We start from the raw sequence: 115,343 nt of genomic DNA, 5'->3' as shown, positions 1-115,343 counted from the left end.
ACCAACGTGAAATATGACAGTGCAGGCAGAAAAATGTTTCTTGTATTGAACTATATCATCCTTACCTTTCTTGCACTCACCATGCTGCTCCCTTTTCTCAATGTCATTGCCCAGTCGTTCAGCAGCCCGGGCGCTATCGATCGCGGAGAAGTGATGTTCTGGCCGGTGGAATTTACCTTTGCATACTACAAGCATGTATTCAACGATGTTTCCATCTGGAGGGCATTCGGGATCAGCGTCTATATTACGATATTCGGAACCTTCATCAATCTGGCGGCAACCGCTTCGCTGGCGTACCCGCTCTCCAGGCCCGAATACGTCGGCAGAAAAACCATCATGATTATCATCCTGATGACCATGATATTCACGGCACCGCTGATTCCGCAATTCATTCTGATGCGCGAGCTGAATCTCGTCAACACGCTGTGGTCCTTGATGCTGCCATCGGCGATCAGCGCATTCAACCTGTTTGTGCTTCGAACCTTCTTCACCCAAATTCCGAGCGAACTGATCGATTCGTCCCGAATCGACGGATGCAGCGAGGTCCGTACCCTGTGGAGCATCGTGCTTCCGTTATCGAAACCGGCGCTGGCGACGGTAGGGATATTCTACTCCGTTACCAATTGGAATAAATACATGGACGCCCTCTACTATATCAATGATCGGGCCAAATATCCGCTCCAGGTCAAATTGAGGGAGCTTCTGGTGAATGAGGGCATGACCGATACGGGCAACATGGCATTCGAAGCAAGCTCCCAGTCCGTGCAGGGCATTCAGATGGCGGTTATTCTGGTAGCCACGCTGCCCATCATTCTCTTGTACCCGTTTCTGCAGCGCTTCTTCATTCATGGGATGATGATTGGTTCGATCAAAGAATAACCCTAAAAAAACGACAAACCGAGCCAAAGACATTCCTTGTTCCCTCCCAGACGGCTCTCTATACTGATATTAAGTTTGAAAGCGTTATTATAAGCGACTATATTAGCTTGAAAAGAGGGGTATTCATGAGAAAAAGCTGGACACGTGCGCTTACGTCAGGTCTCGTACTGGCCATGCTCGTTGGCTGTTCGGGTAACAATGGCGGAGGCGGAGGAGCCAATGCCGGCGGCGACGGGCAAGGCGGGAATGAAGCGGGGGCCACGAAATTTTCCATTTCGATGCGGACGCTTAACGTATCCTACGTTGAGAAGAATCCGGATATCAACAAGGATAAGTACGTGCTGGAGCTAGAGAAAATGACGAATACGGACCTGGATATCCGCCTGATACCACATAACGAATATCAGGATAAAATGGTGCAAATGTTCGCGACGAACGACATACCGGATGTGGTGCAGGGCACTGGCGGAATCAGCGGCCCCGAGCTGGCGGGTGCCGTGGAGAACGGAGTCTTTCTCCCGCTGAACGACCTCCTGGAGGAGCATGGGCAGGAGCTGCTCAAGTTCATCCCCGAGGAAGCCTGGAAGCGGATGACGGATTCCAAGACAGGCAATATCTACGGAATTCCCGAAATCTTGTCCAATCCGTCCAGACGGGCCACATGGATTCGGACCGACCTGCTGGAGAAGGTAGGCAAGGAGATCCCGACAACGGTGGAAGAGACGATGGATGTTCTGCGCGCGTTCAAGGAAGCCGGGGTAGAGCAGCCTTATGCCGGACGTCAGAATTTCAAATATGCGGATACCTTCTTCGGTGCCTATGACGTGCTGGGTTACCTGAACCAATTCAAGGTGTTCCCGGACGGGAAGGTAAAGCCAACCTTCTTTGATGAAGAAAATATGAAGCAAGCGATTCAGATCTATAAGACGATGCACGAGGAAGGATTGATCAGCAAGGAGTTCGCGACCATTGAAAGCGCGGATTTCAAATCCATCGTCACGAGCGGCAAAGCGGGCATGTGGTCCATGAACGCCAATGAGCTTCCGATCTGGGGCACCCAGCTGAAGGAGAATGTGCCGGACGCGACAGTAGCGCTGATTCCTTCGCCTGTAGGACCTGACGGTAAAGGGGGATATGCCCATTACAATCCGGTCACGCGTTCCTTCTTCATCAACGCGAAGGCGAAGGATAAAGCCGAGGATATCGTGAAGTTCTTCAACTGGATGGTCAGTGAAGATGCGGAATTGTTCTTCAGCTTCGGCATTGAGGGCGAGGATTATCAGGTAACCGACGGCAAGCCGGTCTTCGAGGTTCCAACGGACACGGCAGGTGCGGATAAAATGCGTTATTTGAACTACTGGCTGTGGCTGGTGCAGGACACGACCTACAACAAACGCGTATCCGAGTTGTCCGATTCCGGCAAAGAGCTGATTGATGCTTTTGATAACATGCTTACGAAAGAAGGCCGCCGCGGCATTGAATTCGATCCGCGACTGGAGGCGATGGTGAAATATCCGGAGCTGAATCCGAAATCGGATGAACTGCCGCCGCTGATTCTGGAGCATGTCCTCCGCATGGTATATGGCAGGGAGCCTATCGATAACTACGGCAAGGTGCTCGAGGAATATCTGTCTAAAGGCGGCAGCGAGATTATTGAGGAAGCTACGAAACGATATAACGAAAAAGAAAACGCTTTCGAATAAGCGGAGCATGTTTTAGTATAGTGTTGAAGAATGACTCCTCTGCTTGCCTAAGCAGAGGAGTATCTTGCTAAAGCTAAACTACTCTCGCTGTCTTGAAAGGGGAATGGGTGATGTACCGCATTCTGGTCGTTGATGATGAACCTATGATAAGGATGGGCTTGGCGAAACTGATCACGCAGACGGATCCGGCCATGATTCAAGCGGCAACGGCCGGCAACGGCATGGAAGCATTGGAAGCGATCCAGACGATACGACCGGACTTCATTTTTACGGATATCAAAATGCCCAAGATGGACGGCCTGGAGCTAAGCAAGCAGCTATATGAAACATACGGCGATATTACGGTCGTTGTCATCTCCGGTTACGGCGATTTCGAATATGCCCAGAAATGCATGTCCTATGGGGTTAAGGAATATCTGCTCAAGCCCGTGACCAAATCGGTGGTACATAACACCATGAATAAATTGATGGCGGATCGAAAGTCCATGCAGGAGAAGCAGCGGTCCTATTTTCCGCTCTCCAAGCTGGAGGATTGGCTGGAGCAGCTCGAGCTCGCCGTATGGCATTTGCAAATGAACGATATCCAGAACAAGCTGCAAGAAATCGAGGATTATTGCAGTGAGCGCAGGCTCGAATCGATTCAGCTAAAGGAGCTGCTGGATGAGCTGTACGCGAAACTGATCAAGCAGTTAAACGGCCGGGATGTGTATTCGTTCGAGCGTATGACAGGTATCTCGGGGACTGCACCCGGAGGGAACCATCATTATTTCGAGAGATTCCGCCATGCCGTGGATCAGACGGTAAAGCTCATACGCGACAAGAGGAAAGGAAATGCCAAGGAGCCTGTAGAGGAAGCGAAAGCCTATATTGAGCGCAACTTATCCCGCGATCTCTCACTGGATGAGGTTGCCGATATGCTCGGACTCAACCCGTCGTATTTCAGCCAGCTGTTTAAACAGATGACGGACGAGACCTTTGTCCATTATCGAATTAAGAAACGAATGGAAAAGGCGAAGAAGCTCCTTGCCATTCCGCATTATAAAATAACGGATATTTCGTTCGAAGTGGGGTATGCGGATCATCCCCATTTTACCAAAACCTTTAAGAAGGTTACCGGCTATACTCCTTCCGAATATCGGGAGATGCTGGGGATCGAATGATGCGGAAGAGCCTGTCCCGTCAAATCTTCCTGTACTTCTTCATCGTCGTAATGTTCTCGCTTACCACGGTCGGCGTATTCTTCTATATGAAATCATCCGAAGCGATTGACGAGCAGGTCGAGAAGTATATGACCACCGTCATCACGAACGCCGCAAGGCAAACGGATAATCAGCTGAAGATGTTCGAGCGAATCAGCAATACGATTTTGCTCCAGGATTCGGTGAAGCGTTTTTTGGATATGGACCCGAGCGACAGCTATGAGCATTACCGGTTCAGCAATCTCATCCGAAAGGATGTCTTTCAGAAGATCTTCATTCAATACCCTACCCAGACCCATATGATGTACATACTGGGGTTTCATGGCCGGTCGATTTTTGATCAGAATCAGAATTTCTCCGCCATGTCGATCGATCCGTCGGACCGTCTTCGTGAACTGAGGGAGAAGACGCCGGGGAACGGGGAGATCGTTATTCTGAAGACCAGCCTGCTGGAGCAGGATCGGGACAACGTTATTACGGTTGCCCGCAAAATCCGGGGAATGAATTCGTACGACGTGAAAGGCGTGCTTGCGGTTGAGTTCAATGAAGATCAGCTGTCGGGTTTATGGAACGGCGTCGATCTCGGGGAGCAGGGCTTCTTCTTCATCCTGGATCGCGAAGGTGAAGTCGTCTATGCCCCTGAGCATGTGGATATGGACGGAATTACTTCGACCGACCTGCCGGAGCGTATTATCGCCAAAGGCGATCATCGCTTCATTGAACCGGTGTTAGGCGAGAAGGCGATGATCATCTCGCGCCAGTCCGAGTATTCGGGCTGGAGCCTCGTCATTATGATGCCGCTGGATGAGCTTCGGGCACCGATTTCGGGGATTCGGTCCACCACCATTATTGTAGGATTCGTTACGCTGATCATTGCGCTGATTCTCGCCTATAGATTCGGCAAATCGATTGTGAACCCGATCCGCAATCTGAAGAACGGGATGAGGCAGACGGAGAAGGGAAACTGGACGCATATCACCGATGTGAAGCCGCGGGAGGACGAGATCGGCGGATTGATCCACAGCTATAATCTCATGGTCAGCCGCTTGTCCGATATGATCGAGCAGGTATACGACACGGAGCTCCACAATCAGAAAACGCAGCTGGAGCTGCAGGACATCCAGCTGGAGCGCCAGCGGGCAGAGTTCCAGGCGCTCCAATTACAGATCAATCCGCATTTTCTGTACAACACGCTGGAAACGATCAATTGTTACGCGATTGTTCAGGATTCCGACGAGATCTCGGACATGGTGGAGGCCATGGCTTTCATGCTTCGATATTCCATTCAGACCAACCTGGAGGAAATCACCATTGCCAACGAGCTGAACCATGTGCGGCATTACATGATGATCTTAAAGCATCGGATCGGGCGCGATTTCGAGATTGAGGTGGCGACGCCGCCCGAGCTCCTATTGGAGAAGATGGTCAGGCTCTCCTTACAGCCGATTGTCGAGAATATTTTTCAGCATGCTTTTCCGGACGGGATCGAAGTTTGGCATTACATTCGGATCGACACGAGAATAGAACAGGATAACTTGCTGGTTATCGTTGAGGACAACGGGGCAGGCATAGCGGACCATAAGCTTCATAGACTGCGCAAGAGGCTCGAGGAAAACCGCCTGGTCGATGATGACGACGGGATACATGTCCGGCGCAGGGGCGGAATCGGCATCGTGAATGTCCATCGGCGAATTCAGATGGTTTACGGCGAAGAGTACGGGATAACGGTTCATAGTTCGCCGGATCAAGGCACAAGCATCGTCATGACGATGCCGCGAATGGAAAGAGTGCGTGAACAAGATAGCAGACTGAAACAGCTGCAAACCTAATCAGGAGGGATCAACATGCATATTAACTTATCGGGTAACATTGCTTTAGTCACAGGTTCGAGTGGAGGGATCGGTCGTACGGTAGCATTGAGGCTGGCAAGAAGCGGGGCCAGGGTTGCCCTGAACTATCTGAACAGCAAGGAAGCCGCCGAAGAAGCCGTAGCGGAGATTCGAAATTTAGGCGGGGAGGCTTATGCATTTCAAGCAGACGTCACGCATGTGGAGCAGGCAGAGGCACTCGTTGCTGAAGTAGAGAAGGCATTCGGCGGCCCGGTTACGATTCTCGTTAATAATGCAGGGCATTTGGTTGAGCGTCTGGCGAATGCGGAAATGACCGAGGAGTTATACAACAAGGTTATGGATGTAAATATGAAAAGCACGGTATTCGTGAGCAAAGCCGTCATTCCGGGTATGAAAGCCGCAGGTCAAGGTCGCATTGTCAATATGACCTCCGTAGCGGCACATAACGGCGGCGGACCCGGCGCAAGCATTTATGCAGCCAGTAAAGCTGCCGTCCTGAGCTTTACCAAGGGGCTGGCGAAGGAGCTCGCTGCAAGCGGCATTAACGTGAACGCCGTATCCCCCGGCTTTATCGGGCAAACGGCGTTTCACGCCACCTTTACCCCGGATGACGCGCGAAAAGCAACGATCAAGGGCATTCCGCTCGGCCGTGAGGGCACCCCGGACGATGTCGCTGGTTCCGTTCTGTTTCTCGTCTCGGAGCTGTCTTCTTATCTAACGGGGGAGACGATCGAAATTAACGGCGGTATGTTCATGCGATGAGGGATTGGATGAAGGTCAACGCGAAGTCGAAATTCTATCCTTGGAGCGAACGCACAATCGATATCCTGAAGGCCGAGCTTGATCAAGTGATCGACCGGCGGCTGGATGTTCCTATCGAGCCGGGCGGCTGGTGGCACCAATACGTGTGTCCCGAACATCATACGGAACTGGTGTTTGATCCGCTGGAAGCTGACTGCAGCAGCTTTCGTTGTCCGCATGGCTGCGAATGGGAAGGAGAACCGTATCGGGGAGCATGGCTGGTATTCAAGCATCAGGCTATGGCCCGATATGCTCTGCAATCTGCCGCCGTCTATGCGGGCACGGGGGAGAAGATTTACGCCGATCTTGGAAAAAGGCTGATCGTTCGCTATGCGGAGCAATTTCCGCTATACCCGGTACATCCCGATGCCCAGCCCTGGATGCTGAAAGGTCGCGCATTCCATCAGGCTTTGACCGAGGCCATTTGGGCAACGACATTGCTTCGCGGCTACCTGCTGCTGGAGGATGCGCAAGTGTCGTTCGACGAGGCTGACCGCCGGAAGATTAATCAATTCCTGTATTTGTTGGAGAGCAGCATGACGGAGTATCATCAGATTTTGACCCGGGAGCGCGGAAATCCCGAGAACAACTATACCGCCTGGCTGATTGCCGCGCTGTTCAGTATCTATGCGGTACAAGGGGAAAAGGAGAAGCTGCAGCAGCTGGTCGAGAAGGAAGGCGGCCTGCGGCATCATCTCAGCATTGCCATCAGGCCGGATCAGCTTGAATTTGAAGGCAGCATTTATTACCACGTATTTGTACTTCGTGCTTACCTGATTGCTGCGGAAATGGGGGCCAGAGTTGGTGAAGAGCTTTTTTCCCTGAGAGGAGAGCAAGGCCAATCCATGCAGGGAATGCTGGCGGTACTGGTTCGATTGTCAGACCAAAACGGATTTCTGCCTGCACTTCACGACGGTCCTTATTGCAGGGCTCCATATGCGCGAGAAATTGCCGAAATTGCGGAAATCGGTTTATCCGTATATGGGGACAAGAGCTATCAGCGATTGCTAGACAATGTATATCGTCAACTGAATGGAGAAGCCGGCCGGATTGGCATGCTGGAAGCTCTGTTATACGGAATGGGCCATTGGGATGGGAAATACGGAATGGCTGCTTCTGAGGCGAAGGGTTCTCATAAGGAGACAGCCGGAGGAGTATGGGAAGTAGGGGACATCATCGAAGTCCGAGTTACACGAGAAGCCCAGGCAGCAGGCGATACAGAACATGTAAAACAAGCAGGTTATGAACATGGTAATGAAGTATGGGGTATCGAAGGAAGAAACGAGAACGACTTGCCCGATCTGTCTACACCTTCCGTCTTTCTTCCTCACAGCGGGTTCGCCCTGTTAAAGTCGTACCATTCAAATGGGCTTCAGGCGTTAGTCGATTTTGGTCCTCATGGAGGATCACATGGTCACTTCGATAAACTGAATTTGATGATTCATGTCGGGAACCAGCCTCTTTCGCCAGACCATGGAACCGTACCGTACGGTTCGATCCTGAAGAAGGAGTGGTATCCCCATACAACCTGCCACAATACCGTCTCGGTAGGAGGCCGTTCCCAGAATCCGGCAGAAGGCAAATGCATGCGGTATGAATCCGCTTCAAACCGTTCCTATATTTGGGTTCGGGCTGATGAGGCCTACGATCAAGCCATTCTTGACCGGCATTTGATATTGACGGAAGATTGGCTGCTGGATTGGTTTGAAGTGGAATTGGATGAACCGGCAGCCCTGGATTGGTGGTTCCATTACGTTGGCATGGGACAGCTGAGCGGACTTCCAAATGCTGATCAGGGTCACGTTATAACGGATCTTGGAAACGAGGATGGATACGCATATGTAAAAGAGAGGTGCGCCCATGTCTTGTCCAAGGATGGCTTGCAATTCAATCTCCACATCGCCAATGCGTCCGGGCCGCTGGCGGTAATCTCATTTATCGCCTTCGAGGGTATGGAATGCTCACAGGTGGAGTCACCTGGGCTTGCTGACAATCCCAGCCGCTTTATGGAAGGAATCCGGCTTCACCGATTAGATTCGAAAGCCCGCTTCATTGCCGTATACCGTACCGGTACTGAGCCGCTGACATTGGAATGGAATCGGTCGGGAGATGGGGTTTGGCTCAGCCTGTCCGATGGAAGGACCGCGAGAAGCTTCACGATGACCAACAACGGGTTGAAGGAGAGGGTACTCGATGAAAACCTTGTTTGAACCGAAAAGCGGATTGTTGTCCGTGCCATATCAACCGGATGAAGAGAGTAAGCTGCTTGAGAATCCTCCCCGTTTCACCTGGATGCCGGGACAACTGGAGAACGACCGTTATATGCTGCAGATTTCGACCTCACCCTCGTATGAAACGGAAGCGACAACGACGATTTCGCCGATTCCCTATAACTTATACACTCCGGAGCATCCGCTGGAGCCGGGTACTTATTATTGGCGCTATGCCTTGCTGAACGGGGAGCAAGTGGAGGATACGGCAGATTTGGACCATAACCGATCTTCTTGGAGCCAATCCCGAATGTTTCATGTCCCGGAGGGGCTGCCCGAAACTCCCCTGCCTGGCAGAGGGGAGCGATACGAACGCACGCATACCGGTCATCCGCGGTTATGGCTGGACGAAAAGGGGATTGAGGCGTTCCGGGAAGGTCTCCGAAAGGATGAAAATTACTGCGGTTGGCGCGCTTTTTATGAGAAATCGGTCATTCCGTGGCTGGATAAGCCGTTAATCCCGGAACCGGAGCGTTATCCGGGCAACAAGCGCGTCGCGAAGCTGTGGAGACAAATGTACATGGATTGCCAAGAAACGCTCTATGCCATCCGGCATTTAAGCGTGGCAGGAGTTATATTGCAGGATGATACTTTGATAGCGAAAGCGAAAACGTGGCTGCTCCACGCGGCCCGTTGGGACACGGAGGGAACAACATCCCGAGATTACAACGATGAAGCCGCGTTTCGGATCGTTGGCGCACTCGCGTGGGGATACGACTGGCTCCACGATTACCTCACCGCAGAGGAGATTGATCTCGTCAGGGGAGCTCTTCTGCGACGTACAGAGCAGGTGGCCTTCCATGTGATCGAGCGCTCGAAAATCCATCATGTCCCATATGACAGCCATGCTGTTCGTTCGTTGTCCTCCGTTCTTGTTCCGGCCTGTATAGCCATGCTTCATGAAGAGGCTGAAGCACAGACCTGGCTGGATTACACGCTGGAATACTACGCCTGCCTCTATTCGCCTTGGGGCGGAGAAGATGGGGGCTGGGCCGAGGGGCCGCTCTATTGGACAACGGGTATGGCATTTGTGATCGATGCGCTCAATCTCATTCGCAACTACGTAGCCATCGATTTCTATAAACGGCCGTTCTTTGGGCGCACGGGCGATTTCCCGCTCTATTGCAGCAGTCCGGATACGATTCGGGCCAGCTTCGGGGACCAGTCCTATCTCGGCGAACCCGTCAGTCTGAAGACGGCTTTCAATATTCGCCAGTTTGCAGGCATTACAGGGAATGGATTATACCAGTGGTATTATGAACAAGTAGCCAAGGCGGATACGGACGCCGACTCCAAGTTTTACAATTATGGCTGGTGGGATTTCCGCTTCGACGATATGCTGTACCGGCACGATTATCCTCAGGTGGAGGCTGTTTCTCCTTCTGTTACCGTTCCGTTTTCTTTGGATAACGTCTCGGAACCTAAGGAGGGGACCATCCAATCCGTCAAATGGTTCCGCGATATTGACTGGGTGGCGATGCATCACCGCATGGATGATCCCGATGAACATATCATGCTGCTTGCAAAGAGCAGCCGTTACGGCTCCATGAGCCACAGTCACGGTGACCAGAACGGATTCCTGCTGCACGCGTATGGCGAACCACTCGCTATTGAGAGTGGATATTACATCGCTTTTGGAAGCACGATGCATATGAATTGGCGCAGGCAGACGCGTTCCACGAACAATATTCTCATCGATGGCCATGGTCAGTATGCCGGAAAAGATAAGGTGCTCTGCATCGAGGCCAGCGGGAAGGTCGAGCAAGTCGACGCGTCACCGGGTTATGGGTACACCCGTATGAACGCTACCCGGGCCTACCTGGAGTATGTTCCTTATCTTGAGCGGTATGTGCGCGAGATCTATTTTTTTGACGAATCTTATTTTGTCATTGTGGATACGGTGGATCTTGCCAAGCCAGCCAGCATCGAGTGGCTGTTTCATACCCTGAACCGGATGAAGCTGTCGGGGCAGACGTTTCGGGTGTTGGGCAGCAAAGCGGAAATGGAAGGGCGATTCGTGTACAGTTCATCCGGCGACTTGTCGCTGAATCAGCATAATCAGTTCACTGACGTCGATCCCGAAGAAATCGATGGGCTGGATAATCAGTGGCATCTTCATGCTGAGACGAAATCAGCCACAAGCCATCGCATCGCGACGCTCCTGGTTCCTATGAGGGCCAATGAGAGTAAATACGTCTCGTATTTCCTGGATGATCAGGACCATGGGGTTCATATCTATTTCACGAATGAAGACGGGAACACAAGAAAGGTTGAAGTGCCTAAGGCATATTAAATCTTAGAGGTGCTGATTCGATTCAGAATTCAAAGGAGACTCAACTTCAGCGAAAGCAGCTGGATGTTGAGTCTTTTTTATGCCTATTCACAATGCTCATGGATACAGCTACCGTTCTAGTAGAGATCATGGCCGGGATATAGTTCGCAAAGGGTTGATTCTGAAATCTGGGTCTATAACAGTCTAGCCTGAGAAGGTGTCATGCCCTTGTACTGTTTGTACAGCTTGGTAAAATAATTCGGGTTGCTGCAGCCGACGATGCCGGCAATCTCCGTGATGGTCAACGACCGTTCACGAAGCAGCTTCTCCGCTTCATTCATCCGGGTCAGGTTGACGTAATCCACGAACGTGCGCCCCGTTAAACGCTTGAACATTTTGCAAAAATGAAACGGATTCAAACCGACCTCTGCAGCGGCGGTCTCTACCGACAATTTCTCACCGATGTTGCTCTCGATGTGCTGAATGAGTGTTTTATAACGATCCCGATTCGCAAAATACGGCTCGGCCGACTTCTCCGTGAACGTTGTGGGCATGAATGTGCGTGCCAGCAGAACGAACAGCGTGTACAGCTTGGACTTGGCAATAAGCTCATAGGCCGGACGGCGGGCAACAAGCTCTTCAATGACTTCATCCAGCAGCGGATAGCAGTCTGCGCCAGCTGGGTGGCTCTCGGCGGGCTTGACTGGGAAACGGAGCCGGCCTTCCATATAGGGAGCGACATAACGCGCATGAATCGGATCATGGAGGAAATCGTTAAAGAGGGATGCATTCACCACCACACAATCAAATCGTACGTCGCCCTCTTCAAGGGCATATCCCACGTGCAGGCTGCCGCCGGGGATGATAATGACTTCCCCAGCCTTTACGTCATACGGAGTTGTATCAATATGGAATACCGCGTGTCCTTGGCGCATGCTAATGATCTCAAAGTGCTCATGCCAGTGGAGATACAGGATACAGTCTTTCATTTTGGCATGGGAACAGAAGTTATTAAATACCTGCACGGGATAGGCTTTATAGTCAAGTCTCGTATTCTCATGAAGCTCTCTTGGATTGGACAAGCGAATTCACCTCGAACCGCAAAATAAGAGTGGTAATGCACAAGGTTGTATAGAGAAAATGTTGAGTTCCGCCATTATAATGAAGTTGCTTCACTTACAATAAGCCAATATCGGAATGATGACAACTGGTTAGGAAAAAGAATTGTAAGCGGTTTACAACAATATGACGTATTCAGGGGGAGTTAGCGGGCATGACCAAGACATTTAAAGTTGTGATAGCAGGATGCGGCAGTATGGCGAATACATGGGCGGACTATGCAAAAGGGCGTGAGGAAGTTGAAATCGTGGGCCTCGTGGATATCCAAGAGAAGTTTGCAAAGGCATTTGCCGATCGGCATGGGCTTTCTTGTCCCATATATACCAATATTACGGAGGCTCTTACTTCAAGCGAAGCGAATATCGTATTTGATGTGACCATTCCCGCAAGCCACTATGAAATTAGTACGGCAGCGCTTAAGCATGGTTGCCATGTATTCAGCGAAAAACCGTTAGCGGAATCGATGACGGAATGCCTGGATATCGTGAAGCTGGCCGAGTCTGTGGGCAGAACGCATGCCGTCATGCAAAACCGCCGATTTGATCCTCGAATTAGGGCATTCAAGGATTTAATTGATAGCGGCGCGATTGGAAAACCCGGTTTCATAGGGGCGGATTTTTTTCTGGGCGCCCATTTCGGCGGGTTTCGGGACCAGATGGACAGCCCATTGCTGCTCGACATGGCCATTCACACCTTCGACCAGGCTCGAATGATCAGCGGAGCCGATCCGGTATCCGTGTACTGTCAGGAGTTTAACCCGCCGGGGTCCTGGTATGCCGGTAACGCGATGGCGATATGCATCTATGAAATGTCGGACGGCTCCGTGTTCAATTACCGGGGTTCCTGGTGTGCCGAAGGCGCTCAGACCTCCTGGGAGGCCGCATGGCGCGTAACGGGAGAGAAAGGCACGGCAATCTGGGACGGACATAATGAGATTTATGCGGAGTTCGTGGCGGAAGGGGACCAATCAGGAAATTTCATTCGGAAATATGAACGGACGGAAGGGACGCTGCCCATAATGGAGAAGACCGGACATCACGGCTGCCTGGAACATATGTTTCATGCCCTCGAAGCCGGGATCAAGCCGGAGACCGATTGCAGCGACAACGTCTACAGCATGGCGATGGTGCTGGCTGCCTTGGAAAGTGCCAAGACGGGACAGAAAGTCATGATATCGGAGTTCATGAAGGGAACGAGTGAGTAGTCTCGGCGGCATTTTCATACAACTCTAGACTTGACTGGATGATAGCTTGCACAGGAATGTGTTGTCTGGGGACAAAAACATATAGGGTACAAGGAGCCGCGGGGATTCGCGGCTTTTTGGTTTTGCTAACCATGTTAAGAAGAGGACAGGACAGTACCTGCTCCTTCGGTGGAAATGACGCATGATGAGGAAGTAACCGATTAGATCGAATCAGAATGAACATGGTGTCATGTAAAAGGTGCCTTTTAAGGATTCCTTCCTTTGAAGACACCCCTCTTCCAGTGGGGGACAAAGCCGTGCTACAATAAAGGACAAGCATAAGTAAAACGCTTAACCTGGAAGAGAAAGGAATGACCTCTTTGCAGCAAAACTGGTATCGCAAGCTGCTTCTTTCCTATTTTCCCATTTTCCTTATCACCATTACAATTATCGTATTTCTTTCTTTCATTATGTTTAATGAGGCTTCACGAGAAGAAGCGGCCAAGGCGAACGGGATATCCACGAGATTTATTATGGAAGACCTCGACCGCTCCATCCATGCCATTGAGATGAACGTGCTGAACGAAGTGGAGACGAGTTCCCTATACTCAAGCTATCTGTTCAGTACCCCGTCATCCGACCAAAATCTGATGTACTCGCTGGTAAAACGACTTCGCGTGTTGCAAACGGACAACGACATGATTGAATCGGTTTATTTGTACCGTCATTCGGATCAGTCCGTGCTGACCACCAGCGGACAGAGCTCCCTCTCGTCGTTCCCGGACCGTTCATTTATTGAGCACGCCGTGAAGGACCACGATTATCGGGGCTGGTCGGCCGTACGCTCCATGACGGGTCTCGGGGAGAACGAACCGAAGCAGGTCATCTCCATGCACAAAAATTTGCCGCTCCCTTTCGGAAGCCAGGGGCTGCTGGTGATAAACGTCAGCATGTACCGGTTGGAGCAGATGATCAATCCGATGATAAATGACAGCGTTTCCTTTTTGAATATTCTGGATTCCAGCGGGGAGCTGATCTTCGAAGCATCCCAGACGGGAGAGGATAACCGGGGCAAAGAAGGCAAGGTGCTGACAACGCTGCAATCGGAACAGTTGGGATGGACTTTTGAAAGCGGTCTCCGTGCGGGCCAGCTCTATGCGTGGGTGTCGGTCGTATCCTATATCTGGGTTGTCATCGGCTTCGTTACTGTGGTGCTTGCCGTTATTTACATCATTTATATTAGCAGGCGGAATTATCAGCCGATCAAAGCCATGATGAACCGCATAGAATCCATTCAGCTGAACATGCCGCAGGCGGCCAAGGATGAACTATCCGTGATCGACAGCGCGCTTGAAAGCCTGATCAACAGGTCCATGGATTATGACAAAAAGCAGGACGAGAATCTCCAGCTTCAGCGCAGTCAGCTGTTTATGGACCTGATCGGCGGGCAGAAGCACGAGGAGGAGCTGAAATCCCGGATGAGCGAGCTGACCCCGATGACCCTGCCGGAACAACCGGTTGGCTATGTTATGATGCTCGGTGAAATCAATGATTACAGCGGGTTTCAGGATGTTCATACTGCTCGGGACCAGAACGTGTTGAAGTTTGCCTTGATGAACGTGTTCCAGGAGCTTTCACGCAATGCCGGCTTCAACAGCTGGCTCGAATGGATCTCCGGCAGCCGCGTCGGTATTCTGATCGCGCTGCCGGAGGTAAAAGGCGAGACTCGTGCGGCTCTGATCCATGCTGCCGAGGAATGCCGCGGCTGGGTCGAGGAAAAGCTTCGCCTGCCTTTGCGCTTTGGGCTGGGCAGTACGGTCACCGGGCTTCATGAGATCGGGGCCTCGTACCGCTCCGCCTCGGAGGCGCTCGGCCATAGACTGGTGATGGGGGATCATGGTGTCCTGGTTGGCGATGAGCTGTCCAAGGGGGATTTAAGTCACCTGCTTCCTTATCTGACGGAAATTTCGGAGCTGGTCAAGGACTTTCGCTTAAATAACGAAGGCTGGAGAATCCGTCTGCAGGATATGTTTGTTTCATTCAAGGAGGAGCGGCTGAAGGATGATATCATCCGTTCTCTGGTCAACAGCATGCTTCAGCTGCTGTCCCGGGAGGTTGGGGTGTTATCCGGCGAGCTGCGGAATCAGCTTTCGGAGAGCAAGGATCATATGCTGGCGGGAGCAGCGACCCTGGAGGAGCTGCAGAGCAGGATCAGCGATCAGTTAACGGAAACTTACCGTACTTATGTTGCGCTCAGCGAAACCAAAAGCTACCGGGCCATGATCAGCGAGATGAAACATTATATCGAAGAGCATTTTGAAGATCCGGATTTGTCCCTGAAGCATCTTAGCGACCGTTTTCAGATTTCAGGCAAATACGCAAGCTATCTGTTTAAAATGGAATACGATATGAAGTTCGTTGATTTCCTGGTACAGCTGCGGATGAAGCGGGCGGAGGAGCTGCTGACGGAGACCGAGCTCTCCATACAGGAAATTGCGGAGAAGATCGGGTATGCAAACGCCATTACGTTTGGGCGGGTGTTCAAACGGACGGCCGGTGTGACTCCGGGAGATTACCGCAAGTTGAAGATGAAGTCGTCTCCTGGTATAGAGCCGGGATCCTAAACGAGCAGCCTGGATTCCGAAAGCAGTTTATGATTATAGTTTATCAAACAGCGGGTGCAGAAGTTTCCGACCGGAAGTTGCACCCGTTTCGTATTTTTTACAAATTCACGGCATGTTTCGAACAAGGACCACATTTAGCGGGACGTTCAACATAAGGAACAAATCGCGGATGCAGCAAGGTTTAAGGCGATCGTGTGAAAACAGTTTATGATGCGAAAATAGTCATTGCAAAACCGAAAAACCCTGTAACCATGCGGATTCTGTCGTTTGGAATTTGGTTTATTGTCATTCACGGGCCTCTGAGGCATACTGAGGACACCCGAAAGGTTAAGCGCTTACATGAATGGGTCCCAAAGCAGCGTAGTGATGTATCCACAGGATATATTCAATTAAAAGAACGGCGCGAACGGTAGGGTAATTATCAATATAAGAAAAGGGGATGTAACTATGGCGGCAAGCAAGAAAAAATGGGGCAAGCTCGCAAAGCTCTCGCTCGTCATGCTGTTGGCCGGAACGGTCGTATTATCCGGGTGTTCATCAGACTCGGGGAGCAGCACCAATACCTCAAGTGGAAGCGGAAATTCCGGCTCTAATGATGGTAAGCAGGTCACGCTGAAGGTCGAAATTTTTGATCGCGGCAATACACCGAAGCCATACACCATAACCGACAGCTACCTAACGAGATACATCCAGGACAACTTTGGAACTCCTAACAACATTAAGATGGAATTTGTACCGGTACCCCGTTCGGAGGAAATCAAGAAGCTGAACGTTCTGATGGCCAGCGGCGGAAACGTGCCGGATATCGTTTTTACGTACGATACCCCTACCTTCAATCGCTACGCGGAGCAGGGCGGACTGACGGAACTGACCGATCTGATCAACGAGCACGGTCCGAACCTGAAGGAATTCCTCGATGAGGACGCGATGAGTTACGGCCAGTACATGGGCAAACAGTTTGCCGTTCCAGGAAAGCGGGCTTTCCTGGGTAAGTATTCTTCCTTTATCCGTACCGACTGGTTAGAGAAGCTCGGCATGGATGTGCCACAAACCACGGATGAGCTGTACGAGGTCTTGAAAGCTTTTAAAGAAAAGGATCCGGGCAAAACCGGCGGTAAGGTCATTCCTTTCGGCATGACAATCGAACCGGCTCAATACGATCCGTTAATCTGGTCCTTTATCCAGCCGACCACGGAAGAACAGAAGTATACGCAGCTCCAAAAGCTCGGAGCCAATGACTATCCGACCCTGCTTCCCGGCTTTAAGGATGCGCTTCAATTCTTCAACAAGCTGTACAATGAGGGGCTGATCAGCCGTGACTTCAGTTTGGACGAAGACAAGAAGCAGTTGACCCAGGATGTAACGAATGGCCTCACTGGCTTCCTGACAGAGGATTATCCGAACTTGTACTACGCAGACGGCACCTATGATACGCTGCTGAAAAACCAGCCGGATGCCAAACTGGAACCGATCGATCCATTCACGAACTCCGAAGGCAAGCGTGCGAAGCCTGAATATGCGCCAAACGGCATGTATATCATGATTCCGAAAACAAGCAGCCATGCTGTAGAAGCGATTAAATACCTGAATTGGATGGCGGATCCTGCCAATCTGCTGGCTCTGCAAAACGGCGTGGAAGGCGAAAACTATGAAATGGTGGACGGCATTCCCGTCATGAAGACCGACGCTCCTCAAGATGTGATTGATCGTCTTTACAACTCCGGCGACATTGCCATTATCGCTAACGGTAACTTTGTTGGTGACGAGGCACAGAACCGGGAGAAGCTGACGACCAACTTCCCGGAGAAGTTCCAGGATCTGCACCGCAAGGCCGTCGAAATTGCGGCAACGGATACGTTTAAGCCGGTCAACTTTGACCGACCGATCGAAGCTGAAGCGAAATACGGCACGAACCTCCAAGCTAAATACGAAGAGATGATCGTAAAAACGGCTATGGCCAAACCGGAAGACTTCGAGAAAGTGTTCGAAGCTACCATGAAGGATTACATGGTCAGCGGCGGCCAGGCGATTCTTGATGAGCGGACCAAGGTTTATCAGGAAATGCAATCCGAATAAAGGCAATCCGCAGCGGGACAAGGGAAAGGACGGCTATATTCAAGAGGCCGTCCCTTCGCTCCCGGCGTCATGAGCAAGGAGAGGATGATTCAGATGAGAGGAACCGTTTACCTGCGCCGGTACTGGCAACTATATGCACTGCTTGTTCTGCCTTTGGTCTACTTTATCATTTTCAAATACGGCCCGATGTGGGGCGTTCAGATTGCTTTTAAGGATTTCAATTTCTTTCAGGGGATAACCGGAAGCGAATGGATTGGACTGGATGCCTTCCGAGAAGTCTTCCAGACACAGGACTTTTATAAAACACTGCGTAACACACTGATGCTCAATCTGCTGGACCTCTTGGTTTCATTTCCGGCCCCGTTGATTCTGGCAATAATGCTGCATGAACTCCGAATTCGATGGTTCAAACGTTTATCCCAAACGATATTGTATATTCCCCATTTTATTTCATGGGTTATTATAGGCGGCATCGTATACCAGGTGTTTGGCACGCAATCGGGCATGATCAACAATATGCTGATGGCGCTCGGCTTTGATTCGGTGCCTTTTCTAACTGAAAAAAATACGTGGCTCATCACCTACCTGGCAACGGGTGTGTGGCAGAGCGCAGGCTGGGGAACCATCCTCTATCTGGCTGCCTTAACCGGCATCAACAAGGAGCTGTTTGAAGCGGCGGAAGTGGACGGGGCAGGCAGGTTCAAGCGAATCTGGTATATCACGCTGCCGGGCCTGAAGACGACGATTGTAACGCTCCTCATCATTAATCTCGGGAATATGATCTCGATCGGCTTTGACCGTCCGTTTGTCATCGGCAATAAAGCGGTCATGGATTACTCTGACGTGCTGAGTACTTATGTGTACCGGACCGGTCTGGAATCCGGGCAGTATACGCTGGCAACGGTGGTCGGCCTGTTCCAGGCTGTCGTTGGCTTGATCTTTATCCTTGGCGCCAACTATGCATCCAAAAAACTGACGGACGAGTCCATCATTTAACGTTTTTGCAGAAAGGAGTATCACTCATGAGCGAGCGTGTGTCGAACCGCGTTTTTGATACCGTAAACATCATCCTGCTTGCACTTTTTGTTCTTATTTGCCTGGCACCCTTTTTCCATATTATCGCCATCTCCTTCAGCTCAAATCGTGCGGTAACGTCAGGTGACGTGACGTTGTTTCCGGTGGAGTTCAGCCTTCAGGCTTACAAATCCGTATTCTCGGATTCCAGCATGATCCGGTCTCTCGGCTTTACGGTCATGCTCACATTGCTGACGACGGTGCTGTGCATGGTCATGACGATGATTGCCGCTTATCCGCTGACGAAAAAAAAGCTCAAAGGCCGCAAAATCTTCATGTTTATCATCATCGTGACCATGTTCTTCAGCGGGGGCATTATCCCGGAATACATTCTCGTGAAAGACCTGAATTTGCTGGATACGATTTGGGCCCTGGTTCTTCCGGGACTGATCAGCCCGTTCTATCTGATTATCCTGATCTCCTTCTTTAACGGAATTCCGGAAAGTCTTGAGGAAGCGGCCGAGATTGACGGCACAAGCCAGATCGGAACGATGCTTCGGATTATTCTGCCGCTGTCATTGCCGGTCATAGCAACGCTAAGCCTGTTCTATGCGGTCGGGCGCTGGAACGGATTTCAGGACACGCTGCTGTACATTACAAGCGAAGAGCTATATCCGCTCCAGCTGAAGCTGTATCAATTGGTACAGAACAATATGATAACGGATCTGACCCGTAACGAGGGACCTGCAGCGGGTGTCAGAGCAACCACGGAAAGCTTGAAAGCGGCCAGCGTCGTATTTGCCACGGTGCCGATTCTAATCGTGTACCCATGGCTGCAGCGTTACTTCGTCAGCGGCGTGATGCTGGGAGCCGTGAAGGGTTAAGGACGACGGATATCAGGAGGATCGTATATGTATAACAGAGTTTTTGAAGTCAATGACGGCTGGGTTCGGGAGGGGATGGACCGCCAGATTATGGAGCAGGCACATCGCTGGTATGGCGGGGTTCGTACCTTGGAGAACGGTTTGCCCTCACCCAACCATAACAGCGGGACACCGACCGCCATGGCGATCTGGGCCGCCGCGCTTTGCAATCCGGCATCCGAATACTACCGCAGCAGGGAGCTGGCGAACAGATTAACGCTAGCGGCGCGTTATATGCTGGAGGCTCAGCATAGCGATGGTACGATCTCGCCGGGCTGGACGAATTTTCATTCTCCTCCGGATACCGCCTTCGTCGTGGTTGGTTACGCGCAAGCAGCGCAGCTGCTTCTAGCCGACGGTTGGGAAGAGCTGAAGGGAGCGGCGGCGGATATGCTGCTGTTTCTGGAACGCACCTTACCCGCGCTGATCACCGGAGGCTGCCATACGCCGAACCATCGGTGGGTGATCTGCGCGGCTTTGGGGTTCTTGAATGAGCTGTTTGATTCGCACGATGCCTTGAAGCGAGCGGAGGAGTGGCTCGCCGAAGGCATGGATGCCACGGCGGACGGGGAATGGACCGAGCGCAGCAACGGAATCTACAACGTCGTCAGCGACGTCATGCTGATACATGCGGCCAGGTTGCTGAAACGTCCGGAACTTCTGATCCCGGTCCGTGCCAATTTGAAGATGATGTCCTATCTGGTTCACCCGGACGGGGAGATCGTCACCGAATATTCCGGGCGGCAGGATTTTGGTCAAAGCTTCGATATGGCGGGATATTTTCTGCCGTGTCTGATGATGGCCTCAATGGACCGTGATCCGGTATTTCAGGGGATGGCGGAACAGTCGCTGTCTCTGCTGAAGCATCCCGGCGGAGCACCGACCAACGCAGCCGTTCGGTTGCTCTTGGATCCGGGGCTAAAGCGCCAGGGTGCCGAGACAACGCCGATGCCGGAGCATTACCGCGTCGTGCTGAACGGAGAATTTCCAAGGGATCGCTACTTGTCCGGGTTTGCAGGTGCCGGTCATCACGGAGTCATCCATTACAGCCGGATGCATACGGATTTTGGCGCTCCGGTCGCCCGAATCCGTGAAGGACATACCAGCGTGACCGTCAGCACGGAAATGTCCTCCTTCTTTTCTATTCGTCATGGAGCGGCTCGTTTGCTTGGCGTGCAGTTCGCCTCCTACTTCGACCCCGGCTTTGTCAAGATGAGCCGGATGGCGACGCTGGAGCAGGGATATCGGCTATCCGGCGAACAGGAGAAGGGCTACAACGGACCGGTGCCGGAAGCCGATCTGCCTGCAAGCACCAAGGCAGACATCAGCCCTTGGTATCTGCTGCCGCATCATCGCCGTCCCCAGACGCATGTGCAGCGGCATAAGGTGGGGGTTGATGTGCTGGAAACCGTTGATGGCTGGAAGCTGGTCATTTCCTCGACGGAGCCGGAGGAAGTCGTATCGCAGATCTCGCTCATATTTCCGGCAGCTGGAACCCTTAGCGGTGGAGAGCTTGCTCCTGCCGGAGCGGATGCCCAGTTCTGGATGGGAGGGAGCATCCGTTATGAAGCGGACGGAGACTGGATGGAAATCAGCGGCGCTGGATTTCAGCACACGGCGGCGGGCGTCCGGGAAGCAGCTTATCCGCTCGGCTTCCGAACGCTGCTGCTGAACGTGGTAACCCCGTTCGAGAAGGAGATTCACATCAAACTTTCTCCTGCGGCTGGACACGCTCAAACGGAAGGAAGTGGAGCTCCATGACAAGCTATATCGAAGCTCGGGAGAGCATCCGGTATTGGTTGCGCGATGATGATGCCGGCATGCTGAAGACCATTGCCTGCCGCTACATCGGGGCAAACCCGGAAATTCCGTTCGCGCTGCGGTCGTTTGCCGAAACGGGCATTCTTCAGACAGAGGAAGGATATTATGACTTCAACTTCGGTGACCTGTTCCGGGATGCGAAGCAGGGGGACGCCGCCTATGCGCTTGGCTTGGTCTGGAGCGACGATGAGCGTTCGCTTGACGCCGGGGTCATGCCGTTCAGCCCCGTACGGTTCTATCTGAACGATCAACTGATGTACCGCTCGGGAGCCGAGGACGAGATGATGCCGGATGCAAAGATCGTTGTTCCGCTTGTTCTGAAACCTGGCTGGAATACGCTGCTGATTGAGGCGCGTTGGACCGAAGCTGGCTTCGGCTGCCGATTTGGCGCTCAGGAAGGCAAGGTCAGAATTCTGCAGGTGTTGTCCCCGTTTGCTGATCGGAAGGAAGCAGCCGGTTGGGCGTATGCCGGGCCGTTGACCGCCGGCATGTTCGGAGAAAGCGGCATCTTTCCGAATGCGTACGGAACCGAAAGTCAGACCGGTGTTAGCTGGCTCCCGGTCACAGGCTGGAGCGAGGAAGAAGCGGAGAAGCCGAATTTTGAGCGAATGTTTGGCTTGCCGGAGCTCCCGGTATCGGGTTATGCCTGGAGCCGATTGAATGTGCCGGCGGGCGTTGACTATGTTGTGCTTAGAGGCCGCGCTCTGGGGCGGACGAAAGTATGGATCGGCGGGAAACCTGTGTTGGATACTCAAGAGTGCGGCGATTTTGGCTGCGAGATTCCTGCTGCGTCCTGTCGAGGGGATCTTCTCGTTCGCTGCACTAGTGGGCCATCCGGATGGGGATTTGAGCTTGAGGCTTATAGTTCAGAGAAAGAGCTGGACTTAGTGCTTCCGGTTCCGGTCCAGGGCGCACCCTCTCCCTGGCTATTTGCCGGGCCGCTGGCTGCAGAGAAGGAGGAAATACAGGAGGAGGTGTGTTCGGTCCGACGGCTGTTCCCGCGGGCGGATAGCCGCGGTTTGACCGGCTGGTCCCTGGATGCGCCGGGCCGCCGGGTCAGGCCGTTCTATGAGAACGCGATGCTCAGCAACAAATGGACTTCCGGAACTGCCACCAATTTCGGGCGCTGGGACTATCCGCTTGGGGTGACGATGTACGGCCTGCTTCAGACGTCGCGAATCCTGAAGCGGCCGGATATTGCGGAATATGCACGGGCGCACATCGACATCTGTACATCATGGTATGAATACGCCGTTTGGGATCGGGATACGTATGGATTTCCGTCGATTAACCATCAGTTGGTGCTGATCAAAATGCTGGACAACTGCGGTTCTTTCGGCTCTGCGATGCTGGAAGCCTACACGGAAAGCGGCAATCCGGACTATCTGAATGTGGCGGAAGTGATTGCGGATTTTATGACGAACCGCCTGGAACGTCGGGAAGACGGCGCATTCTATCGTCTCTGCATCTCGGAGTACTCTGCGGATACGATGTGGGCGGATGATCTGTACATGAGCACGCCTTTCTTGTCGCGGTATGCCGAGATTACAGGCGATTCCTCTTATCTGGATGACGCGGCCCATCAGTTTCTGAGGTATCGGGAGTATCTGTTTATGCCTGTGGAAGGCGTGATGAGCCACGTGTTTGACTTCAAATACGGGAAGCCAACCCGAATTCCTTGGGGGCGTGGAAACGGCTGGAGCCTGTTCTCCTTGTCCGAGCTGCTTGAACGCCTGCCGGAGGATCATCAGGATCGCCCCGCACTGCTTGAATTTTTTCGTGAGCTGTGTGCCGGAGTCGCTTCTTACCAGGGAGAGTCAGGGCTCTGGAGACAAGTCATTACCGATCCGGAAGCTTATGAGGAAGCATCCTGTACAGCCATGTTTGTCTACGCCTTTGCCAGAGGCGTGAGATTTGGCTGGCTGGAGAATCCCGCGCCCTTCGCCGATGCAGCCATTCGGGCATGGCAGGGGCTGACCGGAAAAGCCATCGATCGCCGCGGCAGCGTGCACGGGGTATGCAGCGGGTCCCGTTATTCCTTTACCGGGGATTATTACAAGCATGACCTGCTCACCGTGGTGAATGACAATCACGGGACCGGCATCATGATGCTGGCGGGCGTGGAAATCACAAAATTGAAAGGCATGCTGGACGGCAAGTAAGGCATACACTTTCTGTAAAGCGCTTAACCCTTAGTTGGTTAGGCGTTTGGATCTATTAGGTTAAGCGCTTAATTCACATAATGCTTTTTCCTTAGGATGCAATGAAGATGAAAAGTTGAAAAGGAGATGAACCGGTTGACAACGACACGATTAACGATGGCACAGGCGCTGCTGAAGTTTTTGGATGCACAGTACGTTTCCGTCGATGGAGTGGAGACGAAATTCGTACGTGGGGTAATGGGAATATTCGGACACGGCAATGTAACCGGTCTTGGCGAGGCCTTGGAACGAAGCGCGGGTGACCTGGTTTATGTTCAAGGCAAAAATGAGCAGGGCATGGTGCATACCGCTGCGGCATACGCGAAGCAAAAGAACCGGCGGCAGATCTGGGCCTGCACCTCGTCCATCGGACCCGGTGCGCTCAATATGGTCACCGCGGCAGCTACGGCAACGGTGAATCGCATCCCGGTGCTGCTGCTGCCTGGCGACAACTTCGCCTGCCGCCAGCCTGATCCGGTGCTGCAGCAGATAGAGGCCCCGTCAGATTATACCTTGTCGGCCGCAGATGCATTCAAGCCGGTGAGCCGGTATTGGGACCGGATATCCCGGCCGGAGCAGCTTATCGCGGCCGCCCGTCAAGCGATCCGTGTGCTGACTGATCCGGCGGAGACGGGAGCGGTCACGCTGGCGCTGCCTCAGGACGTGCAGGCTGAGGCGTACGATTATCCGGATTCGCTGTTTGAGAAAACGGTCCACGTCATCGACCGCCGACCGCCGTCGGCGGAAGGACTGAAGCGTGCGGCGGCACGAGTTGCAGCCAGCAAGCGTCCGCTCATCATTGCCGGAGGAGGTGTGCACTATAGCGATGCGATCGCCGACCTGGCTGCATTTGCGGAAGCTTTCGGCATCCCGGTCGCAGAAACGCAGGCCGGCAAAAGTGCGCTTCCCTGGAACCATCCCCTGAACCTGGGCGCCATGGGCGTAACGGGCTCATTGGCGGCAAATCGCGCTGCCGCTAAGGCCGATCTGATTATCGGGGTCGGTACCCGGTATTCGGATTTTACAACGTCCTCCAAATGGGCGTTTCAAAGGGAGGACGTATCGTTCCTGAACCTGAATGTCAACAGCGCGGACGGCGCCAAGCTGGGCGGCGAAGCGCTGATTGCCGATGCGAAGGAAGGGTTGAAAGCGCTGCATCAGAAGCTGTCTCGGGAAGGCTATCAGGCGGGTTACGAAGATAGCGAGCTTGCCGGGTTGAAAGCAGAGTGGGACAGCGAGGTTGACCGCTTGTACGCTGCCGAGCATCCGGACGGCTTGTCGCAGACGAGAGCCCTTGGCGTCATCAATGAGATCATCTCCCCGTCTTCCGTCATCGTCTGTGCTGCAGGCAGTCTGCCGGGAGACCTGCACCGGTTATGGAGACCTTCCGAACCGAAGACGTACCACATGGAGTATGGCTTCTCCTGCATGGGGTACGAGGTGAGCGGCGCCTTGGGTGCAGCCCTCGCGGAGCCGGACCGTGAAGTCTATGCGCTGGTCGGCGACGGCAGTTACCTGATGATGCACTCGGAGCTGGTCACCAGCTTGCAGGAAGGGCGGAAGATCACGATTTTGCTGTTTGACAACCACGGTTTCCAATGCATCCATAATCTGCAGCGAAGCAACGGCAGCGACGGGTTTGGCAATGAGTTCCGGCGCCGCGAAGAAGGGACGGGTCGCTTGACCGGAGAGTACCTCCCGATTGATTTTGCCGCGCACGCGCGAGCCCTTGGCGCTAAAGCCTACAAAGCCAACACGTCTGAGGCACTGCATGAAGCGCTGCTCCAGGCGCAGAGGGAAACCGTGACGACGCTGATCGAGATTCCGGTCATTCCGGGGACGAACACCGATGGTTATGAGTCCTGGTGGCGCGTAGAGGTGCCGGAGGTGTCGGCCTCAAGCAAGGTGACCGAAGCGCAGCGCCAGATGGCTGCCCGAAGCAAGGAAGCAAGGCCCTACTAAACCACACAAAGGAGCGCTGGATATGAGCAACAGGCACTTCAAGCTTGGGATCCATCCTATTAACTGGGTCGGCGAGGACGTTAGGGAGCATGGGGACGACACGACCTTTGAGATGATTGTAGATGATATTGCGGCTTTGGGACTGACCGGTACGGAGATGGGAAGGAAATTCCCTAAGGATCGGACAGTACTGAAACGGGAGCTCGATGCGCGCGGCATTCAGCTGGTTTCCCAGTGGAAGTCGGTGCTGTTCTCTGATCCCGATTACCGGAAGCAGGAGCTGGAGGATTACCGACGGCACGCGGAGTTTCTGGCCGGATTCGGCAGCAAAGTCATCAGCACGGCGGAGGTAGGGGGATCACTTCACTTCGATCCCCGACGGACGCCGAGTGAGAGCATCGTTCTCCGTCTGGATGACGCCGGATGGGAAAGCCTGGCGGAAGGACTGAACCAGGCTGGCGAGATTGCGAAGAGCTATGGCATGAAGCTGGCTTACCATCACCATGGAGGCACGGTAGTGGAGCAGCCGGACGAAATCGACCGCCTGATGGCCATGACCGACCCATCGCTGGTGTTTCTCCTGTACGATACCGGTCATGCCTATTATGGGGGAGCAGATCCGCTTGAACTGCTCCGCAAGCATTATGAGCGGATTGCGTACATCCATCTGAAGGATGTACGGCTTGATATTTTGGAGCAGGCACGACAGGCTCGATGCGATTTTGTGAGCTGTATTCGCAGAGGCGTGTTCACGGTTCCAGGAGACGGCTGCATTGACTTTGCGCCGATTATCGGCGAGCTCGTCAAGCGCGGCTATGACGGCTGGGCGATGCTGGAGGGTGAACAGGACCCTGCGCTGCACCCTGCCAAGGAGTACGCTCAGCAGGCCATCGAATACCTGGAACGGCTGGAAGGCCAGCTGAAACTATAGGGCTGTAGTTAAGCGGCGCGCGAGTTGAAACCAGGCTCATGGCGATTTGACAGAGTTCGAGAACACAGATACCAGCATGCATAGCAGACAGCCAGTAGCTCTCATTCAGGTTTCGATGATTAAGAGCTCTAGGTGATCAGGTGTCAAAGGATAAAGAACTGCAGGTGAATTACGGCCATAGGAGAGTGGGGCCACCCGTTTCTTGGTGCTCACAGCTTGGGGGCCGATCTGATCAAGGAGGTTTATCCATGAGTGAAATCATGTTCAATAACGAAAAACCGGTGGATTTCGTGGCTGTAGGGAGGCTCTGCATCGATCTGAACGCCAATGAAATTAACCGGCCGATGGAGGAAACGAGCACGTTTACCAAGTACGTGGGCGGATCACCCGCCAACATCTGTATCGGGATGGCACGTCTGGGGCTGAACACGGGCTTTATCGGCAAGGTTGCGGACGATCAGATGGGCCGTTTTATTACAAAATACCTTGAGAATAACGGAATTGCGACTAAAGGCGTGTCCACCGACTACACGGGAGCCGTGACGGGTCTGGCTTTTACCGAGATCAAGAGTCCGACCGACTGCAGCATTCTAATGTACCGCGACAACGCCGCGGACTTGCTGCTGGAGACAGGGGACGTGAACGAAGAGCTGATCGCCTCCGCCAAAATGGTGCTGATCTCCGGAACCGCGCTCGCGGCCAGTCCTTCCCGGGAAGCCGTGTTTCTGGCTCTGGACTATGCCAAGCGTCACGGGGCCGTGATCGCGTTTGACCTCGATTACCGTCCGTACACTTGGAAATCTCCGCAGGAGACGGCAATCTACTACAATTTAGCAGCGGAAACATGCGATATTATCCTCGGCACGCGCGAGGAGTTCGACATGATGGAGCAGTTCGGGGGCAACCCGGAACGAAGCGACCGCATCACGGCCGCCAAGTGGTTTGATTACAACGCCAAGATCGTGATTATCAAGCACGGCAAGGAAGGTTCCATCGCGTATACCCCTGGCGGTGCCAGCCATACGGCACAAAGCTTTCCGGCGAAAGTCATCAAGACGTTCGGAGCGGGAGATTCTTACGCCGCCGGTTTTCTGTACGGCCTGATGCAGGGCTGGCCCATCGAGCGCTGCATGGAGTTCGGCAGCGCAGCGGCTAGCATTGTCATCTCCAGCCACAGCTGCTCCGATGCGATGCCAACGAGCGAGGCGGTTCACGATTATATCGAGCGCTGCAAGCGAGGCGAAATTACCTCCAATTCCTGAGTTTAGTTCATGGTCAGGAGCTATATTGGAGATCTGTCATCACTGATGTTTCGTTGTGTTCTATTTTACTGATCCAATCGAAAGGGGCAAACCAGCCATGACGCAAACCCTGAGCAATTATATCGGCGGACAATTCGTTCCATCCCGATCCGAAACAACCGATCCCGTATACAATCCCGCGACGGAAGAGATCCTCGCTTACGTTCCTCTATCCACCAAAGAGGAGGTAGATCAGGCCGTGCAGGCGGCCGCCGAAGCGGGACGTGCCTGGGCCAAGACAGCTGTTCCTCGCCGCGCTCGCATTCTGTTCAAATATCAACAGCTGCTGGTAGAGCACTGGGAGGATCTGGCACGCCTGATTACGGCGGAGAACGGCAAAAGCTATGCCGAAGCCTACGGCGAGGTGCAGCGCGGCATCGAATGCGTGGAGTTCGCGGCCGGTGCGCCTACGCTGATGATGGGCAGGCAGCTTCCCGACATCGCCACCAACCTGGAGTCCGGCATGTACCGGTATCCGATCGGCGTTGTGGCGGGTATCACGCCGTTCAACTTTCCGATGATGGTGCCGTGCTGGATGTTCCCGCTCGCCATCGCTTGCGGCAATGCGTTCGTGCTGAAGCCGTCGGAGCGCACGCCGCTCTTGGCTCAGCGTCTGGCGGAGCTGTTCGCCGATGCCGGTCTGCCGGACGGCGTTCTGAATATCGTTCATGGCGCTCATGATGTAGTCAACGGCATTCTGGAACATCCCGGCATCGCCGCCGTGTCCTTCGTCGGCTCCCAGCCGGTGGCGGAGTATGTGTATAAAACCGCTTCTTCCCACGGCAAGCGTGTGCAGGCCTTGGCCGGAGCGAAGAATCACAGCATTGTGATGCCGACAGCCGACCTGGATGCTGCCGTGACCCAGATCGTCAGCGCGGCCTTCGGTTCCGCCGGCGAGCGCTGCATGGCCTGCTCCGTCGTCGTGGCCGTGGGCGACGTGGCGGAGCCGCTGCTGGAGAAGCTGAAGCAGGCGGCCGATGAGATGATCATCGGTAACGGAGCGGACGAAGGCGTCTTCCTCGGGCCGGTTATCAGGCGAGCTCACAAGGAGCGCACGATCTCTTATATCGAGGCGGGCGAGCAAGAAGGCGCCAGGCTGGTGCGCGATGGACGGAGCGATGAGGCCGTGAGGGGTGACGGATATTTTGTCGGACCGACGATTTTTGATGAGGTGACCAGCGAGATGAGGATTTGGAAGGACGAAATTTTTGCCCCCGTGCTGTCTGTCATGCGTGCGGAATCGCTGGAGGAAGCGATTGAGATTTCCAACCGCTCGGACTTTGCGAACGGGGCCTGCCTGTTCACGCAGGATGGCAGCGACGTGCGCCAATTCCGTGAGCATATCGATGCCGGCATGCTTGGCGTCAACCTCGGCGTTCCAGCACCGATGGCGTTCTTTCCGTTCTCCGGCTGGAAAAATTCTTTCTATGGGGATCTGCATGCGAATGGAACGGACGGCGTGGAGTTCTATACCCGCAAGAAAATGGTAACGGCGCGCTGGTAGCCTTTAAGCAGAGGAGACGTTCATATGAAAACCATTAATATCGGCATTATCGGTGCCGGACGAATCGGCAAAATCCATGCGGATCATCTGCTGCGCATGCCGGGTGCGAAAATTGCGGCCATCGGCGATTTGTTCGCCGGCGACGAGTTGAGGGCCTGGGCAGCGGAACGCGGCATTCCTGTGGTTACGACTAATAGTAACGATATCTTGGAACATCCGGATATCGATGCCGTGTTGATCTGCTCCTCTACGGATACCCATGTCCCGCTGATCAAGCAGGCCGCGGCGAACGGCAAGCATATTTTCTGCGAGAAACCGGTCAGCATGAGCGTGGATCAGACCCGCGAGGCGCTGGCGGCCGTGGAAGCGGCAGGCGTAAGTCTGCAGATCGGCTTCAACCGCCGGTTTGATCATAACTTCAGCCGGGTTCGGGAGATTGTGTCCGCGGGGAGAATCGGGGAAGCGCATCTGATCAAGATTACCTCGCGTGATCCGAGCCCGCCGCATCCGGATTACATTAAAGTGTCCGGCGGGCTGTTTATGGATATGGCCATTCATGATTTCGACATCGCCCGTTTTCTATCGGGTAGCGAGGTAGTCGAAGTGTATGCCCAGGGAGCAGTACTCGTGGACCCTGCCATTGGAGAGCTGGGCGACATCGACACCGCCCTCACTACGCTGCGGTTTGAAAACGGAGCGCTCGGCGTCATCGACAACAGCCGCAAGGCCGTTTACGGTTATGATCAGCGGATCGAGGTGTTCGGCTCCGGCGGCTGCGTCTCCGCTGACAACGACTATCCCAGCACCGCCGTAGTCAGCGGCCCGGATGGCGTTACCCGCGACAAACCACTGTACTTCTTCCTGGAGCGGTACAAGGAAGCGTACATGAACGAGACGCGGCAATTTATCGACAGCTTGCAAAACGGTACCACGGTGCCAGTCAGCGGCCATGACGCCCTTCAGGCAGAGCTGATCGCCCTGGCGGCCAAGCGTTCGCTCCAGCAGGGCCGCCCGGTGAAGCTGGCCGAGCTCACCACCGGCATATCGGCAGGCTAAATCCGAAACCCGGAGAGGCTGCAATTGGCAGCGGGATGTCGAGAGGATGGCTAAGCTGGCTGAACAAGAAGACATAAACGTTTGTGTTCGCTAACCTCCGATCTCTGCCTGAAATCGATATATAAGAAGCTGTCGCCCAAGCGCTGGAATATCTTACTTAAACGGAGAGCTATCTGTTGGAGCTTCATCATTTGCAGAGACAGAAACATTAAGGAGGAATACCATGCCGAACTTAATTGTACCCATAACGACGCCGGACCTGGACGGGCGCGTGCTGTCCATTACGCCGCAAAGCGCAGGCTGGACATATGTGGGCTTTGAAGTATTCCGTTTACGGGAAGGACAGACGCTGAGACGAGTCACGGGAGATCAGGAAGCGGCTCTTGTTCTGTTAACCGGTCGAGCCGACGTGAGGGCCGGGGGAGAGAGCTGGCACAACATTGGCAAACGCATGAGCGTGTTTGAAAAGACGCCTCCCTATACGGTTTATGTGCCCTCACAGAAAGAGTTCGAGGTCACAGCACTAACTGAAATGGAGCTGGCGGTGTGCCTTGCCCCGGGGAAAGGCACTCATGAGGCCCGTCTCATCGCGCCGGAAGAGGTCGGCGTGGAGAACCGCGGGAGCGGGAGCATGTCCCGTCTGGTGCATAATATTTTGCCGGAGCAAAAGCCTGCGGACAGCCTATTGGTGGTCGAGGTGTTTACGGACGGGGGCAACTGGTCCAGCTACCCGCCGCACAAGCATGACCGCGACGAGCTGCCGGAGGAATCGCTGCTGGAGGAAACCTACTACTTCCGGGTTCAGCCGGAATGCGGTTTTGCCGTTCAGCGGGTCTACACCGATGACCATTCGCTGGACGAAACGATGGCGGTCAAAGACGGCGAGGCCGTTATGGTGCCTGAGGGCTACCATCCGGTATCCGCGCCTCCCGGGTATGATGTGTACTACCTCAACGTCATGGCGGGGCCGAAGCGAATATGGAAATTCCGCAATGATCCGGACCATAATTGGCTTATGAGATAAAGCAGGTGAAATCAGGGGACGTGCTATGGACCAGGATCATTAGTGTCATGTCTGCAGGCAGTATTAACGACGAAACGGTCTTGCGCTAATCGATATGAAAGCTCATAATGAATTGAAATGCCAAAATTAAACAAATGGAGTCCAAGGGATGATAAGAGCGACTATTTATGACGTTGCGCGCGAAGCCGGCGTCTCCATTGCTACCGTCTCTCATGTCATGAACGGCAAGGGCAAGATCAGTCGCGAACGGCGTGAGGAGATTCTCAATATCATGCAGCGCCTGAATTATCGGCCGAATGCGATTGCCTCAGCCCTCGCCGGCAAAAAAACCTATACCCTGGGATTGCTCGTCCCCGACATCTCCAACCCCTTTTTCGCCGAGATTGCACGATCGGTCGAGGATCACGGGCATCAGCTTGGATACAGCGTGATCATCTGCAGCACGGACAACCAGGAAGAGAAGGTAAAGCGCTATGTCAGCCTGCTGAGACAAAAGCAGGTGGACGGCGTAATTATCGGTACGGGCGTATCCCATGGCGAGCTGCTTAAGCCGCTTCAGGAGCATTCGCTGGCTATAGCCCTTATCGCTCGGGACAATCCGGCACTTGCCGCCAGCAGCGTTCGAGTTCATGACTTGGAAGGGGGCCGTCTGGCTGCTGAGCATCTGCTTCGTCTCGGTCACCGCAGGCTGGCGGTACTCGCCGAGCATGAACGGGTGACGAGCAGCAATGAGCGGGTAAGGGGGTTTGTCGAGGCTGCCGCCTCCCTCGGTTTGGGGCCATCTCCCGACTATATTGCGGCCTGTGACCATAAGATCGAAGACGGATACCGCCGAGCCAAAGCCATACTGGAACTGGAGGAACCGCCCACGGCGCTGTTTTGCTGCAACGACCTGCTGGCGATCGGCGCACTTCAGGCGATCCGCGAGCTCGGGCTGCGCGTTCCGGAGGACTGTTCGGTCGTCAGCTTTGACGATACGATTCTGGCCCGAGTAACCGATCCGCCGCTCACCGTTATTGCCCAGCCGATGGAACAGATGGGCCGCCTGGCGGTGGACCTTGTGGTCAGGAATCTGTCCAGCCAGGGAGAACCTCCACAGCGAATTGTGCTTCCCCCGGAGCTGGTCATCCGCCGATCCACGGCCCCGCCGCCGGGATAAAATCTTCTGGAGACAATAGGTTACACCACGAATCATGTTCCAGTTAAAACGGACAACAGAGTCGTTATCATAGGCATTGGCAGTCGATTTGATGCTAGTGCTGAATAACGTCTCTAAAGTCCGTTTTTTGATATAGAATTTCATTTCGCTTACATAAGGTTTTTTTAGATCTAAATGGTACACGCGAAGACACCAATCAGCAACCGTTACAGGGTTGAATCATTCGCAGGTTTTGAGCTTTTTCGAAACGCTGCGGGAGCCATCCCTTTGTACTTATGAAATGCTTTACTGAAGTGAAATTCATCATAATATCCGCATGCGTTGGCGATAAACCTCAATGTATACGACGTGTATGCCAAGTAACGCTCTGCATGCCGCATACGGATGTCGGTCAGGTAGTCCTTGGGAGAAACATGCAGATGCTTCATAAACAGCTTTCGCAAATACGACTCCGATATGGCATGTTTTTTTGCTAAGGATCCAATATGAAGCGGATCGGCGTAATGGTCTTCGATGTCTGATTTAATCCGGTGATATGCCTCATATGCGGGCTCTATTAAAGATGGCTTGTTCTGCTGATGTAATTTGGCGATCAGCCTTAGAAGGAGGGCGCTGCTCTCCAGTTCACTCTCCGTATTCCCGGGAACCCAAGCCCTTGTCAACTCGCTGAAACCATGGTCCATCCCGATGGCTTTCTCGCCTAGATAATGGACCTTAAATGGGATTTCAAGCCGCTGAACGCTTTGAGGGAGCTGCCATTCAGACCGGGAATGTTGAAGGCAGCAGCATTCAAACAGCACCATGCTTATGGTAAGAGGGGCTTCCGGAGCGCTTTTCATACGCATCTGCAAGCCTGGTTCCATATAAAACAGCATGCCTTGACTTACCGGATATGCTTGATCCGCATGGAAGATTCCGCTGCCTTCATGGATCCAGTAGAAACTGTGCACTGACGTATTATTACGGATATCAGACCAATTGGAAGAGGTTGTCTTTTGGAAGGTCCAGTTGATCCGCACAACCAAATCTCGAGCATCATACACGGCAGTCCAGCCTCCATTCCGATAGGTGATATAAGAAAAGAATAACTCAGGATCACAACAATCGCCAGGGACATAAGGAGCGATTTTTACATGTTTAGTACCGGCTTTTCTATGGAGTACGCTGCACCAATAATCTAGTGTATAGCTATCCGGATTTTGGGGGGATCCTCAAAGCCGCATGATGGATAGGAGGAGAAGAGATGCTGCGATTATTTGATACCCACCATATTCGAAAGTGCAAGGAAATGGAGGGAATGTGGGAGTTTGCTCCAGTATCCGGCATAGGGGAGCGACCTGCCAGTTACAGTGATAAGCTGCCTGTTCCCGGTTGCTGGGAGATGCATCCACGCTTCGGAAACTATAGGGGAGTTGGGGTATACCGCAAAATCATCTCGCTGTCTCGAAAGACCAATTTGCGAATCGAATTCAAAGGGGTCAGCCACACGGCACATGTTTTTTTCAACGGAGAATTGGCAGTTCGTCATTATAACGCATATACCGCCTTTGACATGGTCATCCCGGAAGTTCAAGCCGGTGAACATGAACTGCTGGTGTACGTGGATAATTCCTTTAACGAGGAATCGGCCCTTCATGTTCCTAACGATTACTATACGTACGGCGGCATTATTCGGCCGGTTGCCCAGGAAGAGATAAGCGATTTATACATTGAAAACGTCATGTTCACTCCATATAAACAGGACGGAGTTTGGCACGGTTCTTGGAAGGTTGTGATTCGAAATCTTGGAAGCCTTATGAAGAAAGGATCACTCCGCGGTTCGCTGGCTGAGGTGGAGGGGGCGCTAGGAAGCTTTGAAGTGAAGCCAGGGGAGCGAGTCGAACGAATAGCCACCGTATCCTATCCCGGTGTGTTGGAATGGTCGCTGGACGACCCGAATTTGTATGTGCTGCGAGCGGTCCTAGCCGTTGATGATACGGATTGCGATGATTGGCTGGACCGCATAGGCTTTCGCGAGATAACAACACATAACGGAAAAATCCAATTGAACGGCCAGGATCTCGTGCTCAAAGGCGTTAACCGGCATGAGGACCATCCCATGGCCGGTTCCTCACTGCCGCTGCCACTCATGGTAAAAGATGTGGACCTCATGACAGAGCTTGGGTGTAACTCTGTTCGGACGAGCCATTATCCGAACGATGAGCGATTTCTCGATCTATGCGATGAACGAGGTATTGCGGTATGGGAAGAAAATCACGCCCGCGGTTTGAGTCTGGAGCAGATGCTGCACCCGAATTTCGGTTGGCAGAGCGAGCAGGTGACTCGTGAGATGGTGCTGCAGCATTTTAACCATCCGTCCATTCTTATATGGGCCATTCTGAATGAATGCGCCAGTCACACGGAGGAGGGGAGAGCTCACTACGAGAAGCAGCTAACCATTATTCGGGAGCTTGACCCTAGCAGGCCCCGGTCCTTCGCTTCCCATCATCGGGATCAAGAGAAATGTTTTGATTTGGCGGAGATCGTATCATTCAATCTCTATCCAGGCTGGTATACCGACGAGAATCCTGGGGAACTGGCGGATCTGGCCAGAAGCTGGGCAGATGCGCTTGGCGGAGAAGGTAAACCCATGATCATGAGTGAATTCGGAGGGGACGGATTCTATGGATTCCGCAGTCCGAATCGGGAGAAAGGCTCCGAGGAGCGGCAGGCCGATATTATCGCGAGCAATCTGAAGGCATACATGAAGCGCGAATACATTTCCGGGATGTTCATATGGCAATTTAGCGATTGCCGCGTGACGGAAGGGCTTGGCTGGCTGCTGAATCGCTCATGCACGCGGAACAGCAAAGGCATCGTGGATGAATATCGGCGTCCGAAGCTGGCGTATGAAACCGTTCGACGACTCTTTATGGGGGAATTATAATATTTGACTGAGTGGTACATAAACCCTATACTTTATAGTAACAAAGATCATGTTCATAAAAGGATGAGGGGAATGACCACGAACGGAAGACCGCGTGAGTTCAAGAAAGAAGCTGTCATTGATGCAGCCATGGACGTATTCTGGTCCAAGGGTTATGAAGCGAGTTCCACGCAAGAGCTGTGCGAGAAGACAGGGCTTGGTAAAGGGAGCCTGTACAATGCGTTTGGCAGCAAGAATGAGTTATTCGAGCAGGTGCTTCAACGTTACAATGATGAAGGCCTGGAGATATCCAGAGAGATTCTGGGCCGGTCCATCCCGGTTAAGGAAAGACTGCGAGCATTGTTTGAATGGGCGATCGGCATGGATTTTTCGGATCCGAATCATCGCGGCTGCATGGCGGTTAATATTAGTATGGAACGTGCTGGACGGGACCCGATGGTTGAACGGATATTCGGGCAATATATTTATGATCTCGAGGAAGACTTGATCAGTGTGATGGAAGAGGCGGTTCAATCGGGGGAGATTCTGGCTGAACGCTCTGCGAAGCAGCAGGCCAGCTTGTTCTTAAGCAGCTACTATGGTCTGCGGGTGATGAACTCCGCTACGATGAATCGAGAGTTAGCCGATCGAATCGTCGAAAGTACACTCGACGCTATTTTCTCTAGAGTATAGATATTATTGATCGGTATTAAAGTAAAGGCCGCATCCATGGGGAGTTCGAAACTACCTTTGGGAGCGGCCTTTGGCTTATCTGTTTTTATGCGCTGGTAAAAAATCATGTCTCTTGAGACGGTGCTTTTAAGCTAAGGACAGCATCTTTTCACCGAATTTCGCATTCTCCAGCAATGGTCGGCCGATGGCTATCATGTCTGCCATCTCATCTGCTAGAATGAAATTGGCGAACGCGCGGGTTCGGATATTGCCGACCGCGATCACCGGTATTTTTACATATTGTTTGATCACTGCAGCATAGGGTGTTTGGTAGCCCTCCGGTGTGGCTAAAGGTGCCGCAGGTACGAGACCGCCCGAAGATACATGCACGGCATCCAGCTCGGATTCCAGGTATGTCAAGGCGAGCGCGACCTCTGCTGGCGTCAGGCCGCCATCGGCAAAATCGGATGCAGAAACCCGCAATTGCACCGGGTAATTGATCCCTACTTCGGTTCGGATGGCCCCCAGAACTTCTTGGATCAATCGGACTCTGTTCTCCAGGCTTCCTCCATAGGCGTCCGATCGCCGATTCGAAAGCGGAGAGAGAAATTGGTGGAGCAGATGACCATGAGCGGCATGAAGCTCGATTCCATCAAAGCCGGCCTGCCGGCTTCGTCGGGCAGCCATCCGGAACTGTTCGATGACTTCGTTAATGTCTGCTTGCGTCATCGTTTGAGGGAGCACGTATTCACCATCGTAGGCAATCGCGCTAGGAGCAATGGGTTTCTTGGTGACGGCGGGCCATGCTTTTCTGCCGGCGTGGGTTAATTGGATGAAGATTGGCGTTCCTTTCGCATGGACGGCATCGACAATCCTGCGTAGGGGAAGCGTATGCTGCTCGGTATAGATCCCGATATCGTCCGGGAACAGCCGGCCATTTGCTGAAACGACAGTAGATTCGATAATGATCAAACTAACATGTTCCGCTCGTTCACTGTAAAATTTCACATGGTAATCCGTTGCATAAGAGTCCGGCGTTCCTTGATTTTGCTGCATAGGAGCCATGATCAGTCGGTTCTTCAATTGTACCGTTCCGATTTGGATGGGATCGTGCAGGTTGATGGTCATTGTATATTTCCTCCTTGAATGAATGCTTGTTAACCTAGTTCCATTGTATAAATCGGGGCCTTGCAGTTACAGATGAAACTCAAGGCATTCCTACCGTATTACTTTGAATTTATAGCAATTTCGTGCATTCGAATTTGAAATTGAATTTACGTAAGGAAGAGGAGTGTATACATGGATCAGATTGATCTTCAAATCTTGGAGTTGTTAAAAAATAATGCAAGAATCTCCTTCTCCGAATTGGGGAGAAAGGTCAATATGACGCAGCCTGCGGTATCCGAGCGTGTGAAGCGTCTGGAGGAGAAGGGAGTAATTGCGGGATATCGAGCGGTTATTTCACCAGAAAAAATGGGGAAGGGCGTAACGGCTTTCATCATGATTCAAGCCACCCATTGTGACCGGCTGACGGCATTCGCCAAACAATCGCAGGAGGTCACCCAGATTTATCAGGTCAGCGGACAATACAATTTTCTTATGAAAATCGAAACGGATTCCATGAAATCTCTCGAAACCTTCATCTATCAGTGCAGTGAGTACGGCCACACCACGACGATGACGGTTCTTTCCACGCCTCTCGACTAACAAGAATAAGAACATCCGGGGAGATAAGGCTGGTACACGATCTGGACCGTTGATTCAACAACCCAAACCATCATCCGCTCGATTTGCTATTTGATCGGGTTGATGGTTTTTTTATGTTTTTTACTATGTTATCAGCTCTTTGATTTCATGTAGGGTCCGTACGCTTGATTTGTGTTCTAACGCTTCTCGGCTTCCAGTTGATCATGAGAACCAGCTGATCCCTCATATAAGGGACGGAATAGTGGAAATTGTTCTCGATCCAGTGGGATACCAGGCCGATTAAAGCGTGCATGTTGTAGATGATGAGAAGTTCATGGTTGAGTTCTCCCCTGGGATAGTCCAAATCCTCCGTGGCGATTTGCTTTAATGCCGAGAACATTTTATCCCGGACCAGCGGCAGAACATCACTTTTGAATAAGGCCGTATATACATCTGCATTTTGATGAATATGATCAAATATTGTTACGGCATTCGCAGGCAGCTCATCGATATGAAATACGTCTACTTCCCCGTAGGGAGCCCGGAAGGAAGCAATCAGTTCCTCCATTAATGGAGTCAGGATATCATTCAGAAGAGACTCTTTGTTGTCGTAGTGGGTATAGAAGGTTCCTCTGTTGTAATTGGCTAACTCTACGATTTCCGTAATGGAAATGCTGGAGAAACTCTTCTGCGAGAGGAGTGATAGAAGCGCTTGCTTTAAAGCTTCTTTGCTGCGGACGATGCGACGGTCGGTCGTTTTATTGCTCGTTTTCATAGAGTCGAGTCCTTTCGGTTAAAAATATAACGAATTTTAATTATTGAAATATAAACAAATTTATGTTTTTTGTTCGATATCGCACACATTCTTGTTTTTTAATGATTGTGACCTAAATCATACTACAATTATACTAGAATTGACATATGTCATGTATTATACAGTTGTTGAATATTGTCACTGAATTTCGAAATGATATCAAACCAATAATGGGGGTATGGAACATGAGATTAGCTGGTAAAGTTGCGATAGTTACGGGTGCTGCTTCCGGTATGGGAAAAGCGACAGCGGAACTGTTTGCCGCCGAAGGCGCAAAGGTTGTTGTGTCTGACCTGCGTCTTGAGGCAGCGCAAGCCGTTGTTGACGGAATTACGGCAAAAGGCGGCACGGCCCTCGCATTGGTAGCGAATGTGGCCAAGGAAGAAGATGTTCAGCAGCTGGTAGATGCTACTGTTAATGAATATGGAACGCTTGATATTTTGATCAACAACGCTGGCATTATGGACAACTTCGTACCGGCTGCTGATCTAACGGATGAATTGTGGGATCGCGTATTTGCCATCAACACAACGGGACCGATGAGAACCATTCGTAAATCATTGCCAATCTTCCTGGAGAAGAAAAGCGGAGTCATTGTCAACATTGCATCTGCTGGAGGTCTAATGGGGTCCAGAGCAGGGGCAGCGTATACGGCCGCTAAGCATGCCGTTGTCGGATTAACGAAGAATGTCGGTTTCCAATATGCAACGCAGGGAATCCGTTGTAATGCGGTTGCTCCAGGCGGCGTCAGCACGAATATCGGCATCACCCTCAACGCACCGAACTCGTTTGGCATGGAAAGAGCTATGGCTGGGATTAACCTGAACCCGCGGACAGGTGAACCGGAGGAAATTGCGAAAGTGGTATTGTTCCTGGCTTCCGATGAAGCCAGCTTTGTCAACGGTACTGTGGTTACAGCCGATGCAGGCTGGACTGCATATTAATAAGCAAGAGCAAGCGCATGGGCTTTCTAAAGGATACCTCCTTTAGAAAGCCTTGTTTTTTTGCGACGGAGTAACGGTTGAAACTTTCCCAGCTCATAAATAAACCATTAGTAATCTACACAACCTATATCAGTCTATTGATGGTCATCCGAATGTTACATAGGTATTCTTCGAGGAGGGAGCGGGTTGTGGAAATATTTCTTATGGTACTTATGTTTCTGGTCCTTGTCGGTATTTCAAACATCATCAATCGATTTCTGCCGTTCATACCTGTCCCGTTGATTCAGATTGCGCTTGGGATCGGGGCCGCCTATATTCGCGGGTTCCATCACGTTCCGCTGAACCCGGAATTATTCATGGTGCTGTTTATCGCGCCGCTCTTGTTCAATGACGGGAAGCTTACCCCGCGCGAAGAGTTATGGAAGCTCAGGTCCAGTATTCTGCTGCTGGCGCTAGGTCTCGTATTTGCAACGGTTCTGATCGCGGGACCTTTCATTCATTGGCTTATTCCGACCATACCGTTATCGGCTGCATTTGCGCTGGCGGCGATACTCTCGCCTACCGATGCGGTTGCGGTGGGCTCCCTGTCAGGCAGGGTGAAGTTGCCGGGAAAAATCATGCATTTACTTGAAGGCGAAGCGCTGATGAATGATGCATCCGGTCTCGTTGCATTTAATTTTGCGATTGCGGCTACAGTAACGGGTTATTTTTCTTTAACGAATGCCATCGGCAGTTTTTTTGTTATTGCGGTTGGAGGCATCGTGATCGGTGCACTTCTAGGATTTCTTGTGATCTGGTTCCGAATGCTGCTGCGCCGGCTCGGTATGGAGGACGTTACGCTTCATATGCTGATCATCATTCTGACGCCATTCATCATCTACCTTATAGCCGAGGAATTTCATCTATCCGGGATTCTGGCTGTCGTTGCAGCGGGTGTCACCCATGCTGTGGAGAGGGATCGCATGCGTTCGGCGTCCATAAAGCTCAGAGTGGTATCGGACAGCACCTGGTCGGTCATTCTCTTCACGCTAAATGGGCTGGTGTTCATTCTGCTCGGGCATGAAATCCCAGGGGTCGTTAATCAAATATGGAGTGACCCTGCCTATAACAATGGACAAGTTCTCGGTTATATTTTTCTTATAACGGCTGTACTGATAATGCTGCGTTTCGTTTGGGTCTGGGCATCTACGAACCGTCAGTTCAAATCTTCCCTGCTGACTGCACTATCGGGCGTACGGGGAGCATTGACGCTGGCTGCGGCTTTTTCCATACCGCTAACCCTTGCGGACAGCCGTCCTTTTCCGGAGCGAAGCTTAATGTTATTCATCTGTGCGGGCGTGATCTTGTTAACTCTGGTGATCGCGAGTGTTCTGCTTCCGCTTCTGACACGGGAGAAACATGTGGATTCGTCCGCGGTGATCAATCGCGAGAAAGAAGCACGGCTTCATATGCTGCAAGCGGGTATCCGTACCGTGCGTGAAGAAATGACGGATGAAAATAAGGAAGAGGCAGTTCAGCTCATCTATGCGTATACGAAGCGTCTTCAGCAATCTCAAATAACGGATAAGAGCGACATGCGAGAGTTCTGGGAAGCCACGATCACAGTCAGAAGAATCGGTCTTACAGCGGAACGGAACGTTGCAGAAAGATGGCTTAAGGAACATAAAGCTTCCGCAAGGGTCGCGGAGCAGTTCCTATCCTCGCTGAACAAAGTCGAGATGCTGCTTACCAGCCGATATAAGTTCAAGCTGCTCATGAAGAATTTATGGCGGAACTTGAAGCACTTGTTGAAAAAAAACGAGTCCAAAGATACGCGCATGTCTCCGGATCATCCGGATTGGGATATGTATAAAGCATTGAAGTTGGAGGCCATTCGCGCAGCAATACATGAGATTCAAACGGTGAAACCGGCGGAGAGGCAGGAAGTCTTGCAAGCGGTTATTGCAGACTATCGCGCAATGGAGCATTATCTTCAGAATGATCTTGTATGGAGCCGTAAGAAACAGAAGCTCAGCAGCGAACGTAGGGAACTGGAACTTAAAGCGATTCAGTCCGAGCGTAACGAGATACAAAGCATGTATGAACAGGGCGATATTGACCGGGCGCTGGCGAGTCATCTGAGAATGGATGTGAATTACCGAGAGGCGAATTTGTATGAGTCTCAAGCACTGGTTGAAGACGAGGGCCATTAGACGATGGTCCTTGTTGCGCTTGATGGAGTGTCAGGTTTACGTTACAATAATGAAAAGCTTGATGGGAACGACAGCTAATGCTGCAGAATGCCTATTTAAGGCAATTCTAATCTTAAAAAGGGGGTAGGAACATGAGCATCCATAAAGAAGCGGCCTCCAAAAAATCGACAATGGCCTGCCCGTCCACTTATAAAACCTTCAGTCTGGCTGTACAAGCGCTGGTTACGCTTGAACGTCACTCCGGTAAATGCTCGAGCGGCGATATCGCCTCGTATTTGCACTCGGAATCCACTTTGATTCGACGTGTGCTGAAAACACTAGCGCAAGCCGATATGATTGAGTCGCGTGAAGGAAGAGACGGGGGATACCGGCTGAAGAAGAATGCCTGCGACATTACACTGGCTGAAGTTTACTCGATTCTTCAAGTCCACAGCTCCATCAGCGACAGCATGCTGGATGCGGCTTCCGGACATTGTTTTGCCGAGGAAATCAAGGAATCCTTTGTCGGCATTCTATCCGAGATTGAGGACAGTACCCTGAAAATACTGGAATCTCGGACGATCGCGGACATCGCTCAGTGAACCTTTCAAAATGTGATTGACAAAGAAATCCAGTCTGCTATATACTGTGCATAAATCAACACAGTTAATTCGCGATTTAAACTGTGCAAAAAAATGCACAATATAATTTTGGAGGGGAAAAACCATGTCTACCATAACAAAACCCGATTTTCAAACCGTGATTCAGGAACGCCACTCGGTTCGTCAGTACGACCCGTCGGTAAAGATTCCAAGAGAAGAGCTGGAAGCGATTCTGAAGGATGCTACACTGGCACCTTCCTCAAGCAATCTGCAGCCATGGCGCTTTCTTGTGATCGATGATGCTGAGCTTTTGAAGAAGCTGCATCCGATTGCCAACAATCAGGAGCATGTACTTCAAGCCTCGGCCGTCATAGCTGTACTTGGCGATATGAAATGGTATGAGAAGGGCGAGAAGATTTATTCCATGTCTGAAGAAGCGGGATATATGACCGAAGAGGTGAAGCAGCGCTTTATCTATACGGCCGAAAATCTGTATGCGAATATGGAACAATCCGTGAAAGAAAGCATCGTGGATGTGGATGCCGGACTGATCTCCATGCAGCTGATGCTGAGCGCGCGGGCCAGAGGGTATGATACTGTACCGATGGGCGGATATAACAAAGTTCAATTCGTGGAAGAGTTCAATATTCCTTCCCATTACCGCAGCGTCATGTTGATTGCCATCGGGAAAGCAGCCGCTCCAGGTCGGCCAACGGTAAGATTGCCGCTTGAAGACGTTGCTTTCTGGAATGAAATCTAAAACATAATCAAAAAGAACGGAGATCCTGTTTGGTGATCTCCGTTCTTTTTGCGTTGATCTGATGATGCCCATGATTCGAAGAACTAATTCTCGCCGATTCATATCTAAAGGATGGGGTTAACGAGCAAAGCGTGTTAATTTGGAAGTTTCACTGCTCCGTGCAAGAATAGATCTACGATCTCAACAGCCATATCACGAGGGCTGGCATAACCGCTTCGGGTATCTTCACGATTGCCCAGCATCAGCATCGCCGAAAAAGCCTGCGCCATGAGCAGAGGATTACCTTCCCGAAGCTCGCCGGAACGCATGGCTTGATCAAACCGATCGGCGATGACTTCATGAATGCGCTGTTCCGCCTCGCGGATCGCGGCCATCTGCTCCTGGGATAAAAATGGCTCGGCTTCCCGCATCATGGTCTCCATCTCGGCATGAGGCTTGGCAATCTTCGCTTCGGCTACACGGATCAATCCAGACTCTAGGGTATCGGCTTCCTGCAGAAAGCGATGAGTCGAAGCATATGCTTTATCTAGAATCGTGGTTACCGCTATTTTAAACAGCTCGGGTTTACTTGTGAAATGATAGTAGATGGAAGCCTTGGTCACTTGGCAAGCCTTCGCGATCTGCTGCAACGATACGGACTCGTAGCCGTTCTCCATGAACAACTTGGAGGCGGTCCAGAGGATGGTTTCCTGGACGGGAGTCTGATCGGCAGTGGCTTTGGGACGCCCGGGATTTCGGGAGTTGCGTATTTTTGTCATGATGACCTCCTGTCTATAGTGTAAGACATGAAGGGCGCATTTTCAAAATAAATATTGATAATTAACCTACCGGTATATATAATTAATTTGCAATGCTACTTTTTCAGGTTTATGAAGGAAGAATCATGATAAGTACAAAGACTACGAAGGAATGGAGAGGATCTACATATGCACGGATCAGGACCGAATTACGGAAAATGGGTTGCGGGAAAGCGAAGCAAATGGGTCACGCTCTGTGTATGGATACTCATCGCGCTGGCGTTGAATTTGCTATGGCCGGCTGTTGGAGATAAAGAGGATAACAATGCAGCCAACCTGAAGGAAGATGTTCCATCCGTCATAGCGGAAGCCATTGCCGATAAGGAATTTCCTAGCAACGGGGGAGTACCGGCTCTCATCGTGTGGCATAAAGCCAATGGATTGAACGAAGGGGATTTAACCAAGCTGCAGGAGTTGACGGCGAGCCTTGAGTCCGATCCGCTCCCGTATCAGACGTTCGTTGTTCCTTTCCATAAGCTGCCTCCGCAAGCCTTAAGTGCGCAGTTATCAGAGGATCAGAGCACGCTGGTGATGCCGGTATTTTTTGAAGAAGATCAGGAGACGGACCAGCTTAAGGAAGGTACGGCCGAGTTGGAGAAGCGATCGGAACAATTGCTGGGCAGCAATCCGTTTCAGGCTGCCGTCCAGAGCGGAGATGGAATCAGCGCTCGCGTAACGGGACCGGTGGGGATATCTATTGATGCTACCGGATTGTTCGAGGATGCCGACGTGTCGCTCATGATTGCAACCGTGCTTCTGGTGCTGATATTGCTGCTGCTGATTTATCGTTCGCCGATTCTGGCCCTGATCCCGCTTGTAGCGGTCGGCTTTGCCTATATGGTAACAAGCCCGATTCTCGGGTTTATGGCGGATCAAGGCTGGATTACGGTGGATTCCCAATCCATCGCCATTATGACCGTGCTGCTCTTTGGAGCCGGTACGGATTATTGCTTGTTCCTGATCTCGAGATTCCGCCAGCTGTTATGGCACGAGCCCGATAAACGCAAAGCCTTGCTTCAGGCGATTACAAGTTCATCAGGTGCTATAGCAATGAGCGGGTTCACGGTTGTATTGTCTCTGTTTGCGCTGCTGCTGGCTCAATACGGGGCATACCAACGATTTGCCGTGCCATTCAGCTTGTCGATTCTGATTATGTTCATAGCCAGTTTGACATTGGTGCCTGCATTGCTGGCAATTTTCGGCAGGGGTTCGTTCTACCCTTTCATTCCGAGAACGCCGGAGATGAAAGCGGAACACGCCAAGAAAAGAGGAAAGCCGGTTCCGGCTCCGCACAAAGAGAAGGAGAGCCGGATCGGCCGGGTCGTGACAACGAAGCCATGGACCGTCGTCTTGGCGTCGTTAGTATTGCTGGTTGGCCTTGCAACGTTCTCATCACAGATCAAATTTACCTACGACTTGCTATCCTCTTTCCCTGAGGATGTACCTTCGCGTGAAGGATTCGCCGTCATCGGCGAGCAGTTCTCGGAAGGAGAGCTTGCGCCGGTTCGCGTGATGGTGGACAGCGGGGGGCAAGATTTGGACCTCGAGGAGCGGCTGAAGGCTCAGGATTACGTGGATCGTGTCTCCGAACCGCAGAATGGGGCCGAGAATAACGATATAATCGGTTATGAAATCGAGCTGTCCATGAATCCTTACTCCATGGAAGCGATGCAGCATATTCCGGATCTCAGGGAGATCGCGGAGGCTTCGCTTGAGAAGGCTGGAGTCAAGAATCCGGCGGAAGCCGTGTGGATCAGCGGTCAAACGGCTACCCAGTATGACACGGAGATCGCGGGAGAACATGATGCCAAATTGATCATTCCAGTTGTTATTGGCTTGATTACGCTGCTGTTATTGGTATACCTGAGATCGGTGGTAGCAACCGTCTATCTGATTGCTACGGTCATCTTGTCTTATTTCTCGGCTCTGGGGCTCGGCTGGATTATCATTCATTACGGTCTGGGAGCAGAAGCCATCCAGGGAGCCATACCGCTGTATTCGTTTGTATTTCTGGTCGCGCTGGGCGAAGACTACAACATATTCATGATCTCGAGCATATGGCAAAAACGGAAACAGATGCCGCTGAAGCAGGCGATTAAAGAAGGTGTGGGCGAGACCAGTTCGGTCATCACTTCAGCCGGTTTAATCCTGGCAGGGACCTTCGCGGTACTGGCCACGCTTCCGATTCAAGTATTGGTACAGTTTGGGATCATCACGGCCATCGGTGTTATGCTGGATACGTTCATCGTAAGACCTTTCCTGGTACCCGCGATCACAACACTCTTAGGCAAGTGGGCTTTCTGGCCAGGCAATCCCGAGATGGTTACCGAAGAGAACAATCAACGCTTAAGCGTTGAGAATAAAGCGTAAATCCATCAGTGTTTCTTGTGACAACCACCTCATCTTAAGGTTATGTAAGAGATGAAGGTGGTTGTTGCCGATTTTGACGGGCATGAAGGGAACTGGTAAGATAAGGTAGAGGGCGGCGTTATCAATCAACAGGGATGTGACCTATGGCAACGATACAAAGGGCTATTGAACTCCGCACTGCAGGTCAACCGGAGGAAGCCAAAGAAATTCTCCTCGGGCTGTTAGCCCAATCCCCAGACGATCCCGACATCCTGTATCAGCTGGCTTGGGTGCATGATCTGATGGGGCTGGAGGGCGAAGCGGTTCCTTACTATGAGCAGGCGATCTCTTCTGGGCTGAAGGATCCTGAGCGATGCGGCGCATTGCTTGGACTTGGAAGCACCTATCGTACGTTGGGGATGTACCACAAATCCAAGGGTATTCTGGAGCAGGGCTTGCTGGAATATCCCGAGGCGAGGGAGTTCAACGTATTTTATGCGATGACCTTGTACAATTTGGGACAATACGATAAGTCGATGGCACTTCTGCTTAAAGAAGTAGGCGAAACCAGTAATGATGAGGGAATCAAAAGCTACCGGAAGGCGATTGCTTTCTATTCGGATAAGCTCGATCAGATTTGGAAGTAATCTACAAGGATTACTACATAATTTATGTTATGTAAACTGAGAAATAGCGTTTGATATTCATAAAATATGGCTTGTTTTATAGCAGTGATGGAATTTATGAAAAAAAACATGGCTTCACTTTGCTTAACTGGATTTTAGGCTGCCTTCATCTCTCGTTAAGGTTTGGACCTTATACTAGGTATGTCACTACAAGTGATGGAAGGAGCAACGCAGATGAACAAGAAAAACAAAATGAGTATGTGGTCGGTAGGACTCGGGAGTGCTTTTCTGATGATGATGCTAGCTAATCATGACAATGTGCATGAAGGAAAAGCTCGATCGGGTATCGCTTCAAGTGCAGTTCGATCCAATGTGGCCATCCAATCCGTTGATAAGAGCCCGGCAGTCAAAATGCCAGAGAATCAGGAAATTACCCCTGAAATGATTAATCAATTCTTAAAATTAGTGGCAGAGACATAAGATAAGGTTGATTCTCTATACGTAGCGGTTTTGAAGACCAGTCTCCATGCTTGGGGCTGGTCTTTTTGGCGTCTGCTCAAAAGGAACTCTTTAATCAAACCGTTATGGCGGAAGATGTGTCTCTAATCAATCGGCTGTAAATTTTTTCGAAAACAGGAACCCATGTTCTTGTCATATCTTCCCAGGAAGCTTATTATTATCAAGAGGGTTAACCTGAAGTGGGGGGATTATTGACGAATGCAAAGCGATCACATGTTAAACAGCAAGCGAAGGACCACGGGGATTGGCATGTATAGGGAGATGTTGTTCCGATACGTATTCCCGCATAAGAAATTGCTGGCAGCCCTGACGGTGCTGCTGTTATTTTCAATCGGGCTGCAACTGATTAATCCGCAGATCATCCGGTATTTTATCGATACGGCTCAAGGAGAGGGAAGTCTGACGTCCCTTTATTATGCGGCAGGTTTTTTTATCGTATTTTCTTTGCTCCAACAAGGCGTTTCCATTGCCGCTGCCTACTATAGCGAGAATCTGGGCTGGACGACAACCAACAAGCTTCGAGCTGAATTGGCGGAGCACTGCCTGTCGCTGGATATGAGCTTTCACAAAACCCAAACGTCGGGCTCTTTAATCGAACGGGTCGATGGCGATGTGAATGCGCTTGCCAATTTCTTCTCCAGCTTTATTATCCATCTGTTCGGCAATCTGCTCCTTATGATCGGAATTCTGGCTCTCCTGTATCGGGAGAACTTCTGGATTGGATTTGTCATGACCGTGTTTGTTGTCGGCAGCATTTATGTCATTCAACATATCCGTCGATTTGCAATACCGGTATGGAAGCGCTGGCGCGAGCTGAATGCGGATTTCTACGGATTTATTGGTGAACACCTCGAAGGCACTGAAGATACGCGTGCTAACGGGGCGGCAGGATATGTCATGAATCGATTCTACGAGATGGCCAGACGCATGCTGCCGGTTCGAGTTCGTGCATTCATCGGATTTTTCCTCATGTGGAGCACAACGATATTGGTGTTTGCGCTTGGCAATGCGGCCGCATTTATCGTCTGCGCCATACTGTGGAAGAACGGACAAGGCGGTTTGACAATCGGCTCCATATATTTAGTGTTTTATTATACCGAGCTGCTAGCCAAACCAATCGAGAAGATCCGCACCCAATTGGAGGACCTGCAAAAGGCAGATGCCAGCTTGATGCGAGTCCGGGAATTGCTTGCAACGGAGCCCCAGATTAAAGACGGGCCCGGGGCTCCGCTTCCGACAGGCCCGTTATCGGTGGAATTCCGCAACCTAAACTTCTCCTATGAAGAGGGCGGGCAGGCTACGCTCGAAAATCTTCAGCTGCGGCTCGAGCCGGGCCAGACTCTGGGGCTGCTCGGGCGTACAGGCAGCGGCAAAACGACGATCGCCCGCCTGCTGCTGCGTTTCTATGATCCTCAGGAGGGAAGCATCGAGCTGGCGGGAACGGATATCCGGGTCTGCAAGCTTCATGAACTGAGGCGCAAGGTCGCGATGGTTACGCAGAATATTGAGATTTTGGAAGGGACTGTTCGTGATAACCTGACCTTGTTTGATGAAGGCATCGAGGATAGCCGAATTATATCCGTGCTAGAGGAGCTTGGGCTTGGAGACTGGTATGCTTCGCTTCCCGAAGGGCTCGATACGAGCCTGGCCTCAGGCGGGGGGAGCCTGTCGGCCGGTGAGGCCCAGCTGTTGGCGTTTGCCCGCGTCTTTCTGACGGATCCGGGTCTCGTCATCCTTGATGAAGCATCGTCCCGCCTCGACCCGTTAACGGAATACCGGATTGAAGCAGCTATTACGCGTCTGCTTCAGGAGAAGACATGTATTATCATTGCCCACCGCTTGGCCACGGTTCAGCGTGCCGACCGGATTCTTATTTTGGAGAATGGTAGAATGCTCGAAAGCGGTCGCCGGGAAGATCTTGCCTCAAACCCGCAATCACGGTTTAGCCGCATGCTTGCCGTTGGGATGGAGGAGGTGCTGGCATGAAAACAAGACATTTCTTCTGGCGGCTGATTCTGTACCGGCCGGGTCTGTATCTTATCAACCTGCTGGCATGGTCCCTTATTCATATGGCACCGCTGGTTCCCGGATTGTTAACCAAAGCTTTCTTCGACCATTTGGAAGGTACATATGCTTTTCCCTACGGCGTTTGGGCAATTGCCGTGCTGCTCATTGGCGCTGCATTAGCCCGAATTGCGCTGATTTTCGGCGGTTTCATGACAGACGTGCATTTTCGCTTCCGGATCAGCACATTGCTTCGCCGAAATATGCTGTCCCATGTCATGAAAGAGCCTGGAGCACGGGCAATACCTTGCTCACCGGGAGAAGCCATCAGCAATTTCCGGGATGACGTCGATCAGGCCGAAGAAGCGACAAGCTGGTCCGTGGACACTCTAGGACTGGTTGGTTTCGTAATTGTTGCCAGCTGGATTCTCATATCCATTGATCTGCAGCTGACGATTCTCGTATTCGTTCCTTTGATATTGGTGGTCACTGCGGCCCAGATTGCGACCGCGCGCATTCAGAAATACAGGGCGGCAAGCCGGGAATCGACGGCAAAGGTAACCGGTGCGATTAGCGAAATGTTTGCCAATGTGCAAGCCATTCAAGTCGCAGGGGCTGAGAAACGCGTAGTAGAACGGTTTGTAAGCCTTAGTGAGAAGCGGCGCCAGTCCATGGTGAAGGATAAGCTGTTAACGGAAACCTTGTCTTCCGTGTTCACCAACTCCGTCAATCTAGGCACAGGATTGATCCTTGTGCTTGCGAGTCTTAAGATGCGAAGTGGCGATTTTACGGTTGGAGACTTGTCGCTCTTTGTATATTATTTAACTTTTGTCACACAGCTTATATCGAACGTTGGCAACTTCATGACTTACTACAAGCAGATGGGCGTCAGCTTTCAGCGCATCAAATCCATGCTGCAAGGGGCACCGGCTTCGCTGCTTACGGCAGCCAATTATATCGGTATCGGTAAGTTTAAGAACAAACGGAATAAAGAGAAGGAAGCTCATCCTAATCGCAGGGCACAGAGTGATTCGTTGACCAATGGTAGACTCATTCCTTTCGCTATTTCCGCTGCCGAAGACGGCATGGATACGGCTATTATAGAGGCACCGCCCCTCTCGCTGCTTGAAGCGCAAGGGCTGTCGTATCAATATCCCGAAACCGGACGCGGTATATCGAATATTAATCTGACCCTGAAGCGTGGTACCTTTACTGTCGTTACAGGGATGATCGGCAGCGGTAAAACGACGCTGGTTCGCACCCTGCTGGGCTTACTGCCAGCTGAAAAGGGCGAAATCCGGTGGAACGGTGAGAGGATAACAGAACCCGCTGATTTCTTCATACCTCCACAGAGTGCGTATACTGCGCAGATCCCTAGACTGTACAGTGATAAACTGCGAAACAACATCCTGCTAGGTATAACCGAAGAGCCGGGCAGTCTGGACCGCGCACTGCATGCGGCCGTAATGGAAGAAGATATCAAGCATCTGCAGCATGGCCTGGAGACGATGGTAGGACCACGCGGAGTCAAGCTGTCCGGCGGTCAAGCTCAGCGGACTGCAGCTGCACGGATGCTCGTACGGGACGCGGAGCTGTATGTGTTTGACGATTTATCCAGCGCATTGGATGTTGAGACGGAGCGCAAGTTATGGGAGAGGTTGTTCAGCGAGCGCAGAGGAGCGACTTGTCTCGTGGTATCCCATCGAAAAGCCGCGCTTAACCATGCTGACCATATTATCGTGTTGAACGGCGGAGAGATTGAAGCCGAGGGCACGGCGGAACAGCTTCTGGCATCAAGCGAAAGCTTCCGACAGCTGTGGTATGGTGAAGAAACAGGATAATTAAGTGGATTAGAATTGCAAGGATAGAGTAGGTTATGTATCCAATTCACCATATACAGAGGAGATATACCCATGCAAAAAGCGGAACATATTCAGCTGGATTTCCGTTCGGATGAGCACCTGACCATCTTGAAAGAATTCGAGCTTCCGGATGATCAGGTCCAATTTACCGCTCATCCGAAAGAAGCATTAAACCTAGTGGAAGGTCAGCATCCCATCGTCATTTTAGCTGATGATCATCCTGTCGGCTTCTTTATCCTGCACACCACGGAGCGCGTCAAGGAGTACACAAGCAATACTCATGCCATGCTGCTTACTACCTTATCCATTGACCATCGTCAGCAGCGTAAGGGGTATGCCAGAAGAGGGATGCTTGCGCTGCCTTCGTTCATTCGAAGTCAGTTTCCTTCCTGCAATGAAGTGGTGTTGGTCGTGAACCATAAGAATGTTCCGGCTCAGCAGCTGTATGAACGGGTTGGTTTCGAAGATACGGGCAGAAGAAGGATGGGGCCGATCGGAGAACAATGGGTTATGAATATAACCCTATGATTAACAATGCCGCAAAGACCAGGTCTTTGCGGCATTGCTTTATTTAACCTGGTTGACGCTCCGCCAGGTCGCTTCCAAACTTGAAGCGATATACTCCAGAATCGGTTTGCTGTAGAAATAACCGCTGTGTGACAGGGGATTCCAGCTGGTCAGCCAGTTTCCCACGTTAACGGATATATCGTTACGCACCGTGCGGTCATATTCTTCATTGATGCCTTTGAGTGGGTAAGCAAGGATATCGTCTTTATCATAGAAATTGACCCATTCTCCCAGAAGCCGATCATGATAGTGCTTCAGCTGTCCGGAAGGGACGTCGATCGGCCTATCAAAATCGCGGTACCGCATGCTCCACAGCGGCAAGGTGGTTCCCAGCGTATAGAATAAGGTAAGGAGCTCTCCCCGCTCCAACGGAGCTTCCGGGTCAACGACAAGACGATGCCCGCGGGAGGAGAATTGCAGATCATAGAAGAAATTGCTGGCAATTACAGATCCCAGGCTATGAGAAATCACGCATAATGGAGCCTGGGGGCCCGCTGAGAGGGCAAGGCGGTGCAGCGCTTCACTGATCGTCCGATGAATGGCCTCATAATTCTGATCTTCGGCTTCCACTGGTTGGTAAGCCACGGCATCCGCCAGATTGTGGATCACGTACTGCCGAAGGTGCTGATAGCGTAAACGGTAAGGTTTAATGCTGCTGCTGATTAACTCGGACTCGCGTGCTGCGAATACATCGGCCCAATGAACGGCCTCCATGGCCAGTTGCTCATGCGGAATGCCAGAGGTTTGAGAGAAGGTTTCTCTTAATTTTTTCATAAATTTATTCGCATAGTCTTTCTTTTGTGTTCCCAATCCGTGTACAATGATCACTGCAATTTTTTGCTTCATCTAACTGCAGCTCCCTTCATCGGAAATGGAATGAATGGATATCTTTTACTCTTTATACGCGATTTGTACTCGAATTGTAAATAGGTTATTTCAGTACGGGTGAAACTGGTTAGGTCAGTAGCTCTTTAGAGTCATTCCGTTCATGGTCAAAATTGATTACAATGAAGGGATAGCCAGCGGCAACATGATAGGTAAAGCGGCGAGTACATTTATGTTTTAAAATGAAATAGGAGGCAGGGTATGTCATATAAACAAATGAAATGGTTGATTCTGATCATTCCCACTTTGACGATTGGCATATGGGAGTATGTTCGGCATGAGTTCCTGCTGCCTTATATATCGATGGATCTTGGCAATCTGCTGGCGCCTGTAATCGTGTTCTTGGTTTCCATTCTGTTTCTTACCCAGTTGTTCTCATTGATTGAACGGAATCAGGAGGAACTAAACCAATCCAGAGCACTGCAAGCGGCCATGCATGAAAGGGAGAAGATTGGCCGAGAGCTCCATGACGGAATCGCCCAATCCTTGTTCTTGCTGAACGCACAGATTGACCGAATTGAGAAATCGGGGCTAACCGGAGAAATTCCATATCAGGATATTAAGGAAAGTGTCCACCGAACTAATGCCTATGTACGAGAAGCCATTGCTAATCTCCGATATCCGGCAGATCCGCAAGCCATTCCGTGGATGCATAGCATGGACAGCTTGATTAAGGAAATCAAGGAGGAGACGAATCTGCACTTCGACGTTCAGTGGGAAATTCCGGATGTCATGCTGTCCGCCAAAGAAAAGGTGGAGCTGCTGGCTTCGATCAGGGAAGCCCTATTGAATATCCATAAGCATGCCGAAGCCAAGCACGTAATGATAACCGCAACAGCGGAAGACTCAAGCTGGCACTGCTCCGTCAGCGATGATGGCAAAGGGTTTGAGTTGGACAAGCCGCTCGGCAGCAACCGGTATGGAATCAAAATCATGAAGGATCGGGCTGAGGCCATGGGCTGGGAGTTCATGGTGGAAAGACGCAACAACAAGACGATCATCAGCATTCGGAAGGAGAATACCACATGAACGAGCAGCCGTTTCGCGTGTTAATCATCGATGACAGCGACCTTGCCAGAGAAGGAATTCGCACCATTCTAAGCAGCGACCCGACCTTTGAAGTCGTGGCCGAAGGACAAAACGGCGAGGAAGCGCTGGAACTGACCGAAATATGGATGCCTGATATTATTCTCATGGATATTCAGATGCCCGGGATGGACGGATTGGAAGCGACCAAGCGAGTGAAGGGCAAATTTCCTTACGTTAAAATTGTCATGGTCACGGTGTCCGACGACATTGCTCACTTGTTTGACGCCCTGAAACGTGGAGCGCAAGGCTATCTGCTAAAGAATCTGAATCCCGAATCATGGCACGAGTACCTCAAGGCCATTGCCGTAGACGAAGCGCCGATGAGCAGGGAGCTCGCTTTCCGTATATTGAAGGAATTTTCGCAGCATGACAAGCCGGACCCAAGCAATAGTCCATTAACGGCACGTGAAAAAGAAATATTGGGGCTCGTAGCCGAGGGGTTGTCCAATCGCGATATTTCGGTTGACTTGTGCATATCAGAGAATACGGTCAAGAACCATCTGAAGAACATTTTGCAAAAGCTGCATTTGGAAAATCGGGTCCAGCTGACTCGTTACGCCTACGAACAAGGTTGGATGGGGAAGCGATAACGTTAGCAACGGGGATCTGACGTCCGAGAGGATGTTGGCAAAGAAAGGGATCAGGCGAAAAAGGCATCCGTGCGCTAGATACGCTCATTTCTGTTTAACAAGGAATATGCCCAGCGCAATGATACCGATGCCGGCCCAATTTTTCCATGTAGGAACTTCCTTTAGGAACAAGTAAGCCACCCCTAACGAAATCAGGATTTCCAGGCATTTGGAGAAGATCAACGTATAGCCTAACTGATCGGTGGCTTTATATCCATAACGGATTCCGTATCCGATGCACATGTTGGCGATGAGGAACAGAGGAAGCATGAATAACTGAAACTGCAGCGTAGGCCAGAACAGGTGCTGGATATGCTTGGTTTGGTATGAGAAGACAAGGTTGATAATCGACAGTCCGCCGAAGAGTAGACCGACACTGTAGATATAAAACATAAAGGGCCTCCTGAAATTGATGTCTTTGTAGTACGCCATTAATGTTTCCATACGGCAACTTTTTTATCCAAGGACAATGAGGCGGAAATTCTGTTGCGCGTATCATGACAGCTTGTCTATCGATTAGATTCATAAATAGTCTCGAAAAAAAGGATGCCTCGCTTCTATGTGGAGGCATCCTTTATATATTTGATACGGGATTAAAATGACGATCAGTTTAGTATTCATGTATAACTACGGATCATAGGCTTCATTAGTGAACTTGGTGAAGCCTGCTGTACACACCGCCGGAATGAATCAATTCCTGATGCGTCCCCTGTTCGGCAATGCCTTCGGAATTGACGACGATAATCCGGTCGGCGCTCTGAATGGTGGTAAGCCGGTGAGCGATCACCAGGGTTGTTCTGCCAACGGACAGCTCAGCCAGGGACTTCTGGATTTGCCCTTCCGTTTCCGTGTCGAGTGCCGAGGTGGCTTCGTCCAGTATAAGAATCGGCGGGTTCTTCAGGAACATTCTCGCAATGGACAAGCGCTGCTTCTGACCGCCGGACAACTTGACGCCGCGTTCCCCAATCACCGTTTCCATACCGTCCGGCAGGCTTCGGATCAGTTCATCGAGCGAAGCACGCCGTGCAGCTTCCCAGATTTGCTGGTCCGTTGCATGTAAGTCGCCATATGCGATATTGTCGCGGATGGTACCGGAGAACAGGAACACATCCTGCTGCACGATGCCGATATGCTTGCGTAGATTTTGCAATTTGATATTCCGGATGTCGATCCCATCTACCGTAATCGTCCCCTGATCCACGTCATAGAAACGGGGGAGAAGGCTGCAAATGGTGGTCTTTCCCGCACCGGACGGTCCTACAAACGCGACCGTTTCTCCGGCACGGATCGTGAGATCGATGTTACTCAGTATCGTCCGCGATGGTTCGTATCCGAAGGTAACGCCTTCAAAGCGGATATCTCCCCGCACCGAGGAAAGGGATACGGCGTCAGGCACATCGGCGATCTCCGGATCGGTATCCATAATCTCCAGGTAACGTTTAAAGCCGGCAATCCCTTTGGGATAGCTCTCAATGACGGCATTGATCTTCTCGATCGGACGGAAGAAGATGTTGGAGAGCAGAAGGAAGGCCATGAATTCACCCATCTCAATTTTGCCTTGGATGAAGAACCAGGCACCGCAGATCATGACGAATACCGTGATCAGACGCATCAGCATATAGCTGATGGACATGCTTTTTGCCATTGTTTTATAAGCCAGCAGTTTGGTCGCCCGGAATTGCTTGTTCTCTTCCTGAAACAGTTTATTCTCATGCTCTTCGTTCGCAAACGATTGAACCACGCGGATGCCGCCGACATTGTCTTCGATGCGGGCGTTGAAATTCCCTACATTACGGAACAGTTGACGATAGGTCGTGGTCATTCTGCCTCCGAACTTAATGATCAGCCATGCCATCAACGGCACGATGATAAAAGTCAGAAGCGCTAGCTCTAAGTTGATGTAAGCCATTAAGGAGAAGGAACCGAGCAGCGTCATAACGGCGATGAACACGTCTTCCGGTCCATGGTGGGCTACTTCTCCGACGTCATTAAGATCATTCGTGATGCGTCCCATAAGATGGCCGGTTTTGTTGTTATCAAAGAAACGGAAGGAGAGCTTCTGAATGTGGGAGAACATTTTCTCCCGCAGATCTGTCTCGATATTAATGCCGAGCATATGCCCCCAGTAAGTGACGATGTATTGCAGCGCGGTATTCAGTGCATAGATCGAGAGAAGGACGATGCAGGCAATCAGGATAAGCGGCCAATCCTGGCTTGGCAGCAGATCGTCAATGAATTTGCTGACGGCAAGCGGGAAAACAAGCTCCAGCAGTCCGGCAATAACGGCGCATGTAAAATCCAAAATAAACAATCCCTTATAGGGCCGATAGTACGAAAAAAACTTTCTGATCAAGAATTATCACGCTCCAAGTTCTACCTCTGTCAGGGTTATTGGTTTTAATGGTTGACGGACAGCCATTATGGGCTGTCTTGCGAAGGGTTCGTATCATACAGCTCAAACGCCTGAATGTATTCCTGAATAATCTGGTCAACTGCTTTCAGCTCTCCGCTGACCACTTCTCGGATGGCTTCAAAGTCCGGGTCATTGACTTGCTTCTTCAAAGTCTCCCGTTTCACAATCAGATTGTCCAGAAAAGAAAGCGCGCGCCCCCGCCGGAACGTCTGCGCCAACTTACCGCCTTCCCTGCCGCCGTAGCCTTCCTCTCGCCGTCTTCCGTGCCGCCCGCCGTGCCGGTGGCTGTCGCGCTCGCGAGGCTCCGACCGTTTATGACTCGATGTTTCCTGATCCTCTTCACGCATATAACATCAACCTCCTCAACGATAATCGTGTATACGATTGTATACCATTTAATGTGATTGTATACGTTTGTATACACTTCATCAATCCATTTTTCTCCATTAGACTGGAAAAATGGAGGAGATCGAAGGAAGATATGCTATGATGATAATTAGCTGCCCCAGGTGATTGTATGGATGGATAACAGCACCGGGATCAGGATGAACATGGGAAAGGAGCTGTACACAATGAGCGAACATAATCATGAGTACTGGATGCGTCAAGCGATTGCAGAAGCCCATCAAAACGTTCAACATGTGGAGGGTGGTCCTTTTGGAGCGATTGTGGTGAAGGATGGTCAAGTGATTGGTAGGGGCCGTAATCTGGTTACCGCGCTGAACGACCCGACGGCTCATGCCGAGGTGCAAGCCATAAGGGAAGCTTGTCTGCACCTTGAGGATTTCCAATTAAAAGGCTGTACGATTTATACCAGCTGCGAGCCTTGTCCGATGTGTCTGGGGGCCATCTACTGGTCCAGACCTGATGCCGTTTATTATGCAAGCACGAAGAAGGATGCGGCTGAGATCGGATTCGACGATCACTTCATATACGATGAAATCGCGATGCCGATGGACCAGCGCTCCATTCCTATGAAGCAGGTTCAAACAGCGGATTATTTGCTGCCATTCCAAGCGTGGAGCTCCGCCGAGCGCAAAATCGAATATTAACAATAAAACCGGGCTTCCCCCTGCAGGGGAAAGCCCGGTTTATTCTTATTTATGGAGAGGGATGCCGAAATAGGTATAGAGTGCTTCGGCATATTCCTGTGTATTGCCCGGTTTAAAGGTGTGGACGCCGCCGGCTTTGTATATTCTGAATTCGTCATCATCCACGGTGTTTCTGCCTTCTGCCGTACGGATGGATACCCGAGCCGTTTTGTTAAAAGGCGAATCGGGGGCATACTCGCACCAGAATGAGGTAGTGATGAAATCTCTCGGCAGGTTAGGTTCTTCCGTAAAGGAGAAGACGGGATCCCAGGCTTCTTTTTTCCACTCTTCGAGCATCCAGCCATACGCTTTCGTTTGGACGAGCCGATAGGTCTCGTTCCCCTGGGTCTGCACAAGGCCATCCACCAATTCCAGAGGATGGCGAAGTCCGGCTCCTCCGACGCCGACATCGGCAATATATCGCTGTTCTTCAATATCCACCTGCAGAATATGATGCCGACGTTTAGCAGGCGTATCGGTTTCATCCCGCCAGAAGCGTCCGAAGTAATGAGTGACCTTGAATCCCAGTTCCTGCAGCAGCCAGCCAAATAACGCATTGAGCTCGAAGCAGTAGCCGCCGCGATGCCGAGTTACGATTTTATCGTAAAGATCGGGGATATCCAGGGACAGTGGAATTCGATCAAGGATATCAAGATTTTCATAAGGTACGGTATGCACATGCTGTTCCTGTAATCTGGCGAGCATATAAGCGCTGTTTACAATCGGGCCCGTGTATCCAATACGCTCAAGATATGGGTTTACATCCAGGCCATGTATCGGGTTACTCATTTGATCACCGCATCTTTCGTCTTTTGTCAGCTTGGTAGAAGTAAGCCGTATATAATTATATATTTTATATCATATATTTGGGCGTACTAATAGAGAGCAAGAAGGAGGCGAAGCGGGACTACGTCTATGGAAAGCGCGGCACTTCGGACAGCTATTGGCCGCTTAAGGGAATACAGTAAGGTTACCGGCCCCGTACAGGTACTTGAGCGCATAAGAGAGGGTGTCCCTGCCGCCGATCCCCGGCGAGGGACACCCTTTCTTACGAAATCTAGATCAACTCAATATTAACCGCAGGTGCAGTTTAGAACCGGTTTGCGTGCCGCCGTCGTTTCGTCAAGTCGTTTCACGACCGTGGTATAAGGGGCGCCTATGACAACCTCCGGCGTGGTTTCGGCTTCTTTGGCAATCTGGATCATCGTGTCAATGAAACCGTCCAGTGTTTCTTTACTCTCCGTCTCGGTCGGCTCAATCATAATGCATTCCTCTACGTTGAGCGGGAAGTAGATGGTTGGCGGATGATAGCCAAAATCAAGCAGCCGCTTGGCAACATCCAGTGTCCGTACGCCAAACTCTTTTAGCTTTTTGCCCGATAGCACGAATTCGTGCTTGCACAGGCCCGGGTAGGCTACTTCGTAATAAGGAGCCAGACGGTGCATCATATAGTTGGCATTCAGCACCGCGAGCTCCGAGACACGGCGAAGTCCTTCCGGTCCATAGGTGCGAATATACGTGTAGGCCCTGACCAGGATGCCAAAGTTGCCATAGAACGCCTTCACGCGGCCGATGGATTGTGGACGATCGTAATCCCAATAGTAGGTGCCGTCCTCGCGTCTGGAAACGATCGGTTTTGGCAGGAACGGGATCAACAAACTCTTTACGCCGACAGGACCTGCACCTGGCCCACCGCCGCCATGCGGCGTGCTCATCGTTTTGTGCAGGTTGAGATGGACTACGTCGAAGCCCATGTCGCCTGGGCGGGTAATGCCCATGATGGCGTTGGAATTGGCTCCGTCATAGTACAGCAGGCCACCGGCTTCATGCACGATTTCCGCAATTTCCACGATCTGCTCTTCGAACAGACCCAGTGTGCTAGGATTCGTGAGCATTAAAGCCGCCGTATCGTCACCAACGACAGCGCGAAGGGCATCCAGATCAACCATGCCGCGCTCATTGGACTTAATCGTGATGGTGTCGTAACCGGCAACCGTTGCGCTGGCGGGGTTGGTGCCGTGCGAGGAGTCAGGAACAATGACCTTGGTTCGTTTCTCGCCGCGGCTTTCATGGTAAGCACGGATCAGCATGAGTCCCGTCCACTCCCCATGCGCACCTGCAGCGGGCTGCAGCGTTACTTGATCCATCCCGGTAAGTGCCGCCAAATCATTCTGCAAGGTATAGAGCAGCTCCAGAGCGCCTTGAATGCTTTCTTCAGGCTGGTACGGATGGATCTTGGCAAAGCCGGCAAAACGGGCAACGTCCTCGTTGATCTTCGGGTTGTATTTCATCGTGCATGAGCCGAGCGGGTAGAAGCCGTTATCGATACCGAAATTACGCCGGGACAACTCCGTATAGTGACGAATAACATCCACTTCATATACTTCCGGCAGTTCGGCCGGTTTGCTGCGCAGCAGGCCCTCTGGTATCAATGAAGCGGCGTCGATCTCCGGAACGTCGCATTCGGGAAGGGAATAGGCGACACGGCCGGGCTTGCTGAGTTCGAATATCAATGCTTTTTCCGGTTTCATACGATCGCCTCCAATTCACCAATAAATTGGTCGATTTCTTCCTTCGTCCGCCGTTCGGTCACAGCGATCAGCATACATCCTTGAAGCTCAGGGTACGCAGCGCCAAGATCATAACCTCCGATGTAACCTGCACCCAGAAGCTTCGAGTTGATCTCCTTCACGCTCGTTCCTTCAGGCAGCTTTACCACAAACTCATTGAAGAACGGCGAGCTAAACGGGAGGGAGAGGGGGCCTTTGGCGACACGGTCGGCAGCATAATGGGATTTGCGAACATTCAGAAGCGCCGCCTCTTGCATGCCAGCTTTACCCAGGGTGGACATATAAACGGATGCGCACAGCGCGAGCAGCGCCTGGTTCGAGCAGATGTTCGACGTTGCTTTTTCGCGGCGAATATGTTGTTCACGTGCCTGCAGCGTCAGTACAAAACCGCGTTTGCCGTCCTGATCGACGGTTTGACCCACAATACGTCCGGGAATGCGGCGCATCAGCGGCTCGGATACCGCGAAGAATCCGCACGTCGGTCCGCCAAGAGAAGCTGGAATGCCGAGCGGCTGGGCATCGCCGACAACGATGTCGGCGCCAAGCACACCAGGGGATTCCAGTAAACCGAGGGACAGCGGGTTAACGCTAAGCACGAGCAGTGCTTTTTTCTCATGAACCAGCTGCTCGATTGATTTCACATCTTCGATGCAGCCGAAGAAATTCGGTGATTGCAACAGCACGGCGGCGGTATCTTCCGTTATGGCAGCGGCGAGCGCATCCTGGTCGGTAACGCCATTGACGATGCCGACTTCCACGACTTCCAGATCGAGGCCGTGAGCCGAAGTCAGAACGATTTCCCGAGCTTCGGGATGGACGGCACGCGATATGACGATTTTCTTCCGTTTGGTTGCACCGCTGGCGAGCGCCGCAGCCTCAGCAAGCGCCGTGGAACCGTCATACATGCTGGCATTGGCAACTTTCATGCCGGTCAATTCACAGATGTAGGATTGAAATTCAAAAATCGCTTGCAGCTCGCCTTGACTGATCTCCGGTTGGTATGGCGTATACGCCGTGTAGAATTCAGAGCGGGAAATCACATGATTGAGCACAACCGGAATATGGTGATCGTACAAACCGGCCCCGAGAAAGCTTGTATAACGGTCAAAATCGGCATTTCTGTCCGATAGGTTGCGCATATGCTTAAGGAGTTCAGGTTCACCCAGCCGTTTTGACATGGGGAGGACGCCGTTGTAACGGATCGCTTTAGGGATATCGGCAAACAGATCTTCGATCGTTTCCGCGCCGACCGCAGCAAGCATATCGGCTTGATCCTGATCCGTCATAGGCAAGTAACGATGCTTCATGTTAAGGCAGCTCCTCTTTTGTAGAATGGTGTCTTTACCACCTTGGCTTTTAACTTCTTACCGCGGATCTCGACCCATACCTCGGTATCGAGGCTCGTGTATGGCGTTTCAATCAGGGCCAATCCGAGATTTCGCTTGAGTGAAGGGGATTGGGTACCGCTGGTCACTTCACCGATTGGTTCTCCTTCATGGTTGTATACGGGATAGTGGGAGCGCGGGATACCGCGATCGATGAGTTCAATGCCGACCAGCTTACGCGGCACACCGTCTTGCTTCTGCTGTTGAAGCGCTTCCCGACCGATGAAATCGCCGCTCTCCATCTTCACAAAGAACCCGAGATTGGCTTCAAGCGGAGAAATCGTGCTCGAAAGCTCTTGGCCGTACAATGGCAGTTTCGCTTCGAAACGGAGTGTATCACGTGCGCCCAGTCCGGTCGGAACAAGACCATGGGGTTCTCCGGCGGTTAAGAGCTCTCTCCAAATTGCGGGAGCATCCTCAGCGGAGCAATAGATTTCAAAGCCGTCTTCTCCGGTATAACCGGTACGGGACAATAGGGCGGAGCAGCCGCATACTTGTGCGTTCTGGATAAAATGGAAGGAGGAGAGTTCGCCTAACGCCTCAGTCGTGGCCTGTGACATGATGTTCACAGCCGCAGGTCCCTGAAGTGCAATCAGAGCCGTCTCAGCGGACACATTACGGATGGTGACATCACCAGCAAGATGGTCTTGAAGCCACTGGAGGTCTTTATCGATGTTGGATGCGTTCACAACCAGCATGAATCGGTCAGCCGACAGTTTATACACAAGCAGGTCATCTACCGTACCGCCGTTGTCGTAACACATCAACGTGTACTGGGCCTGACCAATCGATATGCGGGTTACATCATTCGTGGTCATCTTCTGGATAAAAGCTTCAGCGTCTTGTCCTGTGACGATAAATTCACCCATATGGGAGACGTCGAACAGGCCGGCGTGCTTGCGTACAGCTTCATGCTCTTGCACAATGCCGGAAAATTGCACGGGCAGTTCCCAGCCGCCGAAGTCGATGCAGCGGGCAGAAGGAAAATCGGAATAAAGCGGGTAAAGCGGTGTACGTTGTAATGGACTCATCTCTTCACCTCTTCGAATTGGCATGATCAATCGGGGAAACACCAAAAAAGGACAGACAGAAGGATAACAAGCCGTGCTAAAAAAAAGCCCGCTCGTTGCTTAATCCTTCTGCTCTGTCCTTTGTACCTGAGAGTTACCCCACATGTCATGTAAGTATAATGTCAAGCGTGTGTGAGTTTCCCCGTGGGTGATTCTACATTCAGAATTCTCTCCAGAGGTGCGTCCGGTAAAGGTCCTTTTGCCTGAGAGATTCACCGTGTTACGGCTTACTCCTTCGGCGTTACCTGTCAATCTTGTCGGTAATCTCTCCCGCTACCATCATCCGCGTGAAAATTATTGAGTTGTCATCATCTTCCTTGCGTTCTTGTGATTATTATAAACGTGTCTCGCCATAAAGTGTCAACCTTTATTTCACTAAAATATATTCAATCTTAAAATTTTTGTTAGATATCTTGACATCACTTCGTCCCTGTTTTATTCTGTGGGAGAATAAGCCAACCGAATATGCGGATGACGATGGATGGGAGAGACCGCCACGCGAAGGTTGAAACCTTGGCGGCACCGAAGGAGCAAACCGTTACGCCCGCCAGGCTGACGAGTAATCTCTCAGGTAAACGAACCGCCATCTGACGCAGCTCTGGAGAGTGCGCAAGCCACCCAAGGGGAAAGATTGGACCATAACGAAGCGGTCGATCATAAACTCTCAGGTACCGAGGACAGAGAGAAGGCGAATGCCTTTTTTCGCGTCCTTTTTTTTCATTTATTTACCTTAATTTCATTTCTTTAAGAAAAGAGGAGTATTCGTAAATGAGCGAAATCAGAGAGAATTTGGTGTACAGCGACGATCATGAATGGGCATTGAAGGTAGATGGAAATGTGGTGCGCGTCGGTATTTCCGATCATGCGCAATGCCAGCTGGGCGATATCGTATTCGTTGAACTCCCCGAGACCGGCGCTGTCGTTGCCGCAGGTGACAGCATCGGTACCATCGAGTCGGTCAAAACCGTATCGGAACTGTATTCCCCTGTATCAGGTACCATCACGAAAGTGAATGCTTCTCTGGAAGACCAGCCGGAGCTTGTGAACGAAGAGCCGTACGAAGGCGGTTGGATCATTGAGGTTGAGGTGGAAGGAGACCTGGAGGAAGCACTCGGAAAGCTGCTGACTGCAGAGGCATATCGTGCCAAAGTGGATTAAGGATTGAATCATAACATGGAATAATGAAACATAACGGCTGCTACTCGTGATGAGGTTTACGAGTTGCAGCCGTTTTAAATTATGGTGTTAATCTCTTGGAACCTTGCAGGTCCGATATCAAGTGCTTGAGGCCATACGGCGCGCGATCCGGCGTGCTCGAAGCTCAGGCAGATTCACGATCAGAATCCCCCCGATGATGAGCAAGCTGCCAACGATGGAATAGAGAGAAATCGCTTCGCCGTACAGAAATGCGCCTAATCCCAACGCGATGATCGGCGAAACAAAGAGCCAGGTCGACGGAAAAAAGGCATTTGTTGCTTTTAGCAGCCAAGCATACAGACTATGCCCCAGCATCGAGCCCACTATCGTCAAATACAAGACAGATCCGATGGCTGGCAGCGTTAGAATACCATTCCATTGTACCTGTTCACTGAATAGGGATAACACCAATAGGGCAGCGCCGCCATACATCATCTGCGCCGCATTGATCGTAATCGGCGAAATATCCGGCATGTCAAAGGATAATTTTCGGGTAGCGAGGGAGCCCACACTATAACCGATTTCGCCTATAAGAATTGCGATACAGCTCAGAATCCAGATGAGGTCGCTCCCCATCGCTATCTCGGGCATGATGAGCAAACATACTCCCACAAAACCGACCGCGCACCCCCAATAATCACTGCGCCGGGCATTCTTTCGCATCACGACCGATTGAATCATCAGAATCATCATGGGGCCTGTTGCCGATAGGATGGCAGCGATCCCTGAGGACACGTGCTGCTCGGCCCAATATAGCGTTGCAAACGTCAAGAATGTGCTGGTCATTCCGATTAGAAGGAATTCCTTGCGCAGGAGAAGGCATGGTTTTGCCTTCCGCTGTAATACCATCCACAGGAAGATGATGGCGCCCGCGAGAAGAAATCGAAGTCCCGCCGAGAGAAACGGCGGCAGTCCTGCTTCAACACCAATCTTGATGGCGAGAAACGTTGTGCTGAAAATGGCGCACATAAGCAAGTAGTTAAAAATAATCATGTAGCATCCTCCTTTTTCTATACTATAATTGGTAGTTAATAGAACAGATTGGTGGTTGGTAGAACAGATATGTTCTATTTCAGATCGGGGGAAGAACAGATGGAATCATCAACGCGGGACGACAAACATCAAGGTAAACGGGCATTGCAGCAGTCGGTCTATGACACCATCCTGGAAGGAATTGCTCAGGGCGAGTGGAAGGAGACTGACAGAATCCCGTCCGTGAGGGCGATGGCCGAGCGTTTGAACGTTCACCGGTTAACGGTGCTGAAGGCTTATCAGGAGCTGCTTGAGGACGGGATCGTGGAAGTTAAATATAAATCAGGATATTTCGTAGCGGTTAAGGCGCCTGCGACATTGCCGGAACCCTATACAACCAGCCGGCCATGGGCATATCAGGCCAAATCGGTATATGTCAATCGCAGCCGCTTGTCCGACATTCACAGGCATCAGGTCGATTACCAGATGTCCGAAGCGCTGATTGATCCTGCGCTGCTGCCGAACGCGTTCCTGTCCAATCACGTGAAACAAGTGTTTGACATGTATCCGAAGGTATTAAGCACGTACTCTTCCGTGTCCGGCGATTTGGAGCTGCGCGAGGAGATGGCCAGGTATTTTATGGATAAGCAAGGCATCACGGTCCATCCGGAAGAGCTGCTCATTACGACGGGATCCCAGCAAGCGATCGACTTGATCTCGCGTTCGCTTGTCAAAAGCGGGGATTCAGTATTGATTGAACGGCCGACGTATAGTCCGGCGATCGATGTTTTTGTGCAGCAAAATGTCAAGCTGCTTCCCATTGAGATTACGCCGGATGGGTATGACCTGGAGCAGATTGAATGTCTTATGCGGACGGAGAAGCCGAAGCTGTTCTATATGAACCCGACTTTTCAGAATCCGACAGGGTACACGGTGCCGGTTAAACAGCGTAAGGCGCTGGTTGAACTGGCGGAACGATACCAATGCATTCTGGTCGAGGATGAGGTCTATCACGACATTTATTTTGGAGATCCGCCGCCGCTGCCCTTTTTTTATTACGACACCGAGGGTTATGTCATTCACATTCGAAGCTTCAGCAAATATGTGGCCCCTGGCTTGCGGATATCGGTGCTGGCTGCACGTCCGGAGCTGATGAATGTCATCCTGCCGACCAAGGCGCTGTCGGACAACGGGACGCCGCTGCTGACGCAAAAGATTTTCCAGCACTATTTCTTCTCGAGCAGACTCCAGGAGCATGTGGCCAAGCTCCGGATTGCGCTGGAGCTTCGTAAAGATAGGATGGAGAAGCTGCTTGAGCCTACGAAATGGCGATGGAACAGCCCCGGCGGCGGCTTGAATCTATGGATACAGCTGCCGGAAAACATCAACGTGGATGCGTTGTTGCGGCAATGCCTGGCGGAATCCGTAGCTTTTGTGCCGGGTCGTATTTGCGACCCGCTGGACCAGATGGATTCGTGGATCAGACTCAGCTACTCCTATATCAGCGAAGTTCAACTGGAAGAGGGAATTCGTCGTCTCGTCGAGATATCGGAACAGGTGAAGCAAGGCTCGTAGGCATGAGAAATAAGTGAGTTATGAATTTCTTCTCGAAGTCATGTAGAGGTCATGTCTGCCAATAAACACGGAATATTTTAAATAAACGGTCTGATTGAATGTCACAAAAACAGCCCTCTTCTCGTGTTATGTGCAAAATCGCATAAAACAAAAGGAGATGGGTTGTCTCATGAAGGATCTAACATGTGTTGTCGTTGGTGGAGGCTTTGCAGGAATACATGCTCTAAAAGCGATTCATAAAGCTTGTCATAAAGGACTCAATGGAAGGAAGCTGCGGCTGATCCTGATCGATAAGGGTTCCGCCCATGTGCGGAAAGTCCTTATGTTCCGTCCTGCAGTGAGTGAAGAGGGGATTACCGTTCCTTGGGAACAGGTTATGCCGGAAGGTACCCGTTTCATACAGGGCAGGATGACCGGCATGGATAAGGAGAGCAAGCAGATGACTTTGGAAGACAGCAAAGGGGTGGAACATAAGCTGGAATATGATGTCCTTGTGATGGCTATAGGAAGCATCGTGCGTCAGGCAGCACCGGAGCAAGGCGGAATATCGCTGACAGGCCTGGAAGCGGCCGAACGCATCCGGGAACGGTGGCACGCAAACCTTAGGTTGGCAGTAAGGGAAACGGGTGCGCAGGAAAAGCAGCAGCTGATGAGTGCAGCCGTCGCTGGTGCCGGCATAACGGGCATCGAAACGTCAGCCGAGATGGTCCACGCCATGCGGACAGAGGCGGTTAAGCTTGGTTTAGATCCGAAGTTAATCCGTGTGCACCTATTCAATTCTCAGGAACGGTTGTTCCTGGAAGGGCCTGCGAAGGTGGGGGATCGGCTTGAACGATATCTAACCGATCTTGGCGTAGAACTTCATCATGGAAGAAGAGTGATCAAAGAGGAGCGGGGGCTGGTTCATGTCAACGATGGATCTCCCATCCCTGTAGGCCTCACGGTATGGACGCTTGGCCTCGCTCCTAACCCCGCGCTGCTCAGCCTCGGACTGCCGGTTACGCTGGACGGTCAAATCGTTGTAGATGAAAGCTATCGTGTCAAAGATGCCCCGGGAGTATATGGCATCGGCGATTGCGCGCATGTGGTTGATCCCGCTAACGGTGCTGCCGACCGGATGACATGCAAGGAAGCGATCCCCCAAGCGACGCGACTTGGCGGCATTGTGCATGCGGATTTAATCGGAGCGCCTGCAGCCAAGCATAAAAGTGTATCGGAGGGTTATACGGTCGGGCTGGGGCCGGGACATGGGTTAGTCTGGTCGCGTACCTGGGGAATGGATATTATGATCACAGGAAAGCTGGCATACAAGGTTAAATCGTTCATGTGGAATTATTCCAGCATGGTTCGATAGGTGAGCAGCAATCCTGCTTGAAAGGAATGAAGAAACGGCATGTTAGAGCTGTATGAGCAGTATAAGGGGCTCCTGTTTCATCTTGCTTATCAAATGACCGGAACGGTGTCGGACGCAGAGGACGCGGTACAGGATGTGTTCGTGAAAGTTCAAAGTCTTCCCCTGGAGAAGCTGGAGGAGCCAAAAGCTTATCTGTGCAAAATGGTGACGAATCGCTGCATCGACGAAATCAAGTCAGCTCGAAATCGAAGAGAGCAGTACTATGGCCCCTGGCTTCCGGAGCCGATCCCGGCAGCTTATAGCGAGTCCTATGAAGCCGTCGAGAATCATGAACTGCTCTCCTATGCCATGCTGGTTCTGTTGGAGCGGCTGTCTCCTTCGGAGCGGGCCGTGTTTGTTCTGCGGGAAGCGCTTGGATTCGATTATCCGGAAATCGCCGGACTGATCGATAAAACCGAGGCCAACTGCCGCAAGCTTATGAGCAGGGCGAGAGGAAAGATGGGGATCACGGAGGACGATCTGATTGGCGTGGGGTCCATGGCAGAGGAATGGGTGAGCCGGTTCTTCACGGCCCTATCCGAAGGAAATGCCGAACATGTCTTATCCCTGCTAGCGGATGATGCTGTATTGTTGTCCGATGGCGGCGGCAAAGTAATCGCAGCTGCGAGACCGGTTGAGAGCAAGGAGCGGGTTGCCCGTTTCCTCATCGGCATTCTTCACCAAGCGCAGCTGCAGGATGGAGTAGCGCCGGAGATCGAGGTAAAGGAACTGAACCATCAAACCGCTGTTATATTCCGCCAGGGAGGAAGTGTAACCGGCGTTATCTTTGTCAATATTCGGAAGGGATTGCTGCAAAATATTTATATTGTGAGGAATCCGGATAAACTTGAGGGGATTTAAGTTTAGGCATGGAACATCGAGGAAGTACATTCATGAGCAGTCCGCCTCTAGGGAGGGGGCTGTTTTTTTTTGCTGGAAACCGGAGGTGCAGGCGCAAAACCTAATCGAACGGTTAGATGAGCTTTTCATGAAGGAAATTTGATACTGGATTCGTATTCCAGTCTGTAGGGTAATTACATTTCGGGTTCGCAAGCCGATCTGTTACCCCGTGCATTTTCGTCAGACACTCATCTACTACCTACATACCAGGAGGTTCCGACAAATGGACAATTCAAAAGCCAATCCGAATGCTAGCAGCAGCAACAAGACGAGCAAGGACCAACAGCTGGAACAATTCACGGTTGACAATGACGCTAAGGAACTGACAACCAATCAGGGACTTAAGGTCTCTGAGGATGAACATTCGCTTAAAGCGGGCGAGCGTGGTCCGACCTTGATGGAGGATTTCCATTTCAGAGAGAAGATGACGCATTTCGACCATGAGCGGATTCCGGAACGAATCGTGCATGCCCGCGGTTTTGGGGCTCACGGCTATTTTCAGCTATATGAATCCATGAAAGATTATACAAAAGCCAAATTTCTGCAGGACCCTTCCGTCGTCACGCCGGTGTTTGTCCGATTCTCCACGGTTGCGGGCTCCAGGGGATCAGCCGACACCGTCAGGGACGTACGCGGCTTCGCAACCAAGTTTTATACGGAAGAAGGGAATTATGATCTTGTGGGTAACAATATGCCGGTCTTTTTCATACAGGATGCCATGAAGTTTCCCGACTTCGTTCATGCTGTCAAGCCTGAGCCGCATAACGAGATCCCGCAAGCCCAATCCGCCCATGATACGTTCTGGGATTTTGTGGCGAACAATTCGGAAAGCGCGCACATGATCATGTGGGCGATGTCCGACCGCTCGCTTCCGCGAAGCTTCCGAATGATGGAGGGCTTCGGCGTCCATACCTTCCGTTTCGTGAATGAAGAAGGACATGCGCATTTTGTGAAGTTTCACTGGAAGCCGGTGCTCGGCACACATTCCCTCGTATGGGATGAAACACAGAAGCTGGCAGGCAAGGATCCCGACTTTAACCGGCGTGATCTGTGGGATGCGATCGAATCAGGAAATTATCCGGAATTTGAGTTTGGCGTTCAAATGATTCGGGAGGATGAGGAATTCAATTTTGGTTTTGACATCCTTGATCCGACCAAGATTTGGCCCGAAGAACTTATTCCCGTCAGAGTCATCGGCAAAATGACACTCAATCGCAATACGGATAATTTCTTTGCGGAGACGGAACAGATTGCTTTCCATCCGGGACATGTCGTACCGGGAATCGATTTTACCAATGACCCGCTACTGCAAGGCCGCTTATTCTCTTATACCGACACCCAGCTTTCACGGCTCGGCGGACCTAATTTCCACGAAATTCCGATCAACCGTCCAGTCGCACCGGTTCATAACAACCAGCGTGACGGGATGCATCGTATGACCATCAATAAGGGCCCGGTCAGCTACCATAAGAACGGTATTGCCGGTAACACGCCGAAGCCGGTTCCAGTGGAGCACGGGGGTTATGAGCATTACACCGAGAAGGTGGAAGGGCGTAAGGTACAGGCACGCAGTGACAGCTTTAAGGATCATTTCAGCCAAGCGGCCCTGTTCTGGAATAGCATGTCAGAGGTCGAGAAGCAGCATATCGTATCCGCATTCCAGTTCGAGCTTGGTAAAGTACAGCGGAAGGAAATTCGCCAGCAAGTCGTTGACCTGTTCGCGAATGTCGATAGCGAACTTGCCACCCGGATTTCGGAGGGCATCGGAACCATGCCTCCGCAAACCAGCGGCTCCGCTTCCAGTGAGTCTTCACCGGCACTGAGCATGATGAATACCGTGAAGCTCCCGCTAACCCGTAAAGTAGCGGTGCTGGCAGGCAACGGATTTACGGACGAACTCCCCTTTGTGCTCACGCAGCTGCAGCAAGCCGGCATCATCACCGAGGTGGTTAGCGCGAAGCTCGGCGTCATTCAAGGCAAAGCCGGCGCGGAACTGGAAGTGAACCACTCGCTGCTTGGGGCGGATTCCGTCTTGTTCGATGCGGTGCTTGTTGCAGGCGGCGCGTTAAGCGTATCGGAGCTCCTGGTGGAGCCGAAGGTGCTGGATTTCGTCAAGGAAGCGTATCAGCATTTCAAGCCGATCGCAGCCATAGCCGAAGGGGCAAACTTGCTTCCAACATCCAGTGGTGAAGGGATCGTGGTTGCGCAAGAAAATGAGGATTTGAAGCCTTTTGGCGAAGCCTTCATTAATGCCATTGCGGCGCATCGCCATTGGTCGCGTACGATCTAAGAATGGATTGCCCTTGAATATATAAAACGATTGCGCTATAATTCCCCTTAATCATTGGCTAAAAAGTGAAGGGGATTATACCATGATCAACATCAACTTCAATCAACTTCATCATCACAAGCAGCGTTAGCACGCCTGTCATTCTACAGGGTGGGCTAACGCTGTTCGCGTTGGCCTCCCTGCCGCATATTCAGCGCGCGGGACCATGAGGTCCGGCGCGTTTTTTATTTTCATTTCCAACGAAAGGATGATTAACGATGCAGAACGTAAAAGGAACGTATGATTATTTTGGCCAAGAACAGACGATCCGAAGAAAGGTGCAATCGACGCTGCGAGAAGTGTTTGAATGTTATGACTATGCTGAAATGGAGACAACCATTCTGAATGAATCGGAGCTGTTGTCTTCCAAATACGCAGGAGGGGAAGAAATTCTGAAGGAAATGTACCAGCTGACAGATCAGGGTACGCGACGTCTGGGCCTCCGGTACGACTTGACGATTCCATTCGCTAAGGTAATCGCGCTGAATCCCGCGATCAGCCAGCCTTTCAAACGTTATGAGATGGGGAAGGTATTCCGGGACGGTCCCGTCAAACGGGGCAGATTGCGGGAGTTTCTGCAGTGTGGTGGGAATCTCGGGACCGGAAGCGGAGGTTGAGCTCATGCAGCTTGCAGTCGAAGTGTTTCGGAGGCTTGAAATTCCGATCATGCTCAGGTGGAACAATCGAAGCTTCCTTGGTGAAATTCTTGGAGCTATGGGCGTACCGGAAGAGATGAAACCATCCGTCATGCTGACGCTGGATAAGCTCGACAAGATTGGTAAGGAGGGGGTTCGACAAGAGCTTGCGGGTAAGGTGCTCGCTTCGGAGATTTGTCGTCAAATTCTTGATTTTGTTGATCTCAAGGAGCCGACATTAGCGCAAATTAGAAGCACATACAACCTGGACAGCGAGTGCGGAGCACGAGAAGTCCAGATCCTGCAAAATATGCTGCAGCGCGTCGGGTTGCAAGAGATCTGCGTATTTGATCCGTTTCTATCAAGAGGCTTGTCATTTTACACAGGAACCGTTTACTAAATCTTTGATGCATCTCAGGGCTTTCGTTCAAGCTTGGGCGGAGGCGGCAGGTATGATGCGATTATCGGGCAGCTCGTTGGCCGCGAGGACATTGTTTATCCTACGGTGGGTCTTTCGTTTGGCATGGAATCCATCATGGAGATGCTCCGGAACCGTCCGATTGAAACAAACAAGCCGCTCGTTGTGGTTATCCCGATAGGAGAAACCATACCGGAAGGATTGATGGCTGCAGCGGCACTCCGGAATCGCGGGATTCATGCGCGATTGGCGGACAACCGCCGCAAATTGAAGAAAACATTAGCTTCCGCCTCAGCTGAGAGTATTCCATATGCCATCCTGATCGGCGAAGATGAAGCGGCGGCGGGCATGGTTCGACTGAAGAAAATGACCGAGGGCAAGGAGCTTACATTGACGCTGCAGAAGGCGGTTGAGCTTATTATTCAATCCTGTGAATGATGATTTGAAGGAAGCCTCGCTTATCCATCATGGAGTGTAAACTCATGACCAACAACTTGGATAACGCCGACATATGGAATGCCATTGTTCTTTTTCGAATATAATGGTTTTCTACCGAAAAGGGACTCGCGCTCGAAACGATCTCCAAGTAGAATAAAACGTATAGATTTCACCAGGGGGGAGCGGATTGCAATGCTGTACGAACAATTCTTCATGCTGCACCAAAAGCTTGCTGTTAACGCTCCAGCCAACACGGCTACGGAAGTGACGCTTGAGCAGATCGCCGATACGCTGTATTGCACAACGCGGAATGCCAAGCTCGTTCTACGCAAGCTGGAAGAGAAGGGCTGGATTATATGGAAGGCAGGACGTGGGCGAGGAAACCGTTCCAAGCTTACCTTTGTAGCCGATCAAGCTGAGCTGCTTCAGGAAGCAGCTCAGCAGCTCGCGCTAAAAGGGGAATATAAGCAGGCCTTCGAACTGCTGCGTACCTATGGTCAAGGTATTCACACAAATGATTCTTACGTGGAATGGATGAACGGGCATTTTGGCTTTAGCAGGGAGATGAGAGAAGGGGAGATAGAAGCAAGGGATTCTCTGCGGCTTCCGGTATACCGCTTGATTGAAACGTTGGATCCCGCCGAATGCTACTACAGTTTTCAAGCTCACATGATCCAGCAGATATTTGACCGGCTGGTGATATACGATAATGCCAACGATCAATACCTGCCCGTTATCGCGCATCATTGGATGAGCAATGAGGATGCAACGATCTGGACTTTTCATCTGCGTAAAGGAATCCGGTTCCATGACGGTAAGGAATTATCGGCGGAGGACGTGAAATTCACGGTGGAACGTCTGGGACGAGATAAACGAAATGCTTGGATCGTGCGTGAACTGCAGCGGGTAGAGGTGGTATCCCCTCGGGAGGTTCGTTTTATTCTGAACAAGCCGAATCGAATTTTTATCCGGTTTCTTAGCTCTACATGCATGTCCATCGTGCCTAAACATTTGGTAAGCGTCCATGAAGAACAGTTCTGGAAGCAACCTGTCGGAACGGGACCCTTTCAGGTAGAGGAATGGACCGATGATCGGCTGACCATTCTAGCTAATCCCCATTATTATCAAGGGCGGCCGCATTTGGACAACATCCACATTATCATGATGCCGGAGGATGCGGAGCATTGCGAGGTCAGCTGGGAGCGGCTGCTGCGGGATCCGGAGCGTGTCGATCATAACGATGAGAATCATGCTGTGGATATCATAGAATCTTCCGAAGGCTGTACGACTTTGATTACGTGGAATATGAAAAAGCCGGGGCCCTATCAATCCATCGAATTTCGCCGGGCATTCAGCCTGATTCTGAACCGTGCCAAAATGATACGCGAACTTGGCGGCAACCGGCTTTACCCGGCCAAAGGATTCATCATGGATGAGCAAGCGCCTTACCGTAAAGACCGATATGATCCCGAGCTGGCAAAGTCACTGCTGAAACAGTCGGGTTATGACGGCTCTCCCATTACCATGGCTACGCTCGCCAATCATATCAAAGACGCCGAATGGGTTCAGAAGCAGTGCGCTTCCATCGGGATTCCATTAATTATCCGGGAGGAGAGGATGGATACCATACACCAATCGGATGTGATGAACACCATGGATTGTGTCTTGCACGGCCTTGTTCTTCCAGGTGAAGAAGTATGTTTAATCGAGAATTACGAGCAGAAGGGAAGCGTAGTTAAAGAGTTCATGGATCCATCGCTGCATCATTGGGTGAAAGATTGCGTGGATGATGCGCTTGCCAGCGAGTGGTATGAGGAGCGTTTGAGTTTGTTATCCCATATTGAAGAGAGGCTTCGGGAGGAAGCGCATGTATCATTCTTGATTCATACGAGATTTTACGCAAGCTTGGATCCTTCTTATAAAGGGGTTGTCATCAATAATCTGGGATGGCTGGATTTCAAGCAGATTTGGCGAGTATGATTTCTTCCCATAAAAAGAGCAAGCGCGAATAACCGCGCTTGCTCTTTATTTCTTATAAGGATTTCGTGCGGCTTCTTCGGGATCTCCGCTTTCGAAAGAAGCCATAAAGTTTATCGAGAATTCGAGTATAACTTGAGGTATGCTGCGATTCATATGCGATCTCGTCATGAATGATGAATCTTCCTTGACGATCAAGTTCGTCCCATTTTGCTTGCTGGTATTCGTTCAATTTTTCCAAAGTATAAACATCATTGTTCATGTTAACCTCCCTATCAGACATTCGGAATTCGCTGTAACGCCAGTAGAATGTCTTGATACTCTCATTATGGAGGTCAACCGAACTTGTAAAAAGTGTAAACCTCGGCAGCTTTTTTTCCCCTTTTCCTGAACTAAAGGACTACCGCAGAGAAGAGATTAGACTTTATTATCACGATGCGTGATAGTGGAATTCTCAATCTGAATCGTTGAATGCTCGATATGGAATCGGCTATCCAGAAGATCGATCGCTTCTTGTAGAATCTCATAACTGTTCGCTTCATCCTGAGCGACGAGATGGCAGCTTAAGGAGTCGAAATTGGACGTAATCGTCCAAATATGAAGATCATGGATGCCGGTGACCCCAGGAATAGACAGCAGGGATTTCTTTACCTCTTCAGGGTTAATCGCTGCCGGTGCTCCCTCCATCAGAATATGAACGGTATTCTGTATGATTCTCCAGGCGCTCTTCAGGATCAAGATCGACACCAGAATGGATATGATAGGGTCCGCAATGTACCATCCGAAGGCCATCATCACGATCCCCGCGATGATGGCTCCTACCGAGCCGAGCGCATCGCCAATAACATGGAGGTATGCGCTGCGGAGATTCACATTGTTCTTCACATCGCCCGTCCGCATCAAGAACCAGGCACTGAGAAGATTAGCCAACAGGCCGATGGCTGCAATGAGCATCATGCTTCCGCTGGCTACAGTCGGCGGGTCGTCAAAGCGCTGAATCGCTTCCCATACGATAAAGCCCGCGATGACAAACAATGCGACGCCATTTAATAGTGCTGCCAATATTTCAAAACGGTAAAAGCCATAGGTTTTATTCGGCGATGAGGGCTTTGTGGCAAACCATAATGCGACCAGACTGAGCAGTAAAGCGCTGGCATCACTTAACATATGCCCGGAATCGGATAACAGAGCCAGACTGTTGGTCAGCAAGCCCCCTATAAACTCTAGAATCATGATGCCAAGTGTGATGATGAGGGCAATGGCAAGTCCTTTTTTGTTTCCTGAGCGGGCATGGTCATGGTGGCTGTGGTCATGCCCATGATGATGGTTATGATGATGCATAATCGAAAACTCCCTTCGAATCCATCTGTGGAATGAATCAATAATCATGGAAACATTTGCGTTATTCGTAATATGAACATATGCTCATATACAATGTAATCCTTCGTTTTGTTTTTGTCAAGTTTTTCCGAAGGTATTGCGAAAGTGTAAATGATTTTTCACTTATTCATTTATCTAGTATGCTTGATAAGCGAGGAAATTAAATTTTACGTGTGATGATTAGTTCTTATTATCGGTTGAAGAGAAGGAGTGATATGCGACATGGGAGAACAACGTAAATCGATTAGCGAAGTTTATAGCGAAACAGCCTATCCATTGATTGGTCATAGCCGCAGGAATCTTGAGGTGCTGCTGGAGGCATTTGGCGACGTGGATGGGTCGCAGATGGGGGATACATATGGCAAAGGCGCCATCATTGAGGAGTTTCAGGCACGCATGGCAGACGTTCTGGGCAAGGAATCGGCTGTCTTTTTTCCAAGCGGAACTATGGCGCAGCAGATTGCTTTGCGGATCTGGTGCGATGATGCTGGGCTGAAACAAGTGGCTTATCATCCCCTCTGTCATCTGGAGATTCACGAAGAGGACGGGCTTAAGGAGCTGCATCATATCGAACCGATTCTCCTAGCCGATAAAGAGCGTTTGATTACGCTTGAAGACGTGCAGAGTCTGAATCGCGATATTGCATGTTTGCTGCTGGAGCTGCCGCAGCGTGAAATCGGAGGGCAGCTGCCCGAATACGAAGAGTTGGAGGCCATATCGGCGTATTGTCGTTCTCAAGATATTAAGCTTCATCTGGACGGGGCAAGATTGTTCGAGATCACTCCGTATTATCAAAAAACGGCGGCAGAAATCGGTGCACTATTTGACAGTGTATATGTGTCCCTCTATAAAGGCATAGGCGGGATTGCCGGCGCCATTCTGGCTGGCGGCACCGACTTTGTGGAGAAGTCCAAAGTATGGAAAAGGCGTCATGGCGGGGATTTGGTCAGTCTTTACCCGTATATCATCAGTTCAAGTTATTATTATAAGGAAAGAATAGGCAACATGGGCCGGTATTACGAGGAAGCTAAAGAGCTCGCAGCGCTGTTTAATCAGTGCGAGGGCGTGAATACGAAGCCTGCCGTGCCCGTATCGAATATGTTTCATGTACATTTTGAATTGGACAAAGAACAGCTTGAACCCATTCTTATCGAGGTTTTCCGCGCGACGGGCGTCGGTTTGATCAGTTATCTAAACGAAGCAGGGGAAAATCAATGTTATACGGAAGTTCACATTGGGGAGCGGTACGGCAAGACGCCGAGAGAAAGCATTCAAGAAGCTTTTCAATTGTTGAATGAGAAATTGCGGGAAGCTGCGAGCACATGACAAAAGGACCTGAATCCGGTCCTTTTTCATTTTCCTATACTCATGCAATCGGACACAAATAGACGAGATCTGACGAATGGGCCGGATGCTGGGTCATACCAATGATATCACCGGCTCGAGGAATCTGCAGTTTCGATACAAGGGGCTCCAGTGCATCCTGCGGGCTTTTCTTTTGCGGAAAAACTCCCCTTTAAGAAACGGTTTATTTAAACCTGTTTACTTAATAAGGGAGCATGTCGAAATCGGCAGCTTGTTCCATAATTTATAATAGCGAGGTTGCGAACTTCATCTCGGGAAAGCGGCTATCCGGTCCTTTCATTAAATTTCTACCTTGATTTTTCAGATATATGTCGAAGAAATCCAGCATATAGGCATTAATAACGGAGCTCGCTCTTTCAGGTGCAATTTTTCCATTAATGCCCAGTATCTTGAAAATAGGCGAAATGAACTGGACATCGGTAAAATTCAAATGCTCCGTATTTTCAATATAGAGGACTTGTCCCCCTTCGCCGACTGTTTCGCGCATCCGTTTAAGCTCCAGCTTTTTATCTTCCGTTACTTGATCCATCCACTCTCTTGTTGAGCCCATACGGTCAAGCTCTGCATCGGTGTAAACTCGGTTATCCCTCACCATTTTTAATTGTTCAAATTCGCTTTCCGAGTGGATGAATAAAAACGGCTTTTGCAGACCCTCTCTGTCACGCAGTCGGTAAAGCCCTCCGTCCAAATCTATTCCAGCTGTGATTCGCGGATCGTAAGAAGCGTCATAGGCCGTCGCTCCGCCGATGGAATGGCCAAACACCCCGACATGCTTGAGATCAATCTTCCCTTTAAAACGACTTGGAATCTGCCCCGATTGGATAAGCTCGAACTGGTCCAGCGCAAAAGCCACATCATCTGTTAAAACTTTTCCCAATTTGTCGCGATTTCCGCTTTCGGTCCGATAATCGTGGTCGGGCGAAAATAAGTCGTTGGTTGTGCTGGTCGTGATTCGACCGTCCGGAAACTCAGTTGCAAATGTATTGAAGGTGTGGTCGATCACGGCCACGATATATCCGTGACTCGCGAGATTTTCGGCTTGCGACGTATGGAGGAACCTGGAAGAGCCGAAGCCGGGATTCGCAAGGATTAGCGGGTATGTAGTCTGTGCTGAAGAGACTTCGGCCCCAGAGTAAGCATGACTGGATACGTACTTCAAGTGTTGAAAAGTAAACCCGGGAAGGCCATAGTTCGCAGCCATATAACGTAAAATCCCGGTATCGGGAATAAAGGGAGCATACTTGCTGGAGCCAGCTTGGGCCGGATACCATACCTGAACCATCATTTCCCTCTTGCCTGTCGCGGTTGTGCCAAATGTCTCCTCCCGGCTTGAATCGATGAAATGAAAGACTTGTGTACTTACCTTCAGCTCGCAAGTTGGCTCTGGAAAGTTGAATACGGGAAATACATAGAGGAAGCATCCCGTTGCGATTAACCCAAACCCGATAAAAAGGCGGCCCAGCACCCTACGGATTCGCGAAGCAGTCTGAACGCCTGCCGGTGTTTTGAAAGCGTCTATCAGTGAAAGAATAAGCATCAGGAGCGTAAATCCGTATAAAAATAATAGCTGAACCCTGTATCCTTCGACAAGCAAATGGATCACTAAAAAAATGGAGCCTGCTCCGCTTGTCAGGAGTAAAGCTGATCTTCGGATACGCTGATTGACAATGAACTGGAATGCCAACAAACACGCACTCGAAAAGAATAGCAGCATTTCAAAAAACCTCATGCCAACTCCCCCTTAAAAATAATCCTATCAAGGGAGTATTTTAGAGGAGCAGCCAGGTTGGTACCATTGATTTAGATGACATTTACCTTACACGCTTGTAAGGTTGCACGATGATGCGCGCAAGGCCCGGATCATCCAAAGATAAATTAACGACGATAAGACATTCTTTAGTCGACATTAAAAGAACCCGCGCCAGGCGCGGGTTCCAATGGAACTATTTCTTGTCTATCGACAGTTTTGAATGCGTTCGACGAATTGCAGAGGCATCCACGAAGACAAGGATACGAATAAAGAAAGGCATTTGATCGAATGCTTTTTTAATAAAATGAAAAATTATCGGCGCTTGGCGACCCGCTATGACAAGACAGCGAGCATGTTCAAGGCTTTTTTGGCGTTGATTTCGATAAGGATATGGCTGAAATAGGTTTGCGTACAGGCCCTAGTAGTATTATTTATATTACCATGTTACCTGGGGGGCTAAAGGAGACAATGGTTTGGTAAAGATACAAAACTTCCGGCGACAGAAGGGAATCGAGACGATTTTAGGAGTTTGATATCAAAACCAAAGCGACTTTTTTAACAAACTCTAACGGAAGTGTAGATCGCTTATCCGTCATTTTGTTGTTTGAGCCTGGTGCTAAGGAAATTGAATTTGTTAGAATAACAAGTAGAACCGAGTAAACATTGAAATATCTAATCTGGCGAGGTGAAAATCATGATGGCTCACATTAGAAGCACAACCGTTCAAGTCGTTAAATCAGGCTCCGGGCAAAGCCGCACGGAAATATCGGGCAGAGAATTTGTTCGGAGCCTTCTTCAACATTAATTAGAACTGCATTATTTCATGTGTCGGCTTTGCTCACTATTTACACGATTCTATGTAGATAGGAGCAGGGAGAATGAAATACGAGAAAGCACTAGATATTTTACCTGAACACGTAGTCAAAACCATTCAACAATATATTGATGGAAGTTATATTTATATTCCGAGAAAGTCGGAAAACCGGAAGTCCTGGGGTGAACAAACCGGGGTTAAGAAGGATCTGGATATTCGGAATCGCAGCATTTTCAAAAGTTATTTGCATGGCGAATCCATCCGTACATTGTCAGAGCGATATTATTTAACGGAGCAATCGATCCGTAGAATTATTCGGGCAGAACGAATGAAAGATTAGGCAAGATCGGATATCATTTTCGTGAAAAGGTTATTTAGCATTCGTTATCATCAGGAATGGGCGGCCAGGACACGTGTCCTGGCCCTTTCCAATTTAGGAGAATAACCTATCAGAAATTTAGAACGAACTGGACCAGACGGAAATGGTGAACAGTGTGCCTTGGGTCATTGTAATGTAGCCAATTTGCTCCGTCATGATTTACCAGGTTAAGGAAAAGTATTAAAATAGAGGTTAACGACATTCGCAAGTAGAAGGAGTTTATGCATGAACCCGTCATTGTCATATACCCGGCGCATACAAGAAGTTTATCCGCACCTACATATTCAAGACGTTGAAATTAACAGCATGGGTCAGAACAACGATGTGTTGATTGTGAATCAGACGCTGGTCTTCAGATTTCCTAAGTACGCAGAAAGTCTCCAAGCGATGATCAGAGAAATACAATTATTGAATGGGATCAAGACGAAGGTGACGCTGCCTATACCGAATCCGATGTATGTTTCATTTGACGATATGCAGGTGGGTAAAATGTTCATGGGCTATCCGTTAATCGAGGGTCAGCCGTTATGGTCAGAAGATCTGCTTTCACACCGAAATTCGGACATCGAGGATAGGGTAGCAGAACAGATGGTCGAATTTCTCGTCCAGCTTCATGCTGTGGAGATCAATGAATGGATCGCTGACGATAGAAATGTTGCAAATGTCCACGAAGAGATGTCCGGATTGTACACACAAATTCAAGACCAATTGTTTCGTTACATCAGGCCCGATGCACAAGAGGAAATCTCAAGGAACTTCACAAGATTTCTGAACAACCCTGCGAATCATGACATTCGTCCAACCTGCATTCACGGTGATTTTGGCACGTCCAACATACTTTGGAGTCCGGAGAAAGGTCGATTGACGGGTATCATTGATTTTGGAGGTTCAGGGATTGGAGACCCGGCTTATGATCTAGCGGGAATCCTAGCGGGGTATGGTCAAGCGTTTTTCGAAAAGTGTATCGCCATGTATCCGAATGGAGACCCAATCGCGGAGCGCGTACATTTTTATAGAAGCACGTTTGCCTTGCAAGAGGCGCTGCATGGAGTCATTCATCAAGACGCTGAGGCGTTTGAGGCAGGCATACGAGATTTTAGATGAAACATAATCATGGGTTTTTACATGATATAATCTGCTGTAGGAGCCGCATAAATGACACCTAAACAAGTCATCATCGAGGATTATAATCCCGAATGGCCGAAAATGTTTCAGGAGATTCAATCCATATTGGCACTTACCCTTGGTGCTGATGCGCTGAGTATCGAGCATGTGGGAAGCACCTCCGTACCAGGGCTTGCCGCAAAGCCAATATTGGATATTGACGTTGTGATCGAATCCATGAAATCGCTTCCGGCGGTCATTGCGAAATTAGAAACTCTTGGCTATAACCATCAGGGGGATTTAGGGATCGAGGGCAGGGAAGCTTTTGAAAGGAAAGATGAGTATGTTCCCTACAGCGAGGAGCTTAAATTGAGAATGACCCAGCATTTATATGTATGCCATCGGGACAGCCAAGAACTATACAGGCACATTACTTTTCGGGATGCTCTCATGAATAACCCGGAGCTGGTCAAAGAATACGCCTCATTAAAGAATGAACTAGCCATTACTTTTCGTAATGATCGAAAAGCCTATACGGAAAGCAAATCCGACTTTGTCCAGCGGTTATTGAAGCAAGATGCACGCTAAAATGCTGAAAGAAATCCAGCATAACATCTTATATCATGAGCTGAATCCTACCAACAAAATACATAACAGCGAGGTAAACCAATGAACGTTACATTAAGCGTGTTAGATAACACGGAGCTTAAAAGCATCTGGAAGGAAGCGTTTCAACAGCAAAATATAAAACGCCCGGATGAGTATTATGATTTATGCGAATATGAGAACCAAATCGGCAAGCGTGTCACTTTGTTGGCTTTTGTTCATGAGGAGCTGGCCGGGGTTTCCCACTTGAAATACGAATCGAGTTATCCCTATTTTCGAGATCGGAACATTCCGGAAATCAATGATCTGAATGTGTTCCCAGAGTACCGGAGAAACGGCATAGCTAACAGCATCATGGAAGAATTCGAGAACATCGTCCGCAAAAAAATGCCGCGCATCGGTATCGGGGTGGGATTGTACAAAGACTATGGTGCAGCCCAAAGAATATATGTCCGTCGCGGTTATATTCCCGATGGCAACGGGATTATGTACAGCAACGAACCTGTGGTACCCGGTGACATGGTATGTGCGGATGACGATCTGAATCTGTATCTGATTAAAGAGCTGGTTCAATAAATCGTTTTGCAAATAATCGGCTTCAGTTATATAAGTTTCAGGAGAGTGAACATGAGCTTTGTCATTCGATTAAATATATCGAGTTTTTTGTATGCATGGTTCCCTTTTGTCAGGATTGAGCTCATGGCCAACGTTTACCGACTCAGTCGAGTGACAGGGAGGGGGCTGGATCACGTGAACTTTGTGATCTTGGTTTTCTTGTTGGCCTGCTTCTATCGGGTTTCGGATTTCCGAAGCTGATCAGGCATTGGCTGGGTGGCCGTAAAGCGTCATTCTTTTCGCTAATTTTGTGGATCCCCTATTTCATTATACTGACCTATATTGTGGCTGCTTGGTTTCCGATCATCCATCCTGCAGACAAACCGAATCCTGTAACAGGACTCATGGCCATCGCCGTTTGGCGTTGTACCCACTCTACCTGGCTATCCTTCATCTGATTGGAACTGCCCCGAATACCGAGAGGATGGAGGAAGATCAAGTGACTTGAGCTTCATGTTTATCATAGATGAATGTATCAGGTTTAGAAAGGAGCGGGTTATTATCATTGGCATTCTTATCGTGGTGCTCATTATTGAACTCATTGTGATTGAGGTCAGACTCAAAAAGAAGTTGGATAATGACGAGAGAATCATTGAGAGACTCGATCTAATGCTCAAAGATATACGGGAGATAAAGAATAAACAATAGATTTACGGTCTAGGGGAGTATGTAAAAATGGGCAATGTGGATAAGCATAAATAAGCTCGAACAGGAGAAAGAACGATGAATAAAGGGTTTTCGCATTGCTTGCAGATTTTCCCGACGTCTAACTTCGAGAAAACCAGCGAGTTTTATAAGCGAATCGAGTTCCGTGCCGTGAACTATTTTGATGCAGCAGAACCGCATGTATGCCTCTACAAGGACTCTGTTGAGATCGTATTAACGAAGACGGAGATGGAGGTTGTTCCGAATCGAATCCGTTACGGATATGGGTACGATGCTTATTTTATTACTTATGGACAACGGGAAATCCAGCAAGAACTAATCGATTTGGACGTGAAAATTGTCAGGGCTCTATCGACAACGGATTATAACAATCATGAGTTTGTGTTTGAGGATGTGGACGGGCGATGGATTGCGATTGGTAATAAGTTATAGAGAGTAAAGGAGAAAAGGGGGGATGAGACATGGTTGAAATTCTGGTCGTCAGACATGGACAAGCGGAAGCGGATATTTTAAATCGGTGTGAAGGACGGGCTGACTTTGCACTGACGGATCTTGGCCAGCAGCAGACACGGCTCCTGGCAGAGTGGATTCATCGTGAATATACGTTGGATGCCATTTTCTCCAGTACGTTAAACCGGGCCAAGCAGACCGCGGCAGCCATAGCTGAAACAACAAAAGTCCCCGTTACCTACGATGATGATTTAATGGAGCAAAATAATGGGGTCATAGCCGGTATGCTAAGAGAGGAGGCTTTACTCAAATATCCCTTGCCTGTTGGAGGAAGAAAGCGGCACGATTCGATCGAAGGCGGAGAGTCTGAAGTGCAGTTCAGAGCAAGGGCCGAACAATTCATATCCAAGCTGTTTACTACAATCCATAGCGAGCCTGACTTGAAAAGAGTATGCATTGTCTCCCATGGCGGAATGATCACGATGTTATTCCGAAGTTTCTTGAATCTTCCTTATCATACGGATATTCATATCCCGACAGGCGATACAGGCGTTCATCTATGGAGATATGATCGGAGCGGGAAAAAGATAATCGCGGCTACGAATTTGCAGGAGCATCTGTCTTGAAATAATATGCACGCCATAATCCCGCTATAGTCATCGTGCTGTTGCGGGATTTTTCATAGGTTTTACAATAATCTATTTATCGTAAATATTATTAACAGATCAGAGAAACTTTTTTACCAAAATTTGCGTCTAATAGTATGACCTAAATAAATATCAAAAAAGGATTAGAAGGAGTTATGGAATGAAACTGAAGAAACGATCATTGCTAACCGTATTGGCTGTTGCCCAATTAGCGGCAGCTTATCCGGCGAGCGCGGATGCAAATACCGCAGACAAATCACAACAGTCAGTCACCCAAGAAGTTTACGAGCAAAAAGCTGCGGCAACCAAAGCAGTAACATCCGGGGGTACAGACGCTGCACAAGAAACAACAGAGACAACAGAAACAACCACTACGACAGAGACAGAAGGGTCTCAAGAGCCAAACGAAACAGGAACTACCGAAGGACCGGTTGAGGAAACCGGCGAAGTGCAAGATCCGGCAACAACTACGGGAGAGCAGGGCAACCAGAATAACCAGCAAACCGTGACGGGTAAAGAACTTATTCTATATTTTAATAGTACAAAAATGGTACAAGACGGCGTTACCTACAATGCACCGCAGCCGATGCAAGTCAAAAAGGGAGTATCCTATGTTCCCATTCGTGCCCTTGTGGACCGTGTAGGCTTCAAGGTCACTTACGATAAGAAGACCAAAGAAACCGTTATTACCAAAGGAACCAATGAGCTTCGCTTCAAAACAGACAGCAGCAAGTATACCGTGAATGGCGTAACAAAGGAGATGAAAGGAACCTCCTACCAGACGAAAAGCACCTTCATGGTTCCGTTGACAGCTATAACCCAAGCGCTCGATATTCAATATAAAGTGGATAATGTAGGTAAACGTGTCATCATGAATCTGGAAACCAAGCCTGTAGCCAAGTTTACGGTGGGACCTAAGGAGATTTATGCAGGACAAACTACAGTGACCTATACACCGCAGCTGGAGAATGTACAAGGTGAAATTATCAACGAACGCTGGGAAGGCAAACAGGATATCTTCGATGCACCAGGCGAATACATAGTCACTTACTCGGTTCAGGATTCTACAGGAGCGTGGAGCGAGCCTTATAGCCAAACGATTACGGTCATTCAGCCGAATCTTCCGCCTGTTGCCATGTTCGAGACCGATAAATCCGAGTATAAAATGGGTGAGTTGATTACCTATACGAATCAAAGTACGGATGACCAGGACAAGCCTGAGGATCTGACGTACAAGTGGGAGAATAAACAGTATGCTTTCTTCACACCGGGCGTTTATACGATCAAGTTAACGGCCACGGACAAGAAGGGACTTAGCTCCACCTACGAGACGACGATTAACGTGACGAACGAGACCTTATATCAAGAAGAGGATTTCAATATGCTCTTTATCCCGGAAGGGGAGAAATTCACGTTCCTCGGTAATGTGACTTCGCGTCCGAAGATTAATTACGATTTTTACGACGAGCCAAGCACGTTGATTCGCAGTAACAGTCCGGAAACCGTCAACAGCGAAGGGATTGTGTACCAAGAGACGGCGGTTGGCGATATGCGCTTTATGATTCACCATGTAAACAATTTGAATAAAAATGTGAAAATGTACGTTATTGCAACAAACAAGAACAGCACCCCGGTAACGCTTAGACAAGATTACTTGGGTTTTGCAGGTCCGTCGCCGATCGCTACGGCAGCAGGGAAGAAGTCTGTGCTGAACTACTTCCAATCCATGCAGGACGATTCGAAGCGGACTTCAGTGACGCTAGCACCAGGCGAACAGAAACTGGTCATGACGGAACTGAGCGATGTTAGAATGAAGCAAGGACATGTCATTTCCCTATACTCGGATATGTACAGCGACCTGCCGATTCAGTTCGATGTCGTGATGATTGATGAGAAATCCGATCCATTGAAGGTTTTAAGCACGCTGCCAATCCTGAATCGCGATGGGGTTCACAACCGCGGAACCTATCCGGATTCAACGCGAGTCATCCGTTATTCCGAACTGGTGGGTGCAAATTCCGAGCGTCTCGTACTTGGAGACAATCAGGATGACCCTAACCTGGAAGGGATGGACCCTATGGTAGGGGACATTACGCACAACACGGGTAACTTTGGTGTCCTGTATAAAATAACATTGGATCGCGTAGCGCCGGATACTCTGATCTCGTTTAACCCGCGGGGCGGTAAGTACTCGGGATATGCCATGGTAAATGGAACGATTGTACCGATCTATTCCCTTGGACAGGTAGCTCCAGGCGAGCAAGCGGTCCTCTATCGTACAGGCGATTACGAACAAAAGGTTGAAATCATGCTGACGGCTGCGCCAGGAAGCAATTTGCCAGTAAACCTGCTGTTTACCCAAATGCCTGAAGCACATCATTAAGATTGGATTGCCTATAGGCTTCACGACTTAAGCAGCTGCTTGAGGAGTGAAGCCTTTATTGTTGTTAGGAGAAATTAACAAGAGGTAAGGAACGTGGTGTGGTTGCATGGACGAAATCGTTTCCTTCTGCTGCGCACTCCGTCTTCTTTTGTTGAATGGGGCGGTTAGGTGTATGTCCTCATGCGGAGCCTTTGTTTTTTTGAGATTGAGGAATACATGCGCTAGTGCCCAGCTAATGTCAGATACTACAACATATTTTCAATCTTCGTACAGGAAGCGGAATATGGTATTACTCACGCTCTTGAAGTGGTGTCCGATCAACCCCCTTTAGTAATTTATCTTTAGTCATTTGGACAATGTGGATTGGAATACCATATTTCTCCGCAAGCTGAATGCTTGTGATGTCCGGATGCTCATTCAGTTCTTTTTGAATCCAAGCACGGATATCATTTTTTCGCATATTGCACCTTCTCTCATCGATTATTGATTCATATGAACTATCTAGATCGTTATAGGCGTTATGCCAATCCCTGTGTATCCCGTATTGGTTAGTGGTATTGAGGTAACCGTGTTGGATGATGTATTAATGATTGAAATCTCGGGAATCTGAAAATTAGTTATATACGCACGGGTACCATCTGGAGTAATCGCAATGCCGCTCGGACCTAGACCAACGGTGATCGTTGGAGCAATAACCGTGTTGGCGGCAATGTGAATGATGGATACCGTATTAGAGCCGGCATTCGTGACATAGGCCCGAGATCCATCAGGGGTAATCGCGATTCCGGTAGGGTTATTTCCGACCGGGATGGTCGCAATGACCACGTTGGAGGCGGTATCGATGACGGAGACGGAGGCGCTTGAGAAATTGGTGACATACACTCGCGTACTATCCGGAGTAATTGCCACCTCCCCAGGCGACAAACCAACCGGTATAGGCAACCCGAGCACTGTATTCGAAGCCGTATCGATAACGGAGACGGTTCCATCGGTTGAGTTGGCGACATAGGCTCGCAAGCCGTTCGGCGTAATGGCAATTCCGTTAGGACCCGCCCCTACGGGTATTGGCGTTCCGATGACCATATTTATGGTCGTTTCGATGACAGAGACGGTGCTGTCAATAAAATTCGTGACGTATACCCGCGAACCATCCGGCGTGATTGCATTTCGATTGGCACCATCTCCAACGGGAATCGGCAGACCGATGACGGTGTTAGAGGTGGTATCAATCACCTGTACATTATCATCGTTAAAATTAGTTACATAGGCACGAGTTCCGTCAGGGGTGAAGACAATATCGTTTGGACTATCACCGACCGGTATGAAGCCCATTATGGTATTTGTAGCCGTATTAATGACGGTGATGACATCGTTGAAAGCAAATAAAGCATAAGCGAAGGGACCGTGGTCCACAGAATTGATGGAGCATATCGGAATGATTCGCGTTCCGAATACACCGGTAAGAATAACCGTTCCTTCTCCGGTTCGCAAAATCCGACCATCGATACTATCGGTGAAGCCGGAAGTCGAAACCGAAATGTATTGATTGTCTAATTGCAGCAAAGTATCCCTCAATTCTTCAAAGCAGGGATCCGTTGGGCTTTCACCCGCAGGACCTTGAGGACCCTGAGCACCTTGTGGGCCTGGTACTCCCTGAGCACCTTGAGGACCGGGGATTCCCTGCGGTCCTGGTGGTCCAGGCAGACCTGGAATACCCTGAGATCCAGGTAATCCTGTAGTATCCTGAGATCCAGGTAATCCTGTAGTACCCTGTGGACCTTGTATGCCTGCAGTTCCGTTTATGATCGTAGGCGGAGGACATTTTACCCGGATCACTTTCCTTTTGATAATAATACATCGACGTTTTTTCTTTTTCGGTTTACGTATGAGAATCATTTTTTTCTTCCGACAGCGTTTGGCCTTCCTAGATGGACACCCCATCCGCGAACACCTCCCCTTGAATTGGTATATCATACGTATCCTGTGCATGAGTTGAGTGCACAAGTACCCAGTGGGCGCATAACAGACACCTATTTTTTTCAATGGCTGTATCATTTATAATAATGATGCTGGGCAGAATCAGATATATTCGAAGATATAACAGAAATCTGCTACTACGGAATCTTGGAGTGATGGCGTGTGATTAGGTCAGTGGATTTTCCCTCCTGGAAATAGAACGATAATATTTTTAGGAGGGCAAAAACGATGAAGTTTCACATTATAGATGTTGAGCAATGGACGAGAAAGCCTTATTACGAGCATTATCTTCGATCGAATAAATGTACCTTTAGCATCACCGTGGATATCGACATTACTCGCTTGCTGTATTCGTTAAAAGCTAATGGATTCAAGCTTTATCCAGCTTTTATTCATATGGTTACGAGAGTTGTCAATGACCGGGTTGAATTCAAAACTTCCTATAGTCCCGAAGGGGTATTGGGCTACTGGGATCGGATGACGCCGAGCTATACCTTTTTTCATAACGATGACCATACCTTTTCCTGCTTATGGACAGCATTTTCGAATGATTTCTATCGATTCCATGATCATTACGAGCAGGACATGGAGCAATATCGGGATACCAAAGGGCTGTTTGTTAAAGAGAATCCACCGCCGAACACGTTTCCCATATCCATGATGCCCTGGGCAAGCTTTAGCGGATTTAATCTAAACATTGTCAATGAAGCAGACTATCTTCTTCCCATCATAACGGGCGGAAAATATACCGAGCAGGGTGGCCGTATTCTGCTTCCAGTCTCATTGCAGGTGCACCATGCTGTGTGTGATGGTTATCATGCCAGCATGTTCTTTCAGGAGTTGCAGAGCTTGGCGGATTCTTTTGAAGATTGGTTAACATAATTCATGATAAAAATGAACAAGAAAGACGACTGCGATGCAGTCGTCTTTTCTGTTTGCCAATTGTATCGAAATGATACAACATCCTCATATAATCTTCACAAGTTTTGGTTAATTACATACAACCTTGAAAAAGGTAATCCCTATGATCGCTAAAACCGAAAGGAGAATGTATGATGTCACATGAACAATTTCAACAATGTATCGAGGAATGCTTGCGCTGTATGGTAGCCTGTAACCATTGTTACACCGCATGTTTGGATGAGCATGATGTGGCGATGATGAAAGAATGCATTCGCTTGGATCGGCAGTGTGCCGATATTTGCAGCTTTGCGGCTCAAGCGATGTCCACAAACAGTATGTATGCCAGAGAACTATGCAGGATCTGCGCCGATGTCTGCGATGCGTGCGGTAACGAGTGCAAGAAGCATGATATGAAGCACTGTCAGGAATGTGCTGAAGCATGCTTTCGATGTGCGAAAGTATGCCGGGAGATGGCTGCTTAAGCAGGGCATCCATCAAACAGTAGGATGATGGGGGAAGAACCACTATAGGCGGGATTCGGCCTGTTTTTGGGCACATGCGGGCAGAAGAGGGTTGTCATATGCTGATATTCGCCCGTTATGGAGTCCGCGTGGACGGCCGATTCTATATACTGGATTTAGCGCATTAAGAAGATCATGAGGACAGAGGGTCCGTTAATATGCCGAAGTCCGCAATTATGGGAGATCATGCGGCCAGAGGATCCGCTATATGCTGAAATTCTCTCGATATGGAGTCTATAAGGACAGATGATCCGTATTGCAGGAATCGGTCTATTTTTTGGGCACATGTAGACAGAAGAGGCCCCACTATGTGCTGAAATTCGCTCGATATGGAGTCCGGGAGGACAGAGGATCCGTTATTTCGAGGAAATCGGCCCATTATGGAGTTTACGCGGACACAGGATCCGCTATTGCACCATAATCACGGACTAATCCCCCAAAAATCTAACAATAGCGGATCTCTTGTCCGCTTATTGTTGCGAAATAGGTAAAAACAAGGAAATAGCGGAACCAGTGTCCTCAAAGATTGGAACTCGGTGGATGTTAACAATGCCGGATGGCGATATCCTAATGAGGGATTCTGTACACGGCTAATCGCTGCTGAGCTGAATTACTGTTTTACGCGGGGATCGGCCTTTTTGTGACACATGCGGACAGAAGGCAGAAGAGACTCCGTCACATGCTGAGATTCGCCCAAAGAGGATCATGAGGACAGAGGATCCGATATTTATGAGATTCAGCCTATTTTGGCACATGAGGAGAGAAGAGGCCCCGCTATGTGCTGAAATTCGCTTGATATGGAGTCCGGGAGGACAGAGGATCCGTTAATATACCGAAATCGGCCGATTATGGAGTTTACGCGGACTCAGGATCCGTTAATGCACCATAATCAAGGACTAATCCCCCAAAAATCTAACAATAGCGGATCTCTTGTCCGCTTATTGTTGCGAAATAGGTAAAAACAAGGAAATAGCGGAACCAGTGTCCTCAAAGATTGGAACTCGGTGGATGTTAACAATGCCGGATGGCGATATCCTAATGAGGGATTCTGTACACGGCTAATCGCTGCTGAGCTGAATTACTGTTTTACGCGGGGATCGGCCTTTTTGTGACACATGCGGACAGAAGGCAGAAGAGACTCCGTCACATGCTGAGATTCGCCCAATAAGGGGATCATGAGGCCCAGAGGATCCGTTACTTGCGAGATTTCGGAAACATGTGGGCAGAAGGCAGAAGAGGTAAGACAAAAAGCTTACGCCGTTACATAACGGGTAAGCTTTTTGAATGTTCCTCCTTTCTTTGGATTAGTTTTCCGTTGAAACAAAACGTTATTACTGTGTCATTCTTCCGATAAAATATCTGTTCTTTATGAGAGTGACCGATTTCCGGCCGGTACCCAAAAATCCCTCTCACCGGAAAATGAGAAGGATTGAAGAATAGCGATCTATGATGCTTTAGCTGATGTCAGCAGCGTTAAGTCCAGTTGTTCTTGATCCAGCTGATGACAGCGGGAAGTAACGGCAAATGCTCCGATGGCGAACACTACTGCAGCCCAAGGCAGGTATTCAAGACCGACGTTATCCACGACTAGGCTTCCCAGTAGGGAACCAATGGCGATACCCAAATTGGATGCAACCGGCATGAGCGTGGAAGCGAAGTCCTTGGAGCCGGGTGAAGATTCATCCGCCAGGTCAATCAGGTATAGCTGAACGGCGGTACTGAGCGCAAAGGAAAAGCAGGCGACCAGCATTAACGACACTAAGGCCATCCAGGGGAGTGATAGGGTAAGGGCAAGAGCCATCATAATCAACGCTTGGATGGTGAAAATCACTTTCAATTTTACCCTTGAATTGCCTTGTGCTACCTTGGCCCCGAGCCAATTGCTAAGAATCGTGAAAGCGCCGTAAGCCAGCAGAACAGTGCTGACCCATTGCTGCGGAATCCCCATCACATTTTCCAATAGCGGCGTTATGTATGTGTATACGATAAAAACGGAGCCTACGCCAAGGACTGGAATGAAGAAGGCAAGTCGTATTCGCTTGTTCTTGAACAAGGCAAATTGCTGTTTCATGGAGCTTACGCTAATGGTATTGCTCTTGGGCATGACGGCCATCATCAAGGCTAGCGGGATGATCCCGACCAATGATGTAACAATGAAAGCCGTTTGCCATCCTGCCATCTGGCCGATCTGCGTTCCGACGGGAACGCCAAGGACATTGGCAATCGAGAAACCTCCGATGATCCAGGCAACCGCACCGGCTCTGCGGGAAGCACTCATATGCTCGCTGGTCGCGGCAATCGCCAGCGATAAGGTTAGTCCGCACAGAATCGCGGTCATGACGCGAATGAATAACATGACGGGGTACGTAGTGGCAAAGATGGTCAAATAATTAAACACTAACACTGCTATATACGCTGTCAGAATGGTAACATGCCGCGGTATGCGTCCGAGCAGCGTCACGGCAAACGGCGTTCCGAGGGCATATGCAATGGCGAAGCTGGATACGAGGACGCCGGCTGCGGCAAGCGAAGTGCTGAGACTTACGCTAATGTCTTTTAATAATCCAACAATGACGTATTCGGTAGTACCCAGTACAAAGGCGGCAAACGTAAAGGCGATAATAAAGATGGTCTCTCGTGTTCTGGTCATGGTTGTCTCTTCTCCTGATTTCTCTTTTTGTATGCTTCGATCTTACGTTATGAAAGGCTTTTCAAGTCAAGCCTGAAATGAGGATTTCACAGAGATGCTCCTCCACCTTCATGCTATAATGTAGGAAAAAAAGGGGAGTGGGTGGATATCTTGCCGAATCAAACTTCCAAACGCTCATGGCGTGCGGACAAACTATCGCAGATCGGTTCTTCCATATTTGCCGAGGTCAGCGAGTGGAAACAAGAGGCTTTTCAAGCAGGAAGACATATTATCGACTTGAGCATCGGCAGCCCTGACCGTGGCCCTTCTGCGGATATCCGTGAGGTGCTTAGCCAAGAAGCGCTGAAAGCAGATAATTATACATATCCAGGCACAAGAGGAACCATGGAATTCCGAGAGCAGTCGGCGGCTTGGATGGAATATCGATTTGGCGTAAATGTTAATCCGGATACCGAAATCCTTGCTTTGATGGGCTCTCAGGATGGACTATCGCATCTGGCTCTGGCCATATGCAATCCGGGGGATGTGGCCATTGTGCCGAATCCGGGATATCCGATTTATGCGGGAGCGCTTGCGATTGCAGGCGTAACGCCTTGGTATCTTCCACTGAAAGAGCAGTTTGGATTTGTACCGGATCTGGACAGCATTCCGGAGGAGATTTGGGCGAAAGCGACATTCATTCTGTTGAATTTTCCGGGAAATCCGATAGCGGTTCGGGCCGATTATGCTTTTTTCGGAAAATTGGTCGGGTTGGCAAAACAATGGGACGTGCTGATCGTCCATGATCTTGCCTATTCTGAAATGGGTTTTGACGGCTACCGCCCCATGAGTATTTTGCAGGTTCCGGGTGCCATCGACATCGCGGTAGAATTCCACTCCTTCTCCAAGAGCTTTAACATGGCAGGGTGTCGCATCGGCTTTCTTGCCGGTCATGAGGAAGCAGTGAGCGCGCTGCGGGAGTACAAAAGCAACATCGATTTCGGCGTATTCAAGCCTGTACAGATTGCGGCTGTCCATGCACTGCGTCAAGCCATGGCATCTGGCCATGAGGAACAGGGTGTCGCTTCACTATATGAACAACGGCGTGATGTCCTCGTGGCATCACTTGCCGAAGCGGGATGGGTTGTTCCTATGCCACAGGCCACGATGTTCCTATGGGCACGGCTGCCTGAAGCATTCCGTGATCTTCAATGGAGCTCGCGCCGTTTCGCCCGCGAATTACTGCTGGAAACCGGTGTTGCGGTTATTCCTGGAGATGCTTTCGGCTCCGAAGGAGAAGGCTACGTGCGAATCGCATTAGTTCAGGAAGAGGCGGCCCTGCGCGAAGCGGCGTTGCGAATAGGAACGTTTATTCAGGGGGTTAAGTCGTAATGAAATGGCTAGGAGCTGGCTTCGCCATGTTAATGGGACAGGCGCTGCTCCCACAGAGTGCGGTCGAACACATTCATCATCCTGCATCGTAAAAATAGAGGAAATTGAGTATGCTGCAAGCAATTCTCCCTTATGAGGTACAATTCATAGACGTGGATCAGTATCAAAGTGCCAGTGCTTATGAGAATACATTTACCGCCTTGCCGGATAACGGTAAATTAACCGTTAAAGTTCGTAATATGAGCAGCGCGGGCAAAGTGATACTGAATGTCTACCGAGGAACGGAGAAATTCGGATATATGGATTTCAAAGCCGGCAGTAAGGGCATTCGGACATTTGTCATGAATGACGGGAGCGAAGTAACGGGGGTAGGAAGGTTTACATTACGACGCGTGACGGTCATGTTATGAATCTCCAAGTCCAAGCAGGGCAGCATGAATCAGATGTATATTTCAATGTTATTTGAGTCATTTGCATATCCAACGTAAATAAGGGTGAGCACACTTGCGGAACTATGTCCCTATACAAGCACCAACGATAGAGAATCCTACTTCGGATTCTTCTTATACCTATCAAGAATATCTGCCAAGCCCGCCATTAACTCCTTATGTGGCCTGTTATTGGACCTTGGATTATCAAGTTTCGTCACTTCAGCAGCCGCTTCATCGCATTCTTCCTGACGGTTGCGTCGATATTATATTTAATCTGAAGGCACGGGATGCTTCAACCTCCGGCTTCATTACCGGACTGATGTCATCTTACGAAGCCATGAGACTCACGCAGGATCAGTCACTGTTCGGTATTCGTTTTTTTGCGGAAACCGTCCGCCCATTCATACATTATCCAGCTTCCGACTTCCGTGTGGGTCCTGTATTCTTGGAGGAAGCATGGGGGCTGAATGTGAATCAGCTGAACGAGGAAATGGTCACGACTCATAACGCCGCCCACCGAATGGATTTGGTTGAAAGGTTCTTAATGGGCGTCTTAGGCCAGAATAACGTCCGTTCCGAGCCGCTGCTAGAGCACAGCATGCAGTATCTGTACGCCGCTAAAGGGAGAATAACGGTTCGCGCCTTGGCGGAAAAACTTAATTATAGTGAGAGAAACATAAGAAGAATATTTCAGAGAGAGTTGGGCGTCAGCCCGAAGGTAATGACGGAGATTATTCGTTTTCAAAATTTGCTGCAGGAGTTGCATCAGGCCAAGCCGACCCGTTATTCTGATATCGCTGCCAGCTACGGGTACTATGATCAACCTCATTTTATTAACAACTTCAGGCGTTTATATGGCATGTCACCGAAACAGGCTTTGAAATGATCGTTGATGGAGCTCTGGACGTGTAGGCGCACGTTGTCCGTTTTTTACAATCTTTTGATAGAGCCATCGGCGAAAATATGTAAGAGGTAACGATGATGATGTATAGGAGGTAATGCGATAATGAAGGCACGAATATCCGTACTAACAATTGGCGTTGATGACCTGGAGCGGTCATTGAAGTTTTACCGTGATGGACTTGGCCTATCTACCGAAGGGATTATTGGGACGGAATTTGAGCATGGGGCTGTAGCATTCTTTGACTTGCAAGCAGGCGTGAAACTGGCGATATGGAATCGCAAAGATCTGTCAGTTGAGGCGAATGTTCCTCTGTCTCCTCCGAGTTCCTCGGAGTTTACCATCGGTCAAAACGTCGGCAGCAAGGAAGAAGTGGATGAGGTGATGGGGCAAGCCAGTAGGGCGGGCGCAACGGTAACCGTGCCAGCACAAGATACATTCTGGGGGGGCTACTCCGGCCACTTTCTCGATCCAGACGGGCACTTGTGGGAGATTTGCTGGAATCCTGCCTGGGATCTTGATCTTTCGTAACGGATGTGATAAATTAAACAACGATCGTTGCGCAACTGAATACAATATTTGAATGTATAACCTCATTAATATGGTCTGAGGGTCTCTACCAGGAACCGTAAAATCCTGATTACAGAAAATGTATCTCATTTTTTGTAATCAGGATTTTTTTGTTGATTTTAAGCAAATATGACATCGAAGAAAGGGGATTCCATTCCAGATGAATCTGAAAGTATTAATTCTAGCGATTTCGACGATATCCGTCGGGCTGGTTGAGCTTATTGTTGGCGGAATACTGCCGCTCATTGCGGACGACTTGCATATTTCACTCGGTACGGCTGGTCAGCTCATTACCGTGTTCGCCCTGGTCTATGCCGTAGCTGGACCGGTTCTCCTTGCGCTTACAGCAAGAGTTGAGCGGAAACGGCTCTATATGATTTCCTTATTTGTTTTCTTCATTGGTAACTTGCTGGCTTATGTAAGTCCAAGCTTTCCGTTGTTAATGGCTGCCAGAATATTAACCGCCATGAGTACAGCGCTGATTATCGTGTTATCTTTGACCATAACCGCCAAGGTTGTTGAGCCTACACATCGGGCGAAAGCATTAGGCGTTATTTATATGGGGATCAGCTCGTCATTGGTGCTTGGCGTGCCGCTTGGCATTTTGATCAGTGAAGCTTTTGGATGGAGGGTATTATTCCTCGGTATCGGTATTCTGTCGATTGGTTCCATGATCTTGATCTATATGTTCCTTGATCGGATCAAACCTGAAAATGTCACACCGTTATCCGTTCAGCTCAAAGCGTTGGGCAAATCGAAAATCGCCGGAGCGCATCTCGCCACCTTGTTCATGCTTGCAGGGCACTACACCATTTATGCATACTTCACGCCGTTTCTTGAATCGGAGCTTGGGCTGAGTCCCTACTGGATCAGTATCTGTTACTTCCTGTTCGGACTATCAGCAGTCGGCGGTGGGGCGTTTGGAGGCGCGCTCGCCGACCGGCTGGGGTCGCATAAGAGCATTATAATCATCATTACGTCATTCATGTTGGTGCTGTTTCTACTGCCGTTCTCTACATTCTCAATCGGTGTATTTTTAGTCGTGATGATGATTTGGGGTGCATTAAGCTGGAGTCTGGCTCCTCCGCTGCAGAATTATTTGATTCAAGTGGATCCGGGCTCGTCCGATATCCAGCAGAGTTTTAACAATTCTGCGCTGCAAATCGGAATTGCACTGGGATCCGCTATCGGAGGCCTCGTGTTAGAGCAGGGAGGTACAGTAGCCAGTACGTCTTGGGTAGGCGGAGGAATTGTCATAGTGTCGTTAGTCTGCGCCGTTTATTCCTTAACGAGACCTGCACTCTCGTTGAAGACAAGTAAATAGTCCATTTCTGCAAATCAAAAGGCAGCTGCGATCGCGCAGCTGTTTTTTTTCTCCATTAGAAGCATAAGGTATAAACTCGATCTCAGGTAAAGATACAGCTGTGTTTCACACAGTTATGGAGAATGAATGGAATTGACACCGTATTAAAATAACCTTAATATTAAATTGTTTCAAATGAATAAATATTTGAAGTTTTAATTGGATTACGTCCTTAATTCCTAAGTTTTTATTTATTCTGATGAAACAATAATCTAAAATGAAGGGGGCATAATATGGCTGGATGACTAAAAATATCTTTTCTTTCCGGGTGTAACTTCTATTGTATGCTCATATTGTTTCTTGCGAAACTAATTTTGGTTATAATGAAAAAAACAATGAGTCGAGGAGCTTGCATAATCATGAGTACAAGTAAAATGATAAAAAACGCTATCCATGAAAATTTCATTCAATTTCTGCAACAAAAAGAACAATATGAGAACCGGTTAAGCAGCGCTTTTATCGAAGAACTCCGGAAAATAATAGAGATAGAATCCACCCTAAACATAACGGAACTGCATACGATCGCGTGTATTGGGGAGCAAGAACCGATTAATGTCACTTCCATTGCCGAGACAATGAACTTAAGCAAAGGGAACACCTCGAAGATAACCAATAAATTATTGAAGGCGGGGTGGGTACGCAAGGCCCAGCTCAATGATAACAAAAAAGAAGTGTACTTCCGGCTAACAGCGGCCGGAAAAAGGCTTTTTGCTATTCATGATGAGTTCCATATCAAGGAGCAGCAGAGGATGAACGAGTTTTTGGATAGATATAGCGATTCCGAGCTTGACTTCATTAAGCGGTTATTTGGAGATTTGGCTGACTTTTATCATTAAGAATATGTTCGCTGTTGCGATCCTTGAAGAGTTTGAAGGGGGATTCAAGCGAGCAATGGCTGGGGGTTGAATATATGAATTTCATGAAGACGATCAGAGAACGAAGAAGCATCCGCAAGTTTAATTCCATTCCCGTGGACCAGGAGCTGGTGATAGATTTACTCTACGCTGCACGGCAGCTTTATCCTTCCAGAGAGAAAGTGGTCTTCCGAAGCGTTTATGCGGGGACGGCGGATGCGAAGGAACGTTTGGCTGCCAGTATGCTGGAACCCTTGGTGAACAACAGGCTGGTCAAATGGCTGCCGGAGAAGGTTCGGGATTTCGTTCGGAAGAGGGTTACCGATATACCTGGCCACCTCATTATTATTGCCTCTACTGATACGGACAGAAGGAAAAGTGATATGAATTATGCAGCGGTCTGCGGGATCATGCAAAATTTTCAGCTTCTTGCCTGGCAGCGTCGGCTCGGTACATTGTGGGACACAGAACCGATGATGCAGAGCAAGGAATTATTCGATCTGTTGAAACTGCAGCCCAATGAGAGACTGGTTGGTATTTTTCATCTGGGTTATTTCGATAAGGCTCCAAGAGGCAGAGCACGAACACAAGCAGAAAAGAAATGGACGATATTAACGAGCGGAGGAGGGGGCATTGGATGAGTTATAGCGCTAGACCCGTTTCCGAGAATCATATTTTGGAATTATTAAATGTTGCTGTATGGGCTCCTAATGACGGAATGCGGGAACCCTGGCGGTTTATATTTATCGGCTCTGACAACACAGACATGCTATCTGATTTACAGGATCAGGCTCCGGCTTATCTGATATTGGTCATTAAGGAAGATCAGGATCCTCACAAAAGAGAAGAAGATTACGCAGCGGCAAGCTGCCTCATGCAGAATTTCCGTCTGCTTGCTCAGGATCGCATGCTCCATGTACGAATGACGATGAATGACTGGATTTATGATAGAGCATGCACCCGTCGATTTGGTGTTCATGATGGTGAACGGATCGTTGCCGTGCTGGAAATGGGATATGACGGACAATCCATAGAGCCTATGAAGGTAGAGAACACGCCTGACCTCACCTTTGAGTTGTTGTAGAGGGATGCCCTGCAAGCCTACGATAAGGATCATATTATATACTCACGAGAGTCGCCAAATAGGCGGCTTTTTTGATGTATCACTGACGGTGCATGAATATAGACAGTCGTTGTCGTCATTGAGGCTGATGATCTGGGAAGATTGACGCTGTCTCATAGTATGGTAGCAAATAGGCAGGAAAGTACCTGTTGTTCGTTGAATATATCCGAATACATACTGCAACCGCAGGAGGAGAACAACATGAAGTCGATCACCGTTCAAAGTCTTACGGAAATTTTTCATTTGGAAGTACTGGCAGGAGCCAGTCGCATGGATCGCATGATTACCCGTCCACAGACGCATAGGCCGGGGCTGGAGTTTGTCGGGTATTTCGATTTTTTTCCTATGGAGCGCGTGCAGGTGCTCGGTCGCAAGGAAATCAACTATTTACTGACGCTTACCATAGAAGAACGCAAGTTACATATCGGGAATATCGTCAAATATCATCCGCCGTGCTTTATTGTCACGTCAGGACAGCAGGAGATTCCTTATCTGACCCTTTTCTGTAACCAAGAGGGCATACCATTATTGCGGACGACAGAGACGACTACGGAATTTATCGCCAAGTTGGACAGCTATTTGGTAAAGACGCTGGCACCGGAGATGTCGATCCATGCGGTATGTGTGAACGTATCGGGCATAGGAATCCTGCTTCGCGGTAAATCCGGGATTGGCAAAAGCGAGACAGCGCACACCTTGATCAGACGAGGTCACCGGTTTGTGGCAGACGATATTGTGGTGCTTAAAAAGCTGGGCCCTTCGACTCTTCTTGGCACACACAATGAGACAACCCGCGAGTTTCTGGCGCTGCGAAGCATCGGTCTGATCAATGTCGTTCGTCAATACGGGCGTACGGCATTTCAGGACGAAACGCGAATCGTGCTCGATATTGAGCTGTCGCCTTGGCGTGAAAATTCCCTAAACAACGAGCTGGAGGCGGTGCCTCAGTTTACAGAGTATTTAGGTATTCAAATTCCGCATATCGAGGTTCAGCTTCAGCCGGGACGCGACGTCGCCAGTCTGATCGAGGCGGCGGCCAACAATTGGTATCTTAAACAACTCGGTTACAGTGCGGCTGAAGACTTTATGAAACGGATCGAAAACGAGATGCAGTCGTAAACAACCGGCTTTAGGCAAACAACAGAAAACTTCTTGTCCCGTATTTTGTCGTGAATGATGCTCGTGCCTCGAATATGGTTCGATTATCCCCTCCGCGTTCTACTCCGCTGTCAGCAGCATATATTTTCTGAGAATAACGCTATTGGGAGGGGCAAGATCAATGAGTGATCCCTTGTATGAGCACCGATTTTGGCTACAGATTCTTGGCGACCACTGTCGTTTTATTTTTACCGCACTATCACCCAAGGAAAAAGGGGATATCGCTACAGCAGAGTCCTTAATGGCTAGATTTGATATGCTGCTTGGGGAGTCGAGGCGACCAGATGCCTCCACATTCATCGAGAAACTGACGAAGGATGCCTATAAAGCCACTTATGAACTGCGCGATTTCAAGCTGAAATTGCTGGAACGACAGCTTGCAGGCAAAATTGATTTCCTTCTGCCACCTTCCTTTGTCAACCATATGGTAAATGAATTAGAGGAATACCTGCGGATATTACAGGCGTTACAAGAAGGTAAGGGCGTACCTCTGTTCCATCCATTGCATTATGATATGGTTTGGCTGCAGGATGCATTTGGTCATGCAGCAAGCCTGGCGGCCGATCTTGATTTTGCTGAAAAGCCGTTAATCGCAAAAAGTTTGGCGTTTCAGAAAGATTTTGAAGGCTTTTATCTAAAGGCGGTAGAAATGACGGGTTATTTAAGGACCCATTTAAAGGATTTTCCTGCTATGCGCAAATTCCATGCTGATATAGATCTGGAGATGAGGGTGTTCATGCACTTTCTCGCAGAACTTGAAGAATTTGAACTGCGCGGGGAGGTGCTGGACCGGATTAATCCGCTGATGCCAGATCATATGTATCGTGAAGAGTGCTACTATTTGTCTAAATTGGCTGCTTTGGGTGAAATACAGAACCCGAAGTGCGATCCGACGAAGCCGAGAGTCACGGGTTGAAGAGTAGTAACGCAAGCGATGCAATCTGATCAAAAGCTTTTCTTGCGATGCATGCTAATGAGGTGCGTCAGGAACTAAGCAGGGTAGCCCGCGAATAAGTAAAGTTCTTACGAAGTCGTCATATTGGCGGCTTTTTTGTTATAACCAAAAAGGCCAGGAGTTTGCAGCCATAGCCGCCTAACTAACCAGTAGAAATCAGTTAGCTGCTGGATCGGATGGCATGGTAATATGAAGTAAAATGCAACGTAGGAGAACGGATATGATGGATCGGATAAAGAAATGGGCTGGGATGCTAAAAAGAAAGGTCTTTTTACTTTATTTTGCTTATAAAGATAGTCGGACTCCCTGGTACGCCAAAATATTCGCCATATGTGTGGTCGCTTATGCCTTTAGTCCAATTGATTTGATTCCAGATTTTATCCCTGTACTAGGCTATCTGGATGATGTGATATTAGTCCCTCTTGGAATTGCGATCACATTGAAGATGATACCGAAAGCCGTGGTCCAAGAGCATGAACTACAAGCTGAGGAACGGATGAAGCGCGGTAAACCGAAAAATTGGTTTGCAGGTAGTATGATTATTTTAATATGGATAGCGGCTGTGCTATGGATTTCACTTATTGCATATCGATATGTGTTGAACGAATAGGATCGATAGCTTCAATGTGTCATGGAGCGTTTGCTAGCAACAGAACGATAGGAGCCGCAAAATTGCGGCTCTTTTTTCACTTTTTTGGGTGATCCCATCAACAATTTCTTCAATAGGGACATTAGGAGTTCAATAAAAGGAAATGAATGAATTCGGACGAATACTTTCAATAGAACATCTCGTATTTGGGAAACTGCAATGCGTTATGAGTCAGTGGGTGCCGTCCCGATAAAGTGGAGTTGACCAAATCCAAGAAAGTGTAGTTGAAGGGGGAGAAGTGATGAATTCGAGTCAAAACCTAGGAAGGCCGAATGTTTTGCTCATTACAGTCGATCAGATGCGCTTTGATTGTCTTAGCATAGCGGGTCATCCTGTCGTCGAGACGCCTAATTTGGACGAGCTTGCGAGGACTGGTGTACGGTTTAGCCGTGCGTATTCAGCCACACCGACCTGCGTACCTGCAAGGGCAGCCATATTCACCGGGCAATCACAGCGGGCACATGGCCGGGTCGGCTACAAGGACTGTGTGCCATGGGATTACAAGAGAACGCTGCCGGGGGAACTGGCCGGTGCCGGTTATCATACACAGTGTATCGGCAAAATGCACGTCTACCCCGCACGAAATCTGATGGGGTTCCACAATGTCATGCTCCACGACGGTTATCTGCATCACAACCGCAATTACCACAGCATTCCGATGCAAGAGCATTACGATCAAGTTGATGATTACTTGCCATGGCTTCGTGAGAGAGTGCCCGGCGCGGATATGATTGATCTCGGATTGGATTGCAACGCATCGACCGTCGCCCGTCCTTGGCATTTGGCAGAAATGCAGCATCCGACGAATTGGGTGGTAACGCAGTCTATTGATTTTCTGCGTCGCCGGGATCCCGGAAAGCCATTCTTCCTGTGGATGTCTTTCGTCAGGCCCCATCCACCGTTCGATCCCCCACAGGCGTATCTGGATCTGTATGAGGATGCCGATTTTCCGGATCCGCCGGTTGGTGATTGGGCGCAGACGGAAGATCCTGATCTAGCCGGGTACTCCCCTATCACAGGGCGGGGACTGGTACCGAAACGCCGCTTGCGTAAAGCGATGGCTGCCTATTACGCCCTCATTACGCATCTTGATCACCAAATTGGCCGCTTCTTGCAATCATTGAATGAATATGGCGAGCTGCAGAACACCGTAATTCTGTTTACATCGGACCATGGTGAGCTGCTTGGAGACCATCATTTATTCCGGAAATCTCTTCCGTATGAAGGAAGCACCCATGTGCCGTTCATCGTCAACGATCCGGGCAACCGATTAGGCTTGCAGCGCGGCACGGTGTCGGATCAAGTGGTGGAAATGCGGGATATTATGCCTTCGCTGCTGGAGGCGGCTGGCGTGCCTATACCGGATACGGTCGAAGGAGAAAGCATCTGGAGACTTGCCTCAGCAGGAAAAGAAGGGCTAAGCACTCAGACTTGGCGTCATCATCTGCATGGCGAGCATGCACAAGGGATGCAGTCCAATCACTGGGTGACCGATGGGAAAGAAAAGTACATTTGGTTCTCCCAAACGGGTGAGGAGCAATTTTTTGACCTGGTTCTTGATCCGCTAGAACTGCATAATGCGATTGCGGATGAAGACCGTCAAGAACGCATCGGATATTGGCGTTCTGTTCTCATACAGGAGCTTGATGGACGTGAGGAGGGTTATACGGATGGGCAACAGCTGATCATAGGCCGGAAACCAACCGCAACGCTATCCCATATCTTGATTGGAACGGATTCTTGAAGGCTGAATCAGCAAGATAAAATAAGAAGAAGGGGGAATATAACGTGAGCGCAGCATCTGTACGAAAGGAGAGATTGGAATTCAAAAGCGGCGGAACTGCCTGCGTCGGGTATTTGTATTGCAAATCAACCGAAATCCCAAAGCCCTGCGTCATTATGGGGGCAGGCTTTGGGGGGACACAAGACACTCCAAGTATGGTTGCCGTTGCAACGGCATTTGCACAGGCGGGGTTTCACGCCTTCACCTTCGACTACCGCAACCTGGGGGAAAGCGAAGGTGAGATTAGACAGTTGGTGAGCGTTTCGGGGCAGCAGGAGGACTTATTGCAGGCGATTCGTTATATCAAGAAGCATCCCGCCGTGGATGAAACACGGCTAGGATTATGGGGCTCGTCGCTTGGCGGCGGTCATGTCATTTCAGTAGCAGCGCAGACAAAGGATATTTCAGCTGTTATCGCTCAAATCCCTTTTAATGGGTTTCCGAAAAAAAGCGGGCGTTCCTTATGGCAAACCTTGAGGCTCTTGTACGTGATCCGCAAGGATTGGATTCGTGGGAAGAAGGGACTCTCCCCACTATATATCCCAGCGGTTGGACATGAAGGGGAATTAGCGGTTATGACGGGAGGAGAAGCGGCCAAAACCATTGCGGGTATGCAATCCAAAACATGGCGAAACGAAGTGGCACCACGGGGAATATGGGAAATGATCAAATATAAGCCAAGCAGTACAGCCAATCAAATCGAAGCATCCGTATTGATTTGCTATGGTGAGTATGATAAGGAAACGCAGGGCCCCCAAACGGCAGAGCTTATCAAAAGCCTCCCTAAAGCGGAGGTGAAATCGTACCCCGTTTCGCATTTCGAATTTTATGAGCCCGGTATTCGGGAACGGATAATATCCGATCAGATCGATTTTCTCCAGCGGAATTTTTCGTAAATCCTCCCACCCAATAGAGGAGGATTCGGTTCCATTCTGTTACAATGAATATAAAACCTTATAGAAACGAAGTTGAATATGAAAATTGAACTAGGACAACAACAAATAGAATGTCATGTAGAATACGGTCCGCGCCAAAAGATGTCGATCCATATCGATCCATCAGGTCTGGTTACGGTGAAGGCACCGAATCATGCAGATGATGAAGCGGTGTTTAACGCCGTAAGGCAGTATGGGGATAAGATTTTGAAACAACTGCAAGCGATTGAGGCAGCTCGAAATGTTCCGAAGGTGAAAGCATACGAAGAGAGTGGCAAGTTCCTGCATCTTGGCAAATATTATTCGCTTGATGAGTTAATCGAGACCCAGGGGCGTACGGAAGATGCGCTCCAACATGAGCTGAAGAAGTTCTACTTTGCCAGCTGCAAGAAGGTGATCGGGGAGAGGATTAAGATCTATCAGAAGCAGCTGAAAGTCTCGCCTAAATCCTTCACCATTGAGGAGTCGCGAACAAAGTGGGGCAGCTGCAGCTCTTCTAAACATCTCACCTTCAATTACCGCCTTGCGATGGCGCCCCTTGAGGTCATTGACTATGTGGTCATTCATGAGCTCTGCCATCTCATTCACATGAATCATGATCGCTCTTTCTGGCGAATTGTTGGCAGCGTGATGAAGGATTACAAAGCGAAGGAAGCGTTCCTCGCGAAGTATGGACACGCCATGACTTTATAATAGGATGGAGAAGTGTCGGGGGACAAGAACATGGTCCCATTGAAAGTCGCTAATATAGCGGCTTTTTTGACTTATCGGTACAAGTTCTTGTCCCGAGTCAAGGACAAAAACTTGTACCGATTGCCGTAAAGGACAAGAAGTTGGTCCGATTACCGATTAGGTAAGTATCTAACTAGTCGAAATACTTCGAGTTATTGGAATATGGAAGCACAGTCCATAAAGCTGTGTAATCGAGAATATTTCCATCTACATCTACTTGCAATTTAACCCGGCCATGTCGATAGCACCTGTATCAACCGTAAGTACCCCATCTTGCTCAAGTAGTTTAGGGCATCCTGCAGGAATAACAATTGGATTATTAATTACCGTCACTTCGAGACTTCGCTGTACAACGTATCGAGCCCGACTCTTGCTTGCTCCCGGAGTAGTTGAGTATACACCTCATACGTCAGCTTCTGTTGTTATTGCTTTGAGAAGTAAAGGAACTGTCTAGGGCTATGGGAAGTAACGGTAACGCTTATGGCGGGGGGGAAGTTGGTTTCTAGGCCCTCTCTAACTGCGATACTCCCACTACCCCGATATGGTGCCGGGTTCTAGAACGAACTCAACACTGGTAATTAAGAGGCTGGGCACGCATCCTCCTGGTTCTTGGGACTTTGCCGACATTCAGAGTAATATCAGTTTCCAAACGGGAGCGTTGAACTCTTATCAGGATTACAGCTTTTCTAATGGTACAAATCCATATCTTGATGACACAAGTCACCAGTTATGATGGTGGGGTTAATGGGCAAGCATACGGTGACAACAAAGGTTACTATGGTGTTAAAAACAAAGTGAATATTACTTTTAAAAACACATCAACAACAGAATGTCGGAAAATTAAAGTGTTTGTTACTTCACGAGTAAATCTTTTTGGAGGGGCAATCCAATAGCATAACAATGCTGTCGTTCATGTCCCCGCCTTAAAAGTGGGGACCTCTACTCAAGATATGGTTCAGGTTGTGACATTTACACTAGCACCTAACGCGTCGGCGACCTACGCACTTACTACATCGACTAAGCGGCGACCTTTTCCCGAATTTCAATCGGGTAGAGGTCGCCGAGTTTGTTTTGGAAACGCTGCTCGTTATAAAACAAAAGTACTGACGGTTTCCGTTCAGCAAATGGACGCTTCTTGCGAATCATGGAACGAATGCGCAGCTCTCTCTCATTAAGCGGCGTACCTTCTTGTGATTCACCACCAAGCCTTCTTTTCCTAAAGCGGTTCGCATACGCTTGTAACCAAAATAAGGGCAGATTTCGATGTATGCCTAGAATGTGTGCTTTCAGAACCGTATCCCGGTCTGCTCGCTTCATTCTGCTGGCGAGTGTCCTTCTCCATTTGTAATACCCTGCACGTGAAATCTCAGCGATCCTGCAAAGCCAAGTCACGGGAGCCCACTTGCTTATTACTTGAATGGACTTGAACCGGGCTTCGAAATCCAGCTTCCCTCCCGTGCAAGTTCGGATTGAGCTTTTTTAGGTACTCCAACTGCGCCTTCAAAAAGGCATTCTCTTCTTCTGCACTACTAAAATGCTTCTTGGTCCAGCGTCCTCGGTAATCCTCGAAACTTTCCCCGTTTTGATGTTTACGCACCCATGTTATGATCTGGCTTTCGCTCTTGATGCCCAACTTCTCCATGATACGGCTGGTGGCCAATGTTCTTCCACTCTAAGACGAACAGCCTCTTTCTTCGTTTCTTCGCTATATCGATTAAAAGTTTGACCTTTCTTCGCTGACATAACAAAAATCCCCTCCGGTTCCAGTATTGAGTTCATTTTAACATGATCTCTTTTTTCACTGTCTACCTTGAGGGGATAATACCAATAGAGGCTCTCTATTTATTCTATTTATTATTATTAGTAAGACCTGGGAAGACCGTATGTTCGTTAACATCAAACAGTTTGGCTGTTTTCATGGATTTAATTTTGCCTTGAGCGATTTCAATGTCCCCTTCTTCTCCAAAGAGCTTTTCTTCTTGAATGATTACTCTTACTCTCACCTTAAGCGTTTCCTTGGTTTGCTGAGCATCGACAATCTCATAATCAATAATGGATGGATACATACCGCCGATAGGAATCATGTCAAATCCTTCAACTGATATTGATTTGATTAACTCATCATCACGAGTAGCAAAACCAACGATATAAAGCGCAATAAGATTTTTGACTTATGACCAGCTGCTACTAGAGATATCAAGGTTTTGATTCCAGACATCTTCCTGTAGGTCTGACTTATTACTCTTTATTGAAACCGTTTGATTTTTCTGGTCCCAAGTTACATTAGCACCCAAAGCCTTGGAGATGAAGCTTATCGGGACCATTACTCGATTGTTGCTCATCTGCGGGGCAACATCCGATTTAATTTGTTCGCCATTTACGACGAGTTTGATCGCTCCATTTGCAAAGGCCATCCCCACCGCAGCTGTTAAAGCGATGACTATTGTAAATAACGAAATAACTAACTTCCTTTTCATTAAAACCCCTCCACGTTAAATGTTCGTACATAAAAAGGTGTAAAAAATTGGATATATCTTCTATTTTATAACCATAAAAATTAATTTCGTACAGTATTGTAAATACAAATGAAATTAATTCCAATCGGGTTAAATATACACCAATTTTATTTTTGCTATTGAATATAAACCCAATTAAACTTAAGTCCGCTACAATTCGTAAAGGCTTCCCATCATGAGGCTCTTTTATCTTGTTCAGTGGAACAGGATTACTTCTGAAAAATATCCTCATTGGAGAAGTATTACGCACCCATCATTCAGGCATCCGTTTGAGCAAACCTTGTTTAGCAGCTAGAAAGTAATTGTCCAGTATATCAAGCAAATGATTACTCTCTTCCTGAGGGCGGGGATGTGTATGAATTATTAAGCAGGAATATAACCAAGATTCATCGACAATAGTTAGATGAGTTTTATTCTCCACCTATCACAAACTCCCCAATTATGTTCTTTCCAGTTTTATCATAAAGCGGTACGGTCCAAGATCCTGGGTTATTTTTGCGATACTCAGCAGCCTCACGAGGGTTACTTACATGAGATTCAAGCTCGGATGCGTATATATACCCTTCAGTACCATCTGTACCAGTTGCAGCGATTAAGTCTGGTTCTACGCCATATAGGTCATATATATCAGTTCCGTAAGTAAGTCCATATTCATTTACTGGATAAACATCTTTTGCTGATACAGATGGCTGATTAGGATTAACTGCCTTTACTACTGAAGAGTTATTAGGGTTAACAGACTGTTGTGTTACCCCTGAAGAGTTAATAGGATTACCGTTTTGTTGCGCTGTCGGCAAAACTGTTTTATCAGAAGACAAACCTTTAGCAGTTAGGATAAAAAATGCAATGCTGCTTAATGCAATGACGGAAACTAATATTATTCTGATTTTCTTGTTCATTCTATTTGAGCCTCCTAAGTTTGTTTGTAGAATCTTCAAATTAAGCTCAAGTTTAAGAACTTATTTAGACCAGGTATTATTTTGCGAATAGTTCAATGAATTTTCAATTTGGTTTCTACAAGTTTTGTTTTTACTTGAGTGTACCTAATATATACAACGTAAAAAGCGACCCTCTGGTTATGATTTTCTGATCATTTATCACCAAGGTACCTTAGAATTGGCTTGTGCAGATGTGATCTGCTTAGGGAAGTTTTATATACAATAACATCGCAATTGCTAGTTGAACTTTAAAGAAAAAATACCGAGAAACCCCAAATGGGGATTCTCGGTATTTTTTAGAAGTATTATGTTGGCATTGGAGCCGCATCTAATTAAGGTCTTAAGAGTAAAGGTGTCATCATTCGATTTTTTCCACATGAGTACTAATCTCAAATTGTCCGATGATGTTTTTGTTTTTATCATACAGAGGAATAAATTGGGTAGGCTGAATAGTTGAGTTATACTGTACTGCTTCCTCAAGAGAAGTTACATTTGACTCCAAATCAGCTGCGCGCACATAACCCTCAGTACCGTCAACACCTTCTGCAATTAAATAATCAAGTTCCTTACCATTAAAAGTATATAAGCCAGATCCAAAAGTTTCACCTTCCTCATTCACTTCAACCTTTTGAGGTAGATCTGGGACGAGACTAAATGTTTCATATGGCGACCTTACTCCTTCAACCGATCGATAGTATCCAGTGTTACCATTGTAGAATTCTGCTTTTCCATGACTATAGTAAGTGCCTTTTTCTGGGTAACCGCGAGTTTCAACCATAAAACCAGAAATATTTTCATCGTTGTGAACCATTGCAGATGATGCTTTTAATGTACCTGAACTTGAATAAAGTCTGGCTTGCGCCCCGTAATAACTTGCATAAGGGAAACCAAGAGTTATTTTAATAATTGTACCAGCTTGCATGTATGTAGTGCCAGATATTGTTCGTGTATATACATGAGATTGAAACTCATACTTCCTGTTGTACTCCTCTACCTGAGTCCATGGGGACATAGCTGCAGAAGCTACGTTAGAAAATACAGTAAGAACTGAAATGGCGAAAAATAAATTAAGAACAATTTTGCTCAAACGCTTCATACTTGAAAACATCCTTTCGTCCGATAATATTTTTTCAATTAGACTTTGATAATTTTTCTGATGAAATTCTTCAAGCCATTTTATTCTATAGTGTTAAACCTGGCTCATGGATGTTTTGAGATATTTCAGAAGCATAATGAAGGGTAGTAAAATCCAAATGAAACTTTTAGTGTAAAATGAACAGATCAGTTCCTTTTGCACGGTTACAACCGTAAAACTCACTTACTATAACCAACCGTTAACTCATACACATCACCTCCTTAAATGATCGAAAGTCCAGTCTCAAGTGTGAATGTTTTTATGATCAGATCAAGTTAAATATATTTCAATAAAAACTCGATAAATATCATCATGAGACAATCTTGGTGATTAGAGACTTAAATGCTTCTATTGTTTATAACGCAAAACTTTGGATGCTGGTTATGGAATAAGTAGAAAATATTTGAAAATTTGTGATATCAATAGGTGTATGAACTGCCAAAACCTTAGTGCCAAGAATTATTTTTTATGATTGAAGTTTTTTAGCTCGTATCTTCTATTTATAAAATACAAGGAGAGAGCAAAACGAGTTCTAGATCCTTGGAAATTTGAAGGAGGTCTATTCCTCTATACTGGCATTCAATTTACGAGTGATCTAATTGAATTTATGGGCATACATGGAATTCCTACTCAGCTTTTACTTATAAGATCATCACATCAAAAAAGTTAGAATCTAACTGCAATAAAAAAAGGACCAGTAAATAACTGGCCCTGCATGAAGAGGTCATATGGTATTAGCTGATAAACATACTAGTTAATTATTTTTCAACGTTCAACCCAAGAACTACTACTTTTTCGGCTCCGTTTTGTATTACTGTATAGGGAACACCTTTTGATCTAACTTTTCAATTCCAGGTCTGTCATTGAGGAAGCATCGACCTCCTCGAACTGAACCTGATTGTTTCTCATCCATTCCTTAATACGAGTACAGTTCACACAACCATAACGTGCATAAACCGTTACTGCACTCCTTTTGGTTTTTTAGAAAAAGGGGACACTCGGGTTTGAACCGAGGATGAAGGTTTAGCGAACCTTTGCCTTATCCTCTTGGCGATATCCCAAATTTAGTTATCAAAGAGAGTTTCGTCACCAAGATCACAACCTGTATTGAAAAGAAATATGGGATGTTGTTAAATTATTTCCGAAGTTTAGGATAGCAGTGCTGAGAAAAATAATGGCCTCGATATGAATCATTTGGAGCTATGGGAATGTTGTTAAGGCTAGTAGTTATTACTACACATTTTCATTGAACGAATATTTATCCATAAATGATCTCATTCCCGTAAGCTATAAAGGAAAGTATTTACGTTACAGAGGCAAAGGAAGTTCCGGACAGCTGATCTTACGACGTACTCACCGGTTACAGAATTGATGGCCTTGCTGGGTGGAACCGTTGATGGCAAGAACGGCAAGATTACCGTTACTTATCAAAAGATATCCTACACCTTGGACCACAAAAATCAAATCGCACAAACTACCCTACCAAAAGCTTGTGACTGGTATCGGTCTAAAGCTGTTGCCCCCCAAAAGCAACGCGCAGGCTGCTGATGATTGGAAGGGGTTTCAAATCTGCGAATAGCGATCGGACGTATTCAAGTTGCTCTAAAACAATTGTTAGTTCAAACACGACAGAATGGTTCCCGGAAGTAGCTGTCCAAATGTTGAATTCGCGTGCTCTGCAATAAAAAATCTTTGCCCAACCTTAGGGGGGCAAAGATTTTTTATTGCTTATTATTATTCATCCTTATTGATTGTTACGAGAAATTGGATGTTCCAATTCAGAGTGCCCCATGAAACTTTCTAAGGCTTTTCCATCAATAAGAAGTTCTAAGTTATTTATCTCCTCAAATTGAAACATTGTCTCTTTTAATGCATCCAAAGCTAACAATTCACCACCAGATCCTAGTCTCGCATCATCAGGAATATGAACATCTATTGCTAACACTCCATCATGGAATTTCATAGAGTTTAATTCGATTTTACCCCATAAAGATACAAGATCAGAATGACTTGTACTTTGCAAAGATTTAAATACCTTCTCATACTTATCTATACTATTCGAATAATTTATTTCTGTCTTACTCTGTTTTAACTCCGTTACTTGAGAATCAACGTAGTAAACCAAAATCTCTTCAGTTTGATTATTAACTTGATCTACTGCCTTATCAGTTCCATTTACTGCAGAGTTAATCTCCTGGTCGGGAACTGAAGAAACCCCTGACTTTGTAGTAGGCTTACTTCCACAGGCTACTCCAACCATTGCTATGATACATAACATAATAGAAATGCACACACTTTTTTTCATATTAGCACATCCTCATGGTTTTGCTGTTATTCCCACATATTCTTTGATCCCATCAACAATAGCTTGAGCTGCTTTATCTTGAAAGGAATCTGAAAACAATGCTACTTCTTCTTCAGGATTACTTAAAAATCCAATTTCTAAAAGGACTGCCGGCATCGTTGTTTCTCTAATGACTTGTAGGCTACCATTTTTCACACCACGATCTTTTAGCCCTATGGCTTCGATCAAATGCTTATGAATTACATCAGCCAAATTTTTACTGCTACTACGTTGGTAGTAGAAAGTCTCTGTACCTGTTGTCTGGGGTGAAGCAGCCACGCTATTACCATGTATCGATACAAACACATCAGCCTTTAATTTATTAGCCAACTGGACACGTTCTGTGCGAGTGGGGTATACATCTGCCTCACGAGTCATGACAACTTCTATCTCAGGCTCCTTTAAGAGCAGCGCTTGGACTTTTAGAGACAAGGCTAAAGTAAAGTCTTTTTCGTGTTTATTGGAAAAACTGGTTGTCCCAGGGTCTTTTCCACCGTGCCCAGGATCGATAATTACGATTTTTTTACCTGATACAGGAGGCACAGGTTCAGTACTACTGATCTCACCAGAAATATTCAGATCAAGAATCAACTTATCTTGAATAAACTGTGGAGTATATTCTACAGTACTTATATTATTCAACTCAATTACAATTCGAACCTGAGCTGGATCATGATTAAACAAGGAATACCTAATTTCTGTAAGATTAGGTACCTCACTTATATCTAACTTACCTATCGATTTTGAATTTAGAGATTCAGCCATATTTCCGAATGTAGTATTGGGCAGATCAACGACTATCCTATCAGGGTTCGTCAATTTAGAGATTACTGGGGTAACCACTTTATCTAAAGAAACAACCAGCTGATTGTTTGCATAATTAATTTCATTAACATGGTTTAACTCAGATTCATGTTCCTCACCTGTTACAGGGAGAGAGGGCTGTGTGTTGTTACTATCCAAAGTGACTATTTTGTCTGTGTTGTTCCATCTTACTTTAAGTCCCATCTCTTCACTAACGAATCGTATTGGGACAACGACTGTGTTTTTTATAATTTGAGAGTCAATATTCAGCATCTTTTGGTCATTATTAACCATAACTTCTTTTTTACCAACTGTTAAAGAGATTACTTTAGAGTTTTGCTGTATCTTCACATTTTGAGTTTTTTGGTTCCAGTCAACTTTAAACTTCAAATTTTCAGCAACTACCCGAATGGGGATCATCACGTTATTTTTAACGTTTACAACCTCAACATCCTCAGGAAGAGCAATTTCTTGGCCATCTAAAATAATTTTAGTTTGGTTAGATGCAGCATCACTATGATGCGGTAGTGCTATAAAAAAAAATACACTAAATAGAATTAAAAGAATGGATTTCTTCATTTTACACCTCAGTTTAATTTCTGCTAATTGTTTTTCATGAGCATACCTACAACTAATTATCCAGTGTAAAAAAACACCATGAATTCTCTCGTCTACATCTATTATATTGACAAGAAATATATAAGGAGTTACTTATAAAAGCCCATCCTTATTATAATCCTGTTATTAAGTACATTTACTTACAGATATGCATAACGGGAGTTGCGAAAGTAGAAGAGAAAAATCAAGTAATTTCGTCATTATTCACCTCCTAAATAACGGAATCCTTAAGAACCTTAAAATCCATTAGATGATGAGCTTACTTGCAGAAATAAAGTTTTCGACAGCATCGTATTGGACATTTCTATGAAAACCCATCCATATTATAAGACGTATGATCCATTAATAAAGTAACGATATTTCGGATAATAAATATCAAATAAATTATTTTTTTATTCAAACCTTTCACTGTCTATTGTGTTTTCAGTACATAATTTAAGTACCTAGATGTTTAACGAATCAATGTTTCCAAAAGGAGCAGCTAAAAACTCCAACCGCAAATCTCACAGTGCGATTGGAGTTTTTTTATTGTTGTGATTTGATCCAGCGAATTTATTGAATTTGGCGAATGATCAGTGAGAAAGCAATCTGGATCAGTCAGTTTCAGCGAAAACCATACTCAGTCAGGTAAGTTTTTTGAACCCAACCCGATTTTTGAAATTTTTCGCTATAAACATTAACCCAAGTTACCCCACCAACCACGACTTGTTCATTGCCGTTCACCAAGTCTCCGGCGTAAAGGGATCCAATATATGCTCCGGTAGGTGATGGGGTTGCTCTCATATTACAAGCCGCATTGATTCTCCACGTAGTACTCAAAATGGAAATATCTCCAGC

97 protein-coding genes, 3 pseudogenes and 4 riboswitches are annotated in these 115,343 nt (G+C 49.0%); of the genes and pseudogenes, 70 read left to right on the top strand and 30 right to left on the bottom strand.

What is annotated here, in order from left to right:
* Nucleotides 1–6 precede the first annotated feature (6 nt).
* The 7 genes from ACQKPA_RS29840 (at nucleotide 7) to ACQKPA_RS29810 (ending at nucleotide 10,995) form a co-directional block, all read left to right on the top strand.
* Nucleotides 7–879 carry a carbohydrate ABC transporter permease gene (locus ACQKPA_RS29840; protein ID WP_427496014.1) on the top strand — a complete coding sequence of 291 codons (873 nt, stop codon included), beginning with the start codon at nucleotides 7–9 and terminating at the stop codon, nucleotides 877–879.
* Nucleotides 880–1,004: 125 nt separating this feature from the next.
* On the top strand, nucleotides 1,005–2,582 hold the full coding sequence (locus tag ACQKPA_RS29835) for an extracellular solute-binding protein (protein ID WP_427496013.1): 1,578 nt from the start codon (nucleotides 1,005–1,007) through the stop codon (nucleotides 2,580–2,582).
* Nucleotides 2,583–2,692: 110 nt separating this feature from the next.
* Nucleotides 2,693–3,742 (top strand): response regulator transcription factor, encoded by a 1,050-nt coding sequence (locus tag ACQKPA_RS29830; protein ID WP_427496012.1) that lies wholly within the window; start codon nucleotides 2,693–2,695, stop codon nucleotides 3,740–3,742.
* Nucleotides 3,739–5,610, top strand: coding sequence for a cache domain-containing sensor histidine kinase (locus ACQKPA_RS29825; protein ID WP_427496011.1), 1,872 nt, complete (start codon nucleotides 3,739–3,741; stop codon nucleotides 5,608–5,610). The genes ACQKPA_RS29830 and ACQKPA_RS29825 overlap by 4 nt, the downstream gene beginning before the upstream one ends.
* 15 nt (nucleotides 5,611–5,625) lie before the next feature.
* A complete protein-coding gene (locus ACQKPA_RS29820) occupies nucleotides 5,626–6,393 on the top strand; it encodes an SDR family NAD(P)-dependent oxidoreductase (protein WP_427496010.1) in 768 nt (255 codons plus the stop codon).
* Nucleotides 6,394–6,401: 8 nt separating this feature from the next.
* Nucleotides 6,402–8,642: a heparinase II/III domain-containing protein gene (locus ACQKPA_RS29815; RefSeq protein ID WP_427496009.1), complete on the top strand. Its 2,241-nt coding sequence runs from the start codon at nucleotides 6,402–6,404 to the stop codon at nucleotides 8,640–8,642.
* The gene (locus tag ACQKPA_RS29810) at nucleotides 8,626–10,995 is read left to right on the top strand and encodes a DUF4962 domain-containing protein (protein WP_427496008.1); all 2,370 of its coding nucleotides are present in this window, start codon (nucleotides 8,626–8,628) and stop codon (nucleotides 10,993–10,995) included. Before ACQKPA_RS29815 ends, ACQKPA_RS29810 begins: the two co-directional genes overlap by 17 nt.
* 173 nt (nucleotides 10,996–11,168) lie before the next feature.
* Here ACQKPA_RS29810 and ACQKPA_RS29805 read toward each other — a convergent pair whose 3' ends face one another.
* Nucleotides 11,169–12,056, bottom strand: a complete 888-nt coding sequence (locus tag ACQKPA_RS29805; RefSeq protein ID WP_427496007.1) for an AraC family transcriptional regulator — start codon at nucleotides 12,054–12,056, stop codon at nucleotides 11,169–11,171.
* A 191-nt stretch (nucleotides 12,057–12,247) separates the two neighbouring features.
* Between ACQKPA_RS29805 and ACQKPA_RS29800 the strand changes: the two genes are divergently transcribed.
* From ACQKPA_RS29800 to ACQKPA_RS29735, 14 genes are all read left to right on the top strand, one after another.
* The gene (locus tag ACQKPA_RS29800) at nucleotides 12,248–13,297 is read left to right on the top strand and encodes a Gfo/Idh/MocA family protein (RefSeq protein WP_427496006.1); all 1,050 of its coding nucleotides are present in this window, start codon (nucleotides 12,248–12,250) and stop codon (nucleotides 13,295–13,297) included.
* A gap of 350 nt (nucleotides 13,298–13,647) precedes the next feature.
* Nucleotides 13,648–15,900, top strand: coding sequence for a helix-turn-helix domain-containing protein (locus ACQKPA_RS29795; protein WP_427496005.1), 2,253 nt, complete (start codon nucleotides 13,648–13,650; stop codon nucleotides 15,898–15,900).
* A 447-nt stretch (nucleotides 15,901–16,347) separates the two neighbouring features.
* Nucleotides 16,348–17,976, top strand: a complete 1,629-nt coding sequence (locus tag ACQKPA_RS29790) for an extracellular solute-binding protein (RefSeq protein ID WP_427496004.1) — start codon at nucleotides 16,348–16,350, stop codon at nucleotides 17,974–17,976.
* A gap of 93 nt (nucleotides 17,977–18,069) precedes the next feature.
* The gene (locus ACQKPA_RS29785) at nucleotides 18,070–18,972 is read left to right on the top strand and encodes an ABC transporter permease (protein ID WP_071218553.1); all 903 of its coding nucleotides are present in this window, start codon (nucleotides 18,070–18,072) and stop codon (nucleotides 18,970–18,972) included.
* Between the two features lie 26 nt (nucleotides 18,973–18,998).
* A complete protein-coding gene (locus ACQKPA_RS29780) occupies nucleotides 18,999–19,874 on the top strand; it encodes a carbohydrate ABC transporter permease (RefSeq protein WP_427496003.1) in 876 nt (291 codons plus the stop codon).
* A gap of 27 nt (nucleotides 19,875–19,901) precedes the next feature.
* Nucleotides 19,902–21,674: a hypothetical protein gene (locus ACQKPA_RS29775; protein WP_427496002.1), complete on the top strand. Its 1,773-nt coding sequence runs from the start codon at nucleotides 19,902–19,904 to the stop codon at nucleotides 21,672–21,674.
* Entirely contained in the window at nucleotides 21,671–23,896 is a 2,226-nt protein-coding gene (locus tag ACQKPA_RS29770) for a glycoside hydrolase family 88/105 protein (RefSeq protein ID WP_427496001.1), read from the top strand. The genes ACQKPA_RS29775 and ACQKPA_RS29770 overlap by 4 nt, the downstream gene beginning before the upstream one ends.
* Nucleotides 23,897–24,031: 135 nt before the next feature.
* Nucleotides 24,032–25,897 (top strand): 3D-(3,5/4)-trihydroxycyclohexane-1,2-dione acylhydrolase (decyclizing), encoded by a 1,866-nt coding sequence (iolD, locus tag ACQKPA_RS29765; RefSeq protein ID WP_427496000.1) that lies wholly within the window; start codon nucleotides 24,032–24,034, stop codon nucleotides 25,895–25,897.
* Between the two features lie 22 nt (nucleotides 25,898–25,919).
* Nucleotides 25,920–26,828 carry a myo-inosose-2 dehydratase gene (iolE, locus tag ACQKPA_RS29760; RefSeq protein WP_427495999.1) on the top strand — a complete coding sequence of 303 codons (909 nt, stop codon included), beginning with the start codon at nucleotides 25,920–25,922 and terminating at the stop codon, nucleotides 26,826–26,828.
* A gap of 248 nt (nucleotides 26,829–27,076) precedes the next feature.
* Nucleotides 27,077–28,090 carry a 5-dehydro-2-deoxygluconokinase gene (iolC, locus tag ACQKPA_RS29755; RefSeq protein ID WP_427495998.1) on the top strand — a complete coding sequence of 338 codons (1,014 nt, stop codon included), beginning with the start codon at nucleotides 27,077–27,079 and terminating at the stop codon, nucleotides 28,088–28,090.
* Nucleotides 28,091–28,187: 97 nt separating this feature from the next.
* Nucleotides 28,188–29,633 carry a CoA-acylating methylmalonate-semialdehyde dehydrogenase gene (locus tag ACQKPA_RS29750; protein ID WP_427495997.1) on the top strand — a complete coding sequence of 482 codons (1,446 nt, stop codon included), beginning with the start codon at nucleotides 28,188–28,190 and terminating at the stop codon, nucleotides 29,631–29,633.
* 24 nt (nucleotides 29,634–29,657) lie between these two features.
* A complete protein-coding gene (gene iolG / locus ACQKPA_RS29745; protein WP_427495996.1) occupies nucleotides 29,658–30,689 on the top strand; it encodes an inositol 2-dehydrogenase in 1,032 nt (343 codons plus the stop codon).
* Nucleotides 30,690–30,912: 223 nt separating this feature from the next.
* The gene (gene iolB, locus ACQKPA_RS29740; RefSeq protein ID WP_427495995.1) at nucleotides 30,913–31,713 is read left to right on the top strand and encodes a 5-deoxy-glucuronate isomerase; all 801 of its coding nucleotides are present in this window, start codon (nucleotides 30,913–30,915) and stop codon (nucleotides 31,711–31,713) included.
* A gap of 148 nt (nucleotides 31,714–31,861) precedes the next feature.
* The gene (locus tag ACQKPA_RS29735; protein ID WP_427495994.1) at nucleotides 31,862–32,872 is read left to right on the top strand and encodes a LacI family DNA-binding transcriptional regulator; all 1,011 of its coding nucleotides are present in this window, start codon (nucleotides 31,862–31,864) and stop codon (nucleotides 32,870–32,872) included.
* 206 nt (nucleotides 32,873–33,078) lie between these two features.
* On the opposite strand, the gene ACQKPA_RS29730 is transcribed toward ACQKPA_RS29735, so the two are convergent.
* A complete protein-coding gene (locus ACQKPA_RS29730; protein ID WP_427495993.1) occupies nucleotides 33,079–33,915 on the bottom strand; it encodes a helix-turn-helix transcriptional regulator in 837 nt (278 codons plus the stop codon).
* A 200-nt stretch (nucleotides 33,916–34,115) separates the two neighbouring features.
* Here ACQKPA_RS29730 and ACQKPA_RS29725 point away from each other — a divergent pair, with 200 nt between their 5' ends.
* The gene (locus ACQKPA_RS29725) at nucleotides 34,116–35,798 is read left to right on the top strand and encodes a glycoside hydrolase family 2 protein (protein WP_427495992.1); all 1,683 of its coding nucleotides are present in this window, start codon (nucleotides 34,116–34,118) and stop codon (nucleotides 35,796–35,798) included.
* Nucleotides 35,799–35,870: 72 nt separating this feature from the next.
* On the top strand, nucleotides 35,871–36,470 hold the full coding sequence (locus tag ACQKPA_RS29720) for a TetR/AcrR family transcriptional regulator (RefSeq protein WP_427495991.1): 600 nt from the start codon (nucleotides 35,871–35,873) through the stop codon (nucleotides 36,468–36,470).
* A gap of 126 nt (nucleotides 36,471–36,596) precedes the next feature.
* Here ACQKPA_RS29720 and ACQKPA_RS29715 read toward each other — a convergent pair whose 3' ends face one another.
* On the bottom strand, nucleotides 36,597–37,577 hold the full coding sequence (locus ACQKPA_RS29715; RefSeq protein ID WP_427495990.1) for an NADH:flavin oxidoreductase: 981 nt from the start codon (nucleotides 37,575–37,577) through the stop codon (nucleotides 36,597–36,599).
* Between the two features lie 171 nt (nucleotides 37,578–37,748).
* Between ACQKPA_RS29715 and ACQKPA_RS29710 the strand changes: the two genes are divergently transcribed.
* The gene (locus ACQKPA_RS29710) at nucleotides 37,749–38,156 is read left to right on the top strand and encodes an Lrp/AsnC family transcriptional regulator (RefSeq protein WP_427495989.1); all 408 of its coding nucleotides are present in this window, start codon (nucleotides 37,749–37,751) and stop codon (nucleotides 38,154–38,156) included.
* A 145-nt stretch (nucleotides 38,157–38,301) separates the two neighbouring features.
* On the opposite strand, the gene ACQKPA_RS29705 is transcribed toward ACQKPA_RS29710, so the two are convergent.
* Nucleotides 38,302–38,910, bottom strand: coding sequence for a TetR/AcrR family transcriptional regulator (locus tag ACQKPA_RS29705; RefSeq protein ID WP_427495988.1), 609 nt, complete (start codon nucleotides 38,908–38,910; stop codon nucleotides 38,302–38,304).
* Between the two features lie 224 nt (nucleotides 38,911–39,134).
* On the opposite strand from ACQKPA_RS29705, the gene ACQKPA_RS29700 reads away from it, so the two are divergent.
* The 4 genes from ACQKPA_RS29700 (at nucleotide 39,135) to ACQKPA_RS29685 (ending at nucleotide 43,426) form a co-directional block, all read left to right on the top strand.
* The gene (locus ACQKPA_RS29700; RefSeq protein ID WP_427495987.1) at nucleotides 39,135–39,893 is read left to right on the top strand and encodes an SDR family oxidoreductase; all 759 of its coding nucleotides are present in this window, start codon (nucleotides 39,135–39,137) and stop codon (nucleotides 39,891–39,893) included.
* A gap of 188 nt (nucleotides 39,894–40,081) precedes the next feature.
* On the top strand, nucleotides 40,082–42,085 hold the full coding sequence (locus ACQKPA_RS29695) for a Na+/H+ antiporter (RefSeq protein ID WP_427495986.1): 2,004 nt from the start codon (nucleotides 40,082–40,084) through the stop codon (nucleotides 42,083–42,085).
* 131 nt (nucleotides 42,086–42,216) lie between these two features.
* On the top strand, nucleotides 42,217–42,666 hold the full coding sequence (locus ACQKPA_RS29690) for an RrF2 family transcriptional regulator (protein WP_194543194.1): 450 nt from the start codon (nucleotides 42,217–42,219) through the stop codon (nucleotides 42,664–42,666).
* 124 nt (nucleotides 42,667–42,790) lie between these two features.
* Nucleotides 42,791–43,426: a nitroreductase family protein gene (locus ACQKPA_RS29685; protein ID WP_427495985.1), complete on the top strand. Its 636-nt coding sequence runs from the start codon at nucleotides 42,791–42,793 to the stop codon at nucleotides 43,424–43,426.
* 134 nt (nucleotides 43,427–43,560) lie between these two features.
* Here ACQKPA_RS29685 and ACQKPA_RS29680 read toward each other — a convergent pair whose 3' ends face one another.
* On the bottom strand, nucleotides 43,561–44,184 hold the full coding sequence (locus tag ACQKPA_RS29680) for a TetR/AcrR family transcriptional regulator (RefSeq protein ID WP_427495984.1): 624 nt from the start codon (nucleotides 44,182–44,184) through the stop codon (nucleotides 43,561–43,563).
* A 168-nt stretch (nucleotides 44,185–44,352) separates the two neighbouring features.
* Between ACQKPA_RS29680 and ACQKPA_RS29675 the strand changes: the two genes are divergently transcribed.
* The 6 genes from ACQKPA_RS29675 to ACQKPA_RS29650 all read left to right on the top strand — a co-directional run bounded on the left by ACQKPA_RS29675 (nucleotide 44,353) and on the right by ACQKPA_RS29650 (nucleotide 52,111).
* Nucleotides 44,353–46,593 carry an MMPL family transporter gene (locus ACQKPA_RS29675; RefSeq protein WP_427495983.1) on the top strand — a complete coding sequence of 747 codons (2,241 nt, stop codon included), beginning with the start codon at nucleotides 44,353–44,355 and terminating at the stop codon, nucleotides 46,591–46,593.
* Between the two features lie 143 nt (nucleotides 46,594–46,736).
* A complete protein-coding gene (locus tag ACQKPA_RS29670; RefSeq protein WP_427495982.1) occupies nucleotides 46,737–47,219 on the top strand; it encodes a tetratricopeptide repeat protein in 483 nt (160 codons plus the stop codon).
* A gap of 213 nt (nucleotides 47,220–47,432) precedes the next feature.
* Nucleotides 47,433–47,678, top strand: coding sequence for a hypothetical protein (locus ACQKPA_RS29665; protein ID WP_427495981.1), 246 nt, complete (start codon nucleotides 47,433–47,435; stop codon nucleotides 47,676–47,678).
* 237 nt (nucleotides 47,679–47,915) lie between these two features.
* Nucleotides 47,916–49,703, top strand: coding sequence for an ABC transporter ATP-binding protein (locus tag ACQKPA_RS29660; RefSeq protein ID WP_427495980.1), 1,788 nt, complete (start codon nucleotides 47,916–47,918; stop codon nucleotides 49,701–49,703).
* On the top strand, nucleotides 49,700–51,562 hold the full coding sequence (locus tag ACQKPA_RS29655; protein ID WP_427495979.1) for an ABC transporter ATP-binding protein: 1,863 nt from the start codon (nucleotides 49,700–49,702) through the stop codon (nucleotides 51,560–51,562). Before ACQKPA_RS29660 ends, ACQKPA_RS29655 begins: the two co-directional genes overlap by 4 nt.
* A gap of 72 nt (nucleotides 51,563–51,634) precedes the next feature.
* Nucleotides 51,635–52,111: a GNAT family N-acetyltransferase gene (locus ACQKPA_RS29650; RefSeq protein ID WP_427495978.1), complete on the top strand. Its 477-nt coding sequence runs from the start codon at nucleotides 51,635–51,637 to the stop codon at nucleotides 52,109–52,111.
* A 39-nt stretch (nucleotides 52,112–52,150) separates the two neighbouring features.
* Here the strand turns inward: ACQKPA_RS29650 and ACQKPA_RS29645 are convergent, their stop codons facing one another.
* A complete protein-coding gene (locus ACQKPA_RS29645) occupies nucleotides 52,151–52,996 on the bottom strand; it encodes a chemotaxis protein (protein ID WP_427495977.1) in 846 nt (281 codons plus the stop codon).
* 240 nt (nucleotides 52,997–53,236) lie between these two features.
* On the opposite strand from ACQKPA_RS29645, the gene ACQKPA_RS29640 reads away from it, so the two are divergent.
* Entirely contained in the window at nucleotides 53,237–54,064 is an 828-nt protein-coding gene (locus tag ACQKPA_RS29640) for a sensor histidine kinase (protein WP_427495976.1), read from the top strand.
* The gene (locus ACQKPA_RS29635; protein ID WP_427495975.1) at nucleotides 54,061–54,714 is read left to right on the top strand and encodes a response regulator; all 654 of its coding nucleotides are present in this window, start codon (nucleotides 54,061–54,063) and stop codon (nucleotides 54,712–54,714) included. The genes ACQKPA_RS29640 and ACQKPA_RS29635 overlap by 4 nt, the downstream gene beginning before the upstream one ends.
* Nucleotides 54,715–54,798: 84 nt before the next feature.
* Here ACQKPA_RS29635 and ACQKPA_RS29630 read toward each other — a convergent pair whose 3' ends face one another.
* The 3 genes from ACQKPA_RS29630 to ACQKPA_RS29620 all read right to left on the bottom strand — a co-directional run bounded on the left by ACQKPA_RS29630 (nucleotide 54,799) and on the right by ACQKPA_RS29620 (nucleotide 57,513).
* Nucleotides 54,799–55,146: a hypothetical protein gene (locus ACQKPA_RS29630; RefSeq protein ID WP_071218526.1), complete on the bottom strand. Its 348-nt coding sequence runs from the start codon at nucleotides 55,144–55,146 to the stop codon at nucleotides 54,799–54,801.
* A gap of 253 nt (nucleotides 55,147–55,399) precedes the next feature.
* On the bottom strand, nucleotides 55,400–57,106 hold the full coding sequence (locus tag ACQKPA_RS29625; protein ID WP_427495974.1) for an ABC transporter ATP-binding protein: 1,707 nt from the start codon (nucleotides 57,104–57,106) through the stop codon (nucleotides 55,400–55,402).
* A 65-nt stretch (nucleotides 57,107–57,171) separates the two neighbouring features.
* Entirely contained in the window at nucleotides 57,172–57,513 is a 342-nt protein-coding gene (locus ACQKPA_RS29620; RefSeq protein ID WP_427495973.1) for a hypothetical protein, read from the bottom strand.
* A 225-nt stretch (nucleotides 57,514–57,738) separates the two neighbouring features.
* Between ACQKPA_RS29620 and ACQKPA_RS29615 the strand changes: the two genes are divergently transcribed.
* A complete protein-coding gene (locus tag ACQKPA_RS29615) occupies nucleotides 57,739–58,218 on the top strand; it encodes a nucleoside deaminase (protein ID WP_427495972.1) in 480 nt (159 codons plus the stop codon).
* Between the two features lie 45 nt (nucleotides 58,219–58,263).
* Here the strand turns inward: ACQKPA_RS29615 and ACQKPA_RS29610 are convergent, their stop codons facing one another.
* The 4 genes from ACQKPA_RS29610 to gcvT form a co-directional block, all read right to left on the bottom strand.
* Complete coding sequence (locus tag ACQKPA_RS29610; protein ID WP_427495971.1) at nucleotides 58,264–59,046, bottom strand: arylamine N-acetyltransferase family protein; 783 nt, start codon at nucleotides 59,044–59,046, stop codon at nucleotides 58,264–58,266.
* A 284-nt stretch (nucleotides 59,047–59,330) separates the two neighbouring features.
* Nucleotides 59,331–60,788, bottom strand: a complete 1,458-nt coding sequence (gene gcvPB / locus ACQKPA_RS29605) for an aminomethyl-transferring glycine dehydrogenase subunit GcvPB (RefSeq protein WP_427495970.1) — start codon at nucleotides 60,786–60,788, stop codon at nucleotides 59,331–59,333.
* Entirely contained in the window at nucleotides 60,785–62,134 is a 1,350-nt protein-coding gene (gene gcvPA, locus ACQKPA_RS29600) for an aminomethyl-transferring glycine dehydrogenase subunit GcvPA (protein WP_427495969.1), read from the bottom strand. The genes gcvPB and gcvPA overlap by 4 nt, the downstream gene beginning before the upstream one ends.
* Nucleotides 62,131–63,243, bottom strand: a complete 1,113-nt coding sequence (gene gcvT, locus ACQKPA_RS29595) for a glycine cleavage system aminomethyltransferase GcvT (protein WP_427495968.1) — start codon at nucleotides 63,241–63,243, stop codon at nucleotides 62,131–62,133. The genes gcvPA and gcvT overlap by 4 nt, the downstream gene beginning before the upstream one ends.
* 111 nt (nucleotides 63,244–63,354) lie before the next feature.
* A riboswitch (glycine riboswitch) is annotated at nucleotides 63,355–63,460 on the bottom strand.
* 3 nt (nucleotides 63,461–63,463) lie between these two features.
* A riboswitch (glycine riboswitch) is annotated at nucleotides 63,464–63,565 on the bottom strand.
* 188 nt (nucleotides 63,566–63,753) lie between these two features.
* Nucleotides 63,754–63,875: riboswitch (glycine riboswitch) on the top strand.
* A 175-nt stretch (nucleotides 63,876–64,050) separates the two neighbouring features.
* On the opposite strand from gcvT, the gene gcvH reads away from it, so the two are divergent.
* Nucleotides 64,051–64,440: a glycine cleavage system protein GcvH gene (gcvH, locus tag ACQKPA_RS29590; protein ID WP_071218519.1), complete on the top strand. Its 390-nt coding sequence runs from the start codon at nucleotides 64,051–64,053 to the stop codon at nucleotides 64,438–64,440.
* 117 nt (nucleotides 64,441–64,557) lie between these two features.
* Here gcvH and ACQKPA_RS29585 read toward each other — a convergent pair whose 3' ends face one another.
* On the bottom strand, nucleotides 64,558–65,472 hold the full coding sequence (locus tag ACQKPA_RS29585; RefSeq protein ID WP_427495967.1) for a DMT family transporter: 915 nt from the start codon (nucleotides 65,470–65,472) through the stop codon (nucleotides 64,558–64,560).
* A gap of 99 nt (nucleotides 65,473–65,571) precedes the next feature.
* Between ACQKPA_RS29585 and ACQKPA_RS29580 the strand changes: the two genes are divergently transcribed.
* From ACQKPA_RS29580 to ACQKPA_RS29550, 7 genes and pseudogenes are all read left to right on the top strand, one after another.
* Nucleotides 65,572–67,026, top strand: a complete 1,455-nt coding sequence (locus ACQKPA_RS29580) for a PLP-dependent aminotransferase family protein (protein ID WP_427495966.1) — start codon at nucleotides 65,572–65,574, stop codon at nucleotides 67,024–67,026.
* Nucleotides 67,027–67,195: 169 nt separating this feature from the next.
* Nucleotides 67,196–68,380, top strand: a complete 1,185-nt coding sequence (locus tag ACQKPA_RS29575) for an NAD(P)/FAD-dependent oxidoreductase (RefSeq protein WP_427495965.1) — start codon at nucleotides 67,196–67,198, stop codon at nucleotides 68,378–68,380.
* A gap of 39 nt (nucleotides 68,381–68,419) precedes the next feature.
* Nucleotides 68,420–69,280: an RNA polymerase sigma-70 factor gene (locus tag ACQKPA_RS29570; protein ID WP_427495964.1), complete on the top strand. Its 861-nt coding sequence runs from the start codon at nucleotides 68,420–68,422 to the stop codon at nucleotides 69,278–69,280.
* Between the two features lie 262 nt (nucleotides 69,281–69,542).
* Nucleotides 69,543–71,609 carry a catalase gene (locus tag ACQKPA_RS29565; protein ID WP_427495963.1) on the top strand — a complete coding sequence of 689 codons (2,067 nt, stop codon included), beginning with the start codon at nucleotides 69,543–69,545 and terminating at the stop codon, nucleotides 71,607–71,609.
* Nucleotides 71,610–71,866: 257 nt separating this feature from the next.
* Nucleotides 71,867–72,683, top strand: a pseudogene (locus ACQKPA_RS29560) (ATP phosphoribosyltransferase regulatory subunit).
* A gap of 33 nt (nucleotides 72,684–72,716) precedes the next feature.
* Nucleotides 72,717–73,139, top strand: a complete 423-nt coding sequence (locus tag ACQKPA_RS29555; protein WP_427495962.1) for a His/Gly/Thr/Pro-type tRNA ligase C-terminal domain-containing protein — start codon at nucleotides 72,717–72,719, stop codon at nucleotides 73,137–73,139.
* Between the two features lie 192 nt (nucleotides 73,140–73,331).
* On the top strand, nucleotides 73,332–75,119 hold the full coding sequence (locus ACQKPA_RS29550) for an ABC transporter substrate-binding protein (RefSeq protein ID WP_427495961.1): 1,788 nt from the start codon (nucleotides 73,332–73,334) through the stop codon (nucleotides 75,117–75,119).
* 52 nt (nucleotides 75,120–75,171) lie between these two features.
* Here ACQKPA_RS29550 and ACQKPA_RS29545 read toward each other — a convergent pair whose 3' ends face one another.
* Together ACQKPA_RS29545 and ACQKPA_RS29540 are read right to left on the bottom strand one after the other, a co-directional pair.
* Nucleotides 75,172–75,378 carry a hypothetical protein gene (locus tag ACQKPA_RS29545; protein ID WP_427495960.1) on the bottom strand — a complete coding sequence of 69 codons (207 nt, stop codon included), beginning with the start codon at nucleotides 75,376–75,378 and terminating at the stop codon, nucleotides 75,172–75,174.
* 155 nt (nucleotides 75,379–75,533) lie between these two features.
* Entirely contained in the window at nucleotides 75,534–76,457 is a 924-nt protein-coding gene (locus ACQKPA_RS29540) for a cation diffusion facilitator family transporter (protein WP_427495959.1), read from the bottom strand.
* Between the two features lie 261 nt (nucleotides 76,458–76,718).
* Here ACQKPA_RS29540 and ACQKPA_RS29535 point away from each other — a divergent pair, with 261 nt between their 5' ends.
* Nucleotides 76,719–77,822 carry a threonine aldolase family protein gene (locus tag ACQKPA_RS29535; RefSeq protein WP_427495958.1) on the top strand — a complete coding sequence of 368 codons (1,104 nt, stop codon included), beginning with the start codon at nucleotides 76,719–76,721 and terminating at the stop codon, nucleotides 77,820–77,822.
* A 262-nt stretch (nucleotides 77,823–78,084) separates the two neighbouring features.
* Here the strand turns inward: ACQKPA_RS29535 and ACQKPA_RS29530 are convergent, their stop codons facing one another.
* Nucleotides 78,085–79,590 (bottom strand): alpha/beta hydrolase family protein, encoded by a 1,506-nt coding sequence (locus ACQKPA_RS29530; RefSeq protein WP_427495957.1) that lies wholly within the window; start codon nucleotides 79,588–79,590, stop codon nucleotides 78,085–78,087.
* 241 nt (nucleotides 79,591–79,831) lie between these two features.
* Between ACQKPA_RS29530 and ACQKPA_RS29525 the strand changes: the two genes are divergently transcribed.
* The 8 genes from ACQKPA_RS29525 to ACQKPA_RS29490 all read left to right on the top strand — a co-directional run bounded on the left by ACQKPA_RS29525 (nucleotide 79,832) and on the right by ACQKPA_RS29490 (nucleotide 87,275).
* Nucleotides 79,832–80,014 (top strand): transposase, encoded by a 183-nt coding sequence (locus tag ACQKPA_RS29525; protein WP_427495956.1) that lies wholly within the window; start codon nucleotides 79,832–79,834, stop codon nucleotides 80,012–80,014.
* A gap of 475 nt (nucleotides 80,015–80,489) precedes the next feature.
* Nucleotides 80,490–80,765 carry a CD3324 family protein gene (locus ACQKPA_RS29520; protein WP_427495955.1) on the top strand — a complete coding sequence of 92 codons (276 nt, stop codon included), beginning with the start codon at nucleotides 80,490–80,492 and terminating at the stop codon, nucleotides 80,763–80,765.
* A 264-nt stretch (nucleotides 80,766–81,029) separates the two neighbouring features.
* A complete protein-coding gene (locus ACQKPA_RS29515; protein WP_427495954.1) occupies nucleotides 81,030–81,908 on the top strand; it encodes a phosphotransferase family protein in 879 nt (292 codons plus the stop codon).
* A 51-nt stretch (nucleotides 81,909–81,959) separates the two neighbouring features.
* Nucleotides 81,960–82,496 carry a GrpB family protein gene (locus tag ACQKPA_RS29510; RefSeq protein ID WP_427495953.1) on the top strand — a complete coding sequence of 179 codons (537 nt, stop codon included), beginning with the start codon at nucleotides 81,960–81,962 and terminating at the stop codon, nucleotides 82,494–82,496.
* Between the two features lie 81 nt (nucleotides 82,497–82,577).
* Nucleotides 82,578–83,090, top strand: a complete 513-nt coding sequence (locus tag ACQKPA_RS29505) for a GNAT family N-acetyltransferase (RefSeq protein WP_427495952.1) — start codon at nucleotides 82,578–82,580, stop codon at nucleotides 83,088–83,090.
* Nucleotides 83,091–83,852: 762 nt separating this feature from the next.
* Nucleotides 83,853–84,227 carry a VOC family protein gene (locus ACQKPA_RS29500; RefSeq protein WP_427495951.1) on the top strand — a complete coding sequence of 125 codons (375 nt, stop codon included), beginning with the start codon at nucleotides 83,853–83,855 and terminating at the stop codon, nucleotides 84,225–84,227.
* Nucleotides 84,228–84,256: 29 nt separating this feature from the next.
* Nucleotides 84,257–84,871 carry a histidine phosphatase family protein gene (locus ACQKPA_RS29495; protein WP_427495950.1) on the top strand — a complete coding sequence of 205 codons (615 nt, stop codon included), beginning with the start codon at nucleotides 84,257–84,259 and terminating at the stop codon, nucleotides 84,869–84,871.
* Nucleotides 84,872–85,052: 181 nt separating this feature from the next.
* A complete protein-coding gene (locus tag ACQKPA_RS29490) occupies nucleotides 85,053–87,275 on the top strand; it encodes a stalk domain-containing protein (RefSeq protein ID WP_427495949.1) in 2,223 nt (740 codons plus the stop codon).
* A gap of 289 nt (nucleotides 87,276–87,564) precedes the next feature.
* Here the strand turns inward: ACQKPA_RS29490 and ACQKPA_RS29485 are convergent, their stop codons facing one another.
* On the bottom strand, nucleotides 87,565–87,735 hold the full coding sequence (locus ACQKPA_RS29485) for a hypothetical protein (RefSeq protein ID WP_427495948.1): 171 nt from the start codon (nucleotides 87,733–87,735) through the stop codon (nucleotides 87,565–87,567).
* A gap of 41 nt (nucleotides 87,736–87,776) precedes the next feature.
* The gene (locus ACQKPA_RS29480) at nucleotides 87,777–88,838 is read right to left on the bottom strand and encodes a beta-propeller fold lactonase family protein (protein WP_427495947.1); all 1,062 of its coding nucleotides are present in this window, start codon (nucleotides 88,836–88,838) and stop codon (nucleotides 87,777–87,779) included.
* 642 nt (nucleotides 88,839–89,480) lie between these two features.
* Here ACQKPA_RS29480 and catA point away from each other — a divergent pair.
* Both catA and ACQKPA_RS29470 read left to right on the top strand, forming a co-directional pair.
* The gene (gene catA, locus ACQKPA_RS29475; RefSeq protein ID WP_427495946.1) at nucleotides 89,481–90,134 is read left to right on the top strand and encodes a type A chloramphenicol O-acetyltransferase; all 654 of its coding nucleotides are present in this window, start codon (nucleotides 89,481–89,483) and stop codon (nucleotides 90,132–90,134) included.
* A 173-nt stretch (nucleotides 90,135–90,307) separates the two neighbouring features.
* Nucleotides 90,308–90,637 (top strand): four-helix bundle copper-binding protein, encoded by a 330-nt coding sequence (locus tag ACQKPA_RS29470; protein WP_427496035.1) that lies wholly within the window; start codon nucleotides 90,308–90,310, stop codon nucleotides 90,635–90,637.
* A gap of 1,483 nt (nucleotides 90,638–92,120) precedes the next feature.
* Here the strand turns inward: ACQKPA_RS29470 and ACQKPA_RS29465 are convergent.
* Complete coding sequence (locus tag ACQKPA_RS29465) at nucleotides 92,121–93,326, bottom strand: MFS transporter (protein WP_427495945.1); 1,206 nt, start codon at nucleotides 93,324–93,326, stop codon at nucleotides 92,121–92,123.
* Nucleotides 93,327–93,476: 150 nt separating this feature from the next.
* On the opposite strand from ACQKPA_RS29465, the gene ACQKPA_RS29460 reads away from it, so the two are divergent.
* The 14 genes from ACQKPA_RS29460 (at nucleotide 93,477) to ACQKPA_RS29395 (ending at nucleotide 106,112) form a co-directional block, all read left to right on the top strand.
* A complete protein-coding gene (locus ACQKPA_RS29460; RefSeq protein ID WP_427495944.1) occupies nucleotides 93,477–94,697 on the top strand; it encodes an aminotransferase class I/II-fold pyridoxal phosphate-dependent enzyme in 1,221 nt (406 codons plus the stop codon).
* A 110-nt stretch (nucleotides 94,698–94,807) separates the two neighbouring features.
* Nucleotides 94,808–95,107, top strand: a complete 300-nt coding sequence (locus tag ACQKPA_RS29455) for a hypothetical protein (RefSeq protein ID WP_427495943.1) — start codon at nucleotides 94,808–94,810, stop codon at nucleotides 95,105–95,107.
* Between the two features lie 94 nt (nucleotides 95,108–95,201).
* Entirely contained in the window at nucleotides 95,202–96,014 is an 813-nt protein-coding gene (locus ACQKPA_RS29450) for a DUF6597 domain-containing transcriptional factor (protein WP_427495942.1), read from the top strand.
* 120 nt (nucleotides 96,015–96,134) lie between these two features.
* Nucleotides 96,135–96,560, top strand: a complete 426-nt coding sequence (locus ACQKPA_RS29445; protein ID WP_427495941.1) for a VOC family protein — start codon at nucleotides 96,135–96,137, stop codon at nucleotides 96,558–96,560.
* A gap of 32 nt (nucleotides 96,561–96,592) precedes the next feature.
* Nucleotides 96,593–96,692, top strand: a riboswitch (purine riboswitch).
* 67 nt (nucleotides 96,693–96,759) lie between these two features.
* Nucleotides 96,760–97,923, top strand: a complete 1,164-nt coding sequence (locus ACQKPA_RS29440) for an MFS transporter (RefSeq protein ID WP_427495940.1) — start codon at nucleotides 96,760–96,762, stop codon at nucleotides 97,921–97,923.
* A 398-nt stretch (nucleotides 97,924–98,321) separates the two neighbouring features.
* Nucleotides 98,322–98,798, top strand: coding sequence for a MarR family transcriptional regulator (locus tag ACQKPA_RS29435; protein WP_427495939.1), 477 nt, complete (start codon nucleotides 98,322–98,324; stop codon nucleotides 98,796–98,798).
* Nucleotides 98,799–98,872: 74 nt separating this feature from the next.
* Nucleotides 98,873–99,457: a nitroreductase family protein gene (locus ACQKPA_RS29430; RefSeq protein WP_427495938.1), complete on the top strand. Its 585-nt coding sequence runs from the start codon at nucleotides 98,873–98,875 to the stop codon at nucleotides 99,455–99,457.
* On the top strand, nucleotides 99,454–99,900 hold the full coding sequence (locus ACQKPA_RS29425) for a nitroreductase family protein (protein ID WP_427495937.1): 447 nt from the start codon (nucleotides 99,454–99,456) through the stop codon (nucleotides 99,898–99,900). The genes ACQKPA_RS29430 and ACQKPA_RS29425 overlap by 4 nt, the downstream gene beginning before the upstream one ends.
* 240 nt (nucleotides 99,901–100,140) lie before the next feature.
* Nucleotides 100,141–101,058 carry an HPr(Ser) kinase/phosphatase gene (gene hprK / locus ACQKPA_RS29420; protein ID WP_427495936.1) on the top strand — a complete coding sequence of 306 codons (918 nt, stop codon included), beginning with the start codon at nucleotides 100,141–100,143 and terminating at the stop codon, nucleotides 101,056–101,058.
* 160 nt (nucleotides 101,059–101,218) lie between these two features.
* Nucleotides 101,219–102,013, top strand: coding sequence for a DUF2935 domain-containing protein (locus tag ACQKPA_RS29415; protein ID WP_427495935.1), 795 nt, complete (start codon nucleotides 101,219–101,221; stop codon nucleotides 102,011–102,013).
* A 259-nt stretch (nucleotides 102,014–102,272) separates the two neighbouring features.
* Nucleotides 102,273–102,662 carry a YkvA family protein gene (locus ACQKPA_RS29410; RefSeq protein ID WP_427495934.1) on the top strand — a complete coding sequence of 130 codons (390 nt, stop codon included), beginning with the start codon at nucleotides 102,273–102,275 and terminating at the stop codon, nucleotides 102,660–102,662.
* Between the two features lie 280 nt (nucleotides 102,663–102,942).
* The gene (locus tag ACQKPA_RS29405; protein ID WP_427495933.1) at nucleotides 102,943–104,445 is read left to right on the top strand and encodes an arylsulfatase; all 1,503 of its coding nucleotides are present in this window, start codon (nucleotides 102,943–102,945) and stop codon (nucleotides 104,443–104,445) included.
* Nucleotides 104,446–104,489: 44 nt separating this feature from the next.
* A complete protein-coding gene (locus ACQKPA_RS29400) occupies nucleotides 104,490–105,380 on the top strand; it encodes an alpha/beta hydrolase (RefSeq protein ID WP_427495932.1) in 891 nt (296 codons plus the stop codon).
* Nucleotides 105,381–105,458: 78 nt separating this feature from the next.
* Nucleotides 105,459–106,112 (top strand): M48 family metallopeptidase, encoded by a 654-nt coding sequence (locus ACQKPA_RS29395; protein ID WP_427495931.1) that lies wholly within the window; start codon nucleotides 105,459–105,461, stop codon nucleotides 106,110–106,112.
* 1,056 nt (nucleotides 106,113–107,168) lie between these two features.
* Here the strand turns inward: ACQKPA_RS29395 and ACQKPA_RS29390 are convergent.
* From ACQKPA_RS29390 to ACQKPA_RS29345, 10 genes and pseudogenes are all read right to left on the bottom strand, one after another.
* Nucleotides 107,169–107,468: a hypothetical protein gene (locus ACQKPA_RS29390; RefSeq protein ID WP_427495930.1), complete on the bottom strand. Its 300-nt coding sequence runs from the start codon at nucleotides 107,466–107,468 to the stop codon at nucleotides 107,169–107,171.
* A gap of 49 nt (nucleotides 107,469–107,517) precedes the next feature.
* Nucleotides 107,518–107,811: a transposase gene (locus ACQKPA_RS29385; RefSeq protein ID WP_427495929.1), complete on the bottom strand. Its 294-nt coding sequence runs from the start codon at nucleotides 107,809–107,811 to the stop codon at nucleotides 107,518–107,520.
* Between the two features lie 187 nt (nucleotides 107,812–107,998).
* A complete protein-coding gene (locus ACQKPA_RS29380) occupies nucleotides 107,999–108,235 on the bottom strand; it encodes a hypothetical protein (protein WP_427495928.1) in 237 nt (78 codons plus the stop codon).
* Nucleotides 108,236–108,322: 87 nt separating this feature from the next.
* Nucleotides 108,323–108,628 (bottom strand): copper amine oxidase N-terminal domain-containing protein, encoded by a 306-nt coding sequence (locus ACQKPA_RS29375; protein WP_326098866.1) that lies wholly within the window; start codon nucleotides 108,626–108,628, stop codon nucleotides 108,323–108,325.
* Nucleotides 108,629–109,077: 449 nt separating this feature from the next.
* Nucleotides 109,078–109,566: a hypothetical protein gene (locus ACQKPA_RS29370; RefSeq protein ID WP_326098868.1), complete on the bottom strand. Its 489-nt coding sequence runs from the start codon at nucleotides 109,564–109,566 to the stop codon at nucleotides 109,078–109,080.
* A 397-nt stretch (nucleotides 109,567–109,963) separates the two neighbouring features.
* Nucleotides 109,964–110,701 carry a hypothetical protein gene (locus ACQKPA_RS29365; RefSeq protein ID WP_427495927.1) on the bottom strand — a complete coding sequence of 246 codons (738 nt, stop codon included), beginning with the start codon at nucleotides 110,699–110,701 and terminating at the stop codon, nucleotides 109,964–109,966.
* An 876-nt stretch (nucleotides 110,702–111,577) separates the two neighbouring features.
* Nucleotides 111,578–111,691: pseudogene (locus ACQKPA_RS29360) on the bottom strand (hypothetical protein); the annotation flags it as partial.
* Nucleotides 111,692–112,484: 793 nt separating this feature from the next.
* The gene (locus tag ACQKPA_RS29355; RefSeq protein WP_427495926.1) at nucleotides 112,485–113,045 is read right to left on the bottom strand and encodes a GerMN domain-containing protein; all 561 of its coding nucleotides are present in this window, start codon (nucleotides 113,043–113,045) and stop codon (nucleotides 112,485–112,487) included.
* Between the two features lie 12 nt (nucleotides 113,046–113,057).
* Nucleotides 113,058–114,467 carry an N-acetylmuramoyl-L-alanine amidase gene (locus ACQKPA_RS29350; RefSeq protein WP_326098873.1) on the bottom strand — a complete coding sequence of 470 codons (1,410 nt, stop codon included), beginning with the start codon at nucleotides 114,465–114,467 and terminating at the stop codon, nucleotides 113,058–113,060.
* 642 nt (nucleotides 114,468–115,109) lie between these two features.
* Nucleotides 115,110–115,343 (bottom strand): annotated as a pseudogene (locus tag ACQKPA_RS29345) (SH3 domain-containing protein); the annotation flags it as partial.

The organism is Paenibacillus sp. NPDC093718 (genome assembly GCF_050279985.1).
Classification (GTDB): Bacteria; Bacillota; Bacilli; order Paenibacillales; family Paenibacillaceae; genus Paenibacillus_AQ.
Note: the sequence above shows the minus strand (reverse complement) of the source record. Positions and strands in the feature narration are given on the sequence as shown.

Coding starts and splice junctions, on each gene's coding strand:
- ACQKPA_RS29835 (WP_427496013.1), top strand. CDS start 1,005: ATGAGAAAAAGCTGGACACGTGCGCTTACGTCAGGTCTCGTACTGGCC.
- ACQKPA_RS29830 (WP_427496012.1), top strand. CDS start 2,693: ATGTACCGCATTCTGGTCGTTGATGATGAACCTATGATAAGGATGGGC.
- ACQKPA_RS29825 (WP_427496011.1), top strand. CDS start 3,739: ATGATGCGGAAGAGCCTGTCCCGTCAAATCTTCCTGTACTTCTTCATC.
- ACQKPA_RS29820 (WP_427496010.1), top strand. CDS start 5,626: ATGCATATTAACTTATCGGGTAACATTGCTTTAGTCACAGGTTCGAGT.
- ACQKPA_RS29815 (WP_427496009.1), top strand. CDS start 6,402: ATGAAGGTCAACGCGAAGTCGAAATTCTATCCTTGGAGCGAACGCACA.
- ACQKPA_RS29810 (WP_427496008.1), top strand. CDS start 8,626: ATGAAAACCTTGTTTGAACCGAAAAGCGGATTGTTGTCCGTGCCATAT.
- ACQKPA_RS29800 (WP_427496006.1), top strand. CDS start 12,248: ATGACCAAGACATTTAAAGTTGTGATAGCAGGATGCGGCAGTATGGCG.
- ACQKPA_RS29795 (WP_427496005.1), top strand. CDS start 13,648: ATGACCTCTTTGCAGCAAAACTGGTATCGCAAGCTGCTTCTTTCCTAT.
- ACQKPA_RS29790 (WP_427496004.1), top strand. CDS start 16,348: ATGGCGGCAAGCAAGAAAAAATGGGGCAAGCTCGCAAAGCTCTCGCTC.
- ACQKPA_RS29785 (WP_071218553.1), top strand. CDS start 18,070: ATGAGAGGAACCGTTTACCTGCGCCGGTACTGGCAACTATATGCACTG.
- ACQKPA_RS29780 (WP_427496003.1), top strand. CDS start 18,999: ATGAGCGAGCGTGTGTCGAACCGCGTTTTTGATACCGTAAACATCATC.
- ACQKPA_RS29775 (WP_427496002.1), top strand. CDS start 19,902: ATGTATAACAGAGTTTTTGAAGTCAATGACGGCTGGGTTCGGGAGGGG.
- ACQKPA_RS29770 (WP_427496001.1), top strand. CDS start 21,671: ATGACAAGCTATATCGAAGCTCGGGAGAGCATCCGGTATTGGTTGCGC.
- iolE (WP_427495999.1), top strand. CDS start 25,920: ATGAGCAACAGGCACTTCAAGCTTGGGATCCATCCTATTAACTGGGTC.
- iolC (WP_427495998.1), top strand. CDS start 27,077: ATGAGTGAAATCATGTTCAATAACGAAAAACCGGTGGATTTCGTGGCT.
- ACQKPA_RS29750 (WP_427495997.1), top strand. CDS start 28,188: ATGACGCAAACCCTGAGCAATTATATCGGCGGACAATTCGTTCCATCC.
- iolG (WP_427495996.1), top strand. CDS start 29,658: ATGAAAACCATTAATATCGGCATTATCGGTGCCGGACGAATCGGCAAA.
- iolB (WP_427495995.1), top strand. CDS start 30,913: ATGCCGAACTTAATTGTACCCATAACGACGCCGGACCTGGACGGGCGC.
- ACQKPA_RS29735 (WP_427495994.1), top strand. CDS start 31,862: ATGATAAGAGCGACTATTTATGACGTTGCGCGCGAAGCCGGCGTCTCC.
- ACQKPA_RS29725 (WP_427495992.1), top strand. CDS start 34,116: ATGCTGCGATTATTTGATACCCACCATATTCGAAAGTGCAAGGAAATG.
- ACQKPA_RS29720 (WP_427495991.1), top strand. CDS start 35,871: ATGACCACGAACGGAAGACCGCGTGAGTTCAAGAAAGAAGCTGTCATT.
- ACQKPA_RS29715 (WP_427495990.1), bottom strand. CDS start 37,577: ATGACCATCAACCTGCACGATCCCATCCAAATCGGAACGGTACAATTG.
- ACQKPA_RS29710 (WP_427495989.1), top strand. CDS start 37,749: ATGGATCAGATTGATCTTCAAATCTTGGAGTTGTTAAAAAATAATGCA.
- ACQKPA_RS29705 (WP_427495988.1), bottom strand. CDS start 38,910: ATGAAAACGAGCAATAAAACGACCGACCGTCGCATCGTCCGCAGCAAA.
- ACQKPA_RS29700 (WP_427495987.1), top strand. CDS start 39,135: ATGAGATTAGCTGGTAAAGTTGCGATAGTTACGGGTGCTGCTTCCGGT.
- ACQKPA_RS29690 (WP_194543194.1), top strand. CDS start 42,217: ATGAGCATCCATAAAGAAGCGGCCTCCAAAAAATCGACAATGGCCTGC.
- ACQKPA_RS29685 (WP_427495985.1), top strand. CDS start 42,791: ATGTCTACCATAACAAAACCCGATTTTCAAACCGTGATTCAGGAACGC.
- ACQKPA_RS29680 (WP_427495984.1), bottom strand. CDS start 44,184: ATGACAAAAATACGCAACTCCCGAAATCCCGGGCGTCCCAAAGCCACT.
- ACQKPA_RS29675 (WP_427495983.1), top strand. CDS start 44,353: ATGCACGGATCAGGACCGAATTACGGAAAATGGGTTGCGGGAAAGCGA.
- ACQKPA_RS29670 (WP_427495982.1), top strand. CDS start 46,737: ATGGCAACGATACAAAGGGCTATTGAACTCCGCACTGCAGGTCAACCG.
- ACQKPA_RS29665 (WP_427495981.1), top strand. CDS start 47,433: ATGAACAAGAAAAACAAAATGAGTATGTGGTCGGTAGGACTCGGGAGT.
- ACQKPA_RS29660 (WP_427495980.1), top strand. CDS start 47,916: ATGCAAAGCGATCACATGTTAAACAGCAAGCGAAGGACCACGGGGATT.
- ACQKPA_RS29655 (WP_427495979.1), top strand. CDS start 49,700: ATGAAAACAAGACATTTCTTCTGGCGGCTGATTCTGTACCGGCCGGGT.
- ACQKPA_RS29650 (WP_427495978.1), top strand. CDS start 51,635: ATGCAAAAAGCGGAACATATTCAGCTGGATTTCCGTTCGGATGAGCAC.
- ACQKPA_RS29645 (WP_427495977.1), bottom strand. CDS start 52,996: ATGAAGCAAAAAATTGCAGTGATCATTGTACACGGATTGGGAACACAA.
- ACQKPA_RS29640 (WP_427495976.1), top strand. CDS start 53,237: ATGTCATATAAACAAATGAAATGGTTGATTCTGATCATTCCCACTTTG.
- ACQKPA_RS29635 (WP_427495975.1), top strand. CDS start 54,061: ATGAACGAGCAGCCGTTTCGCGTGTTAATCATCGATGACAGCGACCTT.
- ACQKPA_RS29630 (WP_071218526.1), bottom strand. CDS start 55,146: ATGTTTTATATCTACAGTGTCGGTCTACTCTTCGGCGGACTGTCGATT.
- ACQKPA_RS29620 (WP_427495973.1), bottom strand. CDS start 57,513: ATGCGTGAAGAGGATCAGGAAACATCGAGTCATAAACGGTCGGAGCCT.
- ACQKPA_RS29615 (WP_427495972.1), top strand. CDS start 57,739: ATGAGCGAACATAATCATGAGTACTGGATGCGTCAAGCGATTGCAGAA.
- ACQKPA_RS29610 (WP_427495971.1), bottom strand. CDS start 59,046: ATGAGTAACCCGATACATGGCCTGGATGTAAACCCATATCTTGAGCGT.
- gcvPB (WP_427495970.1), bottom strand. CDS start 60,788: ATGAAACCGGAAAAAGCATTGATATTCGAACTCAGCAAGCCCGGCCGT.
- gcvPA (WP_427495969.1), bottom strand. CDS start 62,134: ATGAAGCATCGTTACTTGCCTATGACGGATCAGGATCAAGCCGATATG.
- gcvT (WP_427495968.1), bottom strand. CDS start 63,243: ATGAGTCCATTACAACGTACACCGCTTTACCCGCTTTATTCCGATTTT.
- gcvH (WP_071218519.1), top strand. CDS start 64,051: ATGAGCGAAATCAGAGAGAATTTGGTGTACAGCGACGATCATGAATGG.
- ACQKPA_RS29585 (WP_427495967.1), bottom strand. CDS start 65,472: ATGATTATTTTTAACTACTTGCTTATGTGCGCCATTTTCAGCACAACG.
- ACQKPA_RS29580 (WP_427495966.1), top strand. CDS start 65,572: ATGGAATCATCAACGCGGGACGACAAACATCAAGGTAAACGGGCATTG.
- ACQKPA_RS29575 (WP_427495965.1), top strand. CDS start 67,196: ATGAAGGATCTAACATGTGTTGTCGTTGGTGGAGGCTTTGCAGGAATA.
- ACQKPA_RS29570 (WP_427495964.1), top strand. CDS start 68,420: ATGTTAGAGCTGTATGAGCAGTATAAGGGGCTCCTGTTTCATCTTGCT.
- ACQKPA_RS29565 (WP_427495963.1), top strand. CDS start 69,543: ATGGACAATTCAAAAGCCAATCCGAATGCTAGCAGCAGCAACAAGACG.
- ACQKPA_RS29550 (WP_427495961.1), top strand. CDS start 73,332: ATGCTGTACGAACAATTCTTCATGCTGCACCAAAAGCTTGCTGTTAAC.
- ACQKPA_RS29545 (WP_427495960.1), bottom strand. CDS start 75,378: ATGAACAATGATGTTTATACTTTGGAAAAATTGAACGAATACCAGCAA.
- ACQKPA_RS29540 (WP_427495959.1), bottom strand. CDS start 76,457: ATGCATCATCATAACCATCATCATGGGCATGACCACAGCCACCATGAC.
- ACQKPA_RS29535 (WP_427495958.1), top strand. CDS start 76,719: ATGGGAGAACAACGTAAATCGATTAGCGAAGTTTATAGCGAAACAGCC.
- ACQKPA_RS29530 (WP_427495957.1), bottom strand. CDS start 79,590: ATGAGGTTTTTTGAAATGCTGCTATTCTTTTCGAGTGCGTGTTTGTTG.
- ACQKPA_RS29525 (WP_427495956.1), top strand. CDS start 79,832: ATGCGTTCGACGAATTGCAGAGGCATCCACGAAGACAAGGATACGAAT.
- ACQKPA_RS29520 (WP_427495955.1), top strand. CDS start 80,490: ATGAAATACGAGAAAGCACTAGATATTTTACCTGAACACGTAGTCAAA.
- ACQKPA_RS29515 (WP_427495954.1), top strand. CDS start 81,030: ATGAACCCGTCATTGTCATATACCCGGCGCATACAAGAAGTTTATCCG.
- ACQKPA_RS29510 (WP_427495953.1), top strand. CDS start 81,960: ATGACACCTAAACAAGTCATCATCGAGGATTATAATCCCGAATGGCCG.
- ACQKPA_RS29505 (WP_427495952.1), top strand. CDS start 82,578: ATGAACGTTACATTAAGCGTGTTAGATAACACGGAGCTTAAAAGCATC.
- ACQKPA_RS29500 (WP_427495951.1), top strand. CDS start 83,853: ATGAATAAAGGGTTTTCGCATTGCTTGCAGATTTTCCCGACGTCTAAC.
- ACQKPA_RS29495 (WP_427495950.1), top strand. CDS start 84,257: ATGGTTGAAATTCTGGTCGTCAGACATGGACAAGCGGAAGCGGATATT.
- ACQKPA_RS29490 (WP_427495949.1), top strand. CDS start 85,053: ATGAAACTGAAGAAACGATCATTGCTAACCGTATTGGCTGTTGCCCAA.
- ACQKPA_RS29485 (WP_427495948.1), bottom strand. CDS start 87,735: ATGCGAAAAAATGATATCCGTGCTTGGATTCAAAAAGAACTGAATGAG.
- catA (WP_427495946.1), top strand. CDS start 89,481: ATGAAGTTTCACATTATAGATGTTGAGCAATGGACGAGAAAGCCTTAT.
- ACQKPA_RS29470 (WP_427496035.1), top strand. CDS start 90,308: ATGTCACATGAACAATTTCAACAATGTATCGAGGAATGCTTGCGCTGT.
- ACQKPA_RS29465 (WP_427495945.1), bottom strand. CDS start 93,326: ATGACCAGAACACGAGAGACCATCTTTATTATCGCCTTTACGTTTGCC.
- ACQKPA_RS29455 (WP_427495943.1), top strand. CDS start 94,808: ATGCTGCAAGCAATTCTCCCTTATGAGGTACAATTCATAGACGTGGAT.
- ACQKPA_RS29445 (WP_427495941.1), top strand. CDS start 96,135: ATGAAGGCACGAATATCCGTACTAACAATTGGCGTTGATGACCTGGAG.
- ACQKPA_RS29440 (WP_427495940.1), top strand. CDS start 96,760: ATGAATCTGAAAGTATTAATTCTAGCGATTTCGACGATATCCGTCGGG.
- ACQKPA_RS29435 (WP_427495939.1), top strand. CDS start 98,322: ATGAGTACAAGTAAAATGATAAAAAACGCTATCCATGAAAATTTCATT.
- ACQKPA_RS29430 (WP_427495938.1), top strand. CDS start 98,873: ATGAATTTCATGAAGACGATCAGAGAACGAAGAAGCATCCGCAAGTTT.
- ACQKPA_RS29425 (WP_427495937.1), top strand. CDS start 99,454: ATGAGTTATAGCGCTAGACCCGTTTCCGAGAATCATATTTTGGAATTA.
- hprK (WP_427495936.1), top strand. CDS start 100,141: ATGAAGTCGATCACCGTTCAAAGTCTTACGGAAATTTTTCATTTGGAA.
- ACQKPA_RS29415 (WP_427495935.1), top strand. CDS start 101,219: ATGAGTGATCCCTTGTATGAGCACCGATTTTGGCTACAGATTCTTGGC.
- ACQKPA_RS29410 (WP_427495934.1), top strand. CDS start 102,273: ATGATGGATCGGATAAAGAAATGGGCTGGGATGCTAAAAAGAAAGGTC.
- ACQKPA_RS29405 (WP_427495933.1), top strand. CDS start 102,943: ATGAATTCGAGTCAAAACCTAGGAAGGCCGAATGTTTTGCTCATTACA.
- ACQKPA_RS29395 (WP_427495931.1), top strand. CDS start 105,459: ATGAAAATTGAACTAGGACAACAACAAATAGAATGTCATGTAGAATAC.
- ACQKPA_RS29390 (WP_427495930.1), bottom strand. CDS start 107,468: ATGAAGCGAGCAGACCGGGATACGGTTCTGAAAGCACACATTCTAGGC.
- ACQKPA_RS29380 (WP_427495928.1), bottom strand. CDS start 108,235: ATGATTCCTATCGGCGGTATGTATCCATCCATTATTGATTATGAGATT.
- ACQKPA_RS29375 (WP_326098866.1), bottom strand. CDS start 108,628: ATGAAAAGGAAGTTAGTTATTTCGTTATTTACAATAGTCATCGCTTTA.
- ACQKPA_RS29370 (WP_326098868.1), bottom strand. CDS start 109,566: ATGAACAAGAAAATCAGAATAATATTAGTTTCCGTCATTGCATTAAGC.
- ACQKPA_RS29365 (WP_427495927.1), bottom strand. CDS start 110,701: ATGAAGCGTTTGAGCAAAATTGTTCTTAATTTATTTTTCGCCATTTCA.
- ACQKPA_RS29355 (WP_427495926.1), bottom strand. CDS start 113,045: ATGAAAAAAAGTGTGTGCATTTCTATTATGTTATGTATCATAGCAATG.
- ACQKPA_RS29350 (WP_326098873.1), bottom strand. CDS start 114,467: ATGAAGAAATCCATTCTTTTAATTCTATTTAGTGTATTTTTTTTTATA.